We start from the raw sequence: 115,343 nt of genomic DNA on the forward strand, positions 1-115,343 counted from the left end.
GGTATTAAAGCTAAGAAACTGAATCCCTGTACGTTCAAAGATTCGCTGAGAGCTCAGCTCTTGGCGTACCTGATCCATCATGCCGTTAAACTGTGTATCACGATAATGATACGGGTTACCCAGCAACTCCCCATTACTGCCAAGCAAACCGAAATCAACACCCCAGGAATCGATCCCCAGGCTCTCCGGCTTTTCTCCCTGCTGTTTCACAAGGGTAAGCCCTTGCAACAATTCATGATGCAATCGCAGAATATCCCAGTGCATCCGCTCGCCAACCTTCACCGGTTCATTCTTGAACCGATGAATTTCGCTTGTTTCGATCCCACGATCATTCAGATGTCCCAATAGCGCTCTCCCGCTCCCAGCGCCCAAATCATAAGCCAGCACACTCACCGCGCTTCACCAACCTTTCGAACCCATCCTATTTTCCAAACGGTATCTCTTGATTCAGTCCGTAACCCTGTACTTTATTCTGTATTTATTGTTTGTTTGTTTTTGTTTAATACTGTTTTACTTTATTTTACGAGTATATCACCATTGTAAGCGTTTGAATACCCTTCGGTTTTTCTTCTTTTGGGTATACCAAAAACGACTCTCTCCCACCTGGGAGGAGCCGCATTTCTTTTTTCACGTATAAAACTGACCTTTGCTTACCCCCGACTGGGGCTGTATATCTCTCTCAAAATGCTTGAATCGTGTCCCCTGATACGTCAGCATCCCTCTATCATTTTCCACCAACATGCCATAATGATTTCCACCAACAATCAGTTCAATCCGCTCACCATTATCAAATTCAAATGTAACATAATAACGGGTCCTCGCACTGCTATCCCCGCTACCACCTGAGACTTCCGTTCGTTTGGCCACCACCGCTGAATGCAGGGTTAACAAAGCCGTTGCATTATTTGATGACCACGTGCGTACCCCTGAGATGATGGCATATACAATCACACCCGCAACAATAAGAAATACGGCACCAATAAAAATGGAAACAAACGCACCCATGGCACCAAACTCATTCAATCCCGAAAAGAAACCACCCTGATTGCCTTCAAAACCTGGTACTCCATTCATGTCATCAAACACGCCAAAGCCGTCCACGCTTAATCGGCTCATCGATGAGGACACGCTCGTTAACGCCATTCATCATCGTTCCTTTCCCCTTGCAAAATAACATGCACCGCCCCCCACTCAAGGAAGGCGGTGCATGCAGACAACCCGTTCTGCCTTGTCCGTATACTATATGAACCAGATCAGGAATACAGACGTTCAAGTTCGTCGACCAGACTGCCGACATAAGCAACCGCAGAACGAATCGGCTCAGGTCCGGACATATCCACACCCGCAAGCTTCATTAACTCCTGTGGTGTGAGACTTCCACCAGCTTTGAGTGCTTCAAGCCAGCGATCTACCGCAGGCTGCCCTTCTTCCCGAATCTGCTGTGCGGCCGCAGTGGAAGCCGTCAAACCTGCTGCATAGGTATATGGATACAGTCCCATATAATAATGAGGTTGTCTCATCCACGTGAGCTTGGCTCCTTCATCAATTACCAGATCAGGTCCCCAGAATTCGGAAAGGATGTCTCCTTTGAGCTGACTTAACGTCTTCGCCGTAATCGGCTCATCATTGGTTGCGCGTGCATACACCCTGCGCTGCAGTTCACCTTCCAGCAGATGCGTAACGAAGTTATGGTAATACGTATTCAACAGTTGCAAAATGACCCAACGACGCATTCTCGGATTATCGGAACGTTTCAATAGATGATCTGCCAGCAGCATTTCATTCATGGTCGATGGTGCCTCAATGAAATAAAGAGATGGCCTTGTATTCGTGAGCCGTTGGTAACGTCCCGCAAGCATGAAGTGGCCTGCATGCCCCACTTCATGGGCAAGCGTAAATGCTCCGCGCATATTGTTCGCCCATGAAATTAAGATATAGGAGTGTGAACCATATATAGAGGAGCAAAATGCCCCTGTGGATTTGCCTGCATTATCTGCGTAATCCACCCAGCGATCACTGAATGCGCGCTCTACGATCTCGACGTACTCCGGCCCAAGCACATCAAGTGCTTCTCGGATAATTGTGCAAGCCTCATCATATGTAATGGCAGGGCTAAATTCAGGATCAAGCGGCGCCTTCAGATCACAAAACATCAGCTTGTCCAAACCAAGCTCACGTTTCTTGAGAGCCGCCAGTCTGCGCATATGAGGTGCGAGTTCCTGCTGGATAATATCCAGAATATTATTGTACATCTCTTTGCTCACTTGCTGTGGGCTGAGAAGCATATCTGTAACATCGTCGTAACCACGCAGCCTAGATAAAACAACCTGCTTTTTCACCTCGGTTGCATAACCTTCTGCGAACGTATTTTTGTAATCATTTAATGTCGAGCTGAACGCAGCATAAGCAGAACGGCGCAGCTTTGTATCGGACGACATCTCATAATTATTTTCATAGAATGACCAGGACAGTGGACGGTTATTGTCCTCTCCATCGAGGGCATCGTCAAACGTCATGTCTGCCAGTTTACCGCGCAGATAGATACGGTATGGCGAATCCAGTACCTCTCCAAGTGAAGCGAGTACCTTCTCGGTCTCTGGCGTGAGCCGATGTTTTTTTTCATGAATCAAACGTTCCAAACTCCGCGCATACGGTTCCAATCCCGGAAGTTCTTCAAGGTAACGTTCAACGGTTCCCTCCGGCAGATCAACGATCTCCGAATTGACAAAAGACAAGGACGACGACAGATTTGATAGGATATCTCCTGCTTTAGCTGAATTCTCAATGTTGACCGGGTTGGTGCTGTCCTCTGACTGCTTCAAGCGGGCATAAGAAGCCGTCTTGCTGATACGCTCCTGCAAAGCTTCACCCGCATCCAGACAAGCCAACAATTGTTCAGCTCCTTCGCCCAGACGTCCTTTGAACGTTTCGATCTGGGCAGCAGCCTCAGGAAGTGATCGAAGCTCCTGCTCCCACTCTACATCGGTTACAAACAAGTCTCTCAGATCCCAAGTGGTTTCTGGGTTTACCTCAGCACGTGTACGTATTTTTTCCATCTTTAGTTGTCATCCTCCTTGCATTTTCCAATATATCTCATCGTATCATAATCGGTTTATGTATACATGACATCTGCAAATAATGAGACTTTTGGTATAGATTTATGGTAGAACAGACAAATGGATTACTCTTTATTACTCCGCTGGCAGAATAGCCTTTCGATCGCTGTTATCCCCGGATTTTTTGATTCACTTTTTAAAAGGTGAAAATCCGGTGATAAAGGCGAACGCTTCGCTTCTTAAGTCTATTTCTGCCCGCTGCGTTTGGAGTAAACTATTGATCCTCTGACCAAAATTTAAAAGTAACTAAAAAACCGCTGGTTATGGAAGAATCCATTTAACCAGCGGTTCATTGTGAATCTTACTATTTAGCTTTCTTTCCAGATTACATTTTCACCGTAATTTTTACCCCAGTTATACATCGCGTGCAGGACGGGCATCAGGCTCTGACCGTGATCGGTCAACGTATATTCCACCCGAGGAGGGACTTCTGCATACACCTTGCGCTCAATCAACTTGTCTTCCTCCAGCTCACGTAACTGGTTGGTCAGCATCTTCTGGGTAATATGAGGGATTAGGCGTTTCAGCTCACTGAAACGTTTGGTACCTTCCAGACCCAAATGCCACAAAATAATCAGTTTCCATTTGCCACCGATCACCGCAAGGGTCAGTTCCTTCTCACAGTTGATTTCTTTCAGATTAATCCGTTCCTTCACTTCGGATGCCATAGCTCCGAGCCCCCTCATCTTCAATCTTATATCGCGTATATTACGCATATCACGGGAACACTTCACACGAAGTAAGCTTTCCGCTCCATGCACGATGTAATAAGTACATTCATTCGATACAGCTATCTATTAATTCTACTACAGCCTGGTCGGGATGCAAAGTTTAAGTGAAAATTACGGATAAAACCTATACACGTGAATGACTGTGTATCGCAGAAAAGACCAGAACCCTTTACAATCAAAGGATTCCGGTCTTTCATCTATTCACTATTCCAGGTTCGCGTGGCGGCCAAACATATCCGCTCCGGTCATACCCTTCATTTCCATCATCGTAAGGATGAGAGCATCCATGCCGATTAACAGTCCCTGTTCGAACAACGAGCCCATCGGCTGAATGGTTACATCCGCTCCGGAAGTTGCTGTGTCCTCTTTGGCTGAAGCTGGAAGACGCACTACCGTCGTTGCCAATTGTCCAATCGTGGACTCTGGCTTGATCGTAATCAGACCGACAGGTGCACCTGCCTGACTAGCTTTCTGAGCCATCGCTACCAGACTGCCTGTTTCTCCTGAGCCTGAGCATAACAAGAGAAAGTCCTTCGAGCTGATCCCAGGTGTAACGGTCTCACCCACCACATATACACGGAGCCCCATCTGCATCAGTCTCATGGCAAAAGCCTTTCCCATCAGACCTGACCGACCTGCTCCAGCCACAAAAATCTGTTCCGCAGCCAGAATGTGTTCAGCCATCGCTTGCATCTCTGCATCGTCGATCTGGCTTAGCGTACGTTCCAGCTCCTTCAAGATGTCAGCTGCGTACTGTGTTTTGCTCATCTGCTTACCCTTGTTTAACGAGACGTTGCATTTCAGCTGCAACTGCGGCTTTATCCGCTTGTCCTGTAATACCGCCGCCTACAATAACCAGATCCGGTTGTGCTTTGATCACTTCTGGCAAGGTTTCCAGCTTGATTCCACCAGCGACAGCCGTTTTAGCATTTTTCACTGCAGCTTTAATCGTTTGCAGATCTTCGAACGGGCTTTGTCCTTCAGCTTGCAGATCATAACCTGTGTGTACACAGATGTAATCTACGCCAAGCGCATCAATTTCACGAGCACGTTGTTCAAGGTTAGGCACGTTGATCATGTCCACAAGAACTTGTTTGTTTTGTTTCTTCGCTTCTGCTACTGCACCTTTGATCGTACTGTCATTGGTTGCCCCAAGCACAGTGATCAGATCCGCACCAGCTTCAGCTGCTTTCATGATTTCATAACCACCAGCGTCCATGATTTTAAGGTCTGCAAGAACTTGCAGATTAGGGAATGCTTCTTTCATCGCTTTAACCGCGTGCAAACCTTCATTAATAACGATTGGTGTACCAATCTCAACGATATCAATATATTGTTCAACCTCTTTAACCAGTGCGATACCTTCAGGGATGTTTACCAAGTCAAGCGCCAATTGCAATTTCATCATTTATTTCTCCTTTGTTGTTCAAGTATGATTCGTTCCTGTAAAAATAATAATCAGATAATTAGCCTGCACCAATTTGTCTATTCAGATGCATGCAGTGTTTGTTTTGGCTACTCACTCATTGTAGACCCTGACTATCCATTTAGGAAGTACGCACTTTGAAGTGAGGTAGTTACTTGGACGATACTATTGATAATTATTCGTTGTTAGGTGAATAATATGACGGGAGTAATCCTCTGTTCCAATCCGCTTACAATAGAACAGCAGCCTGATTATCACGTTTGGTGTTCAATATAAAAGACCCCGCCACATGGCAGGGTCGTTATCGTTATCATTTTCAATCCAGCCAAGGCTGGTTTAGAAATTTATAATATTACAGATATACAGGCTTCACGCATACCGGTTTGGATACACCTGTGCTGTGACCTGTGTATTTCAGGCGTCCGCTCTCCTGATCTACCGTAAATGTCACGAGGTTGTTTGTATCGCGGTTGGCTGCGATCAGCAATTTACCGTTAGGTGTCAGAGCAAAATGACGCGGGTGCTCACCTTCAGCAGATACATGTTCAACCAGTGTCAGGTGACCTTTGTCTGCATCTACTGCAAATACAACGATGCTGTCATGTCCACGGTTAGAACCATATACATAACGTCCATCATTGGAAACAGTGATTTCGGCTGTTGTATTCTCTTTGCCATCATATCCATCAGGCAATGTGGATACTGTAGACAATTCAGTCAACGTACCCGCTGCTGCATCATATTTGAACGAAGTAATGGAAGAATCCACTTCATTGATAACATATGCGAACTGACCATTCGGGTGGAACGCCAAGTGACGTGGGCCTGCTCCCGGATGTGTTTTGGTTTCACTGTGCAGCACAAGTTCATTCTTGTCTGCATCAATGGAATAGATCGCGATGTTATCTGCGCCCAGATCCTGTACCATCATGTATTTACCATCCGGGCTGAAGAATGCGGAGTGCACATGTGGCTTGTCCTGACGTTCAGGATGCGCACCTTGTCCTTCATGTTTCTTCTCGTCCAGAAGCGCTCCAACTTCACCGTTATCCGTCAAGGCTTGCAGACCTACCAGGCCACCGTGGTAGCTGGACAGGATCAAGTATTTGCCGGAAGGATCACGCTGGATATGACATGGTGGAGCTGAAATGGAGTCATTCCGGTTCAGCAACGTTAATTTTCCTGTAGAAGGATCAATGCTCAGAGCTACAGCTTCAGACATTTTGTTGCCTTCAGCTGACGCTGTTTCACCAATCGCATACAGTTTGTTTCCTTCAGCATCCACGTTGACAAACGTTGGGTTTTTAACACCCGCGATGCCGTCAAGCTTGGACAAGCTGCCTGTATCCTCATTCAATTCATATGCATAAATGCCCTCATTTTCCGCTTCGGCGTAAGAGCCGGCCAGTACGAGCAAGCGTTTTGATTCACTCATTACAGTTTCCTCCTCTATGTGTATGTAATCTTGTTGCACCTCTTCTATAATAAATCTGCCATATCAAAATAGCAATCCGCTGTCGCTGCACATCAGGGAAATCCTTAGTTAAGCAAGGCGATGACTACACATCATCATACTGAAATCCATTCATATGAGATGCATCTTCTGCTATGATAAGATAGGTTTTTCATCCAGAAGGGACTGAATTGCATTGCTTCACTCATTTTTACTCACGTTATACCATGTGTTCTTGCCGATATCACTTCCCGTGATCGGAGGTATTCTGTTAAAATGCTTCAAAAATTGGGATACCCGGTCGCTCTCAACCTTTTCCCTTTATATTTTGAGCCCTGCGCTCATCTTCAATACATTGCTGCATGCAGAGATTACCTGGACGGACGTCACCAGCACGTTCTGGTTCTCTATTATTAATCTGATTGCTCTGTGGGCACTCGCCGAGCTGTTAAGCCGGATTTTCCGTCTGGGTGCAAGCGAAAAAGCGGGTCTCACCCTTGTCTCCACGTTTACGAACTGCGTGAATTACGGGCTCCCGCTTGTACTGCTTGCCTTTGGTCAGCTTGGACTTGACAAGGCTTCCGTCTACGTCATTGGACAGATGATCATTGTTAATACGGTAGGTATCTTTTTTGCCGCGCGATCCGAATTCACGGTGAAAGATGCGATCCTGTCCGTTTTCCGCATGCCATCCATCTATGCTGCTGGCATCGCCATTGTGCTGCGTGCGTCCAATCTGAGCCTGCCTGAAGCGCTGGATGGAGGGATCTCCATGCTGGCTGCGGGTTACTCTCCTGTCGTTCTCGCCATTCTGGGAGCACAGATGCTCAGACCAAAAGGTGCAACGGTACCTTGGTTGCCCAATGTACGCCGAGCTTTCTGGACCGGGCTTGTGGTCCGTCTCGCGGCTGCGCCAATCCTGTCCTGGCTGATACTTACCGCTCTTCAGGTCGAAGGTACGTTGTTCAGTGTGCTGCTGATCCTCGCATCGATGCCGACCGCAGTGAACGCCGTTATTTTGGCTGAACAGTTCAATGCTTCTCCGCAGTTTGTATCCCGCTGCATTCTGTGGACCACCGCTGCATCCATGTTGATGCTGCCCATTATGATTGTGATGGCTTCCTGATTAATACCGGAGGTGATACCGAAGCGATATCCGCTTGTCGGCGTTTCTCCAGCCGGCGTTCGTAACGCCGGTTGAGCGCTCTGACGTAAAAGTATTTTACGACAAAGTACGAAATCACACCCAGAATGACACCGAACACGGACATGCCTGCCAGAATATCCAGTCCACCAAGCAACAATTCACTCACGGCCGACCAGTTTCCACGAAACAGCTCCATGAATGCACTTTCATGTACCAGCCCCTGTCCCATGCTGTGAGCCGGCAAAATCCATGAACCAATCTGTTTGGCGAGTGGCATCAGAATAATAGGTAAAAACGTAAGTTTCCCGATCACATTACCAACAATCGCTGCTGGCACCGAACCCCCAGACAGTCGCACAATCGGATAAAATACAAGATATATCAGGGAAGCAGTTGAGATCACAATCAGTTCCAGTCCGAACCCTATGGCAAATCCGGTAGATACTTTATGGGCACCTCCGGGAGCACGTAACAATTTGAGAAAATTCAGCTTTATAGCACGTGTTAAACGTACCCAGCGGTTAGTCTTGCGCTTCTGTGTGTTCATACCGAATTACTCCTTATTTTACACAAATGACAACTTGAATTGTCTATTCTTCAGTATATCACACCGGATTAGCTCCTGTAGTAACAATGACCGGTTGTGTCTCCATCTGGACATTACCTGCCACCGCTCGGGAGATCATACAGGAGGATTCAGCCTTGTGCGCCAAGCGCTCAGCCTTGGTCAGATCCGCCTCTGAAGCATCTTGGCTGAGCACAATCCGGGGTCTATGTACGATCCGTTCGTAAGTAAATACGTTATTTGTAACATCTACCGTAGCTTCCGATTCAAGCGTTAATTCATCCGGCGTAATATCCGAACGCTCCAGCATCGCTGCCAGCGTGATCAGGTAACAGGTGGAAGCTGCACCAAGCAACATCTCGTCCGGGTTAGTTCCCGTACCGGGTCCGCCCATCTCCTGCGGAATCGATATGACCGTTTTTAATCCACCTGCATCAATAGTGCCCTCACTGTTACGTCCACCATTCCATACCGCTTTCAGATGAAAAGGATGTTTCATGACATTCATTCCTTTCTTATTTACACACGTATACACGTAATATTCTGCTCAATCAATGCACTAACGTGGTCTTCATCTACACCCTGATCTGTAATCACTTTGCCCACACTGCTCATCTCAGCAACTCTGGTAAACGCCTGTATGTTAAATTTGCTGGAATCTGCAAGTAAAATGACCTCATCCGCAATATGGATCATTTTCTGCTTCACCAAGGCCTGTAATTCATTGGATTCACTGATGCCTTTGGTCAGATGTACTCCTTTGCAAGACAGAAACACTTTATCCACATGATAAGCATCCAGCGAACGTTCCGCCAGCGGTCCTACAAAAGACAATGACTTCGAAGCCAATTGCCCACCTGTAGCAATCACACGAATCTGTTCCTTATTACTCAGCTCTGCGGCAACCTTAATCGAGTTGGTTAATACCGTCAGTGGAATGTTCGGCAATCCTGCCGCCATATACCAAGCCGTTGTACTTGCATCCAGGGCGATCCGGTCGCCGGATTCCACCATTTTCACCGCTTCGCTTGCAATTCTGCGCTTCTCTTCTGCATGGGCTATAGCCCGTTCCGGATACGGAATCTCCGACTGTAACTCATCCTTGTATTTTACGCTGACCGCCCCGCCATGGGACCGTCTGAGTCTGCCCGCCTGTTCGAGCTTGTCCAGATCACGACGAATCGTCTCTTCCGTCACTCCGCAGCGCTCACTAAGTTCGGTCACACGCATGCTGCCTTGCGTATCCACCCATTCCACTATTTTCTCATACCGTTCAGCTACGAGCATATTCCTTCACTCCAAACCGTTGATTATCCAGTTCATCCTGTTCATCCATCATACCACAGAGCGATGACAAGAAGAATCTGGACCATGTGCAAAAAGAGGGAGCTTTCGCCCCCTCCATTCCAGTTCTGAAGTGTATCTTATTTATCTTCTGCCATAGGGAACCAGCCCGGTGTGTGGATGATTGCATTCCACAACCCGTCAGGGATAACCAGACGTTCCTGATCGGATTTGGTCAGAATCGTCTCGATATCTTCTTCGCGTCCGCTCTCGATTTTCTCAACCCAATCCGGTTCAATAATCAACTCACGTCCAATGGCAAGTAGCGGTACTCCCGTTTGGAGCGCCTCTGCGGCCTGATCAGCCGTATGAATCGAACCTACGCCAATAATAGGCAATTTGCCGTTCACACGATCCAGGATGAATTCCATTCTTGAACGCGTATCAGCTTCGCCACGTCTTGGCTTGGACCAGAATTCGTTCAGGGAAACGTGCAGGTAATCCAGGTTTTTATCTTTAAGCGCATCCACCAGTGCATACGTATCTTCCATTGTGAGTCCAGGTGTTTCCGGTTCTTCCGGGGAGAAACGGTAACCAATGATGAACGGCAGTTTGGTATGTTCGGCAACCACTTTCTGAATCTCATCCACTACAGCAAGCGGGAATGTCAGACGTTTCTCGACACTACCGCCCCAACGGTCTTCACGTCGGTTGGAATGTGGGGAGAAGAACTGCTGGATCAGATAACCATTAGCACCGTGAATCTCAACACCATCAAATCCGGCTTCGATGGCACGACGTGTCGCTTCACCAAAGTCTTTAATAATAGAATTAATCTCGGCATCGGTCAATTCTCTTGGTTCAGGCGAACCTGGACGCTCACTTGCAACCGCACTAGGAGCAACCACTTGACCCGCAGGTACAGCCTGTTCAGGCGTAAGACGGCCCGCATGGAAAATTTGCAATACGGCAACGGAGCCCTGTTGTTTCATGGTGTCAGCCAGTTTCTTCAGACCAGGAATGAAGCGGTCATCATAGACGCCAAACTGAGACGGGAAACCAATGCCATGCTCTGTTACATGCCCTACAGCCGTAATCGACATGCCAGCACCACCGGTGCGACGTGCATAATAAGCAAGTTCAGCGTCGGATATCGTACCATCAGCATTCGAGGACATATGAGTCATGGGAGCGAGCACGATACGGTTTTTCAGTGTAATACCAGTCGGCAGTGAAACTTGTTCAAACATCTGGTTAAACTTTGGATTCATTCGTGGTTCCCTCCTGATTATAAATATCTCTTTTAATAGATATATGAATATGTGCGTTCACTTACTGTAATGATTATAGTTACGTTTCACTGCAATTGCAACTTTTCATTTTCTGAAAGGAAAAAAAGAGCAGAGTGTCTCCAGACTCTCAGCCCTCTTCATATTCTTCACATCATCCAAAGGATACTCAGAAACTCCGAACGTAAGCCAGCTTCTGATCCATCTCTTCCACGCATTCGTAACAATCGTGTTCATCGTTGGCGACCATTGGGGTGACTGGATACAGATTCATCTCTGTACTGTTATACGATTTTAATAGCGGTAGCAACTGCGTCACCCGTGTATTAGCCGGATCAAGCCAGGTGTTGATCTCTTCTTCGGAGAGGATGGCTGGCATTTTGCTACCAAACTCACGTGTGACCATGTTCGCACCTGTCATAAGCATCGTGCAGGTCCGAAGCGGCTCTTTCCGTGTGTCTTTCCATACTTCATATAAACCAGCAATCCCAAACAGGCCACGATCCGGCATAACAACACGAACCGCATAACTTTTTTTGCCCTCTTGCCGCCAGTAATACAATCCGTTGCAAGGAATGACGCAGCGTTTGGTCTCTACCAGTTTGTAATAGGAAGGATTCTCATGCACCGTCATGAGGTTTGCGTTAACGGCATCACGCCCCCAGAATGGAATGAACCCCCACCGGAACTCATCCAATACACGCTCACCATCCTGATGCAAAATAATCGGCGTATGCTGGGTTGGGCTGATATTGTATCGGTTTTTGTAATAATACATCACTCGCTGAATCTTGAAATGATCTCTGACCTCGTCCAGATCGGCTGCCAATGAAAAACGGTTGCACATGCTCAAGCACTACCTTCCCTGTGTAAGTTGGATGTATTGTTTGTAACTTTAGGGAAATTATGCATGCACATCGAACAGAAAATGACTTATTTTGACACCATTGTGGTCGGATCAAGATATATTTCATGTTTTTCACGACAAAAACAACGACCTCGGACTCATTTCAATCTAACTATTCCTTGTTACTATAATAGAGATTAAAATACATTTATTGGAGGTTTTAAGTATGAAAAGGAAGTTTTTGATGAGCATCATGTTGTTCTCAGCGATTGCGATGTTCGGCAGTACGATCTATGCGGCAACCTTTCTAACCTACGGTTATCCCAGCACCACCATCCCCATTCGTACGTATAATTACGCCTCCGCATGGCAGACTCCCATGGATGCTTCCCTTACCAACTGGAACAATGCAGGTGCCAAAGTTCAATTCACCAAAACAAGTAACTCCCCAAACACCATCACCGCAGGAAACTTCAATAATACAGCATATGGTGTCAACTACGCCTCCGTATCCGGCAGTCAAGTCGTAAGCTTCCGCATCGAACTCAATGCATCCACGATCACCCCTGACGCGACGAACTTATCCAACTTCATTCAAAGCGTATTTGTCCACGAACTCGGACACTCCATCTGGCTCGGTGACAATCCAACAACAAGCAGTCCTTCCATTATGTCTTACACCCGCAACCGCAATTCCATGACCCAACCCCAAACTTTTGATATCAATAACGTAAGATCCAAGTACTAATCCGCTACGAACTTATCCCAAAAATCCAAGGAGGATTCCTATCCATGAACAAAAATCGAGTATTAACGCTGCTTCTCTCTTCCATTGTCATTCTATCTGCTGTTGGATGTTCTTCTGTCACACCTACCGCGTCCCCATCCGATGCACCCATGACCATTATTGCTACTGAAGATTACCCGAGTTATGCCAGCATTGGCGACCTGTCCGAGAGAGCAAATACGATTGTGAAAGGCAGTGTTATTGAGACTCGTGTGGAAGCTTTAAACGATATCGTACAAGTTACCGATGCTGCCAATGAAAACGAGTTAAACCCCGCGGCGAATCCGGGCGGAGAGCCATCTTCTTTTGACAAAATCTATACGATCCACACGATTCAAGTCGCTGAATCCTACAAGGGCGGTTACACTGCCGGGGAAAAACTTGAAGTGAAGCAACTTGGCGGACAACTAGGCAACACCGAGATTATTAATGATGACAGCCTCAAGCTGATTCCTACCAAAGACTACGTACTCTTCCTGGAAACGTATGAAGACACCCCTGCCAGCCTGCTCAACTCCGTTCAGAGTCTCTACGTGATCAAACCTGCCGCCAAGTCGAACCAGCCAGGTCAGCAACAATCACAGTCAGAAGTCATTGTGAGCGCAAACCCCGAGAATGACCTCACACTGCAACTGGAGGATTTGCAAGAAATCCAAAACGAACAAAAGAGCGAATAAACTCTTATACGGCAATCATACTGTTAGTTCATCCCCGCACAGACTCACAGACTGCAAATCCCCTTCTACTGTTCAGTCATACATAAGAAGATGAAAACCGTGCTGCTCAGCAAACTGGGTAGCACGGTTTTTTTGGAGTTTCATGTGGATTCAATCCTCCGTTGTTATTACATCTCCCTTTCCCCCACTGCCTAAGCTATAGAGCAGCCTGAATTGCTGCGGGGTCATTCCGATGTAAGTTCGAAACATACGAATAAAATAACTGCTGTGTGTGAAACCACATTGGGAAGCAATCTGCTTCACAGTCAGATCTGAATCTGCCAGACTTTTCTTCGCCGCCAGCATACGGCAGTCCAGCAGATATCGGCCTGGGGGAACCCCCATGATGCTTTTGAACATACGATTAAAATAATACACACTGTATCCCGCTGTATGTGCCATGTCGGCAAGACTGAGCGGTTGCGTACAATGACGACGGATGTAATCGGCCGTTGAACGAATTGTATCCTGATGACTCAGTAAAGACGTCCCCGCCAGTGACTCCGAATTCCTCGTAAGTTCTGCCAGTAATTCATACAACACAGCAGACAATCTGGGTTCATGTACACTCTCATAAGTTCTACCAAGCTGGCATAATTGTTCATGCAACGCCTCGAAGCGTTCGAATCCCGAAAATGAAAACAGCCACACCTTGTCGGGACTGCGGAGGTCCAGCAATCGCTCCAAATCGTAGGCTTGCAGATGAATCCATCTGACATCCCAAGGGTCGGAGGGATCCGCATAGTAATGCTGGGCCTGCCCTGGTGCATATAAAAAACCTTGTCCAGCCATTAACCGGACGTTTCCCTGTTCTGTTCGGACATATCCCTGTCCACTGAAAATCAGATGTAAATTGTACTCCCGTATCCCATCTGGACGATGCTCCCCATGCTCTGGATCGATATATCTTCCATAGGCCACTGGATAACAGGTATACCCGGCGAATCCCGGCTCAGGCATAAACCAATGTGTTCGCATATGTTCAACTCCTGTTTACGTATAGAATATGGAGATATTGAATAGCAAGATCATGATATGCTGTCGCAACATGTTGTTATATTCCCTTGTTATTATCCAGTATACAATGAAATAGACTTGTACAGGATTCACAAGATCATGATGCAGATACTAAAGGAGAACAACCGATATGAATATAAACCCTCCCGTGCAAATGGGCGTTGATTATTATCCAGAACATTGGGACACTTCCCTGTGGGAACAGGATGCCCGTTTAATGGCTGACAGTGGAGTGCGCATTGTGCGTGTGGGTGAGTTCGCCTGGAGCAGAATGGAGCCGACAGATGGACAATTCGAATGGACATGGCTTGATCAAGCGATCGATACCTTACATCGTCATGGCCTGCAAATTGTAATCGGTACACCAACCATGACACCGCCACGCTGGCTTACCGAAAAATGTCCTGATGTCCTGCCTGTGCTTCCACATGGTCAACCGTATCACGAAGGAATTCGGGGTCATCGCTGTTATAACAGTCCCAGTATGCGAACGTACAGTGCAAGAATTGTGCAAAAACTAACCGAGCGTTATGCCGAACATCCGGCAATCATCGGCTGGCAGACCGACAATGAATTCAGCTTCACGGATTGTCAGTGCGCCGCTTGTGCGGATGGTTTTCGTGAATGGGTTCGTGCTCGTTATAACAGCCTGGATCAGCTAAACCAAGCCTGGGGGACTGTGGTCTGGAGTGGTGAATATAGCGATTGGGAACAGGTTACGCCGCCGTATGGAGGCTCCTCTTTCCAGAATCCTTCATTCCTGCTGGACTACTCCCGCTTTCAGTCGGATTCCATTGTGGATTTTCAACATATTCAGGTCGAGATTATTCGTCGCAATTGTCCTGAGCATTTTGTCACCCATAATTTTCACAGTTATCCGCAAAAGGCGGATCAGTATAAAATCGGTCAGGAGCTGGACTTCGCCTCCTTTGATTATTATCCGAACCCTTCACCGAACAAAACAGATACCGCGCCGTACAGCGGTGCACTCTCATTGGATCTGACACGCGGCATTAAACGCCGCAACTTCTGGATCATGGAGCAATTGAGCGGCCCTCCGGGATGCTGGTTCCCGATGTGGCGTACACCGCAGCCCGGCTTCCTGCGTGCTTACGCTTGGCAGACGATTGCTCGTGGAGCTGATGCGGTTGTACATTTCCGCTGGCGGAGTGCAACTGTAGGTGCAGAACAGTTCTGGCATGGACTGATTGATCACAGCAACGTTCCGGGGCGACGCTTCAAAGAGTTTCAACAGCTATGCACCGAAGTGAACCTGCTCAGTGAACGCCTACAAGGCTCAACATTGCATAATGAAGTTGCCATTCTACATTCGCATGATCAATTGAATGCGCTTCGAATTCAGCCGCAAGCCGAAGGACTGGAATACTATGAAAATATGAAGATCTGGCATCGTGCATTAACCAAATTGGGTATCAGTACGGATGTTATACACACTTCGGAGCCACTGGATGGCTATAAAGTCATCATTGCTCCGCACCTGTACCTGCTGGATGCGACTACAGCTGAACGTCTGCAAGCTTTTGCAGCGGCCGGAGGCACCTTGGTCTTAACCCATCGCACTGGTGTCAAGAACGACAACAATGTCTGTGTCATGGCTCCGCTCCCAGGTCTGTTGTCTGACTGTAGTGGTGTGCGGGTTACCGAGTATGATCCTGTTGGCGGTGATACTGTTCAGATTCGTGATGAACAAGGCCGTCTCTATACCGCTTCCCAGTGGGTGGATGTATTGGAACTGGACACGGCACAGCCGGTCGCCGTGTATGCGGATCAATTTTATGCCGAAAGTGCCGCTGTCACTAAGAATAACTGGGGGAAAGGTGAGGTCTATTATGTGGCAACCCAGCCGAAAGAAGTGTATCTGAGCCAGTTATTGCAAAGCATCGCAGAAGGCTGTGACCTTCCCGGAATTCAGTCTTTGCCAGATGGTGTACAGGTGACCACCCGCTCGGGTCCAAATGGAACGTTCCGTTTTATTCTGAATCTGAGCCCAGAACCTGCCTCCATCGAAATCAATGCTTCATATACCAGTGCACTGGACGGGAAACCTAAAGGCCCTCAGCTGGAACTGGACGGTTATGGAATCGAGATCTTGGAAATCCAATAGACGAGAAGTATCACAATCAAGACACATGGATTCAAAAAAAAAAGGAAAAAGGCCTGCTGTGCATTTGAGATGCACTCGGGCCTTTAACTATGCACAGGAACCGCCGTTCCTTATTTAGACGGTGTATTAAGTCCAACAATCCATTCGGCCAGATCCTGTGTTTGTTTCAGCAAGGCGATGGGGTCACGGAACCAGGATTGTCCTTCCGTCCATATGTACACTTTTCCATTTTTGATAGCAGGCAATGAACCCCAGATCGGATCTGCCTGAAGCTCTTTCAGCTGAGAGTTGCTGGTCAGCACAATGTAATCTCCAGCGTATTTGGAGAGCAGTTCTATGGAGAATTCATGATAGGCGCCCTGCATCAACTCGGATGGAATGTTCTTTGGTGCTTGCAAGCCAAGCAATTCGTAGATGTTTCGCCCTCCTCGGCCCGACTGATTGCCAAAAATGAAGACTTGGCGATCATATTCCTGCATAACGGAGAATGTAGCGTCAGCTGGAACAACGCTCTGCACCTCCTGCTTGATTTTGACAATCTCCTCATCAAAATCAGACAGCCACTTCTCTGCTTCCGCTTCTTTGCCAAGGACTTTACCGAAATAATTTACTTCATCCTTCAGTGTCGGGAATGTGATGGACGCGATCGAAACGGTCGGAGCAATCTTGCTATATTTTTCATAAGCCGCCTTGTCCGGATTCAATGTAATAATGAGATCAGGTTCCAGCTCCATCAATTGTTCAACGGAATCCCCTATGGTCTCAAGACCACCCAAGTGTCCTTCCAGATAAGGGCTGTTCATCAGAAATTGTCCTCCACCTATCGGTTTGACACCAAGAGCAAGCACCGTTCCCAGATAATCTATGGCAGCAACTCGCTCGGGATGTGCAGGAATCTCTACCTCACCAAAGGTCGTATTTACCATTTGCGTTTCCACGACTGCCTGTTGTTCGGGTTCAGCCGCAACTTCGGATGTTTCTACCCCCTGCTGGGCTGTTCCACAAGCACTCAATGTGAGTACAAGCGCAAGCGACATAATCGCTGCTTTAAAATGGTTAAACATGTTGATTTCCTCATCTCCCATATATTGATAATGATTATCATCATCAATTAAAGGATAACGTTCCTCTCCTCCTGTTACAATGGATTCATTTGTTGCATTTAATGTACTTTTCGAAACTAATTTCGAGTTTTCCTGCTGCTTCAACCGATATTGCCCCGGTGTGATACCGGTCTCTTTTTTGAATATACGATTGAAATAAAATGGGTCCATATAACCCACATACGCAGCAATCTCCTGTAATGAAGCTTCCGTGGACGCAAGCAGACTCTTCGCCTCACCCATTCGTAACCGAATCACATATTCTGTCGGTGTACATCCCGTCTGTTCCTTGAATTTACGTGATAAATATTGCGGACTGTAACTCAAGGACTGGGCAAGCGAATCAAGTGAGATCGATTCCCGGTAATGAGCTTTGATATATCGCAAAACCTGATCGGTAAGCGAAGGCTGTTGAACTTCGTTAAACATGCGACTCCGCTGTAACAAGACAAGCTGTACCAGTTGAAAGAAGTACACTTTGACCTGAATTTTGCCTACTCGCTCCTGCCCTGACCAACATTCATGTATGTTCCGCACAAGCTCATGCAGCTCAAGTGTATGATCCGGCACTGTCGCCCAGGACTCTTCAAACGGATTACGCTGGTTCAACATCATTCGGTACTCCACAAGCACGTTGGAGGGCAAGGTTGATTTGTACAAAATCAGATGCACCTCCATAACCCCTGTCGTTTCAAGTGTCAGACGTCTTCCTTTTCCCCCATGCAGCAGCAAGAACTGGCTTGTCGTCCATACCTCTTCATCCAGCCAGACCTGCCCCCTGCCTTGAACATACACAAATGCACTGGTCGGTAACACATAATTGCGTATGAACTCGTGTGTTGCGAGTGATATAAGACGCACATCAAGCACGCGAACCTGAACCTGATCCCACAGCTTGATGTCATTCTGAATTCCCATATAAACTCCCTCTCCTAAGCGATCAAACACACACCATACCTTGGCATTGTGACTAAAAACCTACCTATAATTGATAATGATTATCAATTATAACAATGATGGAAACATCTTTGAAGCCTACCTCCGCTTTTTGTTAGATGCCGCAAAATAAAAAACGATCGAAATCCCTCATAGAGAGATCTCAACCGTTCTAAATTATGGCCTTATTATCTTTTGATAAAGTCAGCTGCCCTTCTCTAATCGACAAATGACAGTAAATACCCGTATCGTTCTTCCTCCATCTTGTCTAACGGAATAAATCGGATCGATGCACTGTTAATGCAGTAACGTTTGCCGCCGCGATCTTCGGGACCATCATCGAACACATGCCCGAGGTGGATGTCACCTGCCCGGCTTCGTACCTCCGTGCGTTCCATCCCAAAGCTCGTATCCGTTGTATAGGTAACAACCTCAGGTACGATCGGTTTTGTAAAACTCGGCCACCCGCAACCGGAATCATACTTATCTCGACTGGTGAATAACGGCTCTCCCGTTGCAATATCCACGTACAGACCGGGCTCCTCATTATCCCAGTATTCGTTACTGAATGCATGCTCCGTATCATTGTTTACCGTAACCGCATACTGTTCATCTGTTAAACGTTCCTTTAATTGTTCATCTGTTGGACGTGGATATTGAGCGGGATCAATTCCAATCTCCAGGTCATCCAGGACAGTCATATCAATGTGACAATATCCGTTCGGATTTTTTTCCAAATAATCCTGATGGTACTCCTCCGCCAAATAATAATTCTGTAGAGGCATTACTTCCGTTACAATGGGTTGGTCATATTTTTCTTGCTCTGCCTCTACAGCCTGCTCGATGATTTTGGCATCTTCAGGCAACGTATAATATATTCCAGTCCGATACTGAATGCCACGATCATTGCCCTGCTTATTCAAGCTGGTAGGATCAATAACTCGAAAATAAGATTCAAGCAATTTCTGCAAAGATACTTGCTGCGGATCATATTTTACATGAACGGTCTCTGCAAACCCCTGGTTCCCGCTAATAACATCCTCATAGGTTGGATTCTTTCCTTCACCGTTGGCATAACCGGAAGTCACATCCTGAACCCCTGGAATACGAGCCATATATGCCTCCACACCCCAGAAGCAGCCTCCTGCCAAGTACAGGTTACTCAGGTTTTCCTCAGAGACACTCGATGCCTTGACAGGTTTAGTGGATATCGAAGATGAAGCTGAATGGCTCTCAGCCCTGTTTCCACAAGCAGACACAACTATTGCTATAACAAGGAGGCACAGGCCCAGCAGCGTCCTTTTCATGACACTTCCTCCTTTCTCACAAAATCTCTTGTAATGACTCCATGATCTGTTCATTGGATGCATGCCCTGGCTGCGATTTCGTTAAAATACCATCAGAGCCAATATAAAAGGAACTAGGATATGCTCTTACGCCAAATTTCTTGGCCCATACACCTTTCTCATCCAAAAGAACAGTTATGTTATCATATGGCTGTTGGTCAAACCATTCGGTAAACGCTTGGGAGGATTTCTCTCCTTTGTAGTCTGGCGTCACAATCGTAATGACTTGAAAATCATTGTTTTGACCAGCCAAATTGTTCAGGTCTTCCAAACCCGCAAGACAGATGGAACACCAGGAAGCCCAGTATTTCACATACACTTTCTTGCCTTGAACATCAGAAAGTCCAACCGTGTTTCCTTTCAGATCACGCAATGAAAATTCAGGAGCCGTCTCTCCCTTGTTCATCATGGTTGACGAACTCATATCGGATGTTGATGCTGGGGCTGATGATGAACCTGTTTGTTTTGATTCAGTTTGCTGTGATCCACATGCGCTCAAGATCAACAGGACTCCAGCAAATACGATTACAGATAACATCCATTTCCATGCCATCTTCATACCAAATTCCTCCAATGATTATTGAAACCAGGTCACCAAGCTGTTTAGTCGGTCTGTCATTAACAATAGTCCCATGACAATAAGAATACAGCCGGAAGTTATTTTGATGACGCCCATGTACCTGTATAAACGACGTATCCGCTTCATAACATATTCCGAGAAAACGGACAGGATCAAGAAAGGAATCGCTAATCCAAGGGTATACAGGAACATGAGAAACCCGCCATACAGTGGAGAGCCTTCTCCTGCGGCGATACCAAGAATGGCCGCCAGCACAGGCCCGATACAAGGCGTCCAGCCAAAACTAAACGTCAGACCCAACAGGAACGCTCCGACATACCCTCCCCGTTTGGCTTGATTATTTGACAGCTTTCTCTCCCGTTCCAGCCAGGATAGTCGGATCAACCCGGTTTGATAAATCCCAAAAAGCACCACGATGGCTCCACAGATGGCAATAAATACAGGACTTGAGATCAAATTACCAACGATGCCGGAACCAAAACCGAGTAAAACAAATACCAGGGACAGCCCAAGAACAAATAAAAATGTCCGCAAAACAAGTGTGGACCGCAACCGAACCGAATTGGTGTCGGACTGCTGCTGATTCGTACCGTTGACCATGCTTCCGGACAGATAAGATACGTATACCGGGATCAGTGGCAGAATACATGGCGCAAAAAACGATAACAATCCTGCACCAAAAACGCCGAAAAGGAAAACCAAATCACTGGTCAAGTCATTCACCACCTGAATAAATACTGCGTTTGATTAACCAAGGTTAACGACTGACGTAGATCGGAAGCGTGAACCAGAAGCAGCTTCCTTCTCCTTTTGTACTCTGAACCCCGATCTCGCCACCATGGAGTTCCACAATCGATTGAGCGATAGCAAGGCCAAGCCCGGCCCCCCCATTGCTCTTGCTACGTGATTTGTCAATTCGATAAAAACGTTCAAATATTCGCGAAGTTTCCTCCGCTTCAATGCCTTCCCCTTCATCCGTAACTGAAATTCGTATAAACGGCCCCTTTTCTTCGGCAGCCAGAATGATTTTTCCTTCAATAGGAGAGTATTGAATGGCATTTTGCAGTAAATTGGAAAGGACCCGCTTCATTTGTGCAGGCATCATGACCGCGGCTGGTAATTTATCAGGCAAATCAATTTCGACGTTCAGTGTTTTCTCGGCGAGATGAAATGAGAAACTCTCCAACGTACTGAGCAGCAACTCATCGACGTGACAAGGCTGAGGCTCAAATACCTCCCCTTGCGCTTCCAGGCTGGATAATTCGAACAAGTCTTGAATAAGCCCTCCCAAACGCTTCGTTTCAAGTCGTATCGTGTTCAGGTAACGTTGAAAGGTTTCTTTATCCTTAATAACATCATCCTCCAACGCTTCGACGAATGACTGAATGGATGCCAAGGGAGTCCGTAAATCATGGGAAACATTGGCGATCAACTCTCGTCTCGCGGTTTCTGAGTGATGCAGATGATCAAAGCTTTCCTTCAGCTTGGAACTCATTTCATTAAATTGCTGTGCCAGGAGCTTAAATTCCTGCGTACCGATGAGAGGGACTTCCGTATGAAAATCCCCTTCGGCAATTCGTATTGTCTGCTGTGTAATTCGCGCAATTGATTTCTCCAATGGCTTAGTCAGCAAATATTGAAGAATAAACGAAAGTAAGCCTACCCCTGCCGTTATAGCCGATAACCAATACAATTGTTCGATCGTAAGCAGCATTTTGGAATAACTGATGAACAAACAAATTAATAATACGCCAATGCCTGTGAGACTGGACAACACCAAGTATGTGCGAAGTTTCATGAACTGCCACCCGCAAACTTGTAGCCTATCCCCCAAACTGTTTTAATATATTTTGGATCAGAAGGATTCTGTTCGATCTTCTCTCGTAATCTCCGAACATGTACAGTCACCGTTGTTGTATCTCCCTCATAGCTAAAATCCCAAATTTTGCTTAACATCTGGTTACGGGAGAACACCTGACCCGGGTGACTTGCCAGCAAATACAACATCTCAAACTCCGTAACTGTCAATTCAATTGCCTTCCCATTGATGTGCACTTCACGCTTGGTAAAATCAATGGTAAGCCCTTCATAATTGATCGTATATTCAGATGTTGTAACAGGTGATGCCTGCGCAGTTCGCATTCTCCGCAGGATTGCCTTTACACGTAAGACAAGTTCTCTCGGACTGAATGGTTTGGTCAGAAAATCATCCGCCCCCATCGTCAGTCCCATCAGACGGTCCTGTTCCTCCCCCCGGGCCGTCAGCATTACAATGGGCACATCCTCAGTTTGCCGAATCTCGTTGCAAACTTCCCAACCATTCTTATGTGGCATCATCAGGTCGAGCACAATCAAGCTTGGCGTTTGGCTGTGCCACAGCTCTATAGCCTCCAAACCGTCCTTAGCCGTCACGACAAGATAACCTTCCCGTTCCAGATACCTGCGACAAACGTCGGTAATATTCGTATCATCATCAGCAACCAGTACACATTCATTCAAACGAACCCACCCCATATTCCAGAAAATACATTTGAGCCAATCATATCATATGGTGATGGCGATGCTTAGCCCTTAAATTACTTCATTCCCATGGCTGGCATCATGTATTGTTTAATTACAGACTCAGCCGCATACGTATTCCCATCATGGATGACAGGCATCGATTTTAAGTTAACTTGCATACCGTCTACCATGATTTTTTTCGATCCAATCCACAATTTAATCGTTTTTCCCGCAGGCATCATCGTTTCTTCCATCATCTTATCGTCTTTCATCATCATGTCATCTTCCATCATGTTGTCGTCCACGCCCATATACATCAAAGTTACAGATCTGTCCTTGCTGTCCCACATAATGCTGTAATCATACATTTTCGCTGCCTGTCTCAATTGAACAAGCTCCATGCCATCCTTTTTAATCGTTTTCATATCTGCAGCACTTGCCAATCCAGAAAAGGCCATAGACATCATCAATACCGCTGCTACCATCGCTTTTTTGCTCTTATTTGTTTTCATCATTCTTATCACTCTCCATTCGTTTATTACTTACATGGATTACAATAAGCAAGACAGCTTACGATTCTCTAAGCGAAGTATTACGAAACCATTACGATATATAAATGAGGTCAGGTTTCAATAAAAAAAACGGTTGAAATCTCTCTTACGAGAGACTCCAACCGTGTCTTCTAGGTCAAACGAATAAAATCAATCATGGATCGAACCTCGATCGGTCCCGGATTTGATATCACATTATTAGACTGCAATCCCTCTCTGGAAGTGAACTGCACCTTCACCGGAATGCCAGGAATCAAGTCGAAGAAGTTATCTGAGAAGACACCCTCCACATCCGAAGATAGCCATACCTGTTTAGCAAGCACATCACTTTCCAGTAACAGATGAACGCCGTTCTCATCCGCCCCCCCGCTTACATTGATGTTTGCAGGCTGCAGAGCAAGGTCTTTGGACGGTACAAAATAGTGTTCCTGTACGATATTCGCTGCACCTTCCTGTTTCAGGTCCAGGCGCAGCAGCGTGTTAGCTGTATCATGACCTTCAAGCCACTCCGCGTTACGTAATGACAGCACTCGTTCACCTGTATTAGGTGCCAGGGTCACGTCATGTGTTTCATCACGATGCACCGTTCCATCGAACCCGAGCAAACGAATCTGTAACTGCCCTTTTACAGGTTGTAATTGATCCGAGATGATATATATATCTGTTGTATCTTCTTTTGTTCCATCTACCGATACCAACACATCGCTGAAGCTGCGTTTCGCATAATATTGCAATGCTTTCCAACGACCAAGGTAGTCCATACCTGCCCATGAAGCCACCGGCCAGCAGTCATTCATTTGCCAGTAAAGTGTGCCCATGCAGAATGGTTTGCGGCGACGGTGCGCTTCAATGGCCGTCTTCATCGCTTCCGCCTGAAGCACCTGGCTCATATACAGGAACGATGGGAAGTCCTTCGATTCATGCATGTACATATCCATGTACTGTTTGATCAGACGATTGCCTGCCCCATTCTTTTGATGAGCCAGCATGACTTCCGATTCCAGAGCCAGATCCTCTTCTTCCGCGTAAGTGCGTACTGACTTGTACTCCGGGAAAGACTGGAATCCGTATTCACTCATGAAACGACCCACATGAACGTTGTAGTTTTCGAATGGTTCTACATTGTGCCACACGCCCCAGTAGTGGATATCGCCTTCAGCTGTGGATGGGTGCGCATGCTGCGTCTCATCCCCTGTCAGGGATACAAGTGGTGAGGAAGGCCAGTACTCCACACCTGGAGCATACGCTTCAACCACTTCTGGCAGCAGATCATGGAAGATGGCTTCGTAATCGGCCCAGATGCGTTCACGCTGCTCGGCAGTAAATTCCTTTTTCCAACCCCAGCCACCATTCTCAACATAGTGAGCCCAAGCCGAATCAATCTCGTTGTTCCCACACCAGAGTGCAATACTTGGATGGTTGCGCAGACGTTTCACATTATCAATGGCTTCATGTCTCACACTGTTCAGAAACGCTTCGTCTCCCGGGTACATGCTACATGCAAACATGAAGTCTTGCCATACCAGGATACCGTATTCATCACACAGTTCGTAGAAGTCATCTTGCTCATAGATCCCGCCACCCCACACACGAAGCATGTTCATATTGGACTCGGCAGCTGAGATAATCTCATGTCGATAACGTTCACGGGTAATTTCGGTAATGAAGCTATCATTCGGAATGTGGTTGGCCCCTTTGGCAAAGACCGCAACACCATTTAGTTCAAAGTAAAAGGATGCTCCTGCTTCATCTTTGTCACGTACCAAGCGAATGGAACGAAGTCCTGTCTTCACTGTAGATTCAGCCACAGCTCGCTCACCTTGAAGCACTTCGGTAAAGAAGGTGTACATATGCGCTTCACCAAGCCCACGGCTCCACCACAGTTTCGGTTCATGAATGGAGATTGGAATCTCCACCGTCTGAGCTCCGGGTTGCAGCGATACTGATCTTTCCCATCTCTGACCATCTGCGCCAATACGAATGACCGTATCTACCGCTTGTGATGTCTCGACTTCGACAACAGCCGTTAATGACGCTGAGTTAGCGCTTACTTCATTTTGCTGGATATACACATCATTAATTCGTACTTGTGTCCAACCTTCAAGACGTGCTTCACGCCAGATCCCACTGGTTACAAAACGCGGACCCCAGTCCCAACCATAGTGATAAGGAGCTTTACGGGCAAAAATACTTACTCTCTTGTCGCCAAGTCCGCCAACATCGGACTGGTCATTGGATGCCGGTAATGCATATCCGAGCTTCTCCAGCTTAGGCAGGTCTTCCTGAATTGGTGACCGAAAACGTAATAGGAGAATGTTGCCTTTCCCTTTTAATACGGCCTTCACATCCGTCTTCCATACCCGGAACATATTATCTGCTGATAACACATGCACATCATTCACATACACATCCGCATATGTATCCAGACCATCAAACACCAGTTCCAGATGTTCCTGAGAGAACAAGGTTTCGGCAACGTCAAATTCCGTCTGATATTCCCAATCTATCTTATCAATCCATTGTACTTCCTTCTCGTTTGTTCCATAAAAAGGATCTGGAATCTTGCCCAGCTTCAGCAAATCTGTATGCACACAGCCGGGCACCTGAGCCGGCATCCACTCTTGATCTTCGCAAGCCTTGAACGTCCAATTCTGAAAAACCTGTGATTGTATTGTGCTCATGACAGCCTCCATTGTTGTTAGAGTTGGCAAATATTATTTTGTTAGGTTTTGTTATCATAAAAACAAATAACTTACAAAACAAAATTAACACGATATGCTTCTTATAGTCAATCTGTTTTGTAATTTAATTTGTTAAACAATCTCTGCATACCAAAAAGACATGAAGCTCTGACCTCTCCATGTCTTTCACCTGATTTCATTTACACGTATGTTCATTGTTAGAATGGTTCAATAAGTTTGTATCACATTACTCTATACTGGCGTTATATTCATCACGAATAATTAATTCCGAATAGATCAGCTTGCGTTCATATGGTTCATCCAGGTGTTTGATCCGCCACAATAGCTGATCTACTGCTCTCGTGCCCAGATTCTCTTTGTTAATATGTACTGAAGCAAGAATGGGTTCATCCGTCTGCGTATTGTCAAATCCGGTTACGGCACAGCGTTCAGGCACCTGAATACCTCGGCTTTGGAGTCCCTGAATGACAATGACAGCCGTATGATCATTCGCACATACGAAGACTTCAGGGATATCCTCCAGCTTCATTTCAGCAATGGATCTCCGGATCTGATCATATTCTGGTCCCAGCAAGCCTTCTTGCTGTTCCCCTTCCAACTGCTTCTCTTCCAGCACCGTACGATATCCAAGCCAGCGTTCTCTAAAACTTGCCGCATCAGGCAGTTGCCCGACAAACTGGAACCTTCTATACCCTTTTCCAACGAGCATCAGAACCAGTTCTTTCATACATTTCATATTGTCGGTAAAAACCGAGTCTGCGTATATGGCAGGGTCTTCATGATCCACCATGACAAGCGGAATACGCAGCCTGTAAATCTCCAGCAATACCGATGTCGAGATGGTGCCCACGGTAATGACTCCGCTGATTGCGTCGGGATTAAGGACCGAGAACATTCGATCTGAAGAGGGTTCCGTCAGCGTTAAAATATCCATTCCCTTCTCATTCAGCCTCTCAGAAATGCCGTCAAACACAGGACCCCAGTACAAGGAAGATCGATTCTGAGAACGAACGTTAGGAAACAAAATCAATATAGTACCTTGTCGCTCCGCTTCTGGCTTCATCTCCGCTGATATCTGTGTCTCGCCCGGATAACGCTTAGGCTCGGTTCTGAAATACCCAAGCTGCCCCGCTGTTCTGACAATCATCTCGCGTGTATGCTCACTCACACCAGGCTTGCCCGTTAGCGCACGGGAGACTGCGAATTTGGACACCCCCGCAGCATCCGCAATTTGCTGCATCGTTACTCTTTTGGCCATCCTACTCACCCGTTTTTCCTAATTTTCCATTCAGTGTAGCATAAAAAACAAAAATCAACAAAACAAGGTTATGTTATTCTGTTTTTGTTAGGTAGTTGTTTATCTGTTTCACAAGGTGTTCGACATAACCAAAAAAAGGCCCTCTCCCCACCTCCATAGAAGATGACGAAAGGACCCTTTGCCCCCCAATTATACGCCTGGTGCTCCCTGATCACCGAGTTCCGACTGTAAAACCGGGCGTTTTCTGCGCCAGAAGATAGGCTGAGGAAGTTTGATCTCTGTGATCAGAACACCGACCAACATCAAAGCTGCTCCTGCATATCCTTGCACCGTTAACGATTCCCCTTGAAAGGTAAATGCAAAGGCCGCTGCAAACAGAGGTTCCATTGAAAAGATCAGACTTGTTCTTGTGGGAGTAGCATGACGCTGTGCGAGTGTCTGCAAAATATATCCCAATCCGCTACATAATACACCTAACCCGAGAATGGCTGCCCAGGATTCGGCCGTATCAGGCATGCGTGGTGTTTCCAGCATGAATGTAGTTGCAATTCCCCACATCGCTGCAACACCTAATTGAACTGTCCCCAGTGTTAGTGGATCATGTTTCGGTGTGAACTTGCCAGCAATCATTATATAGATTGCATACACAAGTGCTGCTAGTATGCACAGAATATCTCCCGTGTGCAGACTCAGCTCATGTTGAAGCGTCAACAAGCCAAGCCCGGTAACTGCAACCAGGATACTGAGCGTCAATCGCTTGTCCGGCATACGACGATGCTGGATGGTCGTCAGGATCGGTACAAAAATAACGGCCAAACTTATCAGGAATCCCGCTTGGGATGTCGTTGTTCGTTGCACACCATAAGTGATGAATACAAATGCAGCAAATAAAGCTGTCCCCATAATCGCTCCTGCCACAAGTGTTCTGCGATCCATCTTAAACAACCGCCGATGAAATAGAATCCCTGCCGCAATAAAGGCAATTCCAAAACGAAATGCGACCAGATTCAATTCTTGCATGGACTCCAGGCCCGATTTCATAAACAGATAGGATGATCCCCATATAACCGTTGCGAGCAGCATCTGTATGTCCGCTCTTCTTGTTGCCTGACCTTGATTAACCTGTACACCATTCATCTTGCTTCAACCTTCATTCTATGTATTCTGAGCTGTGTGATCGTGCGTCAAACTAACTCGCCTTGGCAAGTATAAACGATCTCTTTGCATTATAAAAATGAATATTTATAATGTATTATATGAAACAAACTCATGCATCCAAAAAAAGGAAGGAACGGAACCATTTATGTCACTGATCAAATACGAAGTATTGAATACCGTTGTGGAATATGGCAGTCTCACCAAAGCAGCAGAAGCTCTGAATATTACCCAATCAGCAGTCAGCCATGCCATCGCCAGTCTGGAGACAGAATATGGTTTTTCCCTGCTCCATCGAAGCCGCTCCGGTGTGCGGGTTACCGCTGAAGGCGAACGTATTCTGGGATACACCCGTGAGATTCTGCGCTGGACGGAACTCATGAATCAGGAAATTTCCCTCATTCGGGGTGCGGAGATCGGTACTGTGCGTATCGGTACGTTCGCAAGTGTCTCCACGCAATGGTTGCCCGGCATCCTGAAACAATTTCGTCTGCGTCATCCAGGAATTGAAATCAAGCTGTGGGAAGGCGATTATGCTGAGATTGAGGGCTGGCTGGCTGGAGGTGCCATCGATCTCGGATTTTTGTCCCTCGGCGATTCATCACCTTTTGAAACGATCCCATTGCAAAAAGACAGGATGATGTGCATCCTGCCTCTGGATCATCCTCTCGCCTCAGAGGAATCTGTTTCGTTTGATATTCTGCTGGAGCAACCCTTTATTCTGCCCAAATGGGGCGGAGATAACGAGATAGAACGACTGATCCGGCAGCATGCGGCCAAGCTCAATGTCGTCTATGAAGTAGCAGAAGATCAAGCCATCATGGCGATGGTCCGTAATGGCCTCGGTATCAGCCTGCTTCCGGAAATGGTTCTTCAAAATCATACCGATTCGCTCGCGCTTGTACCACTCACTGGAGATCCTTATCGCACAATCGGCATGGCCTGCCCGTCTTTGGGTAATCTATCGCCAGCTACGCGGCGTTTCATTGAAGAGGTGCAACAGTGGCTGGGCTCGGCTATGTAAGTAAAATCGGAGAATCACTACCTTTGTCGGTATGATCGATTTCTCCTATCCGTTACTCACAAATTGGATAACACCAAGAGTCAGCAGCAGTACGAATATAATCACAATTGTGATGCCAAAGCCACTCAGGAAGCGCTTGCCAGGTGAGCGTTTGTTCTGCTGGCCACCTCCCAGGTTATCCAGCTTTTTCTCAATTTGATCCAACCTTTCATTTACCTGTTTCAGATCTTGATTGGAGTTCATTCATCCATCTCCCTTTTCTACGTATTTGATCTATTCCCACACCCGATCCAACTGATCTGCGTAGAAACGGATTGCTCTGTTATAGTCATTGATTCTCTTGTCAATTGATGTATCCGCGAGTTGTACGAGCAGTATTTGCATCGCTTCTGCATGTTCACCCAGATTGTAGAGCACCATGGCATAGAAAACCTCAAATTCCCGGTACGCCGGGAATTCTTTCATGCCCGTTTCAAACCAAACCTTCGCCTGCTCATACTGTCCAAGCGTTCGATACGTACTGCCTAGTCCGAGTATCGCCCCTGCTCTGTCCTCACCAGACAGTCCAAGACTCAGTGCCTTCTCATAATGCGGAACAGCTTCTCGCTCTAACCCAAGCGAATCATGCGCCCAAGCGAGCTGATACCAGACATTCGCATTCTCGGGTTCCTGGACTGTAATCTCTTGCAAAAGTTCAATCGCTTCCTGCACCTTGCCTTCTTGTCTCCATTGTACGGCCTGTTCCAAATTACTCATGCTGTCACTTCCCATCTTGCACTATAATTTCCACATATATGATTCAATTGTTTTATTATACCAAAAAAGCACACTGGAGAATATGTTGTAACAACCCGAGGTTGTCCAAATTCTATTCCATCGTGTGCTTTTTCATTCGATGCAGCTTGTTATAAAAAATGGACTAAAGCATATTTCCACTGGACACTCCGATGACAGAACAACCTTCCGATCGCTGTTATCCCCAGATTTTCCGAATCATTTTAACAAAGGTGAAAATCCGGGGATAAGCGTATGCTTTCGATGCAGCTTTCTTTCAGAAAGCTTTTAGGCGAACGCTTTCGCTTCTTCAGGTTCTTTCTGTCCTCTCCGTTTTGTGTAAATGTTTAGTTCAATTTATATAGCTTAAGCTGAAATCTCTCTGAAAATGAAATGTTCATCACTTAATTAAGACCATGTCGTATTCGCGACCATGACAATAAATACAAGCATGAGATAGTTCACCGAGATCAGAAAGTTCACTTTTGCCCACTTCTCATCATCCTGTGTCATCAGTCCGCTAAGTGTATGCACGAACCAGATCAGTCCACCGACCAGAGATACAATCAGAAATACCAGACCAACGTAGTTGTAATAATACAACAGAAATACAGCAGGAAGAAGCAGAAAAACATAAGGAATCATCTGAAACTTGGTGCGTTTCACCCCTTTAACCACAGGCAACAAGGGGAACCCGGCAGCACGATACTCCTCTACCCGGCGAATACCCAATGACCAGAAATGTGGTGGTTGCCAGAGGAACAACAGCGCGAACAGCAACCAAGCACCTGCATCAATTTCATTGGTTACAGACGTATAACCGATGACAGGCGGCATCGCTCCCGCAATTCCACCGAGCGACGTGCTCCACGTCGAACTGCGTTTCAACCACATCGTGTAAATCACGATGTAAGCGAACCATCCAAGCAGTGCCATCCAACCTGATAACGGATTCACCAGGAGATACAGTACTGCTAGTCCCACAACACCAAGGATAATGCCATAGCCAAGCACAAACCCTGGCTTCAGATGGTTGATGTAATCCATCCTTTTTTTGGTGCGCTCCATCTTTTGGTCCAATTCACGATCCCAATAATTGTTGATTACACAGGCTGAAGCAATAACCAAGGTTGATCCAATCACGACCATGAGCAGAGATAACCATGCAATATCCCATTTTGAAGCTACCCAGAATCCTACCGCCACCGCAAACACATTTAACCTTAGTAGTCCGGGCTTAGTTAATGCAATCATGTCTTTAAGCATGAGGCTCCTCCTGAACTATGTAAAAACGCCATTCCAATAATGATACATGTACCTACCATTAATTACAATCGCTTTCATGAATTTGTCATAACCAAAAAGCATCCCTCACCGTTCCAATGAACAGGAGGAATGCTTGAATGATGAATTTCATCTTATTTTTATGGGATGTATTGTTGCACAATTTTAGTAACTTTTCCGTCCTGCACCGTCAGATGATACGGGAATACGGACAGATCAAGAATACGGGTATTCTCATACAACGATTCGAACTTGGATAATGTCACAGGTTCATTCCACTGAATGTCTGCGCCTTGCATCGTACCATCCCGATCATACAACTGCATCAATACTTTAGCATTGGCACTAACCTCAACCTGTTCCTGCTCTTTGCTGTCATTGACAATATAGTAACCATCTGGAGCACCGTCTATACCAGCTTCCGGATTGCGCTGAGCAAAAATCGCATCGGCTTCTTCACCCTGATACCATCCAATCTTGTCCACTGTCATAAACAATTTGCCGTCTTCTATATGCATGCCTTCAACATAGGCTGTAAACATCTCGGAGTTTGCAACTTGGGCATCTTTCGCAGAAGGTTGTTGAGCGTCCGTACTACCTTGAGCATTCGCAGGGGTAAGTAAATATGTAGTCAGCACAATCATGCCAAGTAAAGCAACAACTGCACCGATCATTCCTAGTTTCCATTGTTTTGTCGCGTTCTTCATAGGTAACATCTCTCCTTAATATGAACGTTACTATTCCTTAACCGGAAGTCTTGCTTATCAAACGCTCATGTGAACTATTAATTCCAACGTTCTTTCTTTTCCTATCATACTTGTTAGGGAGATTATAAAAGTATCAGCCAGATTAAAAATAGTTACAATGTGCGTCATTACTTCTGTCTGTAGTCTCCGTAAACGGCAAATAACCCCTGAAGACCTCGTCATTCAGGGGTTATTTGCTTGCTAATCTTAATGATTGGGTGTGGAGCTTTGTGCCAAACGAACGAGCATATGAGCGAGCATGTGACGTTCACCTTCCTTGCCGACATTCCACAGCTCCTGAAGCAATTTTTCTTCACGGTTACGGGGTTCTTCGTTAGCAGCCAGATGGTCAGCAACTTTCTCAGCAATTTTGGCTATCTGCTCTTCGCTTAATCCGATCGACTCACCCATCGCAATTCGTTTACCCAGGTATTCTTTGAACGCATCAAAGTTCTGTAAAATCTGTTCTCTTTCTTCCGGCGCAATCTTCTCGATTGCATTGTCCACCTTGTCAGTTGAAACTTGGCCATCTTTATGGATTACATGATTTTCTTCATTCATTTGAATAACCTCCTGCATAATAGTGGTTTATTGGTTTCAAGCTTTAAACTTAATACTCAATGGTTATCTATAATATAAACGTATTGCAGAAGTTTAATCAGTACGTTCAATTCTGTATATATCTTCTATATATGAGCAAGTACGCGTTTCAAAAGAACTACAGCGGTTAATCGTTTACATATACGTAACGGTGTTTGGATATGTTAATGAACACCTTATACATTATCGAACCAGGAGGGATATCCCATGCGTGATAAAACCAAACATGAGAAGACAAACGATGAACTTGAACCAGGAGTGAATACCGTTATCCATCCAGACAAAAACAATCCCGGACCAACCGATATGATCGAAGGCGTGGTTGGTGATATCGTGGACAACATTCGCAAAGATTTCTCACATGACTCGAAGGACAAGAGTTCTTCTTCCAAGTCAATGGAATCATCGGATAAACAAGCGTAATCCTTTTCTCCCTAGCAAAAGATAGCTCAAAAAGTCCTCCTGCCACATGCATGGCTTGGGAGGACTTTTTGGTAATGAACAATTGAATAATCAACCTCATGTCTAGAGGTACAATTCAACGCAAATCTTTTGTCATCTGCTGTAACGCCTTATGAATCCAGATCGCGGCAATGGAACCTTCACCCATCGCAACGGTTGCTTGTTCTGCGTGCAGTCCCAGATCCCCGGCTATCCACACATTCGTCGCTGCCTGCAAGCTGCGTGGATCAGCTTCTACATGTTTATTATCTGCGATTACAGCTCCAAGCTGCTCCGCCAGTTCATAGTGTACCCGGTTGCCTCCAAATGCGATAAATCCACGCTCCGATTCAAAAATCTGTCCATCTTCGGTCAGAACACCGGTGATATGGCCATCCTCAATCTGTTGTACTTCCTGAACAGCCGCTTCCAGATAACGAACTCCCGCCTCTTTCATGCTGCGATGCAGCTCTGCAGATATGGAAGCCTGCTCATGATTGATATATAACAGATCATTCGTACGCTGAATTAAAATCATCGCCATATTGGCACCTGCTTCGCCAGATCCCAATAGTACCGTACGTTGATCCTGAATCTCATAACCATCGCAATCAGGGCAGACATAGACTGTTCGGCCCAGCGTTGGAGTTAATCCAGGAATATCCGGAACTCTATCCGTGAGCCCCGTTGCCAATAACACGGTTTTGCTCCTATATTCAGTTCCTGAAGTACCGAACAATTGAATCTTCTCACCCTGACGGCCCGCTTTAACAATGCGGTCTCTCTCAAAACATACACCGGTCCGCTCTGCCTGCATCCTGCCTCGTTCTCTAAGCTCTTCACCGGATACCCCATCGGGGAAACCGAGGATATTATGATAAGTCCGGCACAACGTCGATCTACCTTCTCCCGCGTCGATTACCAACACCTGATGAGCCGAATAACGTCCAAGCTGAATGGCTGCCTGAAGCCCTGCGAGCCCTCCACCTACAATTATGCAATCAACCTCTCGCATGCTCCTTCTCCTCCTGAACTATATACATTGAACTAAAGAATATTTACACTGGTCACTCCGATGACAGAACAACCTTCCGATCGCTGTTATCCCCAGATTTTTTTAATACCTTTTACAAAGGGTAAATCCGGGGATAAGCGTATGCTTTCGATGCAGCTTTCTTTCAGATAGCTTTTAAGCGAACACTTCGCTTCTTCAGGCTCTTTCTGTCCTCTCCGTTATTGTGTAAATGTTTAGCTCAATATATATATATTTTGTCCTTATATACATTAAACCGTTCAGCCAAGCTTAAACGATTCCTCATATTGCTTATCTTATACCAAAACAAACAGACCCAAACCATCCGGCAGCATCCCGGTTCGCTTGAGTCTATCAGATTCATGAATATTTAGAAGTTATACGATTCAAATCGCGAAGCATTTGAAATGGCGTTCCATACATCGGCAGTTTCGCCGCCCATATACCAGTAAGCCAGTCCGGCAATCTGCCGCTGCTCACTCATCAACACTTTGGCCGATAAAGAACGACTGTCCTCTGCCCATATATATCTTGGCATACCGTTACTGTTATACCCGATAATATATTGAACCAGACTTGCATCCCATCGTCTCACAGATCCTGTAGCATGCGCACGCGTTCCCTGTTCTGACAATGTAATGTCCCAAGAACTGGTTGCTGGATTCACGGAAGACCAGTCTCGTGTATACAACGGAAGGGCCAAAATTGTTTTGGCACGTACAACCTCGGAGAGCATGGTATCCAAGGCCTTTTCCACCCATGGAAGAGACGCCACTGATCCCGCTTTCGGATCACCGTTCCAGTGTTCCTCGTATCCCATCAGCACCATATAATCCGATACAGCGCCCAGTTTGGCATAATCAAATGCATCGGTCCAATCTGTACCCAGGTCTGGTGATACATCCACAGACACAACTGCACCCAGTGCGTGCAACGTAGCCGTCAAGGAGGTCACAAATGCCGTTAACCCTTCACGATCCGCAGGATCAACATTCTCGAAGTCCACATTAATGCCGTCCAGTTTATAGGTTTTGACATAAGCGGCTACCTGTGAGATCACTGCCGCTCGGTTGGCTGAGCTGGATAACATCTGATGCGTAAGTGCCGAATCGGAACGATTCCCAAGTAATGGCCATAACTGCCTGTCTGTGGCGGATGCCCAGGAGATCAATGCAGGATCCGCGTGATTAGTTACTTTCATACTGCTGTTCAGGAAAAACCAGCGTGGGACAAGCGTATTCACTTCAGACTGTTCCACCTGCTTCTTAAATTCAGCGGTAGTGGAGTTATATTGCCAGCCCAACTGAACGCCGAGTTCATCCCCACGTTGTAACTGTTCAGACCATGTTTTCTTTTGTAAAATGGCATCGAGCATTACGGCTGCTTCTTCTCGCGTTACTTGGTCATGTGGTCGGAACACACCTCCACTTCCCCGCATTAGTCCAAGTTGATATACCGTCTGAACATAAGGACGTGCCCAGTCCGAGATTTCATCTGCATCGTAATACGTTGAAGATAAGAGTGTTGTTTCTACGGGTTGTTGTTTTAACATTCGAACAAGAAGAGCAGCCGCTTCTTCGCGCGTAATGGAAGCATTAGGCTGAAACGTCCCCTGACCCTTACCCTCCAGAATAAAAAGATTCGTCATGGCGGCAACGTTGCCGTAATACCAAGCATTCATGCTTATATCCTGGTAGGGATTAATATTATTTTTAACGGGCTTCAAACCTAGCAATCTTACCGCAAACGTCGCAAATTCTGCACGAGTAACGGCTTTCTTCGGTTCAAACGTAGTCTCTGACGTACCGGCAGCAATACCTTTATCCACCAGATGTGTAATGGCATCCTTCGCATAACTGGTACGCGTATCCTGAAACTGTTGCTGCACGGTTGCAGCCTGAACGGTAGAGCCGTATCCAGTCACCGATCCAAGTGTTAACAACCCGCATAAAGCCATTTTCCACACACGTTGGTTCGTTATGTCTTTTAATCTATTATTCACATTAAAAAGCCTCGCTTCATTGAATTACGATCAACTATCATCGTATCAAATTGAAGCGAGGCCGTATGTGGTTAAATGTTGGGAAATGCGAAGCTTACTTGTGTACTTTTACGCGCTCTTCAATGGGTTGGAATTCTTTCTCACCCGGTGCTGCCGTTGGTTTACCAAATGGCATCTGAGCGATCAATCTCCAGTTCTCAGGAATGTTCCATTCTTGCTTCACTTTCTCGTCAATCAACGGGTTGTAGTGCTGCAAAGATGCTCCCAGACCTTCTTGCTCCAGAGCAGTCCAGATTACCAGTTGCAACATGCCGTTGGATTGGTTAGCCCAGATTGGGAAGTTATCTGCATAAGCTGCAAAATTTTGTTGAAGCTGTGCAATCGCATTGTTATCTTCGAAGAAGAGAACCGTACCATATCCGCTGCGGAATCCAGTCATTTTTTCTGCTGTGGATTTGAAGGCTTCTTCATTGCCTACTACTTCACGCAAAATTTCTTCTGTGTGATTCCACAATTTATCATGTTGTTCACCGAGCAATACAACGGCACGGGATGTTTGTGAGTTAAAGGAAGTTGGTGTATATTTCACCGCTTCTTCTACGATTTCCTGGATTTTAGCATCCGAAATTGTAGATTCCTTGCTGATTCCATAATAAGATCTTCTGTTTTTCAACGCATCAAAAAAAGTTGTCATTCTTATTCGCCTCCCAAAATTTTTTTTCAATTGCCAACATAGTAACTATAATATAGTATCATACATTAGTCAACAAACTAATTTATTTTCACTAACTATACATTCACCGAAAACATTGCAACAAGTTTGCTCAATACAGCAATTGGAATTATCCTTCGCCCGTCTTTTTGCGATAATCCGCCCGGTATTTCTCTTCCGTAGACGAGTTGCTTTTTGTCTGATCTTTATTCTTCTCTTCCTGAGCTTCCATATTCAGATCTTCCATCGGAATTGGATCTACAGTCTGTTCTTCTTCATGTCGGTCAAGCAGACTTTCGTGCTCTGTCTTATATTGTTCAGGATTATCACGGGATTGTTCCTGATGGGTATCGCTGTTATTCTGATCCGGTGTGCGCTGTTTCATTCATATTCGCCTCCTCTGGGTTCATTACCTTTCTTTACCTGTTCTGCGTGTCCTCTAAACACAGTGGTATGCATTCCTCAAACGAAAATCAACAAAGAAAGCCAACCAGACAAGCTGGTCAGCTCACAGAGGACTTCTATGATTGGCGATGCAATTGGGTACGGTACAGATCGGGCGAACATCCCACACTTTGTTTGAACATCCGACTAAAATGCGAAAGGCGTTTGAAACCGGACAATCGACTTGCTTCTGTCACGGTGATCTCAGGCTGAAACTGAAACAAAAGCTTCGCCTGATTGATACGGCGGTCATACAGGTATTTGAATATCGTCAAACCTGTCATTTCCTTAAACATGCCTGCCAAATATGGCTTGGACAGATGTAATTCCAGTGCCAAATCATCCAGACCAATGTCCTTCATATAATGGGTATCCACATAACGAATAATGTGTTGGACATGCCGCTCCCTCTCCGATGAGGGAAGTTGTTCTTGGACATCACCCTGGCAGATCTCTGCTACAAAATACAACAGATCACACAGTCTGACATTCATTCGCTCTTGCCTGAAATTGCTCTGACTTTGAGACAGACGATGAAGATCATGCAATAGAGCTTCGAATTCAGAGCGGCTATCTCCCTTCAGATTGACCCGGCAATTTCTGAGTTCTTCAAATGGCCTCAGGACCTCAGCCATACGCTCCGGATGCAGGCTGCTGCGGATTGCAGACGGATCAAAATGCAGTGTGCTTCGCTCATAAGCACTGCCTGGCTTCGGATGTGGTCGATGAAGGGTCAAGCCATGCATTAACACCAGATCACCCGGCTCCAGGTTATATACCCGGTCTCCTATGATATAGGTACATTCTCCATCATGAAAATAATAAATCTCATAATGTGGATGTGAATGGAATCCATCTGACTTGCCTGGGTTAAACATGCTGGTGGATCGGTAACTATACTCCAGTGAAGCACTAAATTGCATCATGCTCGGCACATTCATGCACCTCCTGTTCGGAAGAGGGAAACGATTTGTATCATGCCCCTGTAGGATATATGAAAGTGAATTTATAGAAGCTGTTTAATACTCTCTTGAATCTCGTCGATGGAGTCGATAGGTTCGAAGCGTCTGACCACACGACCCTCTGCATCAATCAGGAATTTTGTGAAATTCCATTTGATTGCATCGCCATGTAACCATTCCGGTGCCTTCTCAGCCACCATTAATTTCAATAATTTGGCCTGTATATCTGTTTCATCAAAGCCAGCAAAAGGCCCCGATCTTTTCAAAAAGTCGTAGAGCGGGTGCGCCGCTTCTCCATTCACATCCAGTTTGGAGAACATCGGAAATTTCACACCATAGTTAATCTGACAAAAGGACTCCGCTTCCGAACTGCTTCCAGGCTCCTGCTCCGCAAATTGGTTACACGGGAAACCAATAATCTGAAGGCCTTGATCCTTGTACTGGTCATACAGCTTCTGCATGTCATCAAACTGGTGCGTATATTTACATTTACTTGCAGTGTTTACGATGAGCACAGGTTTTCCTTCATATTGATAAAGCGGGAAACGCTCTCCACTGGTTCTGGTTACGGTAAAGTCGTAGATGGTTGGCATAAGTCTAGTGCACCTCGCGATAGTTATGTAGTCATACAGCATCATATGTCATTGTTAATTATATACGAAGTTTGAACTATTGTATTGCGGAAAGATTGCCGAGATTATGATTGCAAAGCTACATATATATCTATTTCATTATTGGGACTTTCCGGCTGATAACGCTAATCCCAAATTTCAAAATCAAAATATTTGGGTTCATGTCCGTTCTCAATTCTCCTTTTTAACAGACAACCCTTCTGCCGCGAAAATTTCCTCGTTCAGCAAAAGGGTTAGTTTATGGGATTGCAGTGATCACAGTTTCAGCCCTTTACGGCACTTCCGGCCACGCCCTGGATAATATAATGTTGACCCACGAGGAAAACGATGATCATCGGAATAATGCCTGCGGTGGCAGCGGCCATCATGCCGTTGTAGTCGACATTGTTCTCCAGAATAAAGTTCTGCAGTCCGAGCGGCACGGTGTACAGGTCTTTGTCGATCAGGAACACAAGTGCATTCTCATAATCATTCCAATGCCAGGAGAAATCAATGATCGCCAGTGTAGCCAGTGCAGGTTTTGCCAAGGGCAGAATCATCCTGAAGAATATGCGCAGGTGACCGGCACCGTCGATGAACGCGGCTTCCGAGATCTCTGAAGGCACCGACAGGAAGAATTGCCGCAGCATAAACACCCCAAAAATCGTGAACATTCCGGGCAGGATCAAGGCCCAATGCGTATTATATATGCCGACCCACTCAAACATCAGAAACTTCGGTACAAAGAGCACCTGCGGCGGCACCATCATCATCGAGAGATAGATCAGGAACAATGTCTCCCGACCTTTGAATTGAATCCGTGCGAAGCCATAGGCTGCAAAAGCCGAGAGAAATACAGCTCCGATCGTGCTAATTAGCGATATTTTCAACGAGTTCAGATAATACGTGGCAAAGGTATTCGCTCCGCTCCAGACCTTAACGTGATGCTCCCAATTCAGGCTGGAGGGTATCCACTGGATGGGATAGGTGAATACGTCCGCAGGAGATTTGAATGATGTGCTGATCATCCAGATGAACGGCATAATCATCAGCAAAGCAAAACCAGACATCAGAAGTGTCAATATGATTCTCCGAATCTGGGTCAAAGACTCTCTGCGGACTTTAACTTTAGGTGATTGCGGGACTGTGGGCTTCACGTTCACAGCATTTAATTTCTCCATAACGATCCCTCCTCTCCTAGTAGTGAACCCAACGTTTCTGTCCAAGCCACTGCAATACAGTGAAGATCATGATGATGGCAAAGAGTGCCCAGCTAATGGCAGCAGCGTAGCCCATCTCGTAATAGCGGAAGGCATTCTGGTAGATAAACAGCGACAGCACAGTTGTACTGTTCCCCGGCCCACCCTGGGTAATCGCTTGAATGATGCCAAAGTTTTTGATAGTCATAATCAGCCCTGTGATTAGCAGCAAAAAGGTCGTTGGGCTCACAAGCGGCCAGATCACTTGGCGTATCGTCTGCCAAGGACGGGCTCCATCTATCCGTGCTGCCTCAACCAATTCCTCCGGAATTTCCTGCAAAGCGGCCAGATAAATAATCATGTTGTAACCCAGCATGAACCAGATCCAGATGATATCAATCGCATACATGGACCATTCAGTTGTTGATAACCAGCCTGGTGGATTCGTAATACCGATTCCGCGCAAGAAACCGTTAATTGGTCCCGACGTTGGCTGGAACAGCAGCATCCAGACAAAGGCGATGGCAACACCGCTGGTGATATAGGGCATGAAATAGAGGGCACGCAGCGTTTTTTGCCAATACACCGACTTGTTCAGCGCCACCGCCACGATAAAAGCCAACCCCATCGATACCGGAACCGCTAACAGAAATACAAATGTATTTCGCAGCGCCACGCCAAACAGATCATCATTCAACATCCGGCGGATATTGTCCAGCCCGACGAAATTTGTCTCCGGGCTCATGAATTTGTAATCAGTGAACATGAGATAGAACGAATAAACAGCCGGTATAATAAAAAACAACAGCACGCCAATCATATTGGGCCCAATAAACAGATACCCGAGCCTGCTCTGCCGTTTCATCCAGGATTTATGCATATGCTCCCCACTCCTTAACATCTGTTCTGGAATTAAGCATAACAAGATGTCCTCTAACATTTAAGGAACATAACCCTGTACCTGATATCACAGATATATGTATTTCGGCAGTGCCTTTTGGGAGGAAAACAACATGGAATTGTTCTATTTCCTTTAGCCCGGAAGCCCTAGCCAATGTCATACCTCTAATGCTCTATTGATCTATTGCTTATATTGAGAAGAAAAAAACCGCCCCCTTGGAGACGGTCTTCGGACTCATTGCTTTTGCATTCTATTGATTCTGCTTCAGCCAGTCATTATGGCGTTTGACCATGTTCTGTACCGTAACTTCGGCAGTCTGGTTACCAAGGAAGAACTTTTCATACTCCTGTGCACGCAGATCGACCACCTCTTGCGCAATACTGCGGACAAACGTAGGTGTCTTGTCACCGTACAACACAAATTCCAGTGACTCTTTGTCATAAGAATCGGCATGATCACCGAGCAGATGATCAATGGCAGTCTGTTGATCAACCGCATTCGAGGAAGGCAGACGTCCACCGGCAGCCATCGGCATCATCCCTCCATCGGCGTACCATTTCAGGAACTCCCATGCAGCTTCTTTATTTTTTGACTTGGAATTGATCGCGATAAAGTCACCAAGTCCTCCACTCTTCACCATATCTGCTTCTTGTGCAGCCAATCTCGGTACAGGAGCAAAGGCGATTTTCCAATCCCGAGGGAACTCGGTCATATTGTTTGATGTGCGGATCAGCCATTCGCCGATATTAATCATGGCAGACTCACCACCAAGAAACATGTTCTCCACCGGCATTTTGGAAGTCAGCTGCTCACCGAGCGGAGGGGTAGTTGCATCCTCCTTCATCATTCCGTTCAATATCTCCAGCCATTTGGTAACGAGTGGATCATCGAGGTTGGACGTACCGTCTGCCTTAACATAACCGTTCTTCACCAGAACGGAATCAAGCGGGTCCACGTAGGAAGCCGTATGCTGCACCAATCCGTACTTGAAGCCAGCAGCCTTCAGCTTGAGTGCATACTCTCGGGCTTCATCCCAAGTCCAGGCTTTCGGTACACTCAGTCCGGCCTGATCAAGCGCTTTCATATTTAAAGCGAAAAAGGCAGCGTTTTTCTTGGTTGGCATCCCGTAATATTTGCCGTCAACTTTCCAGGAAGCCGCATCTTCACCCATTTTCTCATCAATGTTGTAGTCGGTGAACTCGCCCAGATCCAGTGCTGTACCGCCCTTGATGCGTTTATCCAGATTTGTAAGGGTATAGTTGACGTACAGGTCAACGTTTTGCCCCGTGGACAGCGCCGTATCCAGCTTCAGGTTGCCATCATCATCATTCACAAACCGCACATATTCCACCTGAATATCAGAATGCTCCGCATTCCAGGTATCCACCACTTCCTGTGGACCATTCTCGGGCGGCACTGCGCCCCACATGGTGAGCTTCACTTTTCCCCCTGCCGCTCCACCTCCGTTATCTCCACCGTTCGTCTCATTTTTACCTACACAGCCGGCAAGCAAGCCCAGCATCAGCGCACCTACGATTAATCCCGTTAATCCTTTTTTGATTCTCATCTGGTCACATGACCTCCCTGAATTGAAGTGTACCTTCCGTTACATCGTAGCAGGGACCTTGCTGGGTTCATAAGATACATATCCATGATTCGGATTGAACAAAAATACGGATTTACTTGTGCTGGCCTGAGCACTCGGTACACATATTCCTTCTACTCATCCTGTGAGTCACGAACGATGGCGATACTGGCTGGGCGTGCAACCGGTCCAACGCTTGAATATTTTAATGAAATAATTATCACTTCCGAACCCTACCCGGTAACCAATCTCCTGTACAGGAAGGTCCGTCTCGCGCAAGTATTCAGCCGCTTTCTCCATCCGTACCCCATGCAAGTAATGAATCAGGGTATGGCCGGTTTTCTTTTTAAACAAAGCACTCACATAATTCTCGCCCATCATCACATATCGTGACATGGATTTGACGGTAATGTCCTGATCGTAATGCTGTCCGATATACTGAATTATTTTGCTAATCTCCGGATGCTTCACAATCGGCTCACGAACAGGTGTAAATGGAAGATCCTTATCAGACGGAGGCGCAGAAGAGACCGTAAGAGAATTAGGCAAATCAGGCGTTGATGTGAGAACCGGTGTGGAAGGTGGCACTTCATGATGATCTGTCTCTGTCCGGGCTTCAGTTGAAGCTCCCAGTTCTGCACTTACTTTACGGAGTGTATCACGCAGTGAATTCACACTCATCGACAGTTTCAGAATATAATTGGAAGCCCCGTATTCCATTGCCCGGCGTACATATTCGAACTCCCCCATACAGGTGAGCATGACAAACTTGGTTTTTAACCCGGCCTGACGGGTCTGTTTGAGTAATTCCAGACCATCCATACCCGGCATGACAATATCGGTCAGTACCAGATCCGGTGTATCCTGTATGATCATCGCCAGCGCTTCGGTCCCGTTACCGGATTCTCCGATGACCGTGAAACCCAGCTCTTCCCAGGAAATAATCTCTCTCACCGACTCTCGTACGAATACCTCATCCTCTACAAGTAATACTTTCCACATGCCAGATTCCCCTCTCTAGTCGTCTAGTCTCGCTTCTGTACGTACGGCGTCGACAATAAAAAAGGAATGCTGAACCTCACTAATGTCCCCGGTTTGGTATCAATTACTTCCAGTTCACTTTGGCCTTTGAACAATAAACGCAATCGTTCCCTAAGGTTAGACAGGCCGATCCCCGGACGTGTGCGGGTCATCTGCTGACGCCGGGATTCCTCCATTCCAATTCCGTTGTCTGCCACCTCAAGCATCAGCTTTCCTGTATCTTGCCTATAAATTCCAATGCGGATCTGACCAAGCTGCTCCAGTGGCCCGACACCGTGGTGAATGGCATTCTCCACCAGTGGCTGCAAACTCAGCTTGGGCACCAGCGCATATTCCAGTTTATCGTCAAATTCACAAGTCACCTCAAAGCTATCGCGGTAACGAATCCGCTGAATATGAAGGTAGGCTTGAACCAACTCGATCTCATCCTTCAGGTATACCAATTCGACCTGTGAATTCAGGCTGACCTCCAGTAATTTACCCAAGGAAACACACATCTCGGAGATCTCCTCATTCCCGCTGCGGATCGCACTCCATTTCATTGTATTCAATGTATTCAGGAGAAAGTGCGGATTCATCTGGGCCAGGAGCATATGAAAATGTACCGCTTCCTTCTGGCGTTCCTCCGCCTTGAGTCTGTTGATCATCTGATTGGCATCATCCAGCATCGTATTAAACGTGCGTGTCAGTTCCAGCACTTCCCCACGGCTGCGGCCTTCAGGAATACGAATCTTGAGGTTTTTGCGGACAACCTCCTTCATCTTATTCTGTAGGTGCGACAAGGGACGCGTGAACGTTGCCGAGATCATAAAAGCCATGAGCACAAATGCTGCTGTGAAGCCAAAAAACGTTAAAAAATAGCGCTGCTTAAGCTCGGATATCTCCGTAAACAACACAGCTAGTGGAATACGATTTACCATGTACCAGTCCAGTGACTCGATGTATACGTAGTTAATCAGCGTATCTGAATCATTATCCGTCAGATAGGCCTCTGCCGGATGAAGTGCAATTTCCCTGGTCACGTCTGGGGAAAGTACATCTTTTTCGGACGAGCGGGCAATCGTTTCCCCATTGCCAGTAATCAGGAAATACTCCTGGTTACTCTGTGAATCCTTCAGCATCGTCTGGAACCAGTAAGAGTAATCAATGCTGATCCGAGCCAGTCCGTACCGCTTGCCGCCGCTATCTTTCATGTAAGCATACAGCGACAACAGATATGGGCTGGAGGATAACTCTCTGAGCACAGGGTTGGAATCCCGTGCGTCCCAGCGATAGAAGAGTTCTTCCGGTTGAAGCGAGTGTGAATCCGCACCGCCTTTTGGAATGGTTATTTCCCCCAGACGTTCGCGGAATTGCTCCAGATAGGGGCCATAAGTCAGTGCTTTTTTGGGCAAATACGAAGTGTAAACGCTATCATAAAAATCCAGCAAGGTAAAATACACCGAAGGATTATATAGGAAGAAACTGTTGTTGATCATCTTGAACTTTTCTTCTACCAGCGACTTGTTCTCAAGCGGCGTACGACTGTCCGGGGAGGTTAGCACACTTCTTACCGCGGAATCCTGTTCCAGAAAAATAAGCGTTTTGAAGGCAATGCTCATCTGGTCCTCCAAAGAGCGGTACATCTGCACCAGCTGCTCGTGGCTCTGTTCGCTGATTTTTTGCTCAACCAGAGATTCGATCTGTCCATAGTTGTAAACATTAAGTACGCTGAATGGCAGCAGAATCAACACCACAAACGCACCAAACAGCCGATACCTGAGCTTATGCGGCAAAAAGGTCTTCCAGTCGGGCTTTGTCATCCCCTCAGCGCTCCCTCTGCAATTATTGAGATCATTATACCATCAGTTCCCCCGCTTCGGCCGGGGCCGGGCTCATTCGCATGGATATGTGATACCAGTTGCCAGGGACGGGATAGGGATACACAGATTTGTTCTATTGCATTAAAAAAAACGGAGATCTGGGATCTCCGGTAGGCTAGATATAACGACTTAGCAAATTAGGATATAGGCTCCACTCCCCAGACAAGCTCGCCGTTCCGGTAAAGAGTTACCTTGGTCCAATCGGCAAAAGAGGTCTGCAGCGGGTTAAAGGAATAATCGTCCCCTTCGCTGTAATTGGACCAGTCTGCTTTGTGCAACCGGGTATGTATCTCCCCAGAGGTTCCTCCGACCGGGATCACGCCTGCTCCGGTACCGAACTTCAGTTCCAGATAATGGTCCGCTCCAGGAACAGGTGCAGGCAGTTTCACTATGCTGCCGCTGATCTGACTGCCTCCAAGCTGTGCATAATCACAGAAAAAGGATTGTTGTTTCTCCCCGTCCACTGTATACCAGTAACGAATTGTCAGTTCATTCAGGCTAACTGTGGAGGTACCGTTGTTGTGAATGACAAACTGCGGTTTCATTTGGTTGTCGAGCAGGTTTGTATCCCCTGCACGATAGGCTAGAGTCAGATTGCCAGCAGGCTCTGGCGGCCCTCCACCCTGGACCTTTGCGGAAGCTTGAACGGAGTTCACACTCTTCCCAACGCTGTTAACCGCATTCACCACATAGTAGTAGGTGGTTCCAGCAGATACCGCCATATCCTTATAGCTTGTTCCCGATACAGCGGCCACAGATGTATACGGTCCGGCTGCTGTCAGCGACCTGTTTACCGTATAGGAGGTCGCACTTGCAGATGCACTCCAGCTTAGATTGATGCTGTTGTCGCTAACCGCAGTGGCGGTCAGATTCTGCGGAGCGGCTGGTACTGCCTCGACCTGGACCGTCTCTAATACGGACCAATAGGCTGGCTTGGACTGGAGTTGCTCGTCGAAAAGCAGCGGCCAGTTGTTGCGGGCGACCGGGAAGGTTCGTAGCCAGGTATTGGCATCATCCTTGCCCCACAAGGTAACATTTTTGACTGTGTCCGTATGCCTCAGAAAGATCTGGAACAGGGACTTGTACAGCGCCGCCTGCTGTGTCTTCAGTTCTTCCGGGAAGATATCATAAGATTGCGAATCATTGGAATATACACTTACATCAAGCTCAGTAATATGTGTTTCGAGGCCCAGCGCCTTGAATTTGACAATGGAACTCTCAATTTCCGAAAGGGTTGGATAAAAGAGGCTGATGTGTGTTTGATGGCCGACTCCGTCAATAGGCACACCCTTGGCTTGAAGGCGAGTGATCAGATTGTAGAGGGCCTGGCTTTTGGCCGGCTCATGGGTATTGTAGTCATTAATAAACAACTTGGCATCCGGGTCGGCTGCATGGGCGAATTCAAATGCTTTCTCAATATATTCTTCCCCGGCAATCTGGTACCACAGACTGCGCCGCAGGCCATCCGGCTCGGAGGCATCAATGACTTCATTCACAACGTCCCAAGCGTAGATCTGGCCTTGATAACGCTCCATTACCGTCTCAATATGCTGCTGCATCCGTTCATACAGCACCGTTTTGCTCACCAGATTGCCGTTGGCATCGTGGAATACCCAATCCGGAGTTTGTGTATGCCAAACGAGGGTATGCCCGCGTATCTCTTGTCCGTTCGCTGCTGCAAAAGCGATTGCGGCATCCGACCCGCTAAAATTATACATACCCTCTTGCGGCTCGGTACTGTCCCATTTCAGAACATTGCCTGGTGTTAGACTATCAAAATGCTTCGTAAGCAGCTGCTTGTCCGGTTCGGTCAGCAGTTCATTGTTCGTGAAGGCCGTCCCAATTCGAAACTTGCCCGCAAAAGCATCCTGTAGGGAAGGAATGTCTTCTTCGATCACAATGGGTCCGAGATCTGGCAACTTCTCCAATCGGAAATCATCCATATAAAAAGAAGCTGTAGCACGGTCTGGCACTTCAAAATAAACCGATAACTGATTCGCTGGTTCCAGCATTTTAAACTGTGCAGTAAGCTTGGTCCATCCGCCTGCGGATGCGGTACCGAATGTTAAATTTTCATAATGTGTTGTATCTGGCAGGGTACGCTGTAAAGACATATTGAGGTTTGTGCTGGACGCTCCCGCCGGAAGCTTCACCCAGCCAGTGAACACATACGTCTGTCCCACCTCCAAAAGTTCTGTCACATCCAGCGCTGGCCCATGCCATGTCATAGCACGCCCGCTCACTTCCAGTCCATAATCTCCGGTACGAGCTGCAACGGCGCTTGCATGAAGCGTTTCTACTTCACCGCGTCCGCTCCAGCTCTGGACCGTGCCATCTTCAAAATCATGACTCAGAATCAAGGTATTCTCCCCTTCTGCCGCATGGACAGATGGAGCCGCCCAATACAAAGGAACTAACAAAGTTATCATCAAAACAAATTTAAGCGCTTTCAAAAATATCATTTTTCTCATCGCTTCCATTCTCCTTCATCGAATATTAGGATGAATTCCTTATTTTAAAGGCTAAGGCTATATCCACCTCCTTGGTTTTAGTTATAAAATCAGAGTCCTCATTCAAACGGATACGGGGGCATACGTTCGGATAAGGACTAGATATGGTAAATTATAGTATAAACCGTCCATGATCTACAACTGAAATTGTACTTCCTCTCTAATTTCGGTTAGAAATGCAGTAACCGTTGCTTCTGCACTCATCCACACCAGCTCCTCCATAATCTGGGCAACCCGTAACGAAGGTGTATACCTGGTGCTCCGCTGGCTCCAAAAGTTGTCTTTAAAGTTGTCTTCAAAGCTTTCTCCTCACTTCTTTCAGCTTACACCCTGTGTCTCCTGCGATACTCAGATGGACTTATGCCCAACGTTTTGGAGAACACTCTACTCAGATAAAAACCGTTCTCATATCCGCATCGCTCGGCAATTTGGTTAAGGGTCAGGCTGCTGTCAGCCAAGAGGTTCTGCGCTTTTTTCAGACGGACCCGTTTGAGATAGCCTGATGGCGTCTCCTGAAAAGCTTCCCGGAAACGCCTTGTCAACTGCACCGGACTCAAGGCCAGTCGCTGTGCCAATTCCTGAAGGCTGATCTCCTCTTCCGCCCGCTCCTCCAGCAGCGCTGCCGCTTCAGCCATTCGTGCGTCTTCGGTAAATCTCCGCTCCTTTAAGCGATTCTGTCTGCGTTCCACCTGATACAACTGCCACAAATCCATCATAAAATGTGTCTTCCAACGGGCAACTTCCCGCTTATTCTCCTCACTGTCCTGGCGTAAATAAGCGTATGTCGAGGCTAACCGCTTCGTGTCATTAATCAGCGATTTTCCGGCTGGTGGCAGAAACTCCTCCTCCTCCTCCAGGCTACTGCTAAACTGTAAATAGTGAAATGTCAGCGGGGTAATGACTGTCCGCCGAAAAGGAACCGCCGGGGGGCACAGCACCAGATCGCCAAAACTCGCTTCTCCGATCTGACCTCCAATCTCATAATGGAATATTCCCTCTTCGACGGCAAAAGCCACCCAAGTCGTATAGATATCTTCCGTAAGAGCAAATTCCCCTTTTTGCTTCCAGTAGATGTGGTTAAGCAACTCCATGACTTGACCACCCTTTCTGTGAAATAAAGTATATGTTTGATGATAGTATAGTGCATTTAAAAAGTGAATATATAAATCTAAGATGAAATTATAGATATGTAGTTGGAGTCAAGGTGGATCTAACTTCAGTTAAGGAGGTCACAGATATGAAACAAGAGCATGTACAATACGACATCACTGTCATCGGCGGAGGACTTGCTGGTGTATGCGCCGCGATAGCTGCTGCCCGCATGGGGCAGCAGGTGGCGCTGGTGCAGAACCGCCCCGTGCTTGGCGGCAATTCCAGCAGCGAGGTTCGGGTCTGGGTGTGCGGCGCTACCGCCCACGGGATTAACCGTTATGCCCGCGAGACGGGTATCATGGGGGAACTATTTGTAGAGAATCAGTATCGTAATCCAGAGGGCAATCCTTATCTCTGGGACTTGATCATTCTGGAAGCCGTTCGAGCTGAATCCAACATTAGCCTGTATCTGAACACGGATGTACATGAAGTCGAGGCCACTGGGGATGGAGATGAACGCATGATCACCTCCGTTACCGGGTGGATGATGGGTTCTGAGCGCAAAATCCGATTCGAAAGCCAGATCTATCTGGACTGTACAGGTGATGGATTGGTCGGCTTTCTGGCTGGAGCCAAGTTTGCACTCGGCCGGGAAGCCCGCAGCGAATATGGTGAAGAATGGGCACCTGAGCTGGCTGATCAGATCACGCTGGGCAGTACACTTCTCTTTTATACCAAGGATGCTGGTGCGCCTGTCCGTTATATCCCGCCTTCTTTTGCCAAGGATATTACACAGACCAGCATTCCGATTCGCCGGGTCATTCGCAGCGGGGATTCCGGTTGTCATTATTGGTGGATTGAATGGGGCGGTGAACATGACACCGTTCATGACAATGAGTTGATCCGTGATGAACTGTGGTCCGTGATCTACGGGATCTGGGACTATATCAAGAATTCCGGCAAGTTCGAAGCTGATCAGATGACGCTGGAGTGGATTGGTTCTCTACCTGGCAAAAGGGAGTACCGCCGCTTCACGGGTGACTATGTGCTCACCCAGAACGATATTATCAGCCAGCGGGAGTTCCCGGATGCCGTCGCCTTTGGCGGCTGGTCCATTGACCTGCATCCCCCGCAGGGCATGTACGCCGAAGCGAGCGGCTCGAAGCATATGCATGCCGATGGCGTATATCACGTGCCGTTCCGCTCGTTGTATTCCGCAAATGTGCGGAATATGCTCATGGCCGGGCGCGACATCAGTGCATCACATGTCGCATTCGGCACAACGCGCGTCATGGCCACATGCGCAGTCATCGGCGAAGCCGCGGGTACGGGCGCGGCGCTCTGCGCGGCCATGGGGGTACCGCCGCGCGAGCTGCACGCGAGGCATCTGGGGTTGCTGCAGCAGACGTTGCTGCGGCAGGACGCTTCCATCATCGGGTTGCGCAGCCACGATGAGCTGGATCTGGCCCGGCGTGCCCAGGTTACAGCCTCCAGCACGCTGACGGGCATCGCCCTTGAGCAGCCTGGCGAGACGTACCCGCTGGGTACAGATGTTGCCCTGCTGCTGCCTGTGCATCCAGTGCTCAGCGACCTGGAGCTGCTGCTGGATGCATCCAGCGATACCGAGCTGACGGTAGAGCTGTGGGATACGGGACGTAAGGAGAACTACGTCCCGCATTCGTTACAAGTTACGGCGACCGTTAATGTTACAACAGGAACTGCGCAGTGGGTGAAGCTTCCGCTCGAATGGCGACCGGAAGAACCACAGAATGCTTTTATAATCATCCGCTCCAATAAAGCCATCTCACTCTACCATTCCATTGAAGCACATAGCGGGGTGCTGATCTTCTTCAGAACAGAAGAGAACCATGTGTCCAAAAATCTGGAGGATCACGCCACGGATCAGCCTGTCGTATTATGGTCCATGCAAGGGTTGGCGCGTCAGCCATTCTGCTGTCGTACCCTCACTGAGACCCTGGCCTATTCAGCGGACAATACAATCAACGGTTACCATCGCCCTTACGGCGGGCCGCAGCAGTGGATGTCGGAACCCATGGAGCCCGGCAAGCCGGAATATGTTCAGTTAACATGGGAAGAGCCACAAACCTTGGCTGAATTGCACTTGACGTTCAATGATGATGTGAACGAGGATCTGGTTAACCTCCATCACCATCAAACTGCATTTCGTGTCATGCCTGAACTTGTGCGTGATTATCGGGTGGAGGTATTGAGTCGGTCTGGGGAATGGATCGAGATTGTAAATGTAACGGAAAACCGCAAAAGAAAAGTCATTCATACCCTGGATACACCCGTGTATTCACAGGCGCTTAGAGTGAACATGGATGCCACCAATGGAAGCAAGTACGCGGAGTTGATCGAGATTCGGGCCTATGGGGAGCTAAGGTTGACAGGCAAAAGCTAAACGCAAAACACATCGGAATAACCCCTTGGGATTTCTCATGAATTCTAGAGGTTATTCCAATGCCTTTAAAGAGGTCTATTTCAACTTAAATGATCTGTATATAAAAAATGCAATTGAACCAAATAAAACGATAATGAATATAACAATGGGCAACCAACCGTTGTTTGCCTCTCTTTCACTGGAAAAACCAAGGATCATCCAACTGATATACATAAAAAATAGGGTTATTTCGGCTTTCATGATATTAACCATGATACGAGCATTTTTATATTGTCGCTCAGCATTCTCTGCATTTAAATTTTGATAATTATATGTATGTGGGTATTTTTCAAGAGTTGATAGACCAATCCATAATATAAGTCCGATTATTAATGGTATCCAAACGACCCACTTTCCTCCCCAACCATCCGGTTCTCCTTTCATATTAAAATGTATCGGCAACTCATTCGGTAATGTCATCCATTGCTGGGTGAAGTATAACGTAAAGATAATAAACAACATAAATGTCGTGATGTCTAACACTATTTCTACTCTCGTTTTCTTGATTGCTATCTTTGGACGTTCTTTGAGTTCCAATTTTGTTCATTACTCCTTCAATAATCTATTTAGTAGAGGCCCTTCAAAGGAGTATAAAACAAAATAGGCGCCCTTTCAAACCAAAAGGAGGATACAGGAAACTGTATCCCCCATCCTCCAGACAAGTCCGCCTTATTCTATTTAGCGGTTGGAGCCCGCAAGCCCTCAATCAGGATAAACAACGTAAGTGCTTGTCCATAACCCATCGGACTGATCGGTATATCTTTATAAAACTGAGCATCCTGCCCCACAGGTGTACCATAGGACACCTGCTGTACAACTCCGTGATCATCAATTTGTTTCAACACCGCTTCAAGCGCACTCAAGCCATTCTGGCGATAGGATTCATCCAGGTATCCATACCGGATTCCCTTAAGAATGCCGTATCCAATCGCTGCCGTTGCCGAGGTTTCTTTGTAAGAGGTTGGATCATCCAGCACAGTGTGCCACATGCCATCCTCACCTTGAAGCTTGCTCAGTGCTCTGACTTGAGCGGTTGCTGTATCCAACAGATAGGCCTTTAGCCCGTCTTCGATCGGAATGATATTAAGGAAATCCATAACTCCCGCCGTATACCATGCATTGCCTCTTCCCCAATGAACAGCACCATAGTTATGATTTTCATTGAAATCCCAGCCATGATAGAACAATCCGGTTTTTTTGTTATATAGATATTTGATATGCACAAGGAACTGTCGTTTGGCTTCTTCCACCATGTCGGGTTTCTTGAAGTATAGCCCTGCCTTGGCCAAAAATAGCACCGTCATAAACAGGGTATCAATCAGAATTTGACCATCATTGGCATCTCCCGTGATCATATGTTGAAACGCACCATCTCCGGTTCGCAGCAGTCCATCCATGATCCAACTGCTCCACTCCTCACAGACCTGTTCGTACTCCTTGTTTCCGGTCAGCTCGCATAATGAGATCAAAGTAAGGAGCGGAGCGCAGGTGTTCACATTTTTTTCCGGTAACCCTTCCATCAGCCTTGCATTATACCATGATTCCAGAAATTCTAGCACTTTGGGATCTTTCGTTGCCTCATGGAGCTGAAGCAAGCCATACAGACCGACACCTTGCGGCCATTCCCATAGATGTATGTCGATTAGTCCGATGGGAAACTGTTCATTGATGCTTGTGTTTTTCATAGACTCCATCGCTTGGGATACCTTGCTTATTCTCTCCTGCAGCACCATTTGATTCAGCATGTTGGTTATCACTCCCTTGGTTTCTTACACACGATTCAGCGCTCCATGTCCAGTAACTTCAGTTGTCCCTTCACTCCATAACCTTCGTGTATAATTTCCTCTTCTTTAATAAGAAAAGGCTTGTTCATTCCCCATTGAATTGGACCATATATCGGGTCTGTTAGAGTGAGAGTTAAAGCTTGACTGTCGAATTGCGGGCTTGCAGAACGAACTTGGTTGATAAAAGCGTCAAATGACCCGAATTGCTGTTCGCTTCCTGCTCTTATAATCCAGGCGTTACGCAAGCCAGGTGAAATAAGCTCACGTTCTCTTGTCACCCCGTTGCTCTCCATACTCGTCCCGTTGGACGCATATATAGCTGCATAACCCTTATCCAAACGAGCAAAATGCCAGTTCTCATGCCTTACCCATTCCGTGAAAGAGTGGGTAGGAAAATAAGCATGTGTCCAGTCAGAGTTGTTATCCGCAGGAATATCAAACATCATCAAAGCGATTCCCTCATGCTGAACAACATCGGGCAATATCCCATTCCCAGCCCAGAAGCAAGGTCGACCATCCCCATGCTTGTATATTTCTGCCGGATGATTCACCCAGATCAGCGCCTCAGGTGACAGAGATAAATGCTGGACATGCTCCTGATAACCTGGCTTGCCTGGACGGAAGCGAATGATTGAGGATAAGGAGTATTCCTTTGTCCGACAATGGTAGAGCTTGGCGTAACCTCCCTTGCCCTGCTGATTGGCGAACACCAACTGCTGATTGTCCCCGAGTAACAGATGCTCCTGATATGCTGCTGGAGGACTGTAATCCGATAAACTCAAGGCAACATTGCTTATTGAATAATTGTTTACATTGCCAACGCCATAAGCGATCCAGCACATTGAAGTGGTTCCCGCTGCATAACCACCCAGCAGTTCCTTCTCATAGCTGCGCCCAAACGTTGTGGACAAGACTCCTTGATGCATCTGAACGGTAATATAATAGAATAACAAGTCCATTGCCTTTTTGGCTTGCTCTCTGAGCTGTTCATTATGGGCAAATTCATAGATATGCAATAGCCCAACCGCATCAATTGGAATGTATGCACTTGAATTCCATTCTGCCAATCCTTCATCCAAAAAGCGCTCAAACCATAAGGCAAGCCTCTGCTCTGCTTTTTGACGGTGTACTTCACCGGATTCACCACTGTTGCTGAACGTTTCATCCCCAAAAAGCTGTCCAGCTAACAGCTCATTGGTATGGAACAACAAGGCATGGTTCTCACTGAAGAACCACATCACATCATCGCCAGGTTCATCTATCCAATACCGATAGCCCAGAATGCTTGCTTTTACCCGATCCCAGAACGATTCACTGAACAGACCGCTATTTCGCTCATCTCTCCAAAGACGGAACAGTCCCACCAGATAGAAGTCACTGCAATCCTTCCGTTGCTCAATCCCTTCCACACCCTCAAGCAAAATGTTCTCCGCTTCTTGCAGATTACCTCCTGTTTTGAGCATGGCGATGGCCTTATGAATATTGGGACTGCCCTTCTCGGCAATGCATCGCAGAGCCAGGGATTTGCGAGCTTCAATATCCGCAGCTTGCTGAGCAGCCTCATCATAGCTCGTATCATAGGATTGGCAGCCAAACTTCTTGGTTAGTACAACATTTGAAACTGAAATGGCCAGCGTGAAATATACGTAATGATGACCGAGTTGATTCGTATGTGCCAGGACCAGGTCCGTTTCCTTTTCGGCGATGTGTATCGTCTTGTTTTCGGTACCGTCAAAAAAATTGCCATACTGAATATCAACCTCTCTAACGATATCCGGCAAGGGAAGCGGCAGCTTGAGCTTAATCTGCTCACCTCTGAAGAGATCCGAAGGAAAATAAGCCTGTTCGAGGGCTTCCTCTGCGGATTTTACAGACTCCGCCAAATGAGGAGCAATAGGTAGAGAAATCACTAATTCCTCGTCTCCTAGGTACTCCACCGCAAAAGCATACATGGTATCCCGCTCAGCCAGATCCTCCCAGCAGGCATAGATCTCATTGATTCCAGCTACAAGTTCAGCTTTAATAACGATTTCCTGCTCCTTGTTACGCATGAGTGGCGCAAAATCCGTTACCATTTCCCCATTCACCCACAACGTCAGACTGCCATAGGTCTTAATCCGCAATGAGGCGGTATGAGCAGTCGGAGAAATGAGTCTTGTCGCCGCGTAACTGCGCAGATGTGTCGGTACAAACCAAAATCCTGATTGCTCCACCCGTGGATTATTCCAAGGAGAATACAGTGCCCAAGGCATTCCGTTCTCTTCTCCAACGAAGTCCTCTCCCGGGCTAGGAAACTCGCTCCATTGATCAAAAAATCGGTTCACAGGCTGCGTTCTCCTATGTTCTACAAATTCCTTTCTGCATGGATTCTCATGAATGGCAAAACCATCGATAAGCCAATCATTAATATCTCCCTCCATCGTTGTTGGAACAAAGGCAACAGGCTTCGTATATATGCCGCTGATCATCCAATGATTAATGACCTGATTGTGACCTAATTTCATAGGTTTATAATTCAAGGTATCCATCCCACTCCGGGTGGTATCTGACATTCAACTCATCCTTTCATTCCTGAAGTAATCATACCGCTGACAAAATACCGCTGGAAAACCATAAAAACAATGAGTACCGGAAGCATCGTGATGACGGACATCGCAAGCAAACTTCCCCAATCCACGTTGTATTCACCAATAAAATTAGAGAGCGCAAGCTGAATTGTATATTTCGATGGATCACTAATCGCAATTAACGGCCATACAAAATCATCCCATCTCCACATGAAGGAGAAGATTGCGAGCACCGCCAGAATCGGCTTCGCTATCGGAAGAATAATGCTCCAATAAATTTTCCATTCGCCCGCTCCATCCATCCGGGCAGCTTCCAGCAGCTCGTCCGGTACGGACAACAAATACTGCCGCATAAGGAACACACCTGTCGGGGTTGCTGCTGGCGGGATAATAATCGCGAGCAGACTATTATACAGCCCCAGTGCGCTCAACACCTTGAATATGGGGATCATAATTACCTCAATCGGGATCATGAGTGTTGAGACAAAAGCAATTAATATGATCGCGCTTCCGCGGAAGCGATATTTCGCGAGTGCAAAACCTGCCATGGAGTTAATCAATAACAGTAGCAGCGTTGAGCTTACAGTTACGATCGTACTATTCATAAAATACAAGCCAAAATCGCCTTTACTGAATGCCTCCTTGAAATGCTCAAAGGTGATTGGCTGCGGCCATAACTTGGGAGGGAAGCTGTACAGATCGCTATTCGTTTTCAGAGAAGAAATCACGACCCACAGGACAGGCAGGAGCCACACCACTGCGGCAACACTTAACAGACTGTAGATGAAGATTTTGACCATAGGCTTCATTACCATTACGTAGCCCCTCCTTTCGATAGACGGAATTGCAGAGCCGAGAATCCACCAATAAGGATAAATAGCATCACCGACATGGCACTGGCCAGGCCGAGCTCCTGTCTGTTAAAGCCGATCTCATAAATATATTGAACAATATAAGTGGTATCTTTGCCCGGCCCACCACCTGTAAGCGCAAACATAAGTGGGAATGCTTTGAACGCGTCAATCAGAGTCAGCATAACAACAAGTAAACTCGTGGGCTTCAAAAGCGGGAGCGTGATATAGCGGAATACTTTCATACCTGTTGCCCCGTCCAAGCGGGCAGCCTCATAATAATCCGTAGGTATAGCCTGCAAACCCGCGATAAAAATGACCATGAAAAAGCCTGCACGTGACCATACTGTCGCGATAATTACAGCCGTATTTGCCCAAAAAGAAGAGGTTAAAAAGCCGACAGGTTCCACACCAACCACGGTTAACAGATGATTCAAAATGCCAAATGAATCTCCGAAAATCCACTTCCATGTCAATCCTACGATAATGTAAGAAATCATGGTCGGCCAGTAAAATACGGCCCTGAAGAACCCGCGCATTCTAATCTCGCGCGCAAGCAGCAAAGCAATGCCTAACGCTGCTGCATATATTAGCGGGACAACAATCGCTGCATAAATCCCCGTTCGTCCGATGGTCGACCAAAATTCCCGATCCCCTATAATTTTGACATAATTATCCAGCCCGTTGAACTTCATTGGGTTCAATCCATCATAGACATGGAAGGAATAATAGAGGCCCAATAAAGAGGGAAATACGATAAAAGTTCCAAAGATCAGGAGGTTGGGAAGTATAAACAGATAAGGAGCAATAACGAGCTTCCTGTTCTGTTTTGCCAGTGTATTTTTGTTTAATCGTTGTCCTTCACTCATCTGCTTGCCCCTTCCTTATGCGTTATTCGAAAGGGAGGCTTCACAGGAATCGGTAAGCCCCCGTATACGAATTAACCAAATGGCTTTGCGTTTATTGACTGCCAATAGCCTCGTTAATCAGCTTGGCTGTTCGATCCAAAGCCTCCTGCGGAGTTGCCTTATCGGATAAAACCTCAACAATATTATTTTTCAGGTCCGTTGAAATTTTGGATATAATCGTCTGTCTGGACCAGTCATTAGCTGCAAGAGGCGAACTGTTCTTCAGTTCATCCGCGAAAATTTCAAACATCTCCTTGCCATATTCATAATTCAATACAGAGCTGTCCTTCCGTGGACTCATAAACAATGATTCCTGATTATATTTTGAATTCACTTCTTTGGACGTTAAGTATTCAATAAATTCTGCCGCCTCCTGCTCATATCCGCTGCCTTTGAAAGCCATCAGAAACTTCCCGCCTGGTACTGAAGAACGTTGTGTTCCTTTTGGCATGTAGGTGACTCCCCATTCAAAATCGGTGATATCCTTGTAATTGCTGATCATCCAGTTGCCAGCCCAGTGGGTAGCCACCGTCCCGGAACGGAACAGGTTGTTCGGATTCTCCCCTCCAAGCCATACGGATTCGGGCATGATCCCTTCTTGATGAAGCTGCTTGAACTGCTCCATGCTACGGATTCCGGCTTCATTGTTAATCGCTGCCGCAGTGCCATCCTCTGTTAAGATGCTTCCACCATTCTGATACAAAAGAGTGGACCATCTATGCGGTGTGACATCCCATACCATGCCATAACGTGCTCCGCCTTTGTCCATAACCTCTTTTAACGCAGCTGTGTACTCATCCCACGTCCATACCTGGTCACGAGAGGTCGGTACTTTGACGCCAGCTTTATCAAATAAGGTTTTGTTATAAATAAGCCCATTCGCTGTAACATCCATAGGCGCCGCTACCAGCTTGTCATTAATAACATAATAAGGTTTAAGTGAGTCAATAAATTGATCCTCGAATTGGTCCGCATTGTCCACGTAAGGTGTCAGATCAACCGCCTGATTAGCAAATGATCCGGTATCCGTGACCCGGCTCAGGGCAGGTGGCTTTCCACCGGATAACATTGTTTTTAATTTGGTTTGGATATCCTTGAAGCCAACTTCAATCAGGTTGATTTTAACCTTGGTATTGGTCTGCTCATACTCTTTAATGATTTCCTTGATGACTTCTCCTTCTTTTCCGTCAGAGAACCACAGGAAATCCAGGGTTGTTTGTTTTGGATTAGCATTGGTACCTGAATTTCCGCAAGCAGTCAATACGATGAGTAACATGACCAATACCATGCTAGTGGTGAGCTTAAACGTTGTTCTTCTTGTCATATCAACATCTCCTTGGAAGGGTCTAATGAATTTTGGCTTCGTTGAGCAATTCACTTTTACGGAATAACTGTGGTGATACACCCACATATTGTTTAAAGGCCCTGCTAAAATATACAGGTGTGTTAAAACCTAGCGTCTCAGATATGGACAAAATCGGTGCATCCGTAGACAGCAACAATTTTTTGGCCTCTGCAACTCTCTTCCGTATAACATAATTGCTTATGGTATATCCCGTCGTCTCTTTGAAAGAATGACAAATGTAGTATTTATTCAAATGGAGTGTTTTGGACAGTTCATCCAATGAAACATTCTCCGTGTAGTTCTGGTTTAAATAATGAAGAACCCGACTTACGCTTGTTTGCTTCTGGGAAGAACATAAGATAGGATTGGCGGATTGCTCACTGGTTGTTTTCCGGTAAATCCGCAGTAGCAATTGGGTAAGACTTAATTTGACCATTGTTTTGTACCCTGTATTTCCTGCCCCCATCTCCTCCTTGATTCCCTTAAATATAGCTGTGATATACTCACGCTCCTCCGGAGGCCAATGCACCAATAACCCATTGGGATGACGGAATATGGACATCAGATTCTCCAACTGACTGACAGCAAGCATGTCCAAAAGCAATAATTCCGTGAAATTGACAAAACTTCGCTTGTACACGATTTCTCTTGAAGGATTGATTCGGTGGGGCACACCGCCTCTGAATATAAACATATCTCCAGGCAGCGGCTTATATATTCGGTCACCGATTAAAAAGGTTGCATCTCCTTGAATAAAATAATGTATCTCATACCCATTATGCGTATGAACAGGCCATTCATCCTGAAAATTATCTGCTTCTGATCGCACATAAACTTCATTTTCCTGCAAAGCAATATTCGTCGGGGTGTGTATGGTTAGCATCAGTAAAGATCTCCCTTCCCAGAATATAAAAAGCAATATAGTTTAATAATTTACAATGATAGCGCTTTACAATGAATTGTATCACAGTTATTTCGATCTAATCTGAACTATATTGCTGTATTGTTGATCACAATTGTTGAAAATGATTAGAAAGGAATTCATAGGGATTCGAAAGATAGACACAAAAAAACCGCTGTCCAGCCCTCAGGCTATCACGCGGTCTATTAGCATTACCTTTCAAACCCATTCATCCCAATGGTTTTCAAGAAAAATGATTTCTTTCTCATAGTGGGCCAGATGACCCTCTTCGACCATCTTCATAAAAGCAACATCTCCATCAGCTGCACGATCAGTCAGTGTTTTACACATAAAACGGATACGGGATACGACCCACTCCTTCAAATCTGCTGGAACACTCAGACCATATGTAGTCATGAATAATGCGATCCGTTCTTTCCGAATAGTTCCGTGTGCCTGGCTGACGTATGGTATTACACCCTTTCCGTCCATCTTTGGTGAGAAATCTGCGAGTGGAACGGATGTATACAAGACATATGCGATATCCCACATTCGCGGACCCGGACCCGCCATATCAAAATCAATAATGCCTTGAGGACGGCCATCCTTGAACACCACATTATACGGCGCAAAATCGTTATGACATACAACTTCATCTTCAGTTAGGCCTGGATATCTGGTCGTTGATTCTGATGTTGTTGTAAATCCAATGGTCGCATCATGGTAACTTCTCAACAGTTTAGCGACTTCAACCAATGATTTGTCTGACCACATATACTCTTCTAGATCAGGATAATCATTGCCTGGAACGATGCCTTCGAGGTAAGAAAGTATTTCTCGCCCCTGTTCATCTATTCCCAGAAATCGAGGGGCATGATCATAACCAACTTTTTCGAGATGTAAAAGTAATTCAATCACATATGGATTTGGTTTCGCATGCCGGCGAACCGTCTCATCTATTCGGACAACCTGATTCACATTACCTCCCGATAACACTTCCTCCTGTTTGGCCACTCTCATCCCTCCTTAAGCTAAACTTCCTTGCTATACCCGTGATTACGATTTTTCTTATAACTCCCTGGGAATCCCGCGACCAATAGTATGAATCCAACGAAGAACATGAAGTATACAAGTAAACCTGTTGGATGCTCGTTCATCTGAGCAAACTGGGGCACGTTAGTCCCTCCTGAAGCATATCCTGCTTCTACTATAGCGACAGATACTCGTATTGAGATTCGCTCCATTGTCGAAATAAACACACTGCCAAGCATGAGAATTACACCCAAAATCTTGTTGATATTGTTCATATCACGCCTCCTACATTAACCGCACACAATATTGCATACGCTTTATCTACTTATGTGACTTTCGATTCTCTATTCCATATTCCTGCATTTATATCCAAATATGTTCTATTTTCAATTTCTTCATAGCAAAAAGCGCCGTCATCTCTGACGCCGCTGTTGACGCTCTCTGAATAAGTTATGTTGCTATCACTTGGTGCAGATCCATACTATTTTCGAAAAAAGCTGACCGTTCAACATGATACAGATCATACATCTGTTCATTCATATTGATTCGTTGATATACATCTGGATACACATCATTCGCTAATTTCACATAAGCCAGTTTTTGTACGGCTTTTCTGGATCTTATATTTTGCTTGCGTATCTTCATAAATACCGTTTCAATCTCATGTTCCAGAAACAATTCAACAAAGAAGGCTGATTTGGCTCTTTGGCTATACCCATTTCCAAAAAATGGTGAACCAATCCAAGTGGCTAAAAAACCGCTTTGATGCTCAATGTGATATAGATCTATCGTTCCAATAGGCTGCCCTGTTTCATTCAAAATCGTTCGAGAAATCACTGTCTTTTGCTCTTCTTCGGCTATCAATTGTTTTGTGAGGAATAGATACTCTTCATACGATTGGCATTGATAACGAACGTAAGGAGAAACTGCGGGGTCCATCATTAAGCTGTACAGTGAATGGCATTCCTGCAAATCACGCTTTTTTAACATTGTGTCTACCACCTAGTCCTTTTAGTTCGCTATATCAAGCAAATTAAGTATATAAAAGCTAGTGTGGGATTTAATGAATTCTGTATGTGGCTTATGTAAAATGCATTGGTAAATGTTGTTCAATCCCTCTCGGGTAACACAAAAAAACGGCATGTCCCTTTTGGAGGAACACGCCGTTTGTATGAATACAGCCATATGGTAAATTATTGCATACCTTGCATGATCGCATTAATGATATTTTGCTGCGTCACGGTATTATTCGAACGGTTAAACAATGCGAATCCATGTTGACCGTTGTGCCCGTTATCCCAGTAAACAGGAACCATTTTGTACTTCTTGGCTTTTGCAGTAACTGCTTTTGCATATGCAGCACGATATACATTGTTGCTGGAATCGTAGGACGTTTTATCAATGGAACCAAACTCACCAATCACTACAGGATAGCCCTGAGTCACAAATTTATCGTACATGGACTTGAACTGTGATTCAAGATAATCCTCTTGTCCCCAAGTAGACTTCTTGGCAGGATTCGTAGCCGTTGCACCCCACTGCGTGATATTACCGTTTTCCTCACCTGCAAAGTCCCATGGAGAGTAATAGTGTGCCGAGATCATGATTCTCTTTTGAGAACTAGGAATGGCGGAGGATCTGTAATTATCTGTTGGAAGAGCAAAACCATAATTGCCAACAGTGTAGTCAATATTCGTATTCCAGCCTGGAATCAGCAACCATCTGGCATTGTTGTTACCTCCAGTCTGACGAACCGTATCCACGAAGATTTGATTGTATGCGTTCAGATTGGCGTAATACGCCGAGTTTGGATTACCATAGTTGCCATCGAATACTTCGTTCATGGATTCGAAAATAAGACGATCATTGTAGTTGCTAAACTTGGTGGCAATCTGCTGCCACACCTTTTTGTATTTTTCCTTAATGGCAGTCTGATTGCCACCATTCACGAGCAGCCATCCACCCTGGACGGAATTATACCCATCGCCATGGATGTTGATAATAACATACAGACCTTCATTGTACGCATAGTCCACGACTTGCTGAATTCGATTCAGCCATGCCGCATTGATTGTATAATTGGGAGCGCTTCCAATGTTGTTCAAATAGGAAACGGGAATACGAATGGATTTGAATCCGGCCGCTTTTACCTTTTTGATTAACTCTGGAGTTACTGTAGGATTACCCCAAGCTGTCTCATTCGGTGTACCGTTCACCGCTGCTTCCAGTTGATTGCCGAGATTCCATCCTGCACCCATCTCAGCCACCACTTGCGAAGCGTCTGCTGCTGCTGCTTTAGGGCTCCATCCAGTAAAGGCCACGGCAGCCACTAACACAAGCGCCAAGCTGCTGACGCCAAATTTCTTCCATTTTTTGAACATAACCATACCTCCGCTTATTCTATTATTTTTAACAAGCAGTGCAGTTAATCTATCTAAACAGATTGAATGATTCGAGAATACGTGCCTCCTCTCCCTATCGATCAAACAAATGAATTTTTCGCCCGACACCAACATAATAACACATTTATGGAAAATAAAGCGATATCTTTATTGTTTTTTGTGACTATTTACTACAAAATAATCCATCTAACCGTTTAAGTGGATTGCTTGAATTTGTTCTCTATCAAAATCAATAATCATGATGTGATCGCGCGAAATATGATCTCCGCAAGATATTGTTGCGCCGTAGTCGGCTATACTGTTAAATGTAATATCCGCGCGATAGACTTCAATTTCATTAAACCAATTCGGATGTACCTTTTCCTGAAGTTCATTCTCATAATATTCTCGAAAGACAACCTCACAGGTTGAGAACCACTTAATGTAGTCTTCTATTTTATTAACCATTGAATCTAACGGTGTATTAGTGGACACATATATTCGAACGTCTTTTAAATCCTCATCCTGTATGCAATGTTTGAATATTTGCACGGTATTTTGCAGAGTGTAACACCGGTAACTTTCATCACTCTCTTCTTCAAGCTCAATGAATTCACTTAACAATATGATCTTGCTCCTCTCAATGCATCCTAAAATAGCTCATTTAACCATTTTACGAATTTTTCTTTCTCCTCAAACTGTGGGTAATGCGCTGACTCGTTGAACACAATGAAGTCTTTGATCGGTGCATCCAATACATCAAAATAATCACGTGCTGCATTCGCAGTAGTCATATAATCATATTTACCCGTTACAAAATAGGTAGGAATCTCCAGATGATCAACAATATCAGGTAAATTTTGATCAAATGCTTCCTTCAGTAAGATGTCTTGTGAACTGAACATCCCTGTATAAAAGCGAATCATATCCAGCCCATTATATTCGGGATTTAAAAGGAATCCTGAAATATAATCTCTATTCTCGTTGATGAGTCTGGCTGCACCACCGTACTTTTGCAACAAAATTCTAGGCGTAAGTTCCTTTCCTTGCTCGATCGAGCTGCGAATTAGCTCCAGTTTTTTAACGTCCTCTGCATTACCGGCTTGTTTCGCTTGCTCGTATGTGTACTCCAAACTTTCCAGTTCGCTCTGAAGTGTATTAGCCATCTGTCCAATGCCTATATAAGCGTGAAACTGAGCGGGTTCTTTAGCCGCAGCTTTCATCCCGATGTATGTACCAAATGAATGACCAATTAATATAACCTTCTCTTGACCTAACTCCGTAGATACATAATCCCTTAACGCTAACAAATCATCTACTAATACATCTGTTGTCAGATTCGAGTAATCCTCAAAAAAGTGATAGGACTTCCCACTCCCACGTTGATCGTAATGCACCACCGTGAAGTGTTGCTCAAGCTCTTTCTGATACTTCCTTACGTATGGAATCTCCGAGCATCCCGGCCCGCCATGCACAAAAATCAGGATAGGGTTAGTCCGATCAACACCCCTGATCATGACTTCATGTCCTGTACCGTTAATTTCGACCTGCTCTAACATGCTGATGCTGTTTTCACCTTTAATTTTTGGTGTCCATGTGGGAAATATCAGAGCTACTATAACTATTAAAATAATACTAAGTATGCTGTATTTGAGTGTTTTACGTATTTTTTTGCGCATGTAATGCTCCTTAAATAATAAGTTTCATTTGTAATTCTACCAACGGTTCATTTATCGTAACGGATACAGCAATTCAACGCGTTCTTTCATTAGCTCTTCTTGGAAGATGTAATTGTGATCGGCTCCAACGATACAGAGGATTCGTTTTCCTGGATGAGCTTCAATTGTATTTTCGACTCTTTGAATCATAATCTGATTACGGACCACCCAGCGAAAGTTCTGTGTCCTCGGATTTACCTCATGCAACCATTCATACTTTTGTCTGGTTACACGATCGAACTCCTTTGAATTAAAAGGAATCTCGCCAAACTGATATGTCTCCATTTGCTCTGCAAACCAATGATCATCCCGTTGTTCAAGTTCTTGGCGTTCCACGCCCGAATAACCGTTGAATGGATCAAATGCATTCCACACATCTAATTCAAACCAATCTATAGGGACAAATGGGATGTTATGCTCCTCGCATAAAGGGAAGACCAAATCCCAATACTCACTGGCTGGTTCTCCCCAGTATCCTCTATCATGTTTGTCCTTCAGATACCTCAACCAACTCTGTGGATGAACTTCACCACAAATGAGATCTGGTTTAAACTCAGTAATCACATCCTTGTAAAGAGAAAGGGAACAATGATATCGCTCCCTGAGTTCTGGATTATGAATGGTTCCGAGTATCCCAACCGTTGTCATGTGCCCAGCTCCTTTATCATATGTATATCGTTCGGCTCTTTGTCATAGAGTTCTTGATCAATCTCACTTGCAATCTGACTGCCCTGACTTTTATAAAAGGATACCGCTGATCTCGTCTCTGTGGAGGAGATATACAGATACTGTGCGCCACGTTTCTTAGCCTCTTCACCTAACTCGTTTAGAATACGTTTTCCAATACCTTGTCTTCTGTACCCGCGTGAGACATACATCAGGTCAACTTGTAATTGATTTCGTTCTTTTCCTCTATATTGATGTGCCAGCACACCAAATCCGATTAATTGATCGCCAGCAAACGCGCCGTATGCCATGCCACCTTGTTCTAATTCATAGACATATCGATGTTGAATCTCTTTCAAAAGCATCTCATCCCAGTTTGAGCACTCATGATTTTGTTCAAGCTCAACCAATCGGTTCTCTCTCATTTCATAGATGAGATCAATATGTTCCGAGCGATCTATTTCCTGTAGCTGGTTCACATCATCAAGTGTCAACGTTCTATACGTTATCATGGTCATTGCCATCTCTCCTTGCCCATGTTATTTCTTAAGATCCTATGGCTTTATAGATCGAAGTCTGTATTTATCAAAGACCCTTTTATCGTACAAAATAGTGTATTCCTTGTTCTCTTCAATTAGTTTTGACATATCCATTGGAACAGCTATTGTTCTTTCAAGATTATTAAATCAGCTTATTTTAATTACTGGTAACTCATTCAAATGATTTATTTCGATAGTGTATTTCTTAAGCTTATGGTTCTCAAGTCCATCCCATCTGTCTGAGAAACGATAAAACATATCTCCGAAGTTCATCCCTTCAGGTAATACATCCACAAGCTTTATTTCATCGATTTCAGACTCCGGTAAGCTGTCCAGCAATTTAACCTCAGCATAAGAAACCATACCAAAGCTCCCATTCCATTCATATACACCATAAGGTGTTAATTCAAAGCGTACTGCTCCTGTCTCTTCATAGAGTTCTCGACTCGCCGTGTATAAAATCGTTTCCCCCATTTCTTTGTTGCCTCCTAGAATTTCCCAACCTCCTCTTTTCCTATTTTTTATAATGATGAATTTATTATTGTATTTAGCGATCATAACTGCAAATTTGATTAACTCTGGATCAAGTTCATCTAGATCAAACCAGTGGCTCATGTTATCTCTCCCATAAACAACTATTCTTTCAATATATAATTGTTAAACCATTGAAGTGGTAACAAGCTATCATCGGATATAATCGTTGTGAATACCGCAACCAATCCTCGATCTTGATTAATAAAGATATATTGCCCTCTGAAATGTTGAGTCTATCATTTTATTTCCAACCTGTAGATCACTTCATCATCTGAATTGGTTCTGTTCTCACTAATGAAGGACATGCTCCTGTACAAGTTCTGTGCTATTTCGTTATCCCGCACGATCGTTAATGAAATAACCTTGCATAACGGATGCTGTTTCGTGATGTAATCTAGAATGGCTCTTATAGCGCGCTTACCCATTCCTTTAGCTTGATATGATTGATCGATTTGAAAACCACCAATCCAATAATTATCTGTACTATCTGGCGTATAACTCAGATAAAAGAAACCAAATACCTTCCCATCAATCTCAAGTACGTAAGGATCAAATGCTTCATCCCACGGTTTTATATAGGCGTAAGCGATCCCCTCAACAACGGATGGAACTAATGACGCTTGGTGTTCATACAAAGAGATATTCAGCGCTTCTTCCCAATTCTCTCGTGTGACTGGTTGTATCTTTATGTTCACCACTGTATCTCCTCTTTCGATAATCTTTGATTACCTCTAAGGTTCTTTTCACTTTCACTTACAAACACTTCCAAATGATGTTCAATCAACTGTATCACTTGTTTTTTATTCTTCGTGATTGTTGCAGTCTTACGGTTTGTGTTAATTGTACATATAACTTCTTCTATATTATATTGATGGTTCCATTTCACAATCATCTTGCATAAGTCCGTGAACGACTGCTTGTAATTCCACGGTTGCAGTCCCATTCTGGACAATATAAACCTCTTTATAATTCGATAATCTCTAATGAAAACATTTGGAGCTAATACAAAAATCAAATCTGCTTCCTGGATGGACTTAATTGTCCAATCTTTGCACTGTACTCCTTCTATGATCCAAGCCTCTGAACTGACAATAGATTGAACGGATTCATCCCTAACACTTTCAGGATATCTCAGATTTTCGGCGCTTCTGTCCCATATGAGATTGTCTAATTCATAGGAAGGAATACCGTATTTATCCGACAACTCTTTGGCTAATGTTGATTTCCCACTACCACAAGATCCAATAATTCGTATTCTCATACATATTCTTTCTTCAAAAATGCATAGATGACATTATCAACAAATCGATTTTTCCAATAATAATGTTCTTTCAATATGCCTTCTTCACTGAAACCCATTTTCTCAAGCAACTTTCTTGATCCCGCGTTCTCTGGTTCTACAAATGCTTCAATCCTGTTTAATTCAAGGTTCTTGAATCCATATTCAACGATTTTCTGAGTTACCTCGGTCATGTAACCCTGCCGCCAGAACTCCGGTGCTAACTCATATCCCATCACAGCTTTATGATGTTGTTTCATCCAACCATGAAATCCGCATGTTCCAATAATTCTGTTGTCCGATTTCAAAGCAATTCCCCAGCGGATGACCTGACCATTTTCGAATCGTTCAGTCCATCTTTGTATGAGTGCTTCTGCTTGTTTCGTATTCGTAAAACTTTCTACATCGTAGAATCTTGTAACTTCATCTGACGAAAAATATTGAAATATGTCTTGGGAATCTCTCTGTTTAATCTCTCTTAACAGCAATCTTTTGGTTTCTAGTTCAGGAAATGGAGTCATATTCACTTCACCTCAATCGAGTACACTGCCACATTTTTCCCAATGATGTCTACGTCCTTCTCGTGTTTCATGCCATTCTTTTGCGCGACTTTCATAGAACCCACATTGCCATGTTGAATTAACGATATTAATCGTCTCTGTTTCAAGTGATCCATGCCATATTTTTTCCATGCTTTTGCTTGTTCATATCCGTAACCCATTCCCCAGTATTGCTCTATAACCCAGTAACCAACTTCAAGCTCATCATTGCCTTCAATGATTTGAGGAATCAGTCCAGAGGTTCCAATTAACTTGTTATCCTCTTTATTGAATGCGAGGAACAGCCCCTTATCGTCTTTATTCCAGTTGATGTACTTTTCCAGGCTTTGCATGGTTTCTTCCTTGGTCCAAGGTCCTCCATGTCTTATAAATTTCATCATATTTGGCTCACGTGTCATCTCAAAAAGTAAATCGAAATCATTTTTGGTATATTTCCGAAATATAAGTCGTTCTGTCTCCATCTTTCTCTCAGCTCCCTATTCATTCATTTCAAAATCGTTTGTTCGCGATCTACTGTCGATGTGAAAAATGCTTGCCTAATGTCTTCTCGAAATACTTCGTTATACCGATGTCTTCCAATTTGATCAAAACGGGCTTGAACTCGCTTTACGTGTTCTGTATCTGATTTTATCTTTTTCTCAATTTCTTCGTATTGTTCAAGGGTATCGTATTCCCACATCGCAAAAATTTCGCTGGTTTCATCATCGATTGGTGTGTGCCATCTCCCAATAAGTCTTGATCCGTATTTCAATTGGGATGGCAGCAAAATATCATTAAACAGAGCATTAAACTCATCTACAAAAGAAGTCGCAATAATATAGTTTTTTCTCCTATATATCATCATGTGTACCTCCTTATGTGTAATAGAAACTACACACCTATCTCGTCACAATTCCTGATGTAATTTTCATGTTCGGAGCATAGGTTAACCATGAGTTCTCATTAAACTCCCTAGCAAATACACTCTCTGCTTCATATTCTCTATTCGCTTCTTCTGAATTCAGTCCTCTTTCCATCAAATGAGTAACAACTTCATGTCTGGCATCCCGTTCTTGTCCCAGCCCTTCTTCTTTTAATGCATGAAAAAGCTTTTCCTTATCCGAATCTGCCATGTGTTGATCTAAGAAGTTAACTTTGTCACTCACCCGGCATTCTACATTTCTCAAGCCAAGTTGGCTAAGCAGAATTGGAATCTTCATACCGATATTTCCATCTTTACCACTCTGTTTGGCATCCTCCTCGAACAATTTTTGGAGAATACCTAGCTGAATAATCTTGGATTGTTCAGGTCCATGTAATTCATAGTTTGACATATTAGCGATCCAATGAGGTTCAAAACATATGATTCTACCCTCATCTACTACACTGTCGATCATCTTCTGAAGAACGGTGATAGGCTCTGTCATATGTAATAAGAAGGCATGACTTATAGCAATATCGTATTGGCATTTCACTTGCACTGTTTCAATGTCATCCACAATAAAAGTCGTTTGATAAGAGGTCTTTGAGAAAATCTCATTGGCCTGCTTAATCAATTCCTTACCCTTGTCTAATCCGGTATAGGTTGATCCTTCGGGTAGTATAGGAAGCAGCTTCAACCCGAGATAGCCATAACCACATCCATAATCGATAATATCTACTGACTTTTCAATCTTCCATACACGTTGAACCAAAAACTCAAGATAATCATCGTTATAATATAGCCACCGCGTATTTCTCAGATATTCAATTTGGTCATCCCAATAATACTCAGACAAAGTGAAATCCCTCCTTCATAAGATGTAATCGTATTCATAAATATTCAAATATTATAAGAGATTTTCACTCACTCACATCCTGGTTGATGAGCTATAGAGCAGAACCCTCATAAAATGCCTATCATATGTATTAAAATTGCCGTGCAGCATATGTAATGACAATGTATTCCGCTCCTCTATATCGTTACTATAAAACTAAGCATTCCAATTACTTACATAATTGTACTACGAAAATATGGGAGGGTCTATCCAACCTTAGCAGTTAATCCCACGCGCCTTTATCACCAGACCGATAGTTAATACTTGTAGTTGCCAATAAACTAGAGAAAAATGATAAACTGATCTTAGTATACAGAACATATTGTAGGGGAAATATTTTTCACACCAACGCAGTACCTTTACTTTATCTGCGTATTATTTGCTTTATATTTTATGATTGGGAGGTCAACATAATGGATTTGGTAAACAAATTTTTAAATGGATTAAGAGCAGCATTATCACCAGAAGAACTTGAGGAACTGAAAACAGCGAGCGGTGCTACAAAAGAAGATATAACTACATTAAGATCAAAATATCCAAACTGTCCAGAATCACTCATCAGTTTACTTGAAAATATTGATGGTACATATTGGAGGAAGTACGGAGAAAAAGAAATTACGGTTTGTATTCTTGGCTCAGATGTTGAAGAAGGCAGATATCCATATTACTTACTGTCTACCCAACAAATGCTCGAAAGTTCAAAAAATGAAGAAGACGTCTCTTATCTTTTAGAATACGAAGATGAAGAGGATGTCGTTGACTCTAAGATCAATCCTGAGGGGCTTCTTCCAGGGAAATATATTCATTTTTCAGACTGTATGAACAATGGTGGAACATCCAGACTTTATATTGATTTTAATCCTACTGATGAAGGTGTACGTGGTCAAATCGTTCGCTTTTTGCACGACCCTGACGAATACGTAGTGATTGCAAACAGCTTTGACGAGTATTTACAGGGGCTTGTTGACAGTGGTTTTGTTTTCCTAAACGAAGATGAGTAACTTCGGTAGGTATGTATAAAGTTTCACATAAACCTGTTTAGATGAATAAAGAGACAGCTTTTTCGCTGTCTCTTTTACAATCAATCATACAAAGTGACGAGGTACGGATTATTTCAATCGATATTTCTCATTATTTATAATTTCACTTACTATTTCAGGTAATTGTTCTTCTGTATAATGATTCGTATACAGCTTGTTATCTACTCTCAAATCCAGATGATTTTCAAACTCATCTAGCAGAATTATACTTCTTTCTTTCATTTGATATTCTTCTGCTCTAAGACGGTCTCTACGAATAATGGTTTGACGATCAACCATCAATACAACATAGATTATGTGAACTTTATAGTCTGCCAATTCTGTTATTAATCCATCCATGTCTTCCGGAAAGGCCACATAGTCCAGAACGACATCGTATTTATAATCCAATAAGTTATTCACTAGACTAGATATATTTTTCCAAGTTAAGTCGTGTGTATCCTCATCAAGCCAGGGTTTACCTCGCCCTTTGACCGGAAAGTGACTAACCGCATCTCCAGAAATGTAGGCACTTTTATCTAAAGTCTGAACCAGCAGCTTGGAAGTTGTAGATTTCCCTACTCCAGGGGGGCCAGATATAATATATAGGTTTTTACTCATTCTGTATTCTCCTTACAATATCTTTTGGAAACTTCCAATATCCAGTTTTCTATCAAATTTATATCCGATCTCTTTAAACAAAGCACATTGTTCATAACCATTTCTCTCAAATAATGATTTACTTCTTGTATTCTCCATACAAATCGTCGCAATTAAGGTATGGAATCCTTGTTCTTTTGCAATCTTCTCAATAAAACGCAGTGCTTGTTTTCCCAAGCCTTTTCCTAAAATATCGGGCTTCAAATATATAGTGACTTCTCCGCAGATGTCATATGCCTGTTTACTCTTATATTGGGTGATCAGAACATAGCCCATCATTTGCTCGTTTTCAAGAATTACGTAAGTTTTATACCGCGTATCCTTGTTCATTACAGAGGATTTAATCTGATCAAGATCTAATTCCTCCGTATGAAACGAAATCGTTGTATTCATTACATAATAGTTATAAATCTCTCTAATTTCAGGGAGGTGCTGTTCGGTTACCTCTTCAAAAGTCACTGTCGTCAATTACGATTCATCCTCTTCAGCTCATTTTCTTCAACGAAACCAGCGTCTATCCAAGAAATCCGACATCAACGCATTTTCTCTAAATCAGGAGGTAGCGAAAATCCCCCTTCTGTATTAGGCTCAAAATCATATGTATGAAATACCGCGTCTAGATTTAACTCACCATAAATATGAGGATACTCCCTGCCTTCATTATACAGATCTTCCCATATAACTTCTGACTTTATTTTAGAATCCCATTGATCAACGCGGCTTCCCATTCTGATCTTAAGAGTACATGTACAATCATCATCATAAAAACCTCCTATTAAAAACATTATTTGGATAGGACCTTCTTCAATATAAGTTCTATGATTTCACTAGTCTCCAGATGATCCGTAACAATGTGGGTTTGAAATTGTTCATCCTTGAAAGCTTCAACACACTTTGGTGCTTGTTGATATTGCCAGCCTCCATATTCATCGCCACGTTTAGCCAAACGATGATAAATCGTCTCTTCTGTAGCCGTTAAGCAAAAATGATAAATGTCCTGATCGATCTCTTTCAACCCGTTATAAATGTAATTAAAGTTTTCCTCTTTATAGATGGTCATGGGGATAATTAAGTCTTTGTTGTATTTCAGTTTTACTTCTTTAGCCGTCTTTACGGTTAGAATTTTCCACAGATCGATATCTTGAAAATCATCCGTCCGTTCCCTTTCCTCTCTACAATTCTCCGGAAGAAGTTTTCTGAGCATATAACCTATTTCTTCAGGATCGTAGATCATGCTGTTTGCAATTAAGGGCTGAAGTGCTTCTGCTGCAGAAGTTTTTCCCGAACCAAACGCTCCGTTAATCATAATGATCATTTGATCAATCCACTCCTATTCCATAAATTGTTTCAATACAAACCAAATTCTTCTCATATACAATTTCATCCATTATAAATGTTTTCCTTCCACTTTTGTGTTACAAAATGTCCAAAAACATGATGAAATCCCATTGGGTCAACCCAACGGGATTTCATTATAGTGCATTATTTTTCAATCAACCTAAGCTTGTTAATGTATTTCCAAGTAATCGATGTATATATCCCATGTCCCGTCATCGGCTGTTACAACCAACTCAATGACCTGATTTCCCGTTCCATGGCTGATATTATTCAGGGTATAAACTGCTGGAGCGCTTCCGCCAAAGTAAAAGGTTCCCTTTGTCTGTCCACCAATCTTCAAATCAACTCTAGCCATGTTGGCATTGTTTGAAGCTCCACGAAGCGAGAAATTATGAGTGCTCGTTGCAAAATTCTGAGTGTATTTAACCAAATCATTGTTGGCATAAAGGACCACACCATTGAAAGGAGAACTGATATTGCCGGTGTATTGTCCACCTTTGGTCATGTTCTCAGCTTCCACTTTTGTTCCGTTACTCGGGGGATTCGTAGTGCTACTATCGGGTGCGACTGCTCGACCGGTAGTTGATGAGATCATGCCGGAGCAAAGGCCACGATTCTTCAGATTTTGTGCAATCTGTGGAATGGCCTGAAGTGTCGTCTGATACTGATCATGCATTAGAATGACGTCACCACTTTTCATCGTGTTCACAGCTGCTACAATCTGGGCTGCGCTGGCACCATTCCAGTCTTGGGAATCTACGTTCCACAGTACTTCCTTCAGACCGTTTTGGCTCACAACGGATTTCAAGGTCGCATTTGTCGCACCGTAAGGAGGTCTGAACAGTTTAGGTGAACTTCCGGTAATAGACTGGATCGTCTGCTGTGTCCGAGTAATCTCTGACGACATCTGAGAACTGTTTAATGTAGTCATATTCGGATGTGTATAGGAATGATTGCCAATCCACATACCTGCTGCTACTTGTGCAGTAACCAGAGATTGATTATTTTGTGCATTTTGTCCAACATTGAACATCGTTGCCCGTAAGCCAGCCTGCTTCAACGCGTTAAGCATGTTTGTTGTATTTCCAGATGGGCCATCATCAAACGTCAGACCTACATAACCATTCGGACAACTTGCATCTGCAGCACGAGCATCGGGCACCGCCGGAATCGAAAACAAGGTACCGAAAAGTGCGAGAGATATTACCGCCTTTGCTAGCTTTACTTTGAACATAAAATTACCTCCTCATATTATATTCACAGCATAATACCTTCTACACTCCCTCTCTTTATCGAACTTTCCCCCCTCGAAAAAAAGCGCTTTCAGAAGTATGTAATCCACTACGTCCTTTCTCATAGAGAAGAGCTTTTAGTTCAAGGTGAGTTCAGTATAAACGATAAGTTTATTTAAAGTAAATTGAATTTTATCCAAAATGTTCTATTTTTTTCACGAATTCTAGAATCGCCTGTTGTACATCTCCCGTCTAGCACTCTCCTGTGTAAAAATGTCCTCTGGGGGCACCATGCGCTTCGGGAGTGTACGCCCTGCAATAATTTCTTTTGTAGCCTGCATAAGCTGAGGACCAAGCAGCGGGTTACATTCCACCACAGCGTTGATTTTCCCGCTGACCAGAATTTCAAGTGCTTTGCGGGAACCGTCCACCGAGACAATGATAATGTCCTCTCCAGGCTTCAGCCCAACTTCTTCTATCGCTTGTATGGCGCCAAAAGCCATTTCATCATTATGGGCAAAAAGCACCTGCGGCCGTTCGTCTTCTGGAACCTGAAGGAATTCTTTCATCACTTGTTTCCCATTGTCCTCCGTAAAATCGGCAGGAGCACTTTGCGAGAAGATGATATCTGCTCTGGTGTCGAAAATGCTTCTAAAGCCCTCGCCACGCTGGATAGAGGGTGTAGAACCACTCGTGCCTTGCAGTTCGGCAATCCGTATCAAACCCGGATGATTTCGCATCCGATCCTGAATGTACTTCCCGGCCTTCACACCTTCCTCATAAAAGTCCGATCCAATCGTTGTCACAAAAAGTGAAGTGTCTTTGACATCAACTGACCGGTCTACGATAATCACGGGTATACCTGCATCCCTGGCCTCCTGAAGAATACCATCCCAGCCCGATTCCACCACCGGTGCAATGGCAATGACATCCACCTTTTGCCTGATGAACGACCGAACAGCCTCGAACTGTTTCGTCTGAGACTGTTCTGCATTTTTTATTACAAGGGAGATTCCCGATTCAGCCGCAGCATTCCGAATAGACGTGGAGTTTGCCAGACGCCAGGCACTCTCTCTGCCCAGTTGTGAAAAACCCAAAACAATCGGTTTCGTAGAGGTATCCCTTGCTACCGCTGATTCCATCCATTCCTCAACAGAAGGAAGAGTTTCCAAGTTGTTAGACGAGATGGGAGGAGGCACAGTTTCAGACTCAGGGGTTGTGCAGCCGACAAGCAGCAGTAGAATGAACAAACACAACCCGTTCACATATCTTCTCACTCACGCATCCCCCATCTCCATGTTACGCTCAGCATTCACCAATGCAGAGCGCATATAGTTATATCATTGTGTCGGTATCGGTATTCAATATCATTTAATTCGATCAACTTAATGCAGTGATTTCGAGGATACTCGCCGCCCGCTAAGAAGTCGCTGGAACAAAATAAAAACAAACAGCATCAGACCAATCACAATCTTGGTCCACCATGAGCTGAGCGTGCCTTCGAAGCTAATTATAGTTTGGATAGCCCCCTGGATCAATACACCAATAAAGGTTCCCGCCACATACCCTACACCACCTGTTAACAAGGTGCCTCCTATTACAACAGCCGCGATGGTATCGAGTTCAAGACCCATGGCGTGTAATCCATAACCGGATAACATATAGAAGGTGAAGACAACACCGGCAAGCGCGGAGCACAAACCGCTGAACGTGTACACCAGGATTTTGGTACGTGCAACCGGCAGTCCCATGAGCAGCGCTGATTGCTCGCTTCCGCCGATGGCGTAAACGTTGCGCCCAAACCGGGTGTAATGTGCCAGGTAGATCGCGAGCAGTACAATAACCAGAGCAATAATCACATTAATGGAGACAAAGCTGCCCCCTGGCAGGGAAATTTTCGCCTGCGCAACCTGTGTGTAAAATGGATTCGTAATGGTAATGGTGTCGAGACTGATGACATAACACAGCCCCCGCGCCAAAAACATGCCTGCCAATGTCACGATGAAGGGCTGGATTTTGAAATAGTGGATGATCGCCCCCATGACTGTGCCAAACAACGCACCCATGACAAGCACCATAGGTATAACGATCGCAGGCGACCACCCTTGCTTCTCGACCAGACTTGCACTAATGATGGTCGTCAGCGCAATCACAGAACCTACCGACAGGTCGATTCCTCCCGACACAATCACAAAAGTCATGCCAATCGCCGTGATAATCAGAAATGCGTTATCAATGAGAAGATTAAGCAGTACCTGTGTGGAGAAGAATCCCGTGTACCGGAAAGAGCCTATGGCAAACATCACGGCCAGCAAACCGAAGGTGACAAAGACCGGGAGATACTTACGATTAAGAAACATGGCGGTTAACCCCCTGTTCGGCTGGAAACTTCCGTTTTTTCCAACGGATCACCATGGAATTGCGGAATGAATCGGATTGAATCAAACAAACGGCCAGTACTACAAAGGCTTTGACAACCAACGTAACTTCTGGCGGGACTCCAATCATATAGATCGTCGTTGTTAAGGTTTGGATAATGAGTGCTCCAACGACGGTACCCATTAGATAGAAACGACCACCATTGAGCGAAGTACCCCCGATGACTACAGCAAGAATGGCATCAAGTTCATACCACAGACCTGCGTTATTGCCATCCGCACTGGATACATTCGAGCTGAGAATAAGCCCGGCAATGCCGGCACACAGACCACAGAAGACATATACCGTGAGAATAACCGTTTTTGAACGAATACCTGCCAGTCGGCTCGCGTTTGCGTTACTTCCGACCGATTCAATAAACAGTCCCAGTGCCGTTTTTCTCGTCAACAGTGAGGCAACAAGCAGCACAGTTAATACGATGAAGATGGAAAAAGGCAATGCTGCAAGCGAACCTGCCCCGATATAGGCATAGTTTGCGTTGGATACAGTAATAATCTGTCCACTCGTAATCAATTGCGCAATCCCACGTCCAGCTACCATCAGAATAAGCGTTGCAATAATGGGTTGGATTCGGGCAACCGAAACCAGCGCCCCATTCCATATGCCCAAGATCAGTGAGAGACCTATAGATAATCCAAGTGCGCCCAACATAAGCCCGAGCGAATTCTGATCCACTCCTCTGCTGATGCTCATACAAGCCACGGCACCGGAGATCGCTACAATGGAGCCCACGGACAAATCGATACCTCCGGTCGCAATCACCAGTGTCATACCGATCGATACCAGAATTAAGGGCGCTCCAAAATTGAGAATATCAATCAAGCTGCCATACAGATTCCCTTCACGCATGACGAGGGAGAAGAAATCCGGAGAGTACAGCAAATTAAAGATTAAAAGTAAACCAAGCATACATAACGGCCAAAACAAATGATGTTTACGCATCTTGCCCGCCATCTCTTTAACCTCCTGCCATTGCTTTCATGATTTGCTGTTGATGGATCTGATCCCCGCTAAGTTCTTGCACTTTTTTGCGGTCCCGGATTACGGCAATCCGGTGGCTGACACGAATCACTTCTTCCAGCTCGGACGAAATGAACAGCACGGCCATGCCCTGTTTCGACAGAGAGAGCACCAGCTTCTGTATTTCAGTCTTGGCACCGATATCAATTCCACGCGTAGGTTCATCGAGAATCAACAGATCGGGGTTCATCAGCAGCCACCGTGCAAGCAACACCTTTTGTTGATTACCGCCGCTCAGATTTTTAATTAAATGCTCCGGGTTTTTCGGATGGATATTTAACAGGTTGATGTACTTTTCGGCGATCTCATCCTGTTTCTTGCGTGAGATTGGTTTGGACCAACCTCGTGTCGCTTGTAAAGCCAGAATGATGTTCTCCCGAATGGTCAAATCATCGATTATGCCTTCGGTTTTACGGTTCTCGGAGCAAAAAGCAATATTCTGATCAATTGCATGACGCGGCGACTTAACCGTACTTCCTGTATCTACAACGAGCAGCTTGCCTACATCTGAACGATCTGCACCAAAGAAAAGGCGAGCGATCTCGGTACGACCAGACCCCAATAACCCAGCCAAGCCCACGACTTCTCCCTTGCGAATGTCCAGATCAAAAGGCTCAATTGCTCCTTTGCGTCCAAGTGCCTTAGCGGTAACTAACAGTTCTCCCGACTCCGCCTGAGCAGCATCCGCTTCCTTCGGAAGCTCCTCAAGCACCTCAAGCTCCTTGCCGATCATCTTGAGCACCAGTTCCATGCGTGGAAGTTCTGCGGCTATGTACTCTCCTTCCAATTCCCCGTTACGGAGCACCGTTAGACGATCCGACATTTCGTATACCTGATCAAGAAAATGAGTAACAAAAAGAATTGCGAGACCTTCACTCTTTAATTTGTGCATAATACGAAACAGTTGCTGAACCTCGTTTTTGTCCAGACTGGATGTGGGTTCATCCAATATGAGCACTTTTGCCGAGATGCTGAGTGCTCTTGCAATTGCAATCAGTTGTTGCATCGCGACCGAATAGGTCTGTAAAGGAGCCTTAACGTCGATGGACAGATGTAATCTGTCTCGCAGAAGGTTCTCCGCATCTTTGTTCATTTGTTTCCAATTGATTTTGCCAAATCGCATCGGCTCCCGCCCGATGAAAATATTCTCAGCAACCGTTAAGTTCGGACAGAGATTGACCTCTTGGTAAACGGTACTGATTCCCGCCTTTTGCGCTTCAAGCGGACCGGAGATCGAGAGATCACGGTTATCCATGGTTACCGTTCCTTCGTCAATGGAATAAACGCCGGTCAGAACTTTAATAAGCGTCGACTTCCCCGCTCCGTTCTCACCCATCAAGGCATGAATCTCGCCCGGAAACAAACGAAAGCTGACGCCGGATAGCGCTTTAACCCCGGGAAATTGTTTGGTGATGCCTGTCATTTGCAAAATGGGTGCTTGCTCGGCCATATAACCCTCTCCTTTGTTATGGAAAAAAGTCATTTAGCGACAGCCTGGTCGAAAAATGACTTTTCGGTGTTATACGAATCTGCTTTTAATATTCGCGTGTTGGCAATGCTTCTTTGGCTTGCTCCGAAGTGAAGGTCGTCTCATCCGTAACGATTCGGGGTTCGATGTCTTTCCCGTCTACTACCGATTGAACCGCTTCCATTAATTGAGGTCCTAACAACGGATTACATTCAACGATAAAGTTGATTTTGCCATCAGCAGCAGCCTGCATCCCATCCTTCACGGCATCAACAGAAATAATGGTAATATCTACGCCTGGTTTCAATCCTGCCGCTTCAATGGCCTGAATTGCACCAAGCGCCATATCATCATTATGTGCATAGAGAACATCTATTTTTTTATGTGCTTTGAGGAAAGCTTGCATGACTTCTTTGCCTTTGGCACGTGTAAAGTCACCCGATTGTGAAGCAATCACTTTAAGCTTCGAATTGGAAGCAATCAATTCCATAAAGCCCTCTTGACGGTCATTCGCTGGTGCGGAGCCTGTTGTACCCTGCAGCTCAACAATGTTGATTTCGTCTTGTGTGTCCTTGTATTGGTCACTAAGCCACTGACCTGCTTTGCGTCCTTCTTCTACAAAGTCGGAGCCAATAAAGGTTTTGTAGAGGGTTTTATCCGGCGAATCCACAGCACGGTCCGTCAAAATCACGGGAATGCCTGCATCCTTCGCTTCCTTTAATACGGTATCCCAACCGGATTCTACAACAGGGGAAAAAGCAATCACCGTCACCTTCTGTTGTATGAAGGATCGCAAAGCTTTAATTTGATTTTCCTGCTTCTGCTGCGCATCGGAGAATTTCAAATCATAACCCGCTTCTTTGGCTGAATCCTGAATCGACTTGGTATTCGCCGAACGCCAGCCACTCTCCGCACCAACCTGCGAAAAACCAAGCGTAATTGTTTTGGCGCTGGCAGGTGTACTACCATTCCCACTCGTTGAAGTTTCATTATCGGAGCCTGCTCCTCCATTGGTACTGCTACATGCCGTGCTGACCAGCATCACCATAGCCAATGTTATGGCAAGTCCCCACTTTTTTTTGGTTCGCATGTTGTGATCCTCCCTTTTTCATTTCACCTTGTGGTGTGTCCACATTATAGAACGCTTACATTCCAAGCTTATATGGAGTCTCATACTTTAATTATGTAATAATTTAGTAATTTCAAAAAATGAGATCTAAAAAGTGTAATTTCTTTTTTTAATTGTGTAGTATTTAGCGATTCTCTTATATATTAGAAAATCATGTTATACTAATGATACATTTTTGATCCCTTCAGATGGAGTGGAATACGTTGAAACTCATTCAATGGATTGCTTCAAGCCTCAGGCTTAAATTACTCAGCATGTTTATCATCCTCAGTTCAGTACCGCTGATCGTGGTTGGATTGATTTCTTACCACAAATCCTATACGGTCGTATCCAATCATAACAAGGCCTCGACACAACTCGTTGCCGACCAGCTTGCCAGGAACATTGACATCTTGTTTGAGGATACGGAACGGCTACTCGAACTGGGCAAGAATCCGCAAGTGCTTCAATACCTGTATTCTCAATCGGAGTCCTACCCGGAAGCCAAAGCCATCCTTCAGACATACAATCTTTATCGGGAAACCTACAAGTATGACAAGGTACTTAATATCTCATTCGTGAATTTCTACGGAAAAGGCATAAGTGAACGAAAAGGCGTGTTCAAGCTGGAACGGAATCCGCTGCGCAACCCGTACTTCAAGTATCTGATACAGTATCCGGATGCCATTCTGCGCATCCCTCATTCTGCAGCCTATGCCGAATATAACAGGTTGGATGGGTTTGCTTACCCTAAACAGAATGCGCTTTCAATTATAACCACGGTCAAAGAGCGAATTACGCATGAAGTCATCGGGTTTATCGTAATTGATTTGAATGATTCGTTCATTGATGATTTTTTGACAAATACCCCTATTAAGGATTCCGGTTTTTTCTACATTAGTGATCAACACGGAAATACACTCTTTAGGCCAGATGCCACCCCGGCATCCATAAGCATGATGGATCAGATCCGATCGGTTCCTTTACATCTACAGCACGACAGCTTTATCTTGTCTGCAGGATCCAAGCCCCAGTTTGTTGTATACAGCACCTCAGAACAGACCGGATGGAAAATGATCGGGGTAGCTCCTTATCAGGAAATCATTGCAGAGGCCAATAGCATTCGCCAATTGATCATCATTACCGTTTTGTTAAGTGCTTTCTTTGCGATATCGTTATATTTTTTCCTGAATAATCGACTGATTCTTCCCATCCGAATTCTGATGAACAAGATGCGTAAAGCTGCAAACGGTTACTTGGAAGCCAAAGTCACACTACACGGCTCGGACGAAATTGCTGATCTGGGCAAAAGCTTCAATGTGATGCTGGATAAGCTCAAAACACTAATCGAAAAGAGCATTCGAGAGAATGAACAGGTAAAAATAGCTGAACTACGTACGCTGCAAGCTCAGATCAACCCTCATTTCCTCTATAACACGTTGGAATCTATTCTATGGATGGCTGAAGCAGAGAAAAAAGAAAATGTAATCAAACTTGTGCAGGCCCTCTCGAAGTTCTTTCGTTTGAGTCTGAACAAAGGGTTCGACTGGGTATCCATTCAAACCGAGCTTGAACATGCGCGTAGTTACTTGGTCATTCAACAGATGAGGTACCACGATATTCTCACCTACGAGATCCGCGTTGACCGTGAGCTTCAGGATTATCCCATTTTGAAAATGACCCTGCAGCCCCTAATTGAAAACGCGCTCTACCATGGGATCAAGAACAAACGCGGTCAAGGGCTGATATCCATACACGGATATGTAGAGGACAATAGCATCATTCTCACCGTACAAGACAACGGAATTGGCATGTCTGCGGATCGATTGGCACAATTACGTGAAGAGCTGGAGAAGCCGGCAGGTTCCCGTTCACCACAAGATGACGAGCAGGAAGGCGGTTTCGGCCTGCTCAATGTACATCACCGGATTCGGCTCTATTTCGGACCAGCTTATGGCGTTGAAATGGAAAGTACGTATATGGAAGGCAGCACATTTATGATTCGTATCCCCAAAAGCAAGGAGGTTAACCGTTGAAAAAGGTGATGATCGTGGATGACGAAATTGGAATTCGGGAGAATATACGCAGCTGCATAGATTGGGAAAAGGAAGGTTTTCACTATTGCGGGGATGCACCCGACGGCGAGCTTGCGTTACCTTTAATTCATGAATGGGCTCCGGATATTCTGATTACGGATATCAAAATGCCATTTATGAACGGACTGGAACTGACCTCCATCGTTCGCAATCAGCAACCTGATATCAAAATCATTATTATGAGCGGTCATGATGAATTCAGCTATGCGCAAGAGGCAATCCGACTTGGCGTAACCGAGTACTGTCTAAAGCCCATAAGCGCAGCAGAGCTAATCCAAATGCTTCATAAGGTCAGCAAACAAATGGATGAAGAACATCAACGCATGACAAACCGGACGATCACCAAAGAAAAACTGCTGGCCGATCTGTGCGGAGGACTCATCGGTACAACCGATGCGATTGAATCAGCCAAACAACTCTCACTTCCTCTCTCGGCCAGGTATTATACAATTGTCATTATCGACGTTCGATTAACAGATGATTCCCCGGACCCGGAATCCCTGATGAAGAAGCTGCTTCCCATACTGGAGGAAACTCGCGATCCCCACGTTGAACTTCTTCCTTATATTCGAAGCCGGACGGAGCTCGTGCTTCTGCTCAAGTATCACTCCGATGACAGCATATCCATATATCTGGAGCAGCTTCGCGGGCGGGTTCGTATGGAACTTGAGCATACGTTCAAATGTAATATTGTTCTGGGCATTGGCAGTCAACAGGAGCGTCTGCAAGGAATTCATGTCTCGTATCTGGAAGCGGAGGAGGATAAATATATTACCCGGCTCACCCTTCAGAACAGAGCCTCTCTACGTGAAATTAACCTGGATGAGCAAACGACTCTTTTTCTCGACAGGAATTCGTTTCTTGAATTTCTCAAAATCGGCAGCCCCAATCAGCTTGACCATTTTGTGCAGGAGTTTGCCGCTCCATTACAGTCCTCCGACTGGAAGTCCTCATCGTATGGCTTCTATCTGTTGAATGATCTTACGCTGGAGTCGTTTCGGCTCGCGAATCAGCTGTTCCGCATGAGTGACCATTCGGATGAGAACATTACTTCCCTGCAGCAGACGATCCAGAATATTACGTGCTGGGAGGATTGCACCCAATATCTGTGTTCCCTGCTTAACCTGTTATGGCAGAGAAGAGCAGCGTGCTCCGGAAAATACAGTGATGTCATTGATCAGGTGAAAGCCTATGTATCCCGTGAATACAATAACGAACAGGTCTCGTTGAAGATGATTTCTGCACACGTCAGAATCAGTCCAAGTCATTTAAGCAAGATTTTCAGTCAAGAAACTGGTCAAACGATAACGGAGTATCTAACCCAGATTCGAATAGGTAAAGCCAAGGAGCTGCTGAAAACAACCAACAACAAAACCTTTGAGATTGCTTACAAAGTCGGTTACAATGATTCTCACTATTTTTCCAATATATTCAAGAAAACAACAGGTTTTACACCAAGAGAATACCGCACTCAAGGAACCGGGGAATCGCAGGCCAGACCATCAGATATGAGAAAAGAGCCAATGTATGAATAAAGCCAGATTTACACTCTTACTTACACTAATCCTTCTGCTCCCGATGATCATTTCATCCGGTTCGGCACACATTCGTCCACAGCAGATGACTGCAACACTTCCTGCAACTTCACCTGTAGAGAAATCTGCAGCGAGCAAAACTTTCGGTATTATTTATCCAATGACGTATCCAACCTATGAGATGATCACGAAGGATGCAACGGAGTATGCAGGGAAACACAATATCACGTTAATTGTAAACGCACCTGATGAAGCCAACACCGAACAACAGATCCGTATCATGGAGAATATGATCAAACAGCATGTGGACGGAATCGCTATATCGCCTGTGGATGCTGCTGCACTTACCCCCGTTATTGATGCAGCCCAAGCTGCGGGTATTCCGGTCATTACATTTGAGTCAGATGTTCCATCCAGTCACCGAATCGCTTATGTGGGCGCCGATAACTATCGTACCGGCCAGCAATTCGCGATGACAACTACAAGACTTCTGCATAATCAAGGCATGATTCTTGTCGAGAATGGTTTGGAGGAGATGCAAGGTTTGCAGCAGCGGCTTAATGGATTCATTGATTATATCCGCAGTGAAACAGACATCGAAATCTTGGAAGTTCGTTATCATCAAGGGAATGAAGATCAAGCCATGTCCGATATGGAGAACATGATTCAAGCTCACCCTCACTTCAATGCGATTATCGGGCTCGATTTTGTTTCTGTCTCTGCTTCTACCCTGATCTGGAAAGCAAAAGGCCTTAACCGACATTTAATCGCGTTCGGTGACAGCCCAACCAGTGAAAACGGGTTGCTCAACGGTCAATTGTCTGCCGTTATTTCGCAGAATGAAGGAGTCTGGGGTACCAAAATGATGGAGACCCTGTTACTCGCTAGCGACGGTGTGCCTGTGAAGGAATTTATTGATACGGGGATCATTGAAATAAACCAAGAAGGAAGTAATTGAGGGGGATGTCCGCCTGTCATTCTAATGACAAGAGGACATCCCCATTTAAATTTCCGTACACGTAGTTATTACATCCGTTCATCGAAGTGTTTCTCAAGAAAGATGACTCTCAAGTATGATGATCCCTTTTGAAAAGCTATTTTTTCCATTCGTTTTCTAATATGCTCATCTCGATAAGATTCCAGAAGGTATCTTCATGTCTTCTCGCATCACGAATAAGTCCTTCTTGTACAAAGCCCGCTTTTTCATAACATCGGATAGCTGAGACATTAAAATCAAATACGCCCAGACTGATCCGGTGTAACTTCTCCTCTTCAAATCCAATTCGAAGTGCTTCATCGATCATTTGCTTCCCATAGCCTTTACCCTGATATGACTTGCCAACAAGCACCTTACCGATACGCCCTGAACGATTATATCGATCGATACCGCCAAGAGCAATATGGCCCACAATCTCCTGAGTCGATTCATCCATCACTTTATAAATGAACTTATTTGAAGTGTTCTTATCATTGGCACCATGCAAATAATCCGATAGCTGCTCTCTGGAAAGGGGATAATGGAACTGAGGGCCGGCCCACTGAAGCAGAAATGCTTCATCCCCACTCCATTCGATCAGTTGTTCAAAATCTTCTGCTTCAAAGTATTGAAATGTAATCATATCGATCTGCCCTTTCTTTTTTTATGTCATATCATAACTTATTTCAGTTCTCTTGTGTCATCCTAATGATGAGTTTCATCAAACTCTTTGTTTCTTGCATTCATTGCACGAATGGAGTTCTGAACCCAATTCATTCTAGCTAATATACAGATAACTCCACCCAATATACATATCGCACCTATCCAATAATTCAGTTCAAAATTCACTTGATAATCACTCGGAGTATAACTACCCGCTGCTGCTGACTGGAATGCTGCATACCCTAGCTTGGGAATCACCTCTTCAATCATTTTCGAGATCGTAATAATCACAATTCCTAACATGATAAAGAGTAATGAGAAAATAATGTGTACATGCTTCAAAGAAAAGCTACCTCCTTTACAATCCAAATCGCGTGTTTTTTGGCACTACTTGCATCTTAGAAGCCGAACGACTTCGCCATCGATCAATCCCTCACTTACCCTCTGAAAACCAAGTGATTCATACAGATTCCCGGCGATACCATTTTCCGGCCTGTGTCCAATCATGATGCATTTGCAATTCAGCGATTCTTTCATTAGATCAATCAACTTCTTAAGCGATTCTCTTCCATAACCTCTGCCCTGATATTTGGTATCTATCATTAGAGCAAGAAGCCAATAGTTATCCTCATGATCTGGCTTATCTGAGTACACAGCAAAACCAACCAGATCCGAATCAACATAGATGGCCATGGGTCGAAAATCGGTCACAACCTTGGATTCAGCAATCCAATATACAACCGGCGCGGGGAAACTTTTTTTCTGTTCTTCAGTTACATTCAGTTGGGTACATGGATACCAATTATCTACCGAGACACGTTTTAAATGAATCATAGTTTGAAATTCCTCCTCGTGAAAATTACACAGAGGAATCCCTCGGAAAGCTTCCTTGGTTCCTCTGTGCTAGACTAAAACACCTCCGGCTAATCCATTTCTTCTACTCATATTCGTTTTTTTTCTCATATCACATCACTCCTTTCACATTGTTATGCAAACCTCTTACCACTTCAATCACCTCATGCTAAACCTTTGATCTCTGATAGTTCAGGAGTATGTTTGACAAGATCAGCTATTTCACAAGCTGCATTATCTGCTAAAGCCTTTTTAACTGCATCAGTCCCTCTTGTTTTCCAGATCGAATATATCCATTTGGAAGAACCATATGCATTCATGCGGTGATCACGTTCCTGTATCTGCATGAACAATTTCATACTTTCCTCATACCTTTCAATATCCGTTAAAATACAGGCCAGATTGTTCAACGCAATGTTGATATCTCTCTGTGAATTTCTGGAGACATTAATATCCTCCCAGCTACCGACCACTTCGTCTTTTCTTGAAATGGGCAGTGCTCCAACATTGATGTCATCAATCGAATCCATCGTTTCGTTCAAAAGAGCTTGAACTCCGACAACATCCCCAGCATGATAAAGCCTAGTCAGACGCTGTTTATTATATGTAATTCGGGCAAAAAGAGTATTGGACCATGTCTCATCTTCTTGTATGAGCTCGTTCATATTTTCAAGCACACTGTCCATTTCACTGTACCTCTCCAGTACCCAAAGCGAACCACCCAAAGCCCGATGGCTCTCGAATCGAACACCTCGGTTGGTATCCAGCTTGGGTGCATGATCACAAGCATAATGGTACCAATCGATCCAATGATCAAAATAGTTTCCCAAGGACAATGATAACGCTTGTGTCGAATCCGAAACGATCCAGTGTAATTGCTCGGGGGCGAGGTTTTCTTTCCCCCATTCGAAGAATTCCCGGTGATTCGCAAAAAGCAGTTCCGACTCTCTTAACAAGGCATAACCATCAGAAATATTCCAGTAGACCCAGCCTCGTTCATTGACAGACAACTTGCTGGATTGTTCATATTCTTTCAGCAAATCAATCATGCCTTGATGATCATCTTGAACTACAAACTCCTGGAAAGCTTGAACGATATTCATTCCCATCCTCCGTCTCTTAGGAAGCTTATTCTGTCATAGACAGTACCAAAGCACCGAGCAAGTAAACCTTATTTCAAACGTACACAGCTCTTACAGAGGCTTCGTGCCGCAAGCTGTAATGAAATTCATCATGGCATAGGCTTCCGGGGAATGATTTATTGCTTCAGAAGCGTGTTGCAGCTGAGCAAACTCCTCCGAACTGATCACACCTTTTTCAGCAAAATGTACAAAACGATTAAGATTAAACTGCTGCTTAAACCCTTCTATGCCTAACAAATCACTATGTTGAAGGACAGAATCAATGTCAACATCGATGTACCCGCTCTCAGAAAGGAGACGCGGCAGACTTCTGCCAATTAAGCGATTACCACCGTGTTGTGCCACATAGTCCGAAATTTTCATTAATACCGTATGCAAAGCAGGGACATCAGGATTCACTGCACCAAAAACACCATCATCTACATCAATAATGGCAAGGCGGCCGCCAGGCTTCAGTACACGATATATCTCTTGTGCGGCTTCGACAGGATTGTTCAAATGAAGAAAGATCAGTCTTGCCACGACAAAATCAAAAGAATCATCAGGCAGATCCGTCTGGTAGATGGAAGACTCTACAAATTGCAATCGCTTGGAAGGAATATCTTTCAGCCGTTCTTTGGCTTGTGCTTGCAGTGAACGATCAATCTCAAGCGAGGTAAGCTCGCTGTCTGGCAAACTGTTTAATAATTGCTCTGTAATGTAACCTGGTCCGCTTCCGACCTCCAATACACGCATTCCATTTTTCAACCCATACCACTCTAGATTTCGAAATTCTTTGGACCACCCCATTACCGCCTGTATCTTTAATCTCTCTAATTCCTCTTGTAAACTTAACACTGCCGTTTGGATACTGTATGTTGAACGCGGATCACTCATGTATTCCCTCCTGTTCTTAAGTGGAAAAATAAAAACATCTAGTAGGACGTATAACAGGCATTAAGTTACTTAAAAGCATCATGCGGAAGGACAGCATGCACACCCTTAACACCATTCACAATTTGGGTGATACGCAGGTCAATTACCGCGCTTCCAAGTGCAATCGCTTCCACTCGATCTAGTCCGTACAACTCACCCATCAGATTTAACATGCCGTCTAATGCTTGAACGGTAGCCTCATTCAAATCTTCATGAAAACCGAAGGTAAGCCAGCCTGACGGCGTATGTGCACGAGGATTGGTCAAAATCATATCTTCAATCACGTTGATCTTGATATCGACAAGCTCCATTGGACATTCAATGGCCTGACAGCTGACTTCACCATCTCCTTGCCGGCCATGACCATCACCAATCGCGAGATAACCTCCGTCTACGGGGATAGGTAAATATAATTTACTTCCCTGCACCAGTTCCTTGCAGTCGATATTCCCTCCGCAATAACGGGGCGGCCAAGTCGTATGAATCCCTCGTGACTCTGGTGGCATTCCCACTACTCCCATAAACGGCGAGAGAGACACCGTAAAGGATTTCCCGTGTATTTCACAGGTTCCACTCATCGTTTGACGATCAAGTGTCCAATTCAGCGACAGTTCTTCAACCTCTGTTAGATGTAACTTCTGGTTCTGCCAGTTCGGATATCCGCCAGCGGAAGTAAACCCGTAACTCCCGGGTACGATCTCATTGAAAACAATCTCCAACGTCTGTCCTTGCTTCGCCTCTTCGATATAGATCGGACCGATTAATGCATGACCTCCATCTTTTTCACCTTGTCGATCAAAAGGTTTCATGCGTTCCGCATAACTCTCACCCGCGCCCCAGCCCGCATCCAGCGTCTGAAAACGAATGGAATCACCAGATCTCACGCTCAAAATGGGGGTTACATCATTGGTAAATGAACCAATCAGATTTTCCTGAGTTAATTCAATCGTATGAGTACTCACTACAATCCCTCCCTGGTTTGGAATACGTATTATCAAAGCAAGCCACATGCTGTATTCCGTGCCGCCCCCTGCCTACTAACCCCTTTACACTTCAAGGTTGGCAAGATATTTCTTCAACGGTTCCATATGATGCTGGTCATGCCATATAAAATCTTTAAGGTATTGGGGAATATAAAATACGTTCCCCTCTGCGTCCAAATACGTCTGATGAAGCTGTTCCTCCGATAACCCTCGAATGTCATTCATAATTTTATGGCGGTACGTGATAGCCTTATTTACGATTTCGGACGTCTCTGTGCGGTTACCAAATTCAATAGCTTTGCGATTAAACTCTTCAAAATTCATATGTTTCAACGTAACTGGCTGCTTCAGAGCAATCTTCTCAATCGCTTCTTTGTAAAAATATCGGTCCCATAACATGATATGACTGACGATGGATTTTATCGTCCATTTCCCTTCTTCCATACTGGAATTCCAGGTCTTCTCCTCGAGATGATTCATCGTTTTGACAAACAACGCCCATTCTTCAAAAGTTTGAAGCAAATGTTCAATTTCTTTGGTCATGATTACATTTCCCCCTTCTTTCTTTTTGAGATGATTCACTGCTCTATATGTTCTCTTCGGTTCCGATTCATCCATCCCAAAGCATAATCAACCATCTCTCTTTGGGGTATCAAATAACTCACTGCTTTCCCTACCATTCCTTCGGTAACAGCGTTAGTCTGGATCTTAAACTCATTAAAAATCAATTCAAAATCATCCGATTCATTGTTAATATCATCGTATGTAGTCCATTGTTCAATCCCATTCACCAGCATTTTTACTCCCCAGAATTTTGGCTTAACAAATGTATTCTGCTGTTTATACTCTGCCAGGTGTAAGGAGGTGTTACTATTTGTAGGCGCACCAAGTAACAGAATGTATCCACTCAAATCATAGATTTTTCCTAACGGAGATTTCTCATTTAATGCATAATGCAAGTTGTGATCTTCCATTATCCGTTTTGCGTCTTTCCCCCAGGCAGCAAAAGACATGTGCGGATGTGAGCTTCGAAACACACCATCTTGCCTCCGAAACACCTCAGGAATGATGCCCATATACGAGGTTGGGGTTAGATCAGGATAATAAATAGGCATATTGTCTTTGATGAACTCAATTTCCTCTGAAGACAGGTTCGCGTCATGCTCTGAAGGTTCACAAAGATGTTCTGTTTGAGTGGGCATGACAATGGTTCCATTGGTTCCTACGGCTTCTTCCAGAGCTAAAATAACACTTACCGGGCCACCTATAACCTTACCTATTGCTTTGAAGGAGGAATGAACGATTATCGTCATGCCCTCCCTTATCCCCATTGCCTTTAAATCATTAATTACACTTTTTCTTGTTTGTAATTCCATTGAATTCCTCATTTAATCCTCCAGACCAAAGCAGACAAAGTTGTTACTAGATATCGATTCCACTATAGCTTCGTAATATAACCTTTACATATTTTTCAATGGTTCATGATTGGTCTTGAACAGTGCTGCAATAATCTTCTCCGCACATTCTTCCGGTGTGTTCATACTTGTATCAATGGAGTAGCTATAGTTGATGTTTTGGGCCATGATTTGATGCTGCTCATCCGATTGCTCTTCTCTTCGATCCCCACGTTCAATGTTCCGCTGACGGCAGATATCGATGGGACAATATAACTCAACGATATCCAGTGGATACCCTTCAAAAATCTGTTTTACTTGTTCATAATGGGGCGCGAGCTCCGGTCTCTCCACAAGTATGCCATCGATCAGAACATGCTTGCCATGGTCTGAAAATACTTTTGCCGTATGATACATCATTACAATCGCTTCACTCAGATACTTCCAGTAATCCGTCTGAAGATGTTTATCACCAATCGTATTTTCAAATAAATCATTAGCCACAACATAGAAAAACGGATCATCGTAGGATTGCATCGCCTCTACAATTGAAGTTTTACCAGAGCTGGTTACACCGTTCAAAAATATAATTTTGCCTTTTTCCATGATGTTCATCTTCCTTTGCTTAAGTATAATTTTATAAACGTAATACAGCGTGTACTAGGTGTGTTTCATTGATTTTTTGAGCAGCATGATCTGGCCAATATGATAGGCATTATGAATACATAGATTTGATACAACTCCCCACCATGGCGCGTTGAAATAGGAAGGGATTTCACGGGTCAATTTATGTTCTTCACTATCTTCAAGTGCCCTGTTCCAATCACCAAAGACGGTTTTCAGTCTATGTAATGCCTTGCGCCATTCCACATCATTCAAGTTAGACAGATCCATGTCAAATGTATCCTCATTATTCACTGAATGCTGCCCGTCGACCTGTTCGGCAACATATCTCTCAAGCCACTTCTCATTCCAAAAAATAAGATGATTGACGATCGCCCAAATGGAGTGCTCCCCCTCATTCTTTACATAAGCGGCCTCCGCCGCATTGAGGTCTGTCAAAATATCATGCAGCGGTATAAACCAGTTCTTGTCATGATAACAGGCGTTTAATTGGTCTATGAGAATAGCTTTGTAACTCATCGCTGCACCTCACTCAGATTAAACTTTGAATCAGAAGTTACGTAAGAACAATTTTGGTAAATTAAACCATTCAGTTGCATTCCATAGGCACATCCACCATCAATGCCTATCTTGTCTTCACCAAACCAAACATCCCCAGATCCATGAATGTCTATCGTTGTTGTATGTCCAAATACGATCTTTTTGTGTAGATTGGTAAACGTATGATGAATAAATTTATCTTTGATATACATAAAATCATGATCTGGTTGTTTCCACCATTCTATGTAATCAGGGTTTAATCCGGCATGAACGTAAATATGAGCTTCATCCTCATGATATAGAGGTAATTCACTCAAAAAATCAATATGATGATCGTAATCCATTTTTATTGCCTCTCTCGCTTGATCCAACATTTCATCAGAAATTGCGCCTTCAATATTACAATAGCTCTGAAGTGTTTGAATACCACCGTGTTCAATAAACTTCGCTTTAATTACGGAACTCCCCTCATTTATAAAATCAACTAACCGTTGGTCATGATTACCTCTTAATGCAATCGCATGATGTTCATGAACTAATTTAATCACCTTATTAACGACATCTTTGCTGTTGGGACCTCGATCTACGTAGTCTCCAAGCAGAATTAGCTGATCATATTTCGAGTTGAAATTGATATCATGCAATAACTGATTAAATGGATCAATGCAGCCATGAATATCGCTAATCATTATCGTCCGATTCATAGAAACTCCTTTTAGAACAGTTATAATATAAACATTATCCGTTCATTGACTTCGCGATCTTCATCACAAGATCTTCTGACATGTTTCTGCCAATGATCTCGTATTGCAGCGCCTTCCCATGCACATCCTCTTCGATCCATATCAATTGGGAAGTTTCATTATCGAAAATATAAAATGCTTGGACGCCACGTATAGCTGTTTGTTTAACCGAAATACCACCATGATCAGGCAATGGGATCCGGCTCTTTGTTGTCCCGAAAATGTTAAGTTTATAACCACCGTATTCTTGATACGTAATGCTGATACCCACAACCTTGTTATTGGGCTTCAGGTCTCGAATCACTACATTTCTACCTGACCTGTTACTTTCTTCAATCATTTCATCGATTTCTTGCGGAGTTAAATTATCAAATCCATAAAATACATGAATGGCATCTATATCAGAATCAATCGGAAATTTCGGCTGCCATGGAGAATAATGTTTCTGCAATTTTTCCAGACCGTCTTCCCATGGAATAGCTGCATAATTGGTCTGCTGCGTGAATTGGTTCTCTGTAACATCTGCAGTGTAAATCGCCTTCCCGTCACCAGGCTTTAGGTCAATGACGATTCGGTCAATCGCATGATCAGTGCGTAAGGATTCAATTTGAATTTTTCCAAGCACATCTCCGCTTTTGTTTTTGATATCCATTGGTCCTTCACTCCTTTGCTTTCAAAAATACCTTTCTGATCTTCATACAATAGAAAGCTGAGCCCTACAGAAGATAAAGCGATCATTAGGACTCCAAACATGCAAATGGTCAGCAAGATATCCTCGTAACCATAACTTGTCGTTTATTCGTCTGAGATAAAAACCTTTTGGGAAATCATTATCCTCCGTAAGGGCTGCAGATGCTATGGTAATGGAACCGGACGGAGCTTTGTTACCCTCTGAAATATTGGTAGAACATAGCTCGGGCTGATCCAAATATTGCATTCTTAGATAAGGTCCTAACTCGACCGGACAACATTCTAGCCCAAGATCATTTGCTCTTCGAAAGAGCTCAAAAGTCGTAGCACCATCCGAAAATCCAAGTTGTCTGACGGTTAACTCAACCGTTTGCAAGCTTTGCTTTGTACTGGAAACTATAAATCTTTCATCATTTAACAACTGTTCTCCATATCTATTCAATGAAATAGAGTATTGGTCCAGTTTCTGAATAAGCTGTGGCTTTGTTAAGCCGCCAATGTCTACAGTTCTTATTTCAACTGAACAGTTAGGGTATACGTTCTCATCTTCAATCAACATCCGCATCCCCCTAATCTAGATTCACTTCTATTTGACTTTATATATCAAATGTAGTCACTCACCTAGTCCTGAATCCGTTTACATACAGATCCTAGGTGATTGATAGCAGCAGACCAAGGCTCCTCATTAGAAATTCAATTCACAATCATGGTGTTCCCACACATCAAATAAGTTACCGTCCAGATCTTCTAACACAAAAAACTTCCCATACTGTCCCTCATCACTAATAGCCCCTACTTTCACATTCTCTGATGTTAAGTAGTCATGTAAAGAACCAATATCATCAGTGAAAAATGTAATGACCCATCTCTTTTTCTGATGAACTTCAAATGTCGCTCGTGTTTCATTATCGCTTTGGATCAAGTCCAAAATTGGGCGGTCACCCCTAAATAAACTCAAATATCCTTCGCGTTGGTGGCGAATGTTAAATCCAAAATGTTTTACAAACCAGGCGGCTGACACTTCTAAATCTTTCACTGGAATTACATTATATGCAATGCCCAGAATCCTTCCATTCCCCATATGTTACCTCCATACTTTAAATGTATAAGCCCCTACCACCCTTGTAATGTTATACAAGATTTAATTTGAGCAATATGATGCTGCCCGTGCCATACAAATCTTTGAATCGCCATATCCAATGAAATTGTACCTAACACTTCTGTTCGGAGTTTTCGTCTAAACTGATCGGGATGTAAAAGATACAACAGCGTGAGAAATCGCTTGTGCAGTATCTCCATCAGCAAAATTGAATCTTCAATGGGCGTATTCCTGTAATCATGTAATGATGCCCATAAATCCTCTCGATATGAGCTTGCCATCGGTTCATCTTCAGTCAAGGCTCTCTTAAATCTGATATAAGCGTTCATGTCATTGTCCGCAAGGTGGTGCACAATCTGTTTGATCGTCCAACCGCCATCACGATAAGGAGTACAAAGTTGATCATCATTGAGATGTTGTGTAATCTCTCTTAAGGTTTTCGTAATTCCGGAAATTCGACCTATGATGTGGATTCGGTCCTCATTAGAGAATTTAAGACTTGGCTCAAAGTGTCCTATCGGAAAGCGTATATTTTCATCCAAGGTTGTCCACCTCTCCATTTCTCTACTATAGAACCAAATCATATCCAATATAACCCACAATGTTCCATTTGCGAAGTGTAAAAGCAAAAAAAAGCGCCCCTATCTTGGGTGAATGGTGTTTGTCTAGAACATCACCAACCAAGATAGGAACGATTTTAAGGTGGAATCTACCATAATGCAGAACTTATGGAGTGTCTTAAATAGAAGTTTTCTCTCCAATTTATTGAAATCTCGTCTTCGAGCCGAAGAAGTAAGTCCGTTGCGTGAATTTATTGTTCTGATGAATGGACTTATTCTGAAAATTCAATCAAAAATGGATGGCTTTGCTCATCTAATGCATTATGAATTCTGTCATAGAAATTTCCCCATGTTATCATTTGCTGAGCTTCTTCTAAAGTAAAGTAGCCCACCTCTTCACTTTCATCACTGGTAGTTAAAGCTCCACCAATCGGTTTTCCAGTAAATATATTGTTGCATACGCCGCGCGTTATGTTCTGATACAATCCACAAAATTTAATTAATTCAATGTCAATCCCTGTTTCCTCTTTCACTTCTCGAACTGCTGCCTGCCTAATAGTCTCTCCTTCTTCAACACAACCTTGAGGCATTTCCCAACCTCTTCGACCTTTCATGAGTAAAATCTCATTATGTTCATTGAGAACGATTACACTAGCAGAAACGATAAATTTCATTCTAATTCCTCCTATGTTGGTTTAAATAACCACTCTTCCTCGAATAGCTATAGCTAAATCCCTAGAACTGAAACATAATCATGAGTTGTTAATTGCTCTTTAATCCATACAACAAACTCCATGATTAATTCACGAAGTCTCTGAACACTATTGAGAAAATCTTGTTGAAAATCATCTTTAGAACTGCCAAAGAAGAAATACACATGTTCATTTATTAATTCCATTGTTACTTTTTCATCAAGGAGATTAGCAAACGTTTTCAAATCCTCAAGGATCACCTCCCACGTTTTTCGATGTATTTCGTTAAATGCATGATGATCATATCCAGAAAATATACTTTCTATTGTTTTCTCTATATAGCCGAATACTTCCTCATCAAAGTAAATTGAGTTCTCATTCCAACATTGCCCAAGGTACTTCCCGGGTAAAACTTCAATATAACCAGTTCCTTCAAGTTCTTCACTATTTCTTATTATCTTCATTGTTGTTCACCCTCGTTAAATAATTTCGTCGATTTCACATACTTTTCTGTATATAAGACCCAGCGTATGCTGGATGTAATGCGGATGAATGTCGAGATTCTTGCACCCTGTTACAAGTCACCACTTCTGTATTCACTTATGTGATCTTCTATCATGTTTCTAGCTTGTTCATATGTTCTAATCGCTTCATCTAATTCAATCTTTAATTCTTTATGATCTTCCCAATATCCTTTATTCACTTTAAACAAGGGACAGAATAAATCCTTGATATACATGTCTCCTGCTTCTCTGTTAAAACTCCTGCTGACAGAGAGAACGTATATCCCGATGTGTGAATGGGGAGTTATATGATTTCACTACCTTCATTGAGTAGACTAATCATTTTCCTGTTGGTTTTTAAGATTATCAATTTGTCTTTATACGGGGACAAGAAACTACAGATCTCTTTTCGATTTGTACTATTAAATTTATGATTCCAGATAAGCATTTCAATTAGTCCTCTTAATGTTTGCTTGTATATAGATCTTTCGGAGCCTATTCTTTGTTTAACAAATCTCATGATAATTCTAAAATGTCGAATTAACACATTAGTATCTAGGTAATAAATTACATCTGCTCTTGAAAAGCTATCAGAAAGCCATTTATAATATACTCCCTCCACAATCCAACTATCATTATCAATTATTTTATGTAGTAATTTATCTCTCATGTCTGGAGGGTTCTTTCCTGAAAATTCCACTCTACTGCTCCACATGACTGTATCCAGTTCGTAATATTTTATATTTAACTTCTCTGATAAAACTTGACCAAGATATGTTTTTCCACTACCGGTTGAACCTATAATATGAATTTTTAAAGGTCTAGACTTAATTAGCTTCTCCTCTTTAATTTATAGCAGTGATTTCTAATCACCTTCCTGTTTTTATGCAGTTCAACAAACTCGGAGGCGTCTACCATAATATCAACTTCGGAATCCATCCAGCAGACCAAGGCTCCTTTAGGAGCGGCTGCTTGAATAAAATGTTATACGACAGAATCTCATCTTTGAGTAACCAGCAGATGTTATCATCCCATCATTGATCTGCTATATGCTCCAATAGATCTCCAGGCTGACATCCCAATGCCGTACATAATTTATCAATTACCTCTAAAGATACATACTCATTCGTATTAAGTTTTGCCATTGTTGCCGATGAAATCCCCGTCATTTTTAATAAATCCTGCTTCTTCATCTCCCTGTCAATCAATAATTTTTGAAATGGTTTATAACTTATCATCTGGTATCCCTTCATATCCGAATTGGAGTTTTATATAGCGACCTTCTCAAAAACAACTCCATCTATAATCAATTCTCATCTGATCGGAATCTTTACTTCAATGCTATACCATATCTGAAATAAACATGGCTTTAGTTCCTTCTTCTGGCTTAAATCCAAATAATCCATAGAATTTTTCTGCACTATCATAAGATATAAGCACTTTTGTTTTGATATTAGAATATCGACTAAGCATTTGTTCCATCATTCTTTTTCCAATTCCTAATGATTGATATTCTTTGTGTACTAACATGTAATGAAAATATACTGTCATCACGCCGTCAGACAATGCATTTATTAAGCCAACTAATTTAGTATCGTCCCATGCAGTAATAACCGTATGCGAGTTGTTTATTGCTTGTCTAAGATCTTCCGGGAAATCTCCTGATTTCCAGTCCACGGAGTGAAACAGTTCCTGAATTGCTTGTGTATCAATGTCTTTTATTTCTTTGAAAATAATTGTCATAATATTGCTCCTATGCTTGTTGTTTTGATTAAGAGTATCGGATAATGTTTCTGTAATGATTAACCCCAAAGGGGGTTATCCGCTGAGAATCTTCTCGAAATCCATCCACAGACCAAGGCTCCGGACCTTCACTATTTATTTTTCTCCTGGTACGTATTCAATCAAATCAGATAATTTACAATTAAATGTATCGCATAGCTTGAATAAGGTTTCCAGCTTTGTTGTTTCTATATTTGTTTCCCTATAAAGCTTATTGATCGAATTCCGGCTTAAGCCCGATTTTGCCATCAATTCTGTTATATCATCTATTCGATGTTCTGCCATGAGTTCTCGTATATTACACCTGATTATGTTCATCTTTTCCCCTCCATAATTCTATCTTATCTTTCATATTAGCAATCATCAACAGAAAGCAAAGTTTTAACTCTACAAAGTCAAATATTCACCTTGTAATTAACCTCAAGGGGTTATATAATAACTTTATAGAGTTAATCAAAGGAGGAACAACATATGGTTAATACAGTAGAATCATTAACAGAACTACTGATAAGAATACGTTTAGATTTGCTCTATACTAAGCTTCTGGAGTGTCATAAGGAGTACACTCAGCTTTCTGCTGAGACAGATCAATATTTTAAAACACTTCGTGATGCTTTGCCCGATCAACTTCAACATACAGTTTTTCTTTACGAAGACGCACAAATCTCACTTCAATCCATCCTAGAAAGAAGTATCTACATACAAGGTTTCAAAGATGCCCTACAACTATTTAGTGAATTGCAGAATTCTAGTATTTAGAGGGTTATATGACCCTCTTTTTCTATTGTTTTTGATTCTGTCGTATAACGTCCTGCACGTTCACGAAAAAACCCAGCCTTAGATAGCTCTTATCTTAGGCTGAGTCATGTTTTCTGAATGTTCTTCCATTATTATACATCTTACAACCAAGGCGTGGTATCCCCGCAGCTTGAATACTTTGTTATGTGCCGTTACTGACTTCGAAGCATTACCTAAATACCTTTGATCCAGATTCCAATTCTATTTTGTACTTTGGTATAAAAACTCAACTTCACCATCTAGCAAATATCGATATTCAAATAATTGCATTGTTCTTTCCCTAATTCTCTCACGTATAACCGTTGTTAGGCTTACTGATCCTTTTGATCCAAGGTAACCATTATTAATAAATGTCTTCTCTACAAATTTTGTTTCCCTTAAGTGATGCTGTAACCATTCTTTCTGCGATTCAATTAGTGCTTCTCTTGATTCTCTATCCAACTTAGAAAGAAGCATTTTATATATTTGATTCAACTCATTATCCCAAATCTCTGTATATTTGCTTTCAAATGCCCCCCATTCCAATGTTGTAATAATCTCTTTGGAATTTTGAAATTCATTAAATTCCACTTCATAATCATGATCTATACGATTTCGAAGCATTTCATCATAAAATTCTCCTTTTAAATCAAGGTTCCCAATGCTCATGGGTAATATTTTTTTATTGTTAGCAGTATCTGATAGACCTTCCGTTATTTCTTTTGATTCTGTTCCATCACCTGTACTCACAACATCAGGAGGCAGTTCAGAATTCATTATTGAATTAGTTTCGCTGTTTAAAGTAGTCGGTAGACTACTATCTTGACAAGATGAAAACATTATCGTAATAAAAAATAATAAGAGCATCTTACTTTTCATAAATTATCTCCTTTAATGGCGCATAACGTTACTGTATCCACGACGTCTCACCAACTTAAGCGACCAATGGGAGCGGCCACGATGCGGTTAATCGGTAGGGATGTGTCCGCTGAATACATTTCCTTGCCATTCCCCTTCGGCGGACCGAGGAGCCGTTAGGCTCAGCACGGATATGATGTTAGATGATGTCTCACAAACTCCCTCGACCTATGGCCTCAAAGTCCTTAATGAGTCCTGTTGCTTTCCCAATATTATTTAGTCCCCATTGAGCATATTCTTTCGCATCCCTATTATTACCTTGGAATTTATGTGTTCTTGCAATTAACAAAACCAGCCTTAAATCAAGTGGAGCTCCAAAATCTTCAATCTTCTTAGATCTAGCTATTATCTCGGCCAATGAAATTGATGTAATCATCCTAGGATCATTAAATTGAGAAAAATAACTCATTCCTTGATCCAAAAATAACTGTGTCATTTCATCTATAGTAACTATTGCATCCTCGTCTGTTTCTCCGTATTGAAACCATCTTTCACGCTCCACTGTAAAAAATCTCTTAAACCAATTTGCTTTTTTATCAAGACGTTTTCTGAATTCACAATCATAGGTCGTGATTTCATTTGAAGACTTAAATTCCCAATAGAATTCGGGAGAAAATCTAGATGTACCCCCATCTCCATAACACAAGATCCACCGGATTTATCTGCCTGAATCACCAGAGTGTAAATAAAGTGATTATCAGTTGTCTTAACAAAATGATGATCGGTTCCCATAAACCCAACCTCATGTAGTTTTGGAGCAAAATACACCCTAATTAGCTTTCTAAAATCTTTAGTATTCACGTTTTCATATCCTTTGTGAGATTTTCGATAACGTTGTTTTATTCACAAACCCGAGAGCTTAATGAGCACCAGCGACTGGGTCGAAGACCTAGCATCGTAGGAGTTGTCTGTCTGATACGAGTTCCGCGAAATATCTCTAACAGACCAAGGGGCATTAGCCTCTGCAGCGTGGTTAATTTGCTATCGGATGTTTTAGTCCCATTGAGCAACCTACAAGTTCTTTCCATATTCTTTAAGTACTTTATTTACAAATTCGGTCTTCCCATCCGTATAAGACTGACGATTTTCTCTATATTTAATAGCAAGTTCTTTCTTTAGATTGGCATATTCGACTACAAATTCGGGACTGCTAATTAATGCATCTCTGAAGGATATATGTCTTAATAACTCTTTGCTCTCTTTATTACAAACATATAAATGATGTTCAGGTTTCTGTATTTTTACTATACTATAAGGCACATTTGCATCCTTTCTTGCAAAAGCTTCTCTGTTCTCAACACCCAAATTCCCTTCATGATAGTAACCTAAACTTTCTAATCCTTGAATTACATCTGGAAGCAAGTCCATAGAATCAATTACTACATCAATATCTAAAATAGGTTTTGCCGCTAGTCCAGGTACTGCGGTACTACCAACGTGCTCAATTCTAAGTACTAGATCCCCGAGTCTTTGTTCTATGATGGATTTCAGATCAGAAAACATTTCAGGCCATTCATTGTTGTAATCTTCAATAATTATTGTTTTTTCACTCATCCTTGAGATGCCCCCAAAAAATAAAGTATTTATGAATATTTCCGATAACATTCCTGTATCTACGAACCCGAGAGCCTTAAGTTACCGAAGGGAACGGATCGCCAGACTTAGGCTCGCAGGGTTGTCCGGCTGTTCACTTCCCTGATCATAACTTTGGCCGGCCCTAAGGTTTTAACACGCAGAGTGAATACGTTGTTATACTCTCCCTCTTCTTCAAATCCCTCAAGCTATCGTTTACTTAAGTGTTTAACATATCTTCCATCTGTTCCGTCTTGAAGCAACTCTAGTAACCCATCTGGTACCAGTTTTACTGTCAAATTCCTCTTAAAATAATTTAGTGGTTTCCATACTGCTTTATAGGGTTTACTTCCTTCTATTCCATCTATTTCTTTCAAATCATAAAGTGATCTATTCATAAGTTCAGCCTCATAAATAAAATCAATTTCATGTCCAATTTGATCTTGGTAGTTGAATATATTCTCGATTACACCAATCAAGATAGGTTCTGAAATATCTGCATCAATTTCTTCTTTGACTTCATGAATTACGGTGATTTTACTACTTTCTCCATATTCAACGGTTCCCCCTATAGGTCGATAATAAGTTATGCCTACATCCTCATCAAAAAACTCTTCTAACAGTAGTTCTTCCCCTCTTCGGATAACACAAAGTGAAACTGTTCTAATCATTAATATGTCCTCCCTGCTTCTATGCAATTAGCCCACATAAATATAATTAGAGAATGTCGAATGACCTTCCTGTACCCACGATGTCCCACCGACTTAAGGACCCGAAAGGGTCTCCAGCCGCGATGCGGTTAGTCAGGACGGATGTGTCCGCTTAATTCTCTTCCCTGCCGTTCGCTTCTCGCGGACCGAGGAGCTGTCAGGCTCCGAAACGTGGATATAGTGTTAGATGAAGACAGTTGCTTCTAGCGTTAACTCAATCCTTCTCTTACAATTTGCAATAATTCTTCTTTGTGGTCTGGGTGACATGCAATTAAATAAGGTTCTTCTTTCATTCCATTAAACTTATTTCCTTCAAAATCTATAACAAGCCCCCCTGCTTCCTTAACCATTAAGATACCTGAATACAAGTCATCACCTTCAGAATTGTACAGAACAATTCCATCAATATCTCCTTTGGCCAACATACACCATTGAAGCGTTGGAGCCCACAATCTTAACATTCGTTTAAATCTAATATCAATGTATTGTCTTAGTTTTACTGCTTGTGGGTCGTTTTGTACTCTGTGACCTTGAATCCAACCTATGTTTCCTTTGAAAATATTCGGGTTACTCTTAATTTGTATTTGTCGATTATTGCAGCTTGTCCCTTCACCAATAACAGATACAAATAACCGTTCTGTTAGAGGTTCATAGACCACTCCAAGCACAGGCTCTCTTTTGTACATTAAGGTAATTGATATCGCAAAAACAGGTAAACCAATCGCAAAATTATTAGTTCCATCTAAAGGATCAATTAACCATAACCAATCGTGCTTAGTTCCGATAAGCCCTGCCTCTTCACTGTGTATCTGATGATTTGGAAATGCGTCTTGTATTTGTTTGATAATGATTTCTTCACAGATATGATCTACTTCAGTAACCACATCCCCAAATTCATCTTTAGATCTCAGTTCAACAAAGTTATCAAACTTCTCTTTAGAGATTAGACCTGCTTCGCGAATAATTCTTATTGCTATCTCTTTTGCGGTTTGAATAATCTTACGATCCATTACGCACCTCATATTGATTTTGATTTTAACTGATTTCACATAACGTTTGTGTTTACGACGACCGGCGAATGCCTGATACGTCTGGCTAAATACATTCTTCTGCTTATAGCTTCTATCCGACCAAGGAGCACTAGCGACGATGCTTGAACATCTGGTTAGGCGATGTCGTTGCCCTCCATGATTACCCTTACATACTCATCCCAATCCTTAGCGTCTGTATTGATTTCTAGTGTTGGCACTCTTGAGATTTGAGCTTGATGTCTTAATACATTTTGGATTTTTAATAATTCACTTACCGACGATCTTACTTCTTCTTCTGTTTTATAGATCCATTCTTCTGGTTGTCTACTTTTAATTCTTTCTTCTACGACTTCGGGCGAGATTGTAAGCAAAATACACCTAGCGTTTAAAGACTCAAGCTGTTCTTCTATTTTATTTATCTCATCCAAATCCGAATCTACAAATGCAGCTCTATGATTTAAATGAAACCTTTCCAGAACATAAAATAGTCCCCTAGATCCTCTAGATGCAGGACCAAGTTGAATTGCCCAATCGTTAAGTTTCTTGAGCATTTCAACTCGCTCTTTAAGTAACTCAATGTGTCCTTCTCGGGTTAGACTTACATATTCTCCATGTTTATTATTCAAAATCTGAGAATAATGTTCTCCAAGAATAACTACGCTCCGTTCTGAGGATTCTTCTTGTGACTGATAACGTTTAATTGCTTTTAATACTGAAGTCTTCCCGGCATTTGAGTATCCTTCAAGAATTATTCCTCTAATATGCATTTAAATCTCCTTCCACTAGCAATTATTTCGCCTGACGTTTCTATATTCCTACGTTCAACATAATTGAATGCGTTTTCTGAAGCGCTTTCATTTGGTAGACTAAGACTCCGCAGGAGCCGCAGCGTAAATATTATGTTATCTGATGCTGATACTTCTTTTAAATACCCCAATACATTCTTTAGTTTTTATCTTTCAAAAGATCTTCCCATTCTTCGATTGATATTTTATTTGATATATTCTTTAAGTTTTCAGGGACACTTACAAAACACATTAATTCTAAACTATTTCCATCTGGATCATTGAAGTAGACTGAAGCATTTCCCTGATTAGGACTAACAAATGGATCTATTGAATCTCTTTTTCCAAATGGGACAGGCTCTATTTCAATAGTTTGAAGCCATTTCACACTGTCTCTAAGATCTTCATAACTAACTCGAAATGCTATATGCCTTAATGATGGATGATAAGAAGTTTTATGCTCTTTGCCCTGCCATAGACCGACCCAACTCTTTTCTTTTTCAATCCAGAAGAACGCTGTATCTTCATCTCTCCAGGCCAGCTCTAATCCTAATTTAGAATAAAATTCGATAGATTGATGTAAGTTACTTACTGGTAAATGTGCTTCATACAACCCAAGTATCATATTTTCTCCTTTCAATCTTGCCAGTTTCAGATAACGTTTTGTATTGGCGATGTCCCAACGGGCTTAGGGCTGGATGTGGTCACTCGCTTCTCAAGGTGATTACGATCTAGCCAAATGAATTTCTGGAAGCAGCCATTTTATTTAAGGCGTTCTCAAAACAGCTATATACTTCATCTGCGATTTCCAGAAACTTTTCAACAGATACATCGCTATCCAAGTAACAAGCATATAGATACTCAACTAAAGCGGCGTTAATCTCACAATAGTTTAATATGGCATTTTTCATCTTAATGATTTCATCTTCCCATACCCCTGTATCTTCTAAAACCAAAGAATATAATGCACGAATTAATCTCTTAGAGTAACCTTTAATATATCTAGTTTTCATTGAGTGATCACTAACATTAGAAAGTGATCGATGTACACGATCTACTTCCTCCTTGGTATCTGTATTTAAGTCTAAAATGAATTCTGGAGAAATGATGATCGGGGGTACTTTTTCACCAATGTCCTCCCCATGTATGCAAACACAAATAATCTTAATCCAAAAACCCCAATCATTCGGTCTACTTAATACATCATCAATCGAGCAAATGATCGTATCCATCTTAGTGACGAATGGATATTCTTCCAAAAGCCTGTCTTTGATATTTGACAATCTTTCGTAATCAATATCTTGGGGATTTGCACATACAATAGTAAAGTCTGCATCTGACTTAAAAGGTTGAGCCGTTCCTTTGGGAATCGAGCCACACATATAAATGCTATGAATCTTATCTTTGAATTCGTTAAGAATATGATCCACATACTTATCAACCAAATCCTTATATTCACTTTGTATGGTAATTTTATTTATAACTTTTTCTAATATCATATAGACTCCTCCTAAAATAAGAACTTCTTTCGGCTAACATTGTTGTATTCACGAACCCGAGAGACTTACAGGAGCGACTGGGTCGAAGATTAGCCTCGCAGGGTTGTAAGCTGAATCCACTTCTTCGCATCTCACATCTTGCGAACCAAGGGCGGAACGGTCCGCAACGTAGATATGCTGCTATAGGATGTCAGAGCCCTCATTGAAGCCACTTTCACATTTAGGCACCTTTATACTAGTCATAATTCCATACAAGTTGTCCCTTTCTAATCTTTGCTACATATACTATTTGTCCGGTGTGATAATGCATTTCTCTAATCATTGCTATCATTAGATTAAGAACCGTTGTCTCATTGTTTACCTGGCTATATGTGAGAGGTGGACGATTGATAAACGGTTGTGATAACAACAATTCAGGGTTTGATTGGAGGTGTTCGAGATAGAGAATGATTATATCAAATGCTTCTTTTGTCATGTTGTAAACTTGCTCTTTAGAATATTTAAGTCCACGTTCAAATTCCTTTTCTCTGTCCCTAGTGTCTGGAGTATCATAAAAAATTGTTTCTATTCTCGAATGAACACAGCCTCGAATATGAGCGACTAGGTTTGTGATACTATTACTTTCAGAGTTAGGCGCCCATGTTATATCTTCATCTGACAATTGTTCTATCGATTGGAGAGTCCATTTCCTCTCAGAGTTAAACTTAATCAACATACTTTCGATTACTTCATTTGCAATTTCCATGTGCAAACCTCCAACGAGTTGTTTAGACAACCATTACTTATGGTTACTCAACCTCTATGTATTATTTGATAATTGTTTTGCTCTGATTTCCTATAACGTTGTTGTATTCACGAGAGGCTTACAAGAGCGACTGGGTCGAAAACTTAGCCTCGCAGGAGTTGTCTGCTCGAAACCCACTGGCAGACCAAGGGGCGTAGCCCCAGCGTGAATGCGGTGCTAGTATGATTTCAGGGGCTTCTTCGATTCAATGTGCTTGGTTCATTAAGATTGAGATATATTCTTCATCTTTAAGCCTTGTCACCTTACAGTTCTCATTGCATTCAAATTCTACTATTCTCTCTTCAATTGTTTTATTAGTACGATCTTTAAATATGTCCTCTCGATCATAGTGAGGAAAAATAAGCTTGTCGGTTACACCTAATGCCTTAAAATCCGTTAAATTCATGGTGTTCATCTGTGGAGTAAAGAAATCAACAATGTTAATATTCGGCCCCAGTAATAACGTTCCTGCACTTACTCCAACGATAATTACATTTTGTGCGGCCAGTGTTCTGATAATTTCATCAGCACCACTTTTCTTAGCGTAATACAGTAATGTAAATGGATTTCCACCATTGATATATATAACATCTTTATGTAAGAGAATTTGCGGGTCATCAAATTCAATATCTACAAAATTGATATGCTGAAATCCCATGTCCTTAAACTCTTGCATTGCTCTTTGTGCATATCTATTCGTTTCTTTTCTAGGGGATGCTGTTGTAATAATTGAGACCTTTAATTGAGCAATATCTCCATCAATAAAATCCAGAAATTGATTTTTAATATCATCAGTATAAAAACCACAAGAGGTTAATAACAAGCTACTCATTGAACTCCTTAAATAATAGTTTATCTAATTTTTATAATTTAATTAAGCATTCCCCTGATTTCTGCTAACGTTCCTGTATCTTCGATCCTAGCGAATGCTAGGATGTTCGGCTTTTGCCGTAAAAAGAGCACATGCCCGTTACGCGAATATTATGAAGATATACTGTCTTCCTGATCGCTTCCACTACTTACTCTTATCTATAAAATCCCTATATCTATCATGTAGTTGTATTCCATTTTTTATAGATTCCCCTGTTTGTTTGTCTATCACATCAAGATCAAAACCTAAATTACTATAACCATCCAGCATTTCTAATATTGAATACATTACTTCTTCTATTAATTCTGCTTGGATATGATTGAACTTTTCCTCGTTAATTACTTCCCCAATGCTTTCATATTCTTTTTTAAATTCAGTCCACGGCATTTTTGAGTTCTTATGTAAGCACGAAGAAGATAATTCACTATAAGTCTGTTTAATATTTTCGAGTTGTTGGAAAAAAGCATTAAATTTATTATCATTGAAGTCTACTATAATGACTCGCATCCTTTCTAATCTTATGCTTTTCAGTATTTTCATTTAACCTTCCTGTATCCACGTCGTCCCACCGACTTAAGCGGCCGCAATGCTAGGCTGTGCGGATGTGTCCGCCTGATTAAGCTCCTCTGCTTATATCCTTCGGACGAACCGAGGAGCCGCCAGGCTCCGATGCGCGGATATAATGTTAGAAGATGTTACCAGATTACTCCGAAATTACCCACGGAACGATCCCTTCGAATTCAATTTGTAATATTGGCTCTGGAAATCCATCACGCACTAAATTTATCTCATTCGTAAATCCAAATCTGAAGTTATCGATTTTATATAAATCTTTGTCTAATGAAGTTATTGTTCCTGATTCATCATTTTCGTTCCATACATCAGGTCCACTAATCAATCTACCAACTATATGAAAGAACCCACCATATAAATGGGTTCCATCTTCATTCTCACAGTATTCAGATACTTCTCCTTCTTTTCTTGGATCTATTCCTAAACTATCAAAAAAGGTTACAACATCCTTCGGTAGGAATGGAATTGCCTCAACAAAGTTCTTACAATTTAAACAATCGCACCCCTCAGTAATTAAATGATAAGATTTATATAACTCTTTGGTTTTATTAAAATCATATTCAATTATCCATTTGTGTATTCGAATCCTTTTCATGGGTTCACATCACTTTGCTCTGGTAATTTCATCTAACGTTGTTGTATTCCTGACTTTCAAGCAGCTTACCGTAGGGAACGGGTCAGTAGACTTTGCTGATTGAACGCGTCGCCTTAATCAACTTTCTCCGATATCCCTCTTGGGGACCGAGGATTAAGTGCGACGATCTATGAATGCACTGTTAAAGTAACCTTGAGTTACCCACAAAATCTTTCTAGACTTACAGCAACACCGTTTTCATCATTATTAACGGTTATTTCATCAGCGATTTCTTTCAATTCCCTAATCGCATTTCCCATAGCAATAGAATATCCCGCCATCTTAAAGAGGCCTACATCATTATGATCGTCACCAAACACAATGACGGAATCCAATTCTACATTATATAATTCACAGAGTTTAGTAATTGCCATTTCCTTAGATGCCAGAAGAGGCATGATTTGTACTAGTTTATTATTATCCGTAATTAGTATATTCACTCTACCCTGGAATTTTTCAATCAATCCAGAACTGTAATTATTGCCAGAAAGGAGTATCTTCGTAGCATCATATTGCTTTAATTCTTTTAAAGGTTTTACTACGGGATTTGATTGTGTGTTCATTGATCTAATATAATCTAGCTCTCTTAAACTAAACCTCTCATCCTTCACTTCCATAGTCAGCTCAATTTGAGGGTCATACTTCAAACAGTAATCAAGAATTTCTGTAGTTACATTAGCAGGGATCGATTCATTAATTTCTATCTTTGTTTCCTTACATATCACTTGAGCTCCGTTATAATATACAAAAGCCCCGATATCTACTAATCCTTGTGGAAGCAACCAATTAACCGCCCTCGGCGGTCGAGCTGTTGCAAATATTATTCTCATTCCTCTCTGATAACAAGATAAGACCGCATCTACGTTTCTCTTAGATACTTCTTTTTTTGAATTTAATAATGTTCCGTCCAAGTCAAGAACTACAGTTGAATACTTCAATGAATCAACTCCCAATATAAACTTCTTCGTTATTTTATCTACCGTTGTTGTATTCACGAACCCGAGAGACTTAATGGAGCGACTGGGTCGAAGACTTAGCCTCACAGGAATTGTCTACTGGATACTACTTCCTCGAAACCCCACTGACAGACCAAGGGGCGTAGCCCAGCAGCTTGAATAAAGTGTTAGTAAATTTCAGGAGCTTTTCCGAGCAACTTTCAATGAATTTATCACTTTCAATGTGCTTAATTTATTAAGATTGAGATATATTCTTCATCTTTAAGCCTTGTCACCTTACAGTTCTCATTGGGTTCAAATTCTACTATTCTCTCTTCAATTGTTTTATTAGTACGATCTTTAAATATGTCCTCTCTATCACAGTGAGGAAAAATAAGCTTGTCGGTTACACCTAATGCCTTAAAATCCGTTAAATTTATTGTGTTCATCTGCGGAGTAAAGAAATCGACAATGTTAATATTCGGCCCCAGTAATAACGTTCCTGCACTTACTCCAAATATAATTACATTCTGTGCGGCCAGTGTTCTGATAATTTCATCAGCACCACTTTTCTTAGCGCAATACAATAGTGTAAATGGCTTTCCACCATTAATATATATAACATCTCTATGTAAGAGAATTTGCGGGTCATCAAATTCTATATCTACAAAATTGATATGCTGAAATCCCATATCCTTAAACTCTTGCATTGCTCTTTGTGCATATCTATTAGTTTCTTTTCTAGGGGATGCTGTTGTAATAATTGAGACTTTTAATTGAGAAATATCTCCATCAATAAATTCCAAAAATTGATTTTTAATATCTTCAGTATAAAAACCACAAGAGGTTAGTAACAAGCTACTCATTGAAATCCCCGTCCTTTAATAATAGTATATCTAATCTTTATAATTTAATTAAGGAATCCCTTGGCTTCTGCGTCCCTGTATTCAGGACTCGGCGTATGCTGAGTGTCCGGCAAATGCCGGACGAAGGACGACTGTCTGCAGTGTAAATATTATGTTAGGTGATGTCGGGCGCTTATTTGAGTTCTCATTTAAAATCGCCCTTAGATCCCCATCCTAATGCCTTTTCATAGCACTTTCTTGAAGTAAATCCAATTCATAAATATTTTGGTTTTATATTCAGTCATTTGAGCTTTAGAGTAAGTTTTCCTTTATAGGTATCAAAGCTAACTGTCCCGCTCGTCCATTCTGGAGCAGAGTAATCAAAAATATCTTCTTGGGAAAGATATAAGTCGTGTGGTTCTTCTATCACAACTTCCTTAGTCGTTAAGTCCGTTAAGAATAACCCCCAAAACTTCGTTTGGTAGACACGATACTGTGTAATGCCTTGATCCAGCAGATTAGCTCTATGTTCAACTATAACTTCACTATAATGTCCAGGGCCAGGGATATGCAGATGTTCGTATCGGTATGGATCAAATACTGGAGCAAGTGAATACTTAATCAAAAGAAGAGAAGAAAAAACAACCAAAACAACAAACAGAATTAGCTTTTTTCCTTTACTTTTATAGCCTAACCAAAGAAATAAAATGATGTGTAGTACGATAGGAATTACAAAGTTACTTTTTTTGAATATAGTAATATCATAATTGATGATAAATGAAAATAACCAAATTATATCTATAATCACGATTATCAAGATAAATTTCTTTCGAAGTTTCAGGAGGGAATTGTTCATGTTTATATATATTCCTTTCGCTTCAGTGCTTTAATGGAGCCTTTTCTGATTTGTTACAAAGTAACCTGGAGGAAATGGGTCGGCATCATACAAAGCTAACTAAATTGATATCGCCGCTGTATCTTTACTTAATATGATGCTCTCACTTCACCTTGTTAGAAATCCTATCCACATCGTTCTAATATTCAAATTCTAGTTGAAGTGAATCACAAATTGGCATATAGCCTATCTTTCGATAAATACTATTTGATGTGGGATTTTCTAAGTCTGTATATAAAACGCACTTAGTAAATCCTTTATCCAATGCAAGTTGGCTAATGTGTGCCACGATCGAAGTCGCGTAGCCCTTTCCGCGCTCATAGGGAGGCGTATAGACAAACGCCACGCCGATAGCCGTTTGCATCTCCCTCGTAAATCCGGCCATGGAAACAGGCATTCCTTTGTCATCCTCTAAAATATAGAGTTTTTTCGAGGCGATCCGGTAGAGATAGGGCTCTGCCTCTTGCGGTATGAACATTTCTGTTTTACCATAACTTGATGCTGAAAAAAAAGCTTCAGCCCAGTAGGGAAAGAAGTGAAGATCCTTTTTATCCAGCAGCCGAACGGTACCGATCCTTGGAATGTCCGGGTTTACTGCTGTAAGTTCATATATACATTGGCGCATGGTTGTATGAATAGTTATACCCTTGCGCAAAACATATTTTTCGGCAAAATACTCCGCCAATTTTTTTTCAGTCGTCACACCCGGAATTTCACGGTCATTCAGCCCGTCTATCAAACAGCGTACAGCCTCCGGGTTAAGGATGTTGTCCGTTGCATAAAGTGTAATATTGTGTGGCGGTGTCATTATTGCAGTAAGTTGTATGCCCGTAGCATCCGAAATAGTTACCATGAGCCAATTTACAGGGTCACGCCAATCTGTTTTGTCTTTTCCTTGATGTCCAATTATGATATTGCCCAGAGGAATCATATTTTGTGCCTCATGACGCATCAGCACTTCGTAGGTATCTCTGTAAAACTCATGCACATCCATATACAATTTAAATTGCATCAAAATTTCTCCTTTCATCTATTCAACATTTTTCTAGATTCTTCTTAACAATCGTTATTTATTACGGTTTGCTGACTGAAAAATTAGTGATTTCATTCGTAAGAATGATCAACCATACTGCCTGTTAGTTAAATTAACTGATAACAATTTGCTTTTATTTTTCGTTTTGAACTGATTTTCTAACGTTCCTGTATTCACGACTCAGCGTAAGCTGAGTGTCAGGAGTATGCCCGTAGCGAGAATATTATGTTAGGTGATGTTCTGCTATTCTTTGAGTCTTCTCTCATCAGGTCTCAGCTAAAAATGTATAAGTCAAAATCAATCTCTGCCCCTAAATCATAAATGAACTTTATAGTGTCCTTGTTTAGATACATGGCAGGCTTTACATTGTTCTCAATATTAATCACGACCTCGAACTTACATTCAAGATTGTTCTGTTCAATTAACTTTACGACTTGATCTTTTTGATCCTGAATCAAAGCTTTAACCTTATCGATTTGATCATTGATATCAAAAGATTCTTCATAGTCTGTGGCTATTTCCCAACACGTTTCCTTATGAACTAGGTCTCTTCGTATAGGATCGCCTTTAAGCCATGCTCTTGTAGGAGTAATTAATAATGTGTTTGTAATAATATTGGGGTCAAATTGATCTCCAAATATGCTGAATTCGACTTTTACATTTGTTCTTTCCATCTTGTAATTCTCCTCAATCTATATGTTCCGCAAGATTTCACCTAACGTTCCTATATTCATGAACCCCAACGGGGACGTCTGCAGGATTGCCTCTCTGAATTCTTTCCCGCAGACCCAGGATCCGAAGGAGCCGTAGCTTAAATATTATGTTATCCGATGGTAACGACCTTGACTTACTTTCACATTCTTTATAACCTTTAGGTTTTATACATCTTTATTGCTCTATTTTATTTATATTTTCTTTTGTAGTATTTGCTCTTCTTTCTTTATATAATTTGATTTTTCATATGTTTTCATCGCTGTTTCATTCTTTTTACCTGTCAGCACTTTCACCGATCTAACGCCTTTTAATATAAGTTCTTTCTCAACAAAGTCTAATACCTTTGTAGCAATTCCCTTCCTTCTAGCGTCACCCATAATATACAATTCGGTTACTTCTGCATACGGTTCTGAATAACAGATTGATTTAAAATACTGAGCACATGAGAATCCAACTGGTAGATCATTGATTAAGGCTATTACAACAATCTCATTTGAATCAGATAAGCTTGCAATAATTTCTTCTTCAGAAATTCCCACTCCGTTAAATTCAACGTTAAGTTTAGCGAGATATTTTGCATCTTTTGCTTCTGCTCTTCGAATTTGGATAGTTGTTTCAATCAAAGATTTCACTCCAATGATAGAATTTTGTTTTTAATAGTTCTTTGTTAAGTTTGCATAACGTTCCTGTATTCACGAACCTCACTGGCTTAAGGGGCAAATGCCCCGAGTCAGAGGGCCTTAGCTAGTGCAGGATTATCAGGCTGTCCCCACTTCCCCAAAATGCCCCTTCTGGACCGAGAGCCGGATGGAACGATGCGTGAATATGTTGTTATACACAGCACCCTCTTCTACGAACAAGCTATTCGCTATCTGTTTTTTAGCTTATCCAATAATTCTACCTCCTCTTCCTCTGAAAGTTGTTCTTCCGCTCTTGTTTTTGTTTCAGCTATCTTTCGTACTTTTAATCCTCTTTTTATGAGCCATTCTTCACCAGGTTTCATGGTAGTTGCTGGATGTGGATATACATCCTCACTTATAATTTCCTCATCAATTATGTAAATGTATCCACATAACTTACCATTATGAAATCTTGCGCCATTCTCATCAAAAGAAACAATAGATGGTTTCTGCGAAAAGATTCTTGCTAACTCTCGATCTTGAGTTATTGTGCTTCCGACTAGTAATTCATTTAGAAATAATGGCGAGCCATGGAACCAAGGCTTACTGTAGTCCCATTCTTTCATAATTATCACCTTCAATTAACTTATATGTTTCTTCTTTGTATTGTTCTTTAGTTTCTTCTTGATTTTAGGGTATTGCGTATAACGTTCCAGTATTCACGACTCTTCGTATGTCGAGTGTCCGGCGAATGCTGGACCAAGGGCGTATGCCCTCAGCGTGAATATTATGTTAGACGGAGTAGACTGTAGGCTCAAATGCTAAGAGCCTCCCTCATAAATTGGTTTGGGAATTTCTTTAGCTTTACTAAAGGAGTGTTATTGTTTATTTTATTTAATTCGATGATATTCATTTCTTGTATTGGTAAATAATCTTCAATCATGAATTCAGTCATTTTAACCATATCTGTCATTGATCCAAGGACGCTTCTATCATACGTTTTGATGAACTTAATACTGTTCGCATTACTAATGTAGTTGTTAATTAAGGATTCAGAGATTCCTTCCGCTTTTAAATTCTCTATAAGTACATTGAGAAATATCTCTTTAAAGTTCTTATAATGCTCCTTCCTTATTCCAAACAAAATAAAGCAATACCTTGTCTTATTATTCATAATAATTAAGTTATTCTTTTTAGCCATTCGAAATACATTGGCATGCCATTTGTAGAGTTCATCCTCTAATTCATTGTTCTGTTCTTCGATAAAAGAGCTAGAATCAAATAGCTTCTTAG

Annotated in this window: 127 protein-coding genes (2 of these 127 cut by a window edge); 12 read left to right on the forward strand and 115 right to left on the reverse strand. The window is 43.3% G+C overall.

The window, feature by feature from the left end:
- From QVE09_RS06150 to QVE09_RS06180, 7 genes are all read right to left on the reverse strand, one after another.
- Positions 1-393: the beginning of a rhamnulokinase gene (locus QVE09_RS06150; RefSeq protein ID WP_315936141.1), read on the reverse strand. Its footprint begins 1,101 nt before the window's first position; only the first 393 of its 1,494 coding nucleotides appear in the window; the start codon lies at positions 391-393; its stop codon lies off the left edge, out of view.
- Between the two features lie 234 nt (positions 394-627).
- A complete protein-coding gene (locus QVE09_RS06155; RefSeq protein ID WP_315936142.1) occupies positions 628-1,143 on the reverse strand; it encodes a DUF2500 family protein in 516 nt (171 codons plus the stop codon).
- Positions 1,144-1,253: 110 nt separating this feature from the next.
- Positions 1,254-3,056, reverse strand: a complete 1,803-nt coding sequence (pepF, locus tag QVE09_RS06160; protein WP_315936143.1) for an oligoendopeptidase F — start codon at positions 3,054-3,056, stop codon at positions 1,254-1,256.
- 368 nt (positions 3,057-3,424) lie between these two features.
- Positions 3,425-3,784 carry a winged helix-turn-helix transcriptional regulator gene (locus QVE09_RS06165; protein WP_036608849.1) on the reverse strand — a complete coding sequence of 120 codons (360 nt, stop codon included), beginning with the start codon at positions 3,782-3,784 and terminating at the stop codon, positions 3,425-3,427.
- Positions 3,785-4,051: 267 nt separating this feature from the next.
- Positions 4,052-4,615: a 6-phospho-3-hexuloisomerase gene (gene hxlB, locus QVE09_RS06170; protein WP_036670572.1), complete on the reverse strand. Its 564-nt coding sequence runs from the start codon at positions 4,613-4,615 to the stop codon at positions 4,052-4,054.
- A 4-nt stretch (positions 4,616-4,619) separates the two neighbouring features.
- Entirely contained in the window at positions 4,620-5,252 is a 633-nt protein-coding gene (hxlA, locus tag QVE09_RS06175) for a 3-hexulose-6-phosphate synthase (protein WP_036670570.1), read from the reverse strand.
- 373 nt (positions 5,253-5,625) lie between these two features.
- Positions 5,626-6,708: a lactonase family protein gene (locus QVE09_RS06180; protein WP_036670568.1), complete on the reverse strand. Its 1,083-nt coding sequence runs from the start codon at positions 6,706-6,708 to the stop codon at positions 5,626-5,628.
- A gap of 214 nt (positions 6,709-6,922) precedes the next feature.
- On the opposite strand from QVE09_RS06180, the gene QVE09_RS06185 reads away from it, so the two are divergent.
- Positions 6,923-7,852, forward strand: a complete 930-nt coding sequence (locus QVE09_RS06185; protein ID WP_315936144.1) for an AEC family transporter — start codon at positions 6,923-6,925, stop codon at positions 7,850-7,852.
- Here the strand turns inward: QVE09_RS06185 and QVE09_RS06190 are convergent.
- The 5 genes from QVE09_RS06190 to QVE09_RS06210 all read right to left on the reverse strand — a co-directional run bounded on the left by QVE09_RS06190 (position 7,830) and on the right by QVE09_RS06210 (position 11,858).
- Entirely contained in the window at positions 7,830-8,420 is a 591-nt protein-coding gene (locus QVE09_RS06190; protein ID WP_315936145.1) for a DUF2062 domain-containing protein, read from the reverse strand. The two genes, QVE09_RS06185 and QVE09_RS06190, sit on opposite strands and share 23 nt — an antisense overlap.
- A gap of 58 nt (positions 8,421-8,478) precedes the next feature.
- On the reverse strand, positions 8,479-8,937 hold the full coding sequence (locus QVE09_RS06195; RefSeq protein ID WP_076327802.1) for an OsmC family protein: 459 nt from the start codon (positions 8,935-8,937) through the stop codon (positions 8,479-8,481).
- A 20-nt stretch (positions 8,938-8,957) separates the two neighbouring features.
- The gene (locus tag QVE09_RS06200) at positions 8,958-9,725 is read right to left on the reverse strand and encodes a DeoR/GlpR family DNA-binding transcription regulator (protein ID WP_315936146.1); all 768 of its coding nucleotides are present in this window, start codon (positions 9,723-9,725) and stop codon (positions 8,958-8,960) included.
- 137 nt (positions 9,726-9,862) lie between these two features.
- The gene (locus QVE09_RS06205) at positions 9,863-10,993 is read right to left on the reverse strand and encodes an NADH-dependent flavin oxidoreductase (protein ID WP_315936147.1); all 1,131 of its coding nucleotides are present in this window, start codon (positions 10,991-10,993) and stop codon (positions 9,863-9,865) included.
- Between the two features lie 187 nt (positions 10,994-11,180).
- Positions 11,181-11,858: an SOS response-associated peptidase gene (locus QVE09_RS06210; RefSeq protein ID WP_253434311.1), complete on the reverse strand. Its 678-nt coding sequence runs from the start codon at positions 11,856-11,858 to the stop codon at positions 11,181-11,183.
- 226 nt (positions 11,859-12,084) lie between these two features.
- On the opposite strand from QVE09_RS06210, the gene QVE09_RS06215 reads away from it, so the two are divergent.
- Positions 12,085-12,606, forward strand: coding sequence for a zinc metalloprotease (locus QVE09_RS06215; protein WP_315936148.1), 522 nt, complete (start codon positions 12,085-12,087; stop codon positions 12,604-12,606).
- A gap of 44 nt (positions 12,607-12,650) precedes the next feature.
- Positions 12,651-13,322, forward strand: coding sequence for a hypothetical protein (locus QVE09_RS06220; protein ID WP_315936149.1), 672 nt, complete (start codon positions 12,651-12,653; stop codon positions 13,320-13,322).
- Between the two features lie 150 nt (positions 13,323-13,472).
- Here the strand turns inward: QVE09_RS06220 and QVE09_RS06225 are convergent, their stop codons facing one another.
- Entirely contained in the window at positions 13,473-14,339 is an 867-nt protein-coding gene (locus tag QVE09_RS06225) for a helix-turn-helix transcriptional regulator (RefSeq protein ID WP_315936150.1), read from the reverse strand.
- Between the two features lie 169 nt (positions 14,340-14,508).
- Here QVE09_RS06225 and QVE09_RS06230 point away from each other — a divergent pair, with 169 nt between their 5' ends.
- Entirely contained in the window at positions 14,509-16,503 is a 1,995-nt protein-coding gene (locus QVE09_RS06230; RefSeq protein ID WP_315936151.1) for a beta-galactosidase, read from the forward strand.
- A gap of 110 nt (positions 16,504-16,613) precedes the next feature.
- Here the strand turns inward: QVE09_RS06230 and QVE09_RS06235 are convergent, their stop codons facing one another.
- The 10 genes from QVE09_RS06235 to QVE09_RS06280 all read right to left on the reverse strand — a co-directional run bounded on the left by QVE09_RS06235 (position 16,614) and on the right by QVE09_RS06280 (position 28,618).
- Positions 16,614-18,524 (reverse strand): AraC family transcriptional regulator, encoded by a 1,911-nt coding sequence (locus QVE09_RS06235; RefSeq protein ID WP_315936152.1) that lies wholly within the window; start codon positions 18,522-18,524, stop codon positions 16,614-16,616.
- Positions 18,525-18,760: 236 nt separating this feature from the next.
- Positions 18,761-19,849: a peptide-methionine (R)-S-oxide reductase MsrB gene (msrB, locus tag QVE09_RS06240; protein ID WP_315936153.1), complete on the reverse strand. Its 1,089-nt coding sequence runs from the start codon at positions 19,847-19,849 to the stop codon at positions 18,761-18,763.
- A gap of 16 nt (positions 19,850-19,865) precedes the next feature.
- Positions 19,866-20,447, reverse strand: coding sequence for a redoxin family protein (locus tag QVE09_RS06245; protein ID WP_315936154.1), 582 nt, complete (start codon positions 20,445-20,447; stop codon positions 19,866-19,868).
- An 18-nt stretch (positions 20,448-20,465) separates the two neighbouring features.
- Positions 20,466-21,191 carry a cytochrome c biogenesis CcdA family protein gene (locus QVE09_RS06250; protein WP_397387024.1) on the reverse strand — a complete coding sequence of 242 codons (726 nt, stop codon included), beginning with the start codon at positions 21,189-21,191 and terminating at the stop codon, positions 20,466-20,468.
- Positions 21,192-21,225: 34 nt separating this feature from the next.
- Positions 21,226-22,266, reverse strand: a complete 1,041-nt coding sequence (locus tag QVE09_RS06255; RefSeq protein ID WP_091016995.1) for a sensor histidine kinase — start codon at positions 22,264-22,266, stop codon at positions 21,226-21,228.
- Positions 22,263-22,967, reverse strand: coding sequence for a response regulator transcription factor (locus QVE09_RS06260; protein ID WP_315936156.1), 705 nt, complete (start codon positions 22,965-22,967; stop codon positions 22,263-22,265). The genes QVE09_RS06255 and QVE09_RS06260 overlap by 4 nt, the downstream gene beginning before the upstream one ends.
- A 77-nt stretch (positions 22,968-23,044) precedes the next feature.
- Positions 23,045-23,485, reverse strand: a complete 441-nt coding sequence (locus tag QVE09_RS06265) for a stalk domain-containing protein (protein WP_315936157.1) — start codon at positions 23,483-23,485, stop codon at positions 23,045-23,047.
- Between the two features lie 167 nt (positions 23,486-23,652).
- On the reverse strand, positions 23,653-26,202 hold the full coding sequence (locus QVE09_RS06270) for a beta-mannosidase (protein WP_315936158.1): 2,550 nt from the start codon (positions 26,200-26,202) through the stop codon (positions 23,653-23,655).
- Positions 26,203-26,449: 247 nt separating this feature from the next.
- The gene (locus QVE09_RS06275; RefSeq protein WP_315936159.1) at positions 26,450-27,481 is read right to left on the reverse strand and encodes a LacI family DNA-binding transcriptional regulator; all 1,032 of its coding nucleotides are present in this window, start codon (positions 27,479-27,481) and stop codon (positions 26,450-26,452) included.
- 189 nt (positions 27,482-27,670) lie between these two features.
- On the reverse strand, positions 27,671-28,618 hold the full coding sequence (locus tag QVE09_RS06280; protein WP_315936160.1) for a DMT family transporter: 948 nt from the start codon (positions 28,616-28,618) through the stop codon (positions 27,671-27,673).
- A gap of 166 nt (positions 28,619-28,784) precedes the next feature.
- Between QVE09_RS06280 and QVE09_RS06285 the strand changes: the two genes are divergently transcribed.
- Positions 28,785-29,660, forward strand: coding sequence for a LysR family transcriptional regulator (locus QVE09_RS06285; protein WP_315936161.1), 876 nt, complete (start codon positions 28,785-28,787; stop codon positions 29,658-29,660).
- Between the two features lie 45 nt (positions 29,661-29,705).
- On the opposite strand, the gene QVE09_RS06290 is transcribed toward QVE09_RS06285, so the two are convergent.
- From QVE09_RS06290 to QVE09_RS06310, 5 genes are all read right to left on the reverse strand, one after another.
- On the reverse strand, positions 29,706-29,903 hold the full coding sequence (locus QVE09_RS06290; RefSeq protein ID WP_315936162.1) for a hypothetical protein: 198 nt from the start codon (positions 29,901-29,903) through the stop codon (positions 29,706-29,708).
- A gap of 30 nt (positions 29,904-29,933) precedes the next feature.
- Positions 29,934-30,416: a tetratricopeptide repeat protein gene (locus tag QVE09_RS06295; protein WP_315936163.1), complete on the reverse strand. Its 483-nt coding sequence runs from the start codon at positions 30,414-30,416 to the stop codon at positions 29,934-29,936.
- Positions 30,417-30,842: 426 nt separating this feature from the next.
- Positions 30,843-31,700 carry a heme o synthase gene (gene cyoE, locus QVE09_RS06300; RefSeq protein WP_315936164.1) on the reverse strand — a complete coding sequence of 286 codons (858 nt, stop codon included), beginning with the start codon at positions 31,698-31,700 and terminating at the stop codon, positions 30,843-30,845.
- A 158-nt stretch (positions 31,701-31,858) separates the two neighbouring features.
- Positions 31,859-32,425: a hypothetical protein gene (locus tag QVE09_RS06305; protein ID WP_315936165.1), complete on the reverse strand. Its 567-nt coding sequence runs from the start codon at positions 32,423-32,425 to the stop codon at positions 31,859-31,861.
- Between the two features lie 246 nt (positions 32,426-32,671).
- Entirely contained in the window at positions 32,672-33,025 is a 354-nt protein-coding gene (locus QVE09_RS06310) for a DUF3243 domain-containing protein (RefSeq protein ID WP_315936166.1), read from the reverse strand.
- Positions 33,026-33,271: 246 nt separating this feature from the next.
- Between QVE09_RS06310 and QVE09_RS06315 the strand changes: the two genes are divergently transcribed.
- On the forward strand, positions 33,272-33,487 hold the full coding sequence (locus tag QVE09_RS06315; protein WP_315936167.1) for a hypothetical protein: 216 nt from the start codon (positions 33,272-33,274) through the stop codon (positions 33,485-33,487).
- Between the two features lie 115 nt (positions 33,488-33,602).
- Here QVE09_RS06315 and QVE09_RS06320 read toward each other — a convergent pair whose 3' ends face one another.
- From QVE09_RS06320 to QVE09_RS06380, 13 genes are all read right to left on the reverse strand, one after another.
- Positions 33,603-34,520: an NAD(P)/FAD-dependent oxidoreductase gene (locus QVE09_RS06320; protein ID WP_315936168.1), complete on the reverse strand. Its 918-nt coding sequence runs from the start codon at positions 34,518-34,520 to the stop codon at positions 33,603-33,605.
- Between the two features lie 388 nt (positions 34,521-34,908).
- A complete protein-coding gene (locus tag QVE09_RS06325) occupies positions 34,909-36,540 on the reverse strand; it encodes an S-layer homology domain-containing protein (RefSeq protein WP_315936169.1) in 1,632 nt (543 codons plus the stop codon).
- Positions 36,541-36,634: 94 nt separating this feature from the next.
- Positions 36,635-37,234: a nitroreductase family protein gene (locus QVE09_RS06330; protein WP_036670536.1), complete on the reverse strand. Its 600-nt coding sequence runs from the start codon at positions 37,232-37,234 to the stop codon at positions 36,635-36,637.
- Between the two features lie 148 nt (positions 37,235-37,382).
- Positions 37,383-37,637 carry a hypothetical protein gene (locus tag QVE09_RS06335; RefSeq protein WP_282321738.1) on the reverse strand — a complete coding sequence of 85 codons (255 nt, stop codon included), beginning with the start codon at positions 37,635-37,637 and terminating at the stop codon, positions 37,383-37,385.
- A 136-nt stretch (positions 37,638-37,773) separates the two neighbouring features.
- Positions 37,774-38,622, reverse strand: coding sequence for an AraC family transcriptional regulator (locus QVE09_RS06340; protein ID WP_315936871.1), 849 nt, complete (start codon positions 38,620-38,622; stop codon positions 37,774-37,776).
- Positions 38,623-38,702: 80 nt separating this feature from the next.
- Positions 38,703-39,251 carry a glutathione peroxidase gene (locus tag QVE09_RS06345; protein WP_076216217.1) on the reverse strand — a complete coding sequence of 183 codons (549 nt, stop codon included), beginning with the start codon at positions 39,249-39,251 and terminating at the stop codon, positions 38,703-38,705.
- Positions 39,252-39,553: 302 nt separating this feature from the next.
- Positions 39,554-40,450, reverse strand: coding sequence for a carbohydrate ABC transporter permease (locus QVE09_RS06350; protein ID WP_315936170.1), 897 nt, complete (start codon positions 40,448-40,450; stop codon positions 39,554-39,556).
- Between the two features lie 16 nt (positions 40,451-40,466).
- Positions 40,467-41,348, reverse strand: a complete 882-nt coding sequence (locus QVE09_RS06355) for a carbohydrate ABC transporter permease (protein WP_036670532.1) — start codon at positions 41,346-41,348, stop codon at positions 40,467-40,469.
- A 271-nt stretch (positions 41,349-41,619) separates the two neighbouring features.
- The gene (locus QVE09_RS06360; RefSeq protein WP_315936171.1) at positions 41,620-42,936 is read right to left on the reverse strand and encodes an ABC transporter substrate-binding protein; all 1,317 of its coding nucleotides are present in this window, start codon (positions 42,934-42,936) and stop codon (positions 41,620-41,622) included.
- 168 nt (positions 42,937-43,104) lie between these two features.
- Positions 43,105-43,956, reverse strand: a complete 852-nt coding sequence (locus QVE09_RS06365; RefSeq protein WP_315936172.1) for a response regulator transcription factor — start codon at positions 43,954-43,956, stop codon at positions 43,105-43,107.
- A 23-nt stretch (positions 43,957-43,979) separates the two neighbouring features.
- Entirely contained in the window at positions 43,980-45,797 is a 1,818-nt protein-coding gene (locus tag QVE09_RS06370; RefSeq protein WP_315936173.1) for a cache domain-containing sensor histidine kinase, read from the reverse strand.
- 197 nt (positions 45,798-45,994) lie between these two features.
- Positions 45,995-48,328: an endo-1,4-beta-xylanase gene (locus QVE09_RS06375; RefSeq protein WP_315936174.1), complete on the reverse strand. Its 2,334-nt coding sequence runs from the start codon at positions 48,326-48,328 to the stop codon at positions 45,995-45,997.
- 362 nt (positions 48,329-48,690) lie between these two features.
- Entirely contained in the window at positions 48,691-49,458 is a 768-nt protein-coding gene (locus tag QVE09_RS06380) for a helix-turn-helix domain-containing protein (RefSeq protein WP_315936175.1), read from the reverse strand.
- Between the two features lie 146 nt (positions 49,459-49,604).
- On the opposite strand from QVE09_RS06380, the gene QVE09_RS06385 reads away from it, so the two are divergent.
- Positions 49,605-51,881: an FAD-dependent oxidoreductase gene (locus QVE09_RS06385; protein WP_315936176.1), complete on the forward strand. Its 2,277-nt coding sequence runs from the start codon at positions 49,605-49,607 to the stop codon at positions 51,879-51,881.
- A gap of 75 nt (positions 51,882-51,956) precedes the next feature.
- Here the strand turns inward: QVE09_RS06385 and QVE09_RS06390 are convergent, their stop codons facing one another.
- The 22 genes from QVE09_RS06390 to QVE09_RS06495 form a co-directional block, all read right to left on the reverse strand.
- Positions 51,957-52,457, reverse strand: a complete 501-nt coding sequence (locus QVE09_RS06390; RefSeq protein WP_315936177.1) for a DUF1648 domain-containing protein — start codon at positions 52,455-52,457, stop codon at positions 51,957-51,959.
- Positions 52,458-52,594: 137 nt separating this feature from the next.
- Positions 52,595-53,665, reverse strand: coding sequence for a beta-galactosidase BglB (bglB, locus tag QVE09_RS06395; RefSeq protein WP_315936178.1), 1,071 nt, complete (start codon positions 53,663-53,665; stop codon positions 52,595-52,597).
- Positions 53,666-53,700: 35 nt separating this feature from the next.
- Entirely contained in the window at positions 53,701-56,256 is a 2,556-nt protein-coding gene (locus QVE09_RS06400) for a hypothetical protein (protein WP_315936179.1), read from the reverse strand.
- A 5-nt stretch (positions 56,257-56,261) separates the two neighbouring features.
- Positions 56,262-57,086: a carbohydrate ABC transporter permease gene (locus QVE09_RS06405; protein ID WP_036609056.1), complete on the reverse strand. Its 825-nt coding sequence runs from the start codon at positions 57,084-57,086 to the stop codon at positions 56,262-56,264.
- Positions 57,086-57,991: a carbohydrate ABC transporter permease gene (locus QVE09_RS06410; RefSeq protein ID WP_315936180.1), complete on the reverse strand. Its 906-nt coding sequence runs from the start codon at positions 57,989-57,991 to the stop codon at positions 57,086-57,088. The genes QVE09_RS06405 and QVE09_RS06410 overlap by 1 nt, the downstream gene beginning before the upstream one ends.
- Positions 57,992-58,082: 91 nt before the next feature.
- Positions 58,083-59,354, reverse strand: coding sequence for an ABC transporter substrate-binding protein (locus QVE09_RS06415; protein ID WP_315936181.1), 1,272 nt, complete (start codon positions 59,352-59,354; stop codon positions 58,083-58,085).
- Positions 59,355-59,376: 22 nt separating this feature from the next.
- A complete protein-coding gene (locus tag QVE09_RS06420; RefSeq protein WP_210107860.1) occupies positions 59,377-60,258 on the reverse strand; it encodes an AraC family transcriptional regulator in 882 nt (293 codons plus the stop codon).
- Positions 60,259-60,495: 237 nt separating this feature from the next.
- Positions 60,496-61,290, reverse strand: coding sequence for a phosphotransferase (locus QVE09_RS06425; RefSeq protein ID WP_315936182.1), 795 nt, complete (start codon positions 61,288-61,290; stop codon positions 60,496-60,498).
- A 17-nt stretch (positions 61,291-61,307) separates the two neighbouring features.
- On the reverse strand, positions 61,308-61,583 hold the full coding sequence (locus tag QVE09_RS06430) for a hypothetical protein (protein WP_315936183.1): 276 nt from the start codon (positions 61,581-61,583) through the stop codon (positions 61,308-61,310).
- A 175-nt stretch (positions 61,584-61,758) separates the two neighbouring features.
- Entirely contained in the window at positions 61,759-62,298 is a 540-nt protein-coding gene (locus QVE09_RS06435; RefSeq protein ID WP_315936184.1) for a GNAT family N-acetyltransferase, read from the reverse strand.
- Positions 62,299-62,501: 203 nt separating this feature from the next.
- Positions 62,502-63,689 carry a glycoside hydrolase family 5 protein gene (locus tag QVE09_RS06440; RefSeq protein ID WP_315936185.1) on the reverse strand — a complete coding sequence of 396 codons (1,188 nt, stop codon included), beginning with the start codon at positions 63,687-63,689 and terminating at the stop codon, positions 62,502-62,504.
- A gap of 207 nt (positions 63,690-63,896) precedes the next feature.
- Complete coding sequence (locus QVE09_RS06445) at positions 63,897-64,313, reverse strand: hypothetical protein (RefSeq protein WP_315936186.1); 417 nt, start codon at positions 64,311-64,313, stop codon at positions 63,897-63,899.
- Positions 64,314-64,339: 26 nt separating this feature from the next.
- Complete coding sequence (locus QVE09_RS06450) at positions 64,340-65,368, reverse strand: alpha/beta fold hydrolase (RefSeq protein ID WP_315936187.1); 1,029 nt, start codon at positions 65,366-65,368, stop codon at positions 64,340-64,342.
- A 51-nt stretch (positions 65,369-65,419) separates the two neighbouring features.
- The gene (locus QVE09_RS06455; protein WP_315936188.1) at positions 65,420-66,055 is read right to left on the reverse strand and encodes a hypothetical protein; all 636 of its coding nucleotides are present in this window, start codon (positions 66,053-66,055) and stop codon (positions 65,420-65,422) included.
- Positions 66,052-66,591 carry a GNAT family N-acetyltransferase gene (locus tag QVE09_RS06460; protein WP_315936189.1) on the reverse strand — a complete coding sequence of 180 codons (540 nt, stop codon included), beginning with the start codon at positions 66,589-66,591 and terminating at the stop codon, positions 66,052-66,054. The genes QVE09_RS06455 and QVE09_RS06460 overlap by 4 nt, the downstream gene beginning before the upstream one ends.
- 168 nt (positions 66,592-66,759) lie before the next feature.
- Positions 66,760-67,227 (reverse strand): NUDIX domain-containing protein, encoded by a 468-nt coding sequence (locus tag QVE09_RS06465; protein WP_315936190.1) that lies wholly within the window; start codon positions 67,225-67,227, stop codon positions 66,760-66,762.
- Positions 67,228-67,382: 155 nt separating this feature from the next.
- Positions 67,383-67,841: a GNAT family N-acetyltransferase gene (locus tag QVE09_RS06470; protein WP_315936191.1), complete on the reverse strand. Its 459-nt coding sequence runs from the start codon at positions 67,839-67,841 to the stop codon at positions 67,383-67,385.
- The gene (locus tag QVE09_RS06475; RefSeq protein WP_315936192.1) at positions 67,838-68,407 is read right to left on the reverse strand and encodes a P-loop NTPase family protein; all 570 of its coding nucleotides are present in this window, start codon (positions 68,405-68,407) and stop codon (positions 67,838-67,840) included. The genes QVE09_RS06470 and QVE09_RS06475 overlap by 4 nt, the downstream gene beginning before the upstream one ends.
- Positions 68,404-68,946, reverse strand: coding sequence for a GNAT family N-acetyltransferase (locus QVE09_RS06480; protein ID WP_315936193.1), 543 nt, complete (start codon positions 68,944-68,946; stop codon positions 68,404-68,406). The genes QVE09_RS06475 and QVE09_RS06480 overlap by 4 nt, the downstream gene beginning before the upstream one ends.
- Before the next feature lie 2 nt (positions 68,947-68,948).
- The gene (locus tag QVE09_RS06485; protein ID WP_315936194.1) at positions 68,949-69,446 is read right to left on the reverse strand and encodes a GNAT family N-acetyltransferase; all 498 of its coding nucleotides are present in this window, start codon (positions 69,444-69,446) and stop codon (positions 68,949-68,951) included.
- 23 nt (positions 69,447-69,469) lie between these two features.
- Positions 69,470-69,826, reverse strand: coding sequence for an NIPSNAP family protein (locus QVE09_RS06490; protein WP_397387025.1), 357 nt, complete (start codon positions 69,824-69,826; stop codon positions 69,470-69,472).
- 37 nt (positions 69,827-69,863) lie between these two features.
- A complete protein-coding gene (locus QVE09_RS06495; protein ID WP_315936196.1) occupies positions 69,864-70,742 on the reverse strand; it encodes a methyltransferase domain-containing protein in 879 nt (292 codons plus the stop codon).
- 452 nt (positions 70,743-71,194) lie between these two features.
- Here QVE09_RS06495 and QVE09_RS06500 point away from each other — a divergent pair, with 452 nt between their 5' ends.
- The gene (locus QVE09_RS06500; RefSeq protein ID WP_315936197.1) at positions 71,195-71,782 is read left to right on the forward strand and encodes an SMI1/KNR4 family protein; all 588 of its coding nucleotides are present in this window, start codon (positions 71,195-71,197) and stop codon (positions 71,780-71,782) included.
- A 108-nt stretch (positions 71,783-71,890) separates the two neighbouring features.
- Here the strand turns inward: QVE09_RS06500 and QVE09_RS06505 are convergent, their stop codons facing one another.
- From QVE09_RS06505 to QVE09_RS06545, 10 genes are all read right to left on the reverse strand, one after another.
- A complete protein-coding gene (locus tag QVE09_RS06505) occupies positions 71,891-72,421 on the reverse strand; it encodes an AAA family ATPase (protein ID WP_315936198.1) in 531 nt (176 codons plus the stop codon).
- 12 nt (positions 72,422-72,433) lie between these two features.
- Positions 72,434-72,919 (reverse strand): GNAT family N-acetyltransferase, encoded by a 486-nt coding sequence (locus tag QVE09_RS06510; RefSeq protein ID WP_315936872.1) that lies wholly within the window; start codon positions 72,917-72,919, stop codon positions 72,434-72,436.
- 74 nt (positions 72,920-72,993) lie between these two features.
- Entirely contained in the window at positions 72,994-73,245 is a 252-nt protein-coding gene (locus QVE09_RS31525) for a DUF952 domain-containing protein (protein ID WP_397387013.1), read from the reverse strand.
- A complete protein-coding gene (locus QVE09_RS06515; protein ID WP_315936199.1) occupies positions 73,245-73,775 on the reverse strand; it encodes an AAA family ATPase in 531 nt (176 codons plus the stop codon). The genes QVE09_RS31525 and QVE09_RS06515 overlap by 1 nt, the downstream gene beginning before the upstream one ends.
- A 192-nt stretch (positions 73,776-73,967) precedes the next feature.
- Entirely contained in the window at positions 73,968-75,032 is a 1,065-nt protein-coding gene (locus tag QVE09_RS06520; protein ID WP_315936200.1) for a polysaccharide deacetylase family protein, read from the reverse strand.
- A gap of 222 nt (positions 75,033-75,254) precedes the next feature.
- Entirely contained in the window at positions 75,255-76,307 is a 1,053-nt protein-coding gene (locus QVE09_RS06525; RefSeq protein WP_315936201.1) for an ABC transporter substrate-binding protein, read from the reverse strand.
- 108 nt (positions 76,308-76,415) lie between these two features.
- Positions 76,416-77,390, reverse strand: a complete 975-nt coding sequence (gene yjfF, locus QVE09_RS06530) for a galactofuranose ABC transporter, permease protein YjfF (protein ID WP_017689006.1) — start codon at positions 77,388-77,390, stop codon at positions 76,416-76,418.
- Complete coding sequence (locus QVE09_RS06535; RefSeq protein WP_315936202.1) at positions 77,380-78,423, reverse strand: ABC transporter permease; 1,044 nt, start codon at positions 78,421-78,423, stop codon at positions 77,380-77,382. Before QVE09_RS06535 ends, yjfF begins: the two co-directional genes overlap by 11 nt.
- Positions 78,424-78,427: 4 nt before the next feature.
- A complete protein-coding gene (locus QVE09_RS06540) occupies positions 78,428-79,939 on the reverse strand; it encodes a sugar ABC transporter ATP-binding protein (protein WP_315936203.1) in 1,512 nt (503 codons plus the stop codon).
- Between the two features lie 85 nt (positions 79,940-80,024).
- Positions 80,025-81,047 carry an ABC transporter substrate-binding protein gene (locus QVE09_RS06545; protein ID WP_017689009.1) on the reverse strand — a complete coding sequence of 341 codons (1,023 nt, stop codon included), beginning with the start codon at positions 81,045-81,047 and terminating at the stop codon, positions 80,025-80,027.
- 242 nt (positions 81,048-81,289) lie between these two features.
- Between QVE09_RS06545 and QVE09_RS06550 the strand changes: the two genes are divergently transcribed.
- Genes QVE09_RS06550 through QVE09_RS06560 form a run of 3 tightly spaced genes read left to right on the forward strand, consistent with a single transcriptional unit; the run spans position 81,290 to position 85,654 of the window.
- On the forward strand, positions 81,290-83,101 hold the full coding sequence (locus tag QVE09_RS06550; protein ID WP_315936204.1) for a cache domain-containing sensor histidine kinase: 1,812 nt from the start codon (positions 81,290-81,292) through the stop codon (positions 83,099-83,101).
- Between the two features lie 5 nt (positions 83,102-83,106).
- Positions 83,107-84,696 carry a response regulator gene (locus QVE09_RS06555; RefSeq protein ID WP_315936873.1) on the forward strand — a complete coding sequence of 530 codons (1,590 nt, stop codon included), beginning with the start codon at positions 83,107-83,109 and terminating at the stop codon, positions 84,694-84,696.
- Positions 84,689-85,654 carry a sugar ABC transporter substrate-binding protein gene (locus QVE09_RS06560; RefSeq protein WP_315936205.1) on the forward strand — a complete coding sequence of 322 codons (966 nt, stop codon included), beginning with the start codon at positions 84,689-84,691 and terminating at the stop codon, positions 85,652-85,654. The genes QVE09_RS06555 and QVE09_RS06560 overlap by 8 nt, the downstream gene beginning before the upstream one ends.
- Positions 85,655-85,790: 136 nt before the next feature.
- Here the strand turns inward: QVE09_RS06560 and QVE09_RS06565 are convergent, their stop codons facing one another.
- From QVE09_RS06565 to QVE09_RS06665, 21 genes are all read right to left on the reverse strand, one after another.
- The gene (locus QVE09_RS06565; protein WP_315936206.1) at positions 85,791-86,315 is read right to left on the reverse strand and encodes a GNAT family N-acetyltransferase; all 525 of its coding nucleotides are present in this window, start codon (positions 86,313-86,315) and stop codon (positions 85,791-85,793) included.
- A 62-nt stretch (positions 86,316-86,377) separates the two neighbouring features.
- Positions 86,378-86,677 (reverse strand): hypothetical protein, encoded by a 300-nt coding sequence (locus QVE09_RS06570; protein ID WP_315936207.1) that lies wholly within the window; start codon positions 86,675-86,677, stop codon positions 86,378-86,380.
- 45 nt (positions 86,678-86,722) lie between these two features.
- A complete protein-coding gene (locus QVE09_RS06575; protein WP_315936208.1) occupies positions 86,723-87,169 on the reverse strand; it encodes a GNAT family N-acetyltransferase in 447 nt (148 codons plus the stop codon).
- Positions 87,170-87,351: 182 nt separating this feature from the next.
- On the reverse strand, positions 87,352-88,290 hold the full coding sequence (locus QVE09_RS06580; protein WP_315936209.1) for a hypothetical protein: 939 nt from the start codon (positions 88,288-88,290) through the stop codon (positions 87,352-87,354).
- Positions 88,291-88,380: 90 nt separating this feature from the next.
- A complete protein-coding gene (locus QVE09_RS06585; RefSeq protein ID WP_315936210.1) occupies positions 88,381-89,205 on the reverse strand; it encodes a methyltransferase domain-containing protein in 825 nt (274 codons plus the stop codon).
- A 65-nt stretch (positions 89,206-89,270) separates the two neighbouring features.
- Positions 89,271-90,206, reverse strand: a complete 936-nt coding sequence (locus tag QVE09_RS06590) for an acetamidase/formamidase family protein (RefSeq protein WP_315936211.1) — start codon at positions 90,204-90,206, stop codon at positions 89,271-89,273.
- An 84-nt stretch (positions 90,207-90,290) separates the two neighbouring features.
- On the reverse strand, positions 90,291-90,770 hold the full coding sequence (locus QVE09_RS06595) for a DinB family protein (protein WP_315936212.1): 480 nt from the start codon (positions 90,768-90,770) through the stop codon (positions 90,291-90,293).
- Positions 90,771-90,805: 35 nt separating this feature from the next.
- Complete coding sequence (locus QVE09_RS06600) at positions 90,806-91,603, reverse strand: AAC(3) family N-acetyltransferase (RefSeq protein WP_315936213.1); 798 nt, start codon at positions 91,601-91,603, stop codon at positions 90,806-90,808.
- Positions 91,604-91,687: 84 nt separating this feature from the next.
- Entirely contained in the window at positions 91,688-92,227 is a 540-nt protein-coding gene (locus QVE09_RS06605) for a phosphotransferase-like protein (protein ID WP_315936214.1), read from the reverse strand.
- Positions 92,228-92,281: 54 nt separating this feature from the next.
- Positions 92,282-92,764: a DinB family protein gene (locus QVE09_RS06610; RefSeq protein WP_315936215.1), complete on the reverse strand. Its 483-nt coding sequence runs from the start codon at positions 92,762-92,764 to the stop codon at positions 92,282-92,284.
- Positions 92,761-93,489, reverse strand: coding sequence for a metallophosphoesterase (locus tag QVE09_RS06615; RefSeq protein ID WP_315936216.1), 729 nt, complete (start codon positions 93,487-93,489; stop codon positions 92,761-92,763). Before QVE09_RS06615 ends, QVE09_RS06610 begins: the two co-directional genes overlap by 4 nt.
- Positions 93,490-93,523: 34 nt before the next feature.
- Positions 93,524-94,180 (reverse strand): hypothetical protein, encoded by a 657-nt coding sequence (locus QVE09_RS06620; RefSeq protein ID WP_315936217.1) that lies wholly within the window; start codon positions 94,178-94,180, stop codon positions 93,524-93,526.
- Between the two features lie 42 nt (positions 94,181-94,222).
- Positions 94,223-94,777, reverse strand: a complete 555-nt coding sequence (locus tag QVE09_RS06625) for a helicase (RefSeq protein ID WP_315936218.1) — start codon at positions 94,775-94,777, stop codon at positions 94,223-94,225.
- Between the two features lie 126 nt (positions 94,778-94,903).
- Complete coding sequence (locus QVE09_RS06630) at positions 94,904-95,299, reverse strand: VOC family protein (RefSeq protein WP_315936219.1); 396 nt, start codon at positions 95,297-95,299, stop codon at positions 94,904-94,906.
- 32 nt (positions 95,300-95,331) lie between these two features.
- Positions 95,332-95,859 (reverse strand): YfiT family bacillithiol transferase, encoded by a 528-nt coding sequence (locus QVE09_RS06635; protein ID WP_315936220.1) that lies wholly within the window; start codon positions 95,857-95,859, stop codon positions 95,332-95,334.
- 290 nt (positions 95,860-96,149) lie between these two features.
- A complete protein-coding gene (locus QVE09_RS06640; RefSeq protein ID WP_315936221.1) occupies positions 96,150-96,551 on the reverse strand; it encodes an NUDIX hydrolase in 402 nt (133 codons plus the stop codon).
- Between the two features lie 53 nt (positions 96,552-96,604).
- Positions 96,605-97,033 (reverse strand): hypothetical protein, encoded by a 429-nt coding sequence (locus tag QVE09_RS06645; RefSeq protein WP_315936222.1) that lies wholly within the window; start codon positions 97,031-97,033, stop codon positions 96,605-96,607.
- A gap of 110 nt (positions 97,034-97,143) precedes the next feature.
- A complete protein-coding gene (locus QVE09_RS06650; RefSeq protein WP_315936223.1) occupies positions 97,144-97,308 on the reverse strand; it encodes a hypothetical protein in 165 nt (54 codons plus the stop codon).
- Between the two features lie 798 nt (positions 97,309-98,106).
- On the reverse strand, positions 98,107-98,310 hold the full coding sequence (locus QVE09_RS06655; protein ID WP_315936224.1) for a helix-turn-helix domain-containing protein: 204 nt from the start codon (positions 98,308-98,310) through the stop codon (positions 98,107-98,109).
- Between the two features lie 103 nt (positions 98,311-98,413).
- Positions 98,414-98,815, reverse strand: a complete 402-nt coding sequence (locus tag QVE09_RS06660) for a GNAT family N-acetyltransferase (protein ID WP_150367609.1) — start codon at positions 98,813-98,815, stop codon at positions 98,414-98,416.
- Positions 98,816-98,950: 135 nt separating this feature from the next.
- Positions 98,951-99,172 carry a helix-turn-helix domain-containing protein gene (locus QVE09_RS06665; RefSeq protein WP_315936225.1) on the reverse strand — a complete coding sequence of 74 codons (222 nt, stop codon included), beginning with the start codon at positions 99,170-99,172 and terminating at the stop codon, positions 98,951-98,953.
- A 153-nt stretch (positions 99,173-99,325) separates the two neighbouring features.
- Between QVE09_RS06665 and QVE09_RS06670 the strand changes: the two genes are divergently transcribed.
- Complete coding sequence (locus QVE09_RS06670) at positions 99,326-99,613, forward strand: DUF6809 family protein (protein ID WP_315936226.1); 288 nt, start codon at positions 99,326-99,328, stop codon at positions 99,611-99,613.
- A gap of 240 nt (positions 99,614-99,853) precedes the next feature.
- Here QVE09_RS06670 and QVE09_RS06675 read toward each other — a convergent pair whose 3' ends face one another.
- The 21 genes from QVE09_RS06675 to QVE09_RS06770 all read right to left on the reverse strand — a co-directional run.
- Positions 99,854-100,510 carry a lysozyme inhibitor LprI family protein gene (locus tag QVE09_RS06675; protein ID WP_315936227.1) on the reverse strand — a complete coding sequence of 219 codons (657 nt, stop codon included), beginning with the start codon at positions 100,508-100,510 and terminating at the stop codon, positions 99,854-99,856.
- Positions 100,511-100,700: 190 nt separating this feature from the next.
- Positions 100,701-101,051, reverse strand: a complete 351-nt coding sequence (locus QVE09_RS06680; protein WP_315936228.1) for a hypothetical protein — start codon at positions 101,049-101,051, stop codon at positions 100,701-100,703.
- Positions 101,000-101,350 (reverse strand): DUF4304 domain-containing protein, encoded by a 351-nt coding sequence (locus tag QVE09_RS31530; protein WP_397387014.1) that lies wholly within the window; start codon positions 101,348-101,350, stop codon positions 101,000-101,002. The genes QVE09_RS06680 and QVE09_RS31530 overlap by 52 nt, the downstream gene beginning before the upstream one ends.
- A gap of 210 nt (positions 101,351-101,560) precedes the next feature.
- Positions 101,561-102,103: a GrpB family protein gene (locus QVE09_RS06685; RefSeq protein WP_315936229.1), complete on the reverse strand. Its 543-nt coding sequence runs from the start codon at positions 102,101-102,103 to the stop codon at positions 101,561-101,563.
- Between the two features lie 227 nt (positions 102,104-102,330).
- Positions 102,331-102,792, reverse strand: a complete 462-nt coding sequence (locus tag QVE09_RS06690; RefSeq protein WP_315936230.1) for an NUDIX hydrolase — start codon at positions 102,790-102,792, stop codon at positions 102,331-102,333.
- Between the two features lie 248 nt (positions 102,793-103,040).
- Positions 103,041-103,841, reverse strand: coding sequence for an inositol monophosphatase family protein (locus QVE09_RS06695; protein WP_315936231.1), 801 nt, complete (start codon positions 103,839-103,841; stop codon positions 103,041-103,043).
- Positions 103,842-103,996: 155 nt separating this feature from the next.
- Positions 103,997-104,629 carry a hypothetical protein gene (locus tag QVE09_RS06700; RefSeq protein ID WP_315936232.1) on the reverse strand — a complete coding sequence of 211 codons (633 nt, stop codon included), beginning with the start codon at positions 104,627-104,629 and terminating at the stop codon, positions 103,997-103,999.
- A 178-nt stretch (positions 104,630-104,807) separates the two neighbouring features.
- On the reverse strand, positions 104,808-105,272 hold the full coding sequence (locus QVE09_RS06705) for a VOC family protein (RefSeq protein ID WP_315936233.1): 465 nt from the start codon (positions 105,270-105,272) through the stop codon (positions 104,808-104,810).
- 106 nt (positions 105,273-105,378) lie between these two features.
- On the reverse strand, positions 105,379-106,146 hold the full coding sequence (locus QVE09_RS06710) for a nucleotidyltransferase domain-containing protein (RefSeq protein WP_315936234.1): 768 nt from the start codon (positions 106,144-106,146) through the stop codon (positions 105,379-105,381).
- A gap of 235 nt (positions 106,147-106,381) precedes the next feature.
- Positions 106,382-106,891 (reverse strand): DinB family protein, encoded by a 510-nt coding sequence (locus tag QVE09_RS06715; protein WP_315936235.1) that lies wholly within the window; start codon positions 106,889-106,891, stop codon positions 106,382-106,384.
- A gap of 244 nt (positions 106,892-107,135) precedes the next feature.
- A complete protein-coding gene (locus tag QVE09_RS06720; protein WP_315936236.1) occupies positions 107,136-107,762 on the reverse strand; it encodes a Type 1 glutamine amidotransferase-like domain-containing protein in 627 nt (208 codons plus the stop codon).
- 183 nt (positions 107,763-107,945) lie between these two features.
- The gene (locus QVE09_RS06725) at positions 107,946-108,341 is read right to left on the reverse strand and encodes a hypothetical protein (protein WP_307413560.1); all 396 of its coding nucleotides are present in this window, start codon (positions 108,339-108,341) and stop codon (positions 107,946-107,948) included.
- A gap of 163 nt (positions 108,342-108,504) precedes the next feature.
- Positions 108,505-108,969: a hypothetical protein gene (locus QVE09_RS06730; protein WP_127545951.1), complete on the reverse strand. Its 465-nt coding sequence runs from the start codon at positions 108,967-108,969 to the stop codon at positions 108,505-108,507.
- Between the two features lie 197 nt (positions 108,970-109,166).
- Entirely contained in the window at positions 109,167-109,946 is a 780-nt protein-coding gene (locus QVE09_RS06735) for a Cof-type HAD-IIB family hydrolase (RefSeq protein WP_315936237.1), read from the reverse strand.
- Positions 109,947-110,191: 245 nt separating this feature from the next.
- Entirely contained in the window at positions 110,192-110,809 is a 618-nt protein-coding gene (locus QVE09_RS06740) for a Type 1 glutamine amidotransferase-like domain-containing protein (protein ID WP_315936238.1), read from the reverse strand.
- A 280-nt stretch (positions 110,810-111,089) separates the two neighbouring features.
- The gene (locus tag QVE09_RS06745) at positions 111,090-111,644 is read right to left on the reverse strand and encodes a hypothetical protein (RefSeq protein ID WP_315936239.1); all 555 of its coding nucleotides are present in this window, start codon (positions 111,642-111,644) and stop codon (positions 111,090-111,092) included.
- Between the two features lie 178 nt (positions 111,645-111,822).
- Positions 111,823-112,695 (reverse strand): GNAT family N-acetyltransferase, encoded by an 873-nt coding sequence (locus QVE09_RS06750; protein ID WP_315936240.1) that lies wholly within the window; start codon positions 112,693-112,695, stop codon positions 111,823-111,825.
- Positions 112,696-112,988: 293 nt separating this feature from the next.
- On the reverse strand, positions 112,989-113,390 hold the full coding sequence (locus tag QVE09_RS06755; RefSeq protein ID WP_315936241.1) for a DUF4279 domain-containing protein: 402 nt from the start codon (positions 113,388-113,390) through the stop codon (positions 112,989-112,991).
- Positions 113,391-113,621: 231 nt separating this feature from the next.
- Positions 113,622-114,053 (reverse strand): GNAT family N-acetyltransferase, encoded by a 432-nt coding sequence (locus QVE09_RS06760; RefSeq protein WP_315936242.1) that lies wholly within the window; start codon positions 114,051-114,053, stop codon positions 113,622-113,624.
- Between the two features lie 245 nt (positions 114,054-114,298).
- Positions 114,299-114,676: a hypothetical protein gene (locus tag QVE09_RS06765; protein ID WP_315936243.1), complete on the reverse strand. Its 378-nt coding sequence runs from the start codon at positions 114,674-114,676 to the stop codon at positions 114,299-114,301.
- 188 nt (positions 114,677-114,864) lie between these two features.
- On the reverse strand, positions 114,865-115,343 hold the 3' portion of the coding sequence (locus tag QVE09_RS06770) for a DUF6933 domain-containing protein (RefSeq protein WP_315936244.1). It continues 19 nt past the right edge of the window; only the last 479 of its 498 coding nucleotides appear in the window; its start codon lies off the right edge, out of view — the gene reads right to left on this strand; its stop codon occupies positions 114,865-114,867.

Source organism: Paenibacillus sp. ClWae2A (assembly GCF_032452295.1).
Lineage (GTDB): Bacteria > Bacillota > Bacilli > Paenibacillales > Paenibacillaceae > Paenibacillus.

Bases quoted from the DNA above. Each gene is read 5' to 3' on its own strand.
- QVE09_RS06155 (WP_315936142.1), bottom strand. From the start codon at position 1,143: ATGGCGTTAACGAGCGTGTCCTCATCGATGAGCCGATTAAGCGTGGAC.
- pepF (WP_315936143.1), bottom strand. From the start codon at position 3,056: ATGGAAAAAATACGTACACGTGCTGAGGTAAACCCAGAAACCACTTGG.
- QVE09_RS06165 (WP_036608849.1), bottom strand. From the start codon at position 3,784: ATGGCATCCGAAGTGAAGGAACGGATTAATCTGAAAGAAATCAACTGT.
- hxlB (WP_036670572.1), bottom strand. From the start codon at position 4,615: ATGAGCAAAACACAGTACGCAGCTGACATCTTGAAGGAGCTGGAACGT.
- hxlA (WP_036670570.1), bottom strand. From the start codon at position 5,252: ATGAAATTGCAATTGGCGCTTGACTTGGTAAACATCCCTGAAGGTATC.
- QVE09_RS06180 (WP_036670568.1), bottom strand. From the start codon at position 6,708: ATGAGTGAATCAAAACGCTTGCTCGTACTGGCCGGCTCTTACGCCGAA.
- QVE09_RS06190 (WP_315936145.1), bottom strand. From the start codon at position 8,420: ATGAACACACAGAAGCGCAAGACTAACCGCTGGGTACGTTTAACACGT.
- QVE09_RS06195 (WP_076327802.1), bottom strand. From the start codon at position 8,937: ATGAAACATCCTTTTCATCTGAAAGCGGTATGGAATGGTGGACGTAAC.
- QVE09_RS06200 (WP_315936146.1), bottom strand. From the start codon at position 9,725: ATGCTCGTAGCTGAACGGTATGAGAAAATAGTGGAATGGGTGGATACG.
- QVE09_RS06205 (WP_315936147.1), bottom strand. From the start codon at position 10,993: ATGAATCCAAAGTTTAACCAGATGTTTGAACAAGTTTCACTGCCGACT.
- QVE09_RS06210 (WP_253434311.1), bottom strand. From the start codon at position 11,858: ATGTGCAACCGTTTTTCATTGGCAGCCGATCTGGACGAGGTCAGAGAT.
- QVE09_RS06215 (WP_315936148.1), top strand. From the start codon at position 12,085: ATGAAAAGGAAGTTTTTGATGAGCATCATGTTGTTCTCAGCGATTGCG.
- QVE09_RS06220 (WP_315936149.1), top strand. From the start codon at position 12,651: ATGAACAAAAATCGAGTATTAACGCTGCTTCTCTCTTCCATTGTCATT.
- QVE09_RS06225 (WP_315936150.1), bottom strand. From the start codon at position 14,339: ATGCGAACACATTGGTTTATGCCTGAGCCGGGATTCGCCGGGTATACC.
- QVE09_RS06230 (WP_315936151.1), top strand. From the start codon at position 14,509: ATGAATATAAACCCTCCCGTGCAAATGGGCGTTGATTATTATCCAGAA.
- QVE09_RS06235 (WP_315936152.1), bottom strand. From the start codon at position 18,524: ATGGGAATTCAGAATGACATCAAGCTGTGGGATCAGGTTCAGGTTCGC.
- msrB (WP_315936153.1), bottom strand. From the start codon at position 19,849: ATGAAAAGGACGCTGCTGGGCCTGTGCCTCCTTGTTATAGCAATAGTT.
- QVE09_RS06245 (WP_315936154.1), bottom strand. From the start codon at position 20,447: ATGAAGATGGCATGGAAATGGATGTTATCTGTAATCGTATTTGCTGGA.
- QVE09_RS06255 (WP_091016995.1), bottom strand. From the start codon at position 22,266: ATGAAACTTCGCACATACTTGGTGTTGTCCAGTCTCACAGGCATTGGC.
- QVE09_RS06265 (WP_315936157.1), bottom strand. From the start codon at position 23,485: ATGATGAAAACAAATAAGAGCAAAAAAGCGATGGTAGCAGCGGTATTG.
- QVE09_RS06270 (WP_315936158.1), bottom strand. From the start codon at position 26,202: ATGAGCACAATACAATCACAGGTTTTTCAGAATTGGACGTTCAAGGCT.
- QVE09_RS06275 (WP_315936159.1), bottom strand. From the start codon at position 27,481: ATGGCCAAAAGAGTAACGATGCAGCAAATTGCGGATGCTGCGGGGGTG.
- QVE09_RS06280 (WP_315936160.1), bottom strand. From the start codon at position 28,618: ATGAATGGTGTACAGGTTAATCAAGGTCAGGCAACAAGAAGAGCGGAC.
- QVE09_RS06285 (WP_315936161.1), top strand. From the start codon at position 28,785: ATGTCACTGATCAAATACGAAGTATTGAATACCGTTGTGGAATATGGC.
- QVE09_RS06290 (WP_315936162.1), bottom strand. From the start codon at position 29,903: ATGAACTCCAATCAAGATCTGAAACAGGTAAATGAAAGGTTGGATCAA.
- QVE09_RS06295 (WP_315936163.1), bottom strand. From the start codon at position 30,416: ATGAGTAATTTGGAACAGGCCGTACAATGGAGACAAGAAGGCAAGGTG.
- cyoE (WP_315936164.1), bottom strand. From the start codon at position 31,700: ATGCTTAAAGACATGATTGCATTAACTAAGCCCGGACTACTAAGGTTA.
- QVE09_RS06305 (WP_315936165.1), bottom strand. From the start codon at position 32,425: ATGAAGAACGCGACAAAACAATGGAAACTAGGAATGATCGGTGCAGTT.
- QVE09_RS06310 (WP_315936166.1), bottom strand. From the start codon at position 33,025: ATGAATGAAGAAAATCATGTAATCCATAAAGATGGCCAAGTTTCAACT.
- QVE09_RS06315 (WP_315936167.1), top strand. From the start codon at position 33,272: ATGCGTGATAAAACCAAACATGAGAAGACAAACGATGAACTTGAACCA.
- QVE09_RS06320 (WP_315936168.1), bottom strand. From the start codon at position 34,520: ATGCGAGAGGTTGATTGCATAATTGTAGGTGGAGGGCTCGCAGGGCTT.
- QVE09_RS06330 (WP_036670536.1), bottom strand. From the start codon at position 37,234: ATGACAACTTTTTTTGATGCGTTGAAAAACAGAAGATCTTATTATGGA.
- QVE09_RS06335 (WP_282321738.1), bottom strand. From the start codon at position 37,637: ATGAAACAGCGCACACCGGATCAGAATAACAGCGATACCCATCAGGAA.
- QVE09_RS06340 (WP_315936871.1), bottom strand. From the start codon at position 38,622: ATGATGCAATTTAGTGCTTCACTGGAGTATAGTTACCGATCCACCAGC.
- QVE09_RS06345 (WP_076216217.1), bottom strand. From the start codon at position 39,251: ATGCCAACCATCTACGACTTTACCGTAACCAGAACCAGTGGAGAGCGT.
- QVE09_RS06350 (WP_315936170.1), bottom strand. From the start codon at position 40,450: ATGGAGAAATTAAATGCTGTGAACGTGAAGCCCACAGTCCCGCAATCA.
- QVE09_RS06355 (WP_036670532.1), bottom strand. From the start codon at position 41,348: ATGCATAAATCCTGGATGAAACGGCAGAGCAGGCTCGGGTATCTGTTT.
- QVE09_RS06360 (WP_315936171.1), bottom strand. From the start codon at position 42,936: ATGAGAATCAAAAAAGGATTAACGGGATTAATCGTAGGTGCGCTGATG.
- QVE09_RS06365 (WP_315936172.1), bottom strand. From the start codon at position 43,956: ATGTGGAAAGTATTACTTGTAGAGGATGAGGTATTCGTACGAGAGTCG.
- QVE09_RS06370 (WP_315936173.1), bottom strand. From the start codon at position 45,797: ATGACAAAGCCCGACTGGAAGACCTTTTTGCCGCATAAGCTCAGGTAT.
- QVE09_RS06375 (WP_315936174.1), bottom strand. From the start codon at position 48,328: ATGAGAAAAATGATATTTTTGAAAGCGCTTAAATTTGTTTTGATGATA.
- QVE09_RS06380 (WP_315936175.1), bottom strand. From the start codon at position 49,458: ATGGAGTTGCTTAACCACATCTACTGGAAGCAAAAAGGGGAATTTGCT.
- QVE09_RS06385 (WP_315936176.1), top strand. From the start codon at position 49,605: ATGAAACAAGAGCATGTACAATACGACATCACTGTCATCGGCGGAGGA.
- bglB (WP_315936178.1), bottom strand. From the start codon at position 53,665: ATGCTGAATCAAATGGTGCTGCAGGAGAGAATAAGCAAGGTATCCCAA.
- QVE09_RS06400 (WP_315936179.1), bottom strand. From the start codon at position 56,256: ATGTCAGATACCACCCGGAGTGGGATGGATACCTTGAATTATAAACCT.
- QVE09_RS06405 (WP_036609056.1), bottom strand. From the start codon at position 57,086: ATGGTAATGAAGCCTATGGTCAAAATCTTCATCTACAGTCTGTTAAGT.
- QVE09_RS06410 (WP_315936180.1), bottom strand. From the start codon at position 57,991: ATGAGTGAAGGACAACGATTAAACAAAAATACACTGGCAAAACAGAAC.
- QVE09_RS06415 (WP_315936181.1), bottom strand. From the start codon at position 59,354: ATGACAAGAAGAACAACGTTTAAGCTCACCACTAGCATGGTATTGGTC.
- QVE09_RS06420 (WP_210107860.1), bottom strand. From the start codon at position 60,258: ATGCTAACCATACACACCCCGACGAATATTGCTTTGCAGGAAAATGAA.
- QVE09_RS06430 (WP_315936183.1), bottom strand. From the start codon at position 61,583: ATGAACAATATCAACAAGATTTTGGGTGTAATTCTCATGCTTGGCAGT.
- QVE09_RS06435 (WP_315936184.1), bottom strand. From the start codon at position 62,298: ATGTTAAAAAAGCGTGATTTGCAGGAATGCCATTCACTGTACAGCTTA.
- QVE09_RS06440 (WP_315936185.1), bottom strand. From the start codon at position 63,689: ATGTTCAAAAAATGGAAGAAATTTGGCGTCAGCAGCTTGGCGCTTGTG.
- QVE09_RS06450 (WP_315936187.1), bottom strand. From the start codon at position 65,368: ATGCGCAAAAAAATACGTAAAACACTCAAATACAGCATACTTAGTATT.
- QVE09_RS06455 (WP_315936188.1), bottom strand. From the start codon at position 66,055: ATGACAACGGTTGGGATACTCGGAACCATTCATAATCCAGAACTCAGG.
- QVE09_RS06460 (WP_315936189.1), bottom strand. From the start codon at position 66,591: ATGACCATGATAACGTATAGAACGTTGACACTTGATGATGTGAACCAG.
- QVE09_RS06465 (WP_315936190.1), bottom strand. From the start codon at position 67,227: ATGAGCCACTGGTTTGATCTAGATGAACTTGATCCAGAGTTAATCAAA.
- QVE09_RS06475 (WP_315936192.1), bottom strand. From the start codon at position 68,407: ATGAGAATACGAATTATTGGATCTTGTGGTAGTGGGAAATCAACATTA.
- QVE09_RS06480 (WP_315936193.1), bottom strand. From the start codon at position 68,946: ATGACTCCATTTCCTGAACTAGAAACCAAAAGATTGCTGTTAAGAGAG.
- QVE09_RS06485 (WP_315936194.1), bottom strand. From the start codon at position 69,446: ATGGAGACAGAACGACTTATATTTCGGAAATATACCAAAAATGATTTC.
- QVE09_RS06490 (WP_397387025.1), bottom strand. From the start codon at position 69,826: ATGATATATAGGAGAAAAAACTATATTATTGCGACTTCTTTTGTAGAT.
- QVE09_RS06500 (WP_315936197.1), top strand. From the start codon at position 71,195: ATGGATTTGGTAAACAAATTTTTAAATGGATTAAGAGCAGCATTATCA.
- QVE09_RS06505 (WP_315936198.1), bottom strand. From the start codon at position 72,421: ATGAGTAAAAACCTATATATTATATCTGGCCCCCCTGGAGTAGGGAAA.
- QVE09_RS31525 (WP_397387013.1), bottom strand. From the start codon at position 73,245: ATGTTTTTAATAGGAGGTTTTTATGATGATGATTGTACATGTACTCTT.
- QVE09_RS06515 (WP_315936199.1), bottom strand. From the start codon at position 73,775: ATGATCATTATGATTAACGGAGCGTTTGGTTCGGGAAAAACTTCTGCA.
- QVE09_RS06520 (WP_315936200.1), bottom strand. From the start codon at position 75,032: ATGTTCAAAGTAAAGCTAGCAAAGGCGGTAATATCTCTCGCACTTTTC.
- yjfF (WP_017689006.1), bottom strand. From the start codon at position 77,390: ATGTTTCTTAATCGTAAGTATCTCCCGGTCTTTGTCACCTTCGGTTTG.
- QVE09_RS06535 (WP_315936202.1), bottom strand. From the start codon at position 78,423: ATGGCGGGCAAGATGCGTAAACATCATTTGTTTTGGCCGTTATGTATG.
- QVE09_RS06540 (WP_315936203.1), bottom strand. From the start codon at position 79,939: ATGGCCGAGCAAGCACCCATTTTGCAAATGACAGGCATCACCAAACAA.
- QVE09_RS06545 (WP_017689009.1), bottom strand. From the start codon at position 81,047: ATGCGAACCAAAAAAAAGTGGGGACTTGCCATAACATTGGCTATGGTG.
- QVE09_RS06560 (WP_315936205.1), top strand. From the start codon at position 84,689: ATGAATAAAGCCAGATTTACACTCTTACTTACACTAATCCTTCTGCTC.
- QVE09_RS06565 (WP_315936206.1), bottom strand. From the start codon at position 86,315: ATGATTACATTTCAATACTTTGAAGCAGAAGATTTTGAACAACTGATC.
- QVE09_RS06575 (WP_315936208.1), bottom strand. From the start codon at position 87,169: ATGATTCATTTAAAACGTGTCTCGGTAGATAATTGGTATCCATGTACC.
- QVE09_RS06580 (WP_315936209.1), bottom strand. From the start codon at position 88,290: ATGAATATCGTTCAAGCTTTCCAGGAGTTTGTAGTTCAAGATGATCAT.
- QVE09_RS06585 (WP_315936210.1), bottom strand. From the start codon at position 89,205: ATGAGTGATCCGCGTTCAACATACAGTATCCAAACGGCAGTGTTAAGT.
- QVE09_RS06595 (WP_315936212.1), bottom strand. From the start codon at position 90,770: ATGACCAAAGAAATTGAACATTTGCTTCAAACTTTTGAAGAATGGGCG.
- QVE09_RS06600 (WP_315936213.1), bottom strand. From the start codon at position 91,603: ATGGAATTACAAACAAGAAAAAGTGTAATTAATGATTTAAAGGCAATG.
- QVE09_RS06605 (WP_315936214.1), bottom strand. From the start codon at position 92,227: ATGGAAAAAGGCAAAATTATATTTTTGAACGGTGTAACCAGCTCTGGT.
- QVE09_RS06610 (WP_315936215.1), bottom strand. From the start codon at position 92,764: ATGAGTTACAAAGCTATTCTCATAGACCAATTAAACGCCTGTTATCAT.
- QVE09_RS06615 (WP_315936216.1), bottom strand. From the start codon at position 93,489: ATGAATCGGACGATAATGATTAGCGATATTCATGGCTGCATTGATCCA.
- QVE09_RS06620 (WP_315936217.1), bottom strand. From the start codon at position 94,180: ATGGATATCAAAAACAAAAGCGGAGATGTGCTTGGAAAAATTCAAATT.
- QVE09_RS06625 (WP_315936218.1), bottom strand. From the start codon at position 94,777: ATGTTGATTGAAGATGAGAACGTATACCCTAACTGTTCAGTTGAAATA.
- QVE09_RS06630 (WP_315936219.1), bottom strand. From the start codon at position 95,299: ATGGGGAATGGAAGGATTCTGGGCATTGCATATAATGTAATTCCAGTG.
- QVE09_RS06640 (WP_315936221.1), bottom strand. From the start codon at position 96,551: ATGAAATTTATCGTTTCTGCTAGTGTAATCGTTCTCAATGAACATAAT.
- QVE09_RS06645 (WP_315936222.1), bottom strand. From the start codon at position 97,033: ATGAAGATAATAAGAAATAGTGAAGAACTTGAAGGAACTGGTTATATT.
- QVE09_RS06650 (WP_315936223.1), bottom strand. From the start codon at position 97,308: ATGTATATCAAGGATTTATTCTGTCCCTTGTTTAAAGTGAATAAAGGA.
- QVE09_RS06655 (WP_315936224.1), bottom strand. From the start codon at position 98,310: ATGATAAGTTATAAACCATTTCAAAAATTATTGATTGACAGGGAGATG.
- QVE09_RS06660 (WP_150367609.1), bottom strand. From the start codon at position 98,815: ATGACAATTATTTTCAAAGAAATAAAAGACATTGATACACAAGCAATT.
- QVE09_RS06665 (WP_315936225.1), bottom strand. From the start codon at position 99,172: ATGAACATAATCAGGTGTAATATACGAGAACTCATGGCAGAACATCGA.
- QVE09_RS06670 (WP_315936226.1), top strand. From the start codon at position 99,326: ATGGTTAATACAGTAGAATCATTAACAGAACTACTGATAAGAATACGT.
- QVE09_RS06675 (WP_315936227.1), bottom strand. From the start codon at position 100,510: ATGAAAAGTAAGATGCTCTTATTATTTTTTATTACGATAATGTTTTCA.
- QVE09_RS06685 (WP_315936229.1), bottom strand. From the start codon at position 102,103: ATGAGTGAAAAAACAATAATTATTGAAGATTACAACAATGAATGGCCT.
- QVE09_RS06690 (WP_315936230.1), bottom strand. From the start codon at position 102,792: ATGATTAGAACAGTTTCACTTTGTGTTATCCGAAGAGGGGAAGAACTA.
- QVE09_RS06695 (WP_315936231.1), bottom strand. From the start codon at position 103,841: ATGGATCGTAAGATTATTCAAACCGCAAAAGAGATAGCAATAAGAATT.
- QVE09_RS06700 (WP_315936232.1), bottom strand. From the start codon at position 104,629: ATGCATATTAGAGGAATAATTCTTGAAGGATACTCAAATGCCGGGAAG.
- QVE09_RS06705 (WP_315936233.1), bottom strand. From the start codon at position 105,272: ATGATACTTGGGTTGTATGAAGCACATTTACCAGTAAGTAACTTACAT.
- QVE09_RS06710 (WP_315936234.1), bottom strand. From the start codon at position 106,146: ATGATATTAGAAAAAGTTATAAATAAAATTACCATACAAAGTGAATAT.
- QVE09_RS06715 (WP_315936235.1), bottom strand. From the start codon at position 106,891: ATGGAAATTGCAAATGAAGTAATCGAAAGTATGTTGATTAAGTTTAAC.
- QVE09_RS06720 (WP_315936236.1), bottom strand. From the start codon at position 107,762: ATGAGTAGCTTGTTATTAACCTCTTGTGGTTTTTATACTGATGATATT.
- QVE09_RS06725 (WP_307413560.1), bottom strand. From the start codon at position 108,341: ATGAAAATACTGAAAAGCATAAGATTAGAAAGGATGCGAGTCATTATA.
- QVE09_RS06730 (WP_127545951.1), bottom strand. From the start codon at position 108,969: ATGAAAAGGATTCGAATACACAAATGGATAATTGAATATGATTTTAAT.
- QVE09_RS06740 (WP_315936238.1), bottom strand. From the start codon at position 110,809: ATGAGTAGCTTGTTACTAACCTCTTGTGGTTTTTATACTGAAGATATT.
- QVE09_RS06745 (WP_315936239.1), bottom strand. From the start codon at position 111,644: ATGAACAATTCCCTCCTGAAACTTCGAAAGAAATTTATCTTGATAATC.
- QVE09_RS06750 (WP_315936240.1), bottom strand. From the start codon at position 112,695: ATGCAATTTAAATTGTATATGGATGTGCATGAGTTTTACAGAGATACC.
- QVE09_RS06755 (WP_315936241.1), bottom strand. From the start codon at position 113,390: ATGGAAAGAACAAATGTAAAAGTCGAATTCAGCATATTTGGAGATCAA.
- QVE09_RS06765 (WP_315936243.1), bottom strand. From the start codon at position 114,676: ATGAAAGAATGGGACTACAGTAAGCCTTGGTTCCATGGCTCGCCATTA.